Below are 115,343 nucleotides of genomic sequence, written 5' to 3'. Positions count from 1 at the left end.
GACACGTGAACGCTATACCTACGATGATATCAGCGATGATCTAGTCAATCAGAGAATACACGTATATCTTATTGGAGGTATTGTTTTTGATCTTTCGGCACATACAAAATTCAAACCAGCCGTCTTGGTAAAATACGTTGCTGGCGCACCAATTATTGCCGATTTTTCAGCAAATTTCATGTTCAACAATGCAATAACGCTGGGAGCTTCTTATCGCACTTCAGACTCTGTAAGCGGTTTGGTCGGAATACAGATAACGCCAATGATTATGGCTGGTTATGCCTATGATTACACCACAACGGCTCTGCAGAATTACAATAGTGGCACACACGAAATCATGCTTCGTTTTGAACTCGTTTCACGCAAAAAAGGATTAAAATCACCAAGATTCTTTTAATACGGATAGTCTATGAAAAGAACAATTACTATACTCGCATTATTGGTTATACAGCTGATTTATTCACAAACCAAAAACAAAACTGCCGATGCTCTTTTTGATAAGATGTATTACGTGGAAGCCGCAAAATCCTACGAGCTTTCTGTAGGCAATGGAGATGCTTCTAAAGAAACCTTGCAACGGCTTGGAGACGCTTATTATTTTAATACCAAAATGTCAAGCGCATCAAAATGGTACGGAAAACTAATTGCAGACTATCCTAACGAAGTTTCAGCCGAATATCTATTTCGCTATGCGCAGTCCTTACAAGGGATTCAAAATTACGAATTGGCCAAAAAATGGATGAAAGCCTTTGCTGAAAAACAAAAATCAACAGATCCAAGAGCTAAGAACTTTTCGCTTAAAAATGTGACTCTAGAAGACATTGAAAATATAAAGCCTTCTTTTATACTTGAAAACCTAGATATTAATTCTGCCTATTCCGATTTTGGTCCGATGTTCTATAAAGGAGATTTGGTTTACTCTACCACAATTGATTCTTCATATTATAAAACTGAAAAATATGGATGGAACGATCAACCTTATCTCAATATGCAGTTAGGAAAAATCAGCGAAACGCAGTCGAATGTCACTTTTAAAGAACGTTTTGGAAAAGACATTACAACAAAATATCATGAAGCCTGTATTGCCTTTTCTCCAGACGAAAAAACGATTTATTTCACCCGAAATAATTATAACGGAAAGCTGAAACGCGATAGCAAAGGCATAAATAATCTTAAAATCTTTTCTGCAACAGCAACAGAAAACAGTAATGGAACCGTTTCTTGGAAAGATGTAAAAGAACTGCCCTTTAACAGCGACAATTATTCAGTTGGACATCCTTCGGTTAGCAAAGACGGAAAAAAACTGTATTTTGTTTCAGATATGCCAGGAACTATTGGTTCTACAGATATTTTTGTAGTTGATATTTTAGGCAACAATCAGTTCTCTGAACCTAAAAATTTGGGCGAAAAAATAAATACAACTGGCCGTGAAATGTTTCCATATATTACCGATCAGGCACTTTATTTTTCTTCTGACGGATTCTTAGGCTTAGGGGGTTTAGACGTATTTGAAAGCCGATTAACAGATGGCACTTTTGGTGCGCCAGCCAATCTCGGAGCACCATTAAACAGTAATAGAGATGATTTTGGCTATATCGTTAACGAGTCAACCAATAAAGGTTTTGTATGTTCTAACAGAAAAACTGGAAAAGGCGATGACGATATTTATTCTTTTGAAAGATCGTGCAATCAAGCGATAGGCGGTTATGTTTTTGATGCCATCTCAAACAACAGAATTGCTGGTGCAATGGTAACGTTAAAAAATAGCAACGGAATAAAAGTGACCGAAACCGTATCGCAACTCGACGGAAAATACGATTTTAACAACAATGTAAATTGCAATACGCCTTATACTATCGAAGTCTCAAAAGAGAATTATAACAACAATACTAAAGCAATTGTAACCGCAAACAGCTCTGGAAAAACCGAAGCTGTAGTTGGTTTAGATCCTGCCTTGATTGTTCGAGAAAATGGTCTTTTAAAAATAAAAATCGGAATTATCTACTTTGATTTAGACAAATCAGACATTCGCTATGATGCTGCGATAGAATTAAATAAAGTAGTTCTCTTAATGTATCAATATAATACCGTTGTAATAAAAATCGAATCGCATACCGACTCGCGTGCCAACGACCGATACAATCTAGAATTGTCTGACCGAAGAGCAAAAGCCACAAGAGATTACCTTATTTCGCAAGGAGTTGCTCCCGAAAGAATCGAAAGCGCAATTGGCTATGGCGAAACCCAATTGCTCAATAATTGCTCAAATGGAGTTCCGTGCACAGAAGCACAACACCAAGTCAATCGACGAAGTGAATTCATCATCACAAAAATGTAAAAATAAAAAAGCGTCCAATAATCAAGGACGCTTTTTTTATCTAAAACAAGTCTTTCTTCTTTCTTCTTTCTTCTAACATCTAACAAAAAAACCTTTCTTCTCACCTCTTTCATCTATACTCTCTCTCACTGAAGCTTCACACACATCCACTCGCCTTTCATAATCAATTTATCTTCATCAAAAGCTTCGCCCGATTGTTTTATGATTTTTTCGCTCGTACGAATGTTTTTTACCACAAATTTAACGAGTTTATTAAACTCAACACCTCCAAAAAACTCAACATTATCCAAACTCACCAAGCCAAAAACGCCATCTGCGATTCCTAAAAGCTTTATCCCTGCACCTCCACACTGCGCCATCGCCTCAATTAAAATCGTTCCTGGAACAAAATTAAAGTCCGTAAAACTACCCTGAAGCCAGGCATCTTTATCTGTAAACGTCTTTAAACCAATGATTGTGTCTGTTGTGTAAGAAATAATTTCATCCACAAAAAGAAATGGGGCACGATGCGGAATTAAGTCTTCTATTTTTTTAGTCATGATTTGTAATTTTCAACAATGTACGAATCTGATATGAAATAAGCAACGTTTTAAATTATATCTCCAGCAACACTTGCAGTTTCTTCTTCTATGAAACAAAAAAAAGAGACGCCAAGCATCTCTTTTCCCGTTATCAACTCTAAAATCAAGGTTTTATTCTTCCAGTAAAACAAAACTTTTAGCGTTTGCTTTGATTTTATTTCCTTCAAAATTAATATCAATAATTGCCGCTTTTCGTGGCGAAACTCCGCTATTGCTGAAGTGAGAATGTAGCACATATTTCATTTTTCCGTTTTTATCATAGAAAACATCGCCGTGGCCAACTCCATTAATTCCAACATTTTTTTTACTAATGATCGGACTATCTGTCGCTTTTTCCCAAGGTCCAAACGGACTTTTTGCGGTTGCATACCCCACTGCATAATCTGGATTTCTAAAATCGTTGGCAGAATAAATCAAATAATACAAATCATTATGTTTTAAGACAGTTGGCCCTTCTGTAACTGGCCAAGAAACATTTTGAGTATTTTCCCAAGGAAGGACGCCAGAAATACATTCTTTAAGCGTTTCTTCTTTAATTCCAGACAAATCATCTTTCAATTCTGCCACAAAAATTCGGTTGCCGTTAGTCAAACGCACGTGATAAAGGTATTTTTTGCCATCCTGATCAACAAAAAAGAAAGGATCGATCTGTTTACCCAAATTAAACATTGGAGCTTTAGAATCGCTTCTAAATGGCCCGATCGGATTTTCACTGCTGGCGATGGCAATATTCTCATCGGCGGTATAAATCATATAAAATTTATTATTGTATTTAAAAACCTGTGGCGCCCAAAAACCTTTGGTTCCGTAAGCATCTCCTTTTTTTAATGCTAAACCATTTTGCGCACCAGACGGACCATTCCATTTTTTTAAATCGGAAGAAGTGTACACCTGAAAACCTTCTCCATTAGGAAAATCTCCCGTCGTTGTTCCGTACAGATAATAAACTCCATTTTCATAAAAAATGGTTGGATCTGCCAACAAGATCGGTTTCTCTTTTGAAAGCGTTTTTTTCGCGGTTTCTTTCTCTTGAGAACAGCAAATAAAGACACAAAATAGACTTAATAGGCTAAAATATTTTTTTATTTTCATTATTAAACTTTTTATTTAATTAATCCAATTTAAAAACTAAAAATCAAATAGTTAAAACATTATTATAGAAAACCTCTATGATACAAATTTTGTTAAAAATTCGTCATTGAGCTTCAAAAAACTCCTTTTTTATTTTTCAAAAAAAAGTCTTTCCCATAACGTTTTCCAACTCCTAATTTCCAACTCAAAACTCATTACTATTTAGCCGAAAATTTATACAAAGAAACGGTATGGTACTTCTCTCCTGCTTTTAACGTTATCTGAGGGAATTTTGGCTGATTTGGAGCATCTGGAAAATGCTGGGTTTCTAAAGCAAAAGCCGTTCTAAAATCGTCTTTAGCGCCTGATTTAAAGGTGTTTTTACTTTGCATAAAGTTTCCGCTATAAAATTGTAATCCAGGCTCTTCTGTAAATATATCTAAAGTAATACCTGAGATATTTCCTTTTATCGTTGCGGCATGAACAAAACCATCTTTTTTATCGGTATTCAACACATAATTGTGATCATAGCCTTTTCCAAATTTCAGCTGTTCCTCTTTATTTTCAATTCTTTCTCCAATGGTATGTTTTGAAGTAAAATCAAATGGCGTATTCTTAACTGATTTTAATTCTCCGGTCGGAATCAAACCTTCATCAACTGGTGTAAATTTATCTCCGTAAATCTGCAATTCGTGATTTAAAATCGTGCCGCTTCCCTCTCCATTCAAATTAAAAAAAGCGTGATTCGTTAAGTTTACAATTGTAGTTTTATCTGTAGTTGCTTCATATTCCATTCTAACTGCATTATCATCTGTAATAGAATAAGTTACTTTTACATTTAAATTTCCAGGAAAACCTTGTTCTCCATCTGCCGAAACATAAGTAAATACCAAACTCTTCTCATTAGTCTTTTCAGCATTCCAAACAACGTCCTGAAACCCTTTTGCACCACCGTGCAAAGCATTTTTCCCATTGTTTAGCGGAATTTGATATGGCTTTCCTTCAAGCGTAAACTTGCCTAATGCAACTCTGTTGCCTACTCTTCCAATTGTAGCGCCAAAGTAAGGTTCTGTTGAGTTTTTAAAACCTTTTACGCTATTCATTCCGACTACAACATCGGTTGATTTTCCGTTTTTATCCTTAACCCACAAACCTATCAATCGCCCGCCATAGTTGGTAAAAGCAGCTTTCACATCTTTGTTTTCTATCCAATACAAACCGACTTTTTTACCATCAATGATAGTATCAAAGTTTTTAGTTTCTAAAACCGTTTTTATAGAATCTGAAGCTATTTCAGGCTTATCTTTTGAAACTGTATTTTCTTTTTTGCTGTCTTTACAATTGAATTGAAAAAGCACAAGCAACAAAACTGCAGCAATTTGAATATTTTTCATTTTTATGTCATTGCGAGGAACGAAGCAATCTCATCCTCCGATTATTTTTTTATTTCGATGGAATAGCCAATGGCACTCCTTCACTAATTGGCTCACCTAAAACTGGAAATCCGTTGGAATCCCAATCAATTTTCTGCATTCTTGGCGATCTTTTATTGCCGCAACCTTCGCCTGGATTGGAATTAGCGTGATATAAAATCCAATCTTCTTTTCCGTCGGGAGATTTAAAGAACGAATTATGTCCTGGCGCGTAAACTTTATTTTTTTCTGATTGTTTGAAAATGGGTTCAGGAGATTTTTTCCAAGCTGAAGGATCCAGCAAATTATCTCCGCCATTGAAAGTCAGCAATCCTAAAGCATAGAAATCAGTCCAACAGCCGCTGGCAGAAAACACAATAAAAATTTTGCCGTTTTTTTCTAAAAACTGCGGGCCTTCGTTTACATTGACCTGTGGCGGATTCACATCATCGTGCAAAGTACCATGTGTCTCCCAATCATTTGTTGGCGCAGAAATCATAACGCGATCACCATCAATTTCAAGCGGATTTTTCATTTTAGCAATGTAAATGTTCTGCTGACCGTTTTTGTCGCCTTCCCAGCCAGCCCAAATCATGTACAGCTGTTTTTTATATTCGAATACATTTCCGTCAATGGCCCATTTATCGGTTTTTGCAGCGATTTTGCCTTTAAATTGGAAATTCCCTTTAAACGGATCTGAAGATTTATTTTCTAAAACATACATCCTGTGATTGTTGTTATCTCCATTATCTGCAGCGAAATAGCAATACCATTTCCCGTTGATGATATGAAACTCTGGCGCCCAGATTTCTGCTGAATAATCAGTTCCTTTTGGCGGTGTCCAAATAACTTTGCTTTCTGCATTTTTAATATCTGAAAGATCTTTTGTTTTCCACAAAACCAATTTGTTTCCAAGTGTGTTCGTGTAGTAATAATAGCCTTTGTAATACGTGCTATAAGGATCTGCCCCCGATGGAAGAATTGGATTAGTAAATGTTTTCTGCTGTGCAAAACTTATTATCGTGAAAAGTAGAAGGATTAAATATTTTTTCATTTTTAGTTTTTTGTTAGTCTTTTGAATTTTGTCTCAGATTTCGCAGATTTTGCAGTTATTTTTTATCAGCGTAATCTGCCAAATCTGCGGGAGAAATAAAATTAACTCTAATTCAAAGCATTGATAACCTCCGTATTAATCTTATTCACCACTTTAAAATCCATTTTATCCACTTTTCTGTCGTAGGTCATAAAACCGTTTACTTCGCCTTCAACATCTGTTGTTTGAGTATAGACTGCAGCCGAGAATCCCGTTTTAACGTATTTTCGAAGCATTTCCGCGTACTTTTTATATTCGGCGGTAACTTCTGCCTCATTTTTAAATTTGATGTAACCCCAGTTGTCATTTGCTCTCCAAAGATGTCCTTCTAGTGGAAGTCCGATTCCGCCATACTCTCCTAAGACTGTAACTCTTCTCGCATCATACAAATACATTTCTGGCCCTGGATAATTATGCAAATCCAAAATATCCCCAGTTTGAAAGTGATTTCCACCGCTTGCAGAATTAATTAAACGCGTTGAATCGTGATTTTTTGTCCATTCGGTAATTTCAACGGTTTTAAATTGTCCCCATGCTTCGTTAAACGGAACCCAAACGACAATACTTGGATAAGAATACAAATGATCCATAATCTCTCTCCATTCTTTTCTGTAGATTTCTTCCGATTTTGCCGAACGCTGTAATTCTGTTCCTTCAAAATACTTTCTGTTTTGCCAAATCGGCTGATCGTCTCCGCTTGGCATATCTTGCCAAACCAGAATTCCTAACTGATCGCAATGCGTATACCAACGCTCTGGCTCTACTTTTACGTGTTTACGAATCATATTAAATCCTAATTCTTTGGTTTTAACAATATCATATTTCAAAGCTTCATCTGTTGGCGCTGTATACAATCCGTCTGGCCACCAGCCTTGGTCTAAAGGTCCAAATTGGAAATAATCTTTGTTGTTCAGCTGCATTCTCATTATTCCGTTTTCATCACGTTTTGATGAAATTTTTCGCATCGCAAAGTAGCTTTTCACCTCATCAACTACTTTAGTTTTGCTGATTAAGCGAATTTTAGTCTGATATAAAAACGGACTTTCAGGTGACCACAATTTTGGCGCAATCAATACAATATCATTACTTTCTCCAATTACGGCTTTTTCTTTTGCAATTTCTTTTCCGTTATCAAAAACAGAAACTTCTACCAAATCGCCTTTTTCTGCTCCATTTACCTCAGCTTTTATGCTGATTGTATTTTGATCAATATTTGGCGTTGTTTTTAATGCTGAGATGTTTTTAGCATTTACAGGCTCAATCCAAACCGTCTGCCAGATTCCGGTAACGGGTGTATACCAGATTCCTTCCGGATTCTTGACTTGTTTTCCTCTTGGTTGAGGGCCATCATTGGATGGATCCCAAACTTTTACAACCAGCTTTTGGCTTTTTCCTTTTTGAATAAAAGGCGTAATGTCAAATGAAAATGGCGTATATCCTCCCGTATGCGAACCGACTTTTACATCATTGATAAAAACTTCTGTCCTCCAATCAACAGCTCCGAAATGCAAGAGAATGTTTTTTCCATTCCAGCCCGATTCAATCGAAAATTGAGTTTCGTACCAAAGTTCATTTTTAGCACCAACTTCTTTCATCACGCCTGATAAACTCGATTCAGCCGCAAACGGAACCAGAATCTGCCCGTCATATTTTGAAGGCGCGGCTTTTCCGAATTCCTGAATGCTATAATTCCACAAACCATTCAGATTTTTCCATTGGCCGCGCTCCATAATCGGACGGGGATATTCGGGTAAAGTTTTCTTCGGATCAACCTGCTCTGCCCATTTAGTTTTGATTTTATCTCCTTGCGGTTTCCATTGCGCATTTACAGCAAAAAGGGAAAACAAGGCTAAAAAAAGGATGCTTTTTCTTTTCATGTTCTATATTTTTAGACATTCAACGAATGCCATGATTTTCTTCTGAATCAAAATGAATTACCGGGCTTATCTCCACATAAGCCCGATAATTACTGAACTAAACTAACTTAACTAACCATTTTTTTGGAGTTTTGAGTTTTTAGTTAGAAGTTATGAGTTCTTACCAATTGTTATTTTATTCCTCAATAAATAACTAGGTAATCATTACAGCAGAACACCCATAACTTCTAACTTCTAACTTCTAACTCATAACTTCTTCGTAAGACCGAATTTCTTCACCAAGTTGTCGTATTCTTTTTTAGAGATTGTAATCATACAGCCGTGACGTACTTTTTCTGGAAGGCTGTATTTGTCCCAATCGGAGAAAAAAGTATAGCCTGAGGCTTGAAACCAAGGTCCGTTTAAGTTATCTGCAATTGATAATCCGTATGAAACACCTGGATATTGTTCGTAATACATATACCATATTTTGTCATCTGGAGAAGGAATCAGCATTGGCGCTTCTCTAAAGTTTGGACTGATAGATTGCTGGGGCAAAGAATAAGGTCCTAAAAGATTTTTTGATTTGGCAATTCGGATGGTTTTTCCCGTTGTCCAATACAAAGTTGGATACGTTTCGTCTTTAATCACGGCGTAATAGGAATCGCCGACTTTACGAATAAAAACATCAATTGTTCCCATATCCCAGTCGAATAAACGTTTTGGAGTTCCTTCAAAAGTTTTTAAATCTTTAGATAAAACATACAAAGTTCGCTGACTTGCCCAGTAGCGTTCTCCGTCTTCTTTCGTCCCTTCCAGATGTGGCGTATGCCAAGTCATAATAAACTTTTTAGAAGGCTCATCATAATACAATTTTGGAGCGCCAATTCGCTGTAAAGCGTTTGAATAATCGGGCGTACTTTTCAAATCTGGTGTATAATCGGCATGCTTTTTCCAAGTAATCAAATCATCCGAAACCCAGATATTGATTGCTTTTGCATCATCCCCAGTATTTCCCGCGATATAATATTTTCCGTCTGGCCCTTTACAAATGTCGGGATGACCTTTGTATTCTTCAAAAACGCGTTTTCCGTTGTTTAGATTTTCCCAATGAAGTCCGTCCAAACTAACCGAATAATACAATCTGCCATAATCGTTATGCGTCATGTGCGCAAACAGATAGGCTTCGTTTTTAGGTTTTTCGTTTCCTTTTACTTGTCCGGGTGGGTCTGGCTGTTGCGCATTCACGGAAAATCCAACTAGAATTGTCGTCAGTAAAAGGAGCTGTTTTATTTTGTGTGTTTTCATTGCTGATACGTTTTTAGTTTTTTTTGCCACGAATTCCACTAATTTTCACTAATTATTTTTTTTTGCCACAGATTAAAGGATTTGAGAGGATTTAATCATTTTAATCTGTGAAATCTGTGGCAAAAAAATATCTAATTATCAAATTGACACATTATCTAATTCTTTTGATTTGCTCCAGCCGTCATTTTCTTAATCAGATCAGTTTCAGCTTTTATGTATGGCGTTCCGTCTGTGTGCAATATCTCATGAAACCACAATTTTGGTTCGGCCGTGTACGTTTTTGTCCAACTGTCCCAAGCGTGTTTGGTTTGTGTTTTTCCATCCACAAATCCCCAGTTGATCATACCAACATTGTATTTTCTGGCAAGAGGCAAAAATCCTTCGAAAGTACTTCCGTTTGGTCTTGCCATATATTCTGTACAGATTAAGGGTTTTCCGTAGCGCTGCAATTGTTTGATTACTTTTTCGAAATCTTGAGGCATGTTGTAATTGTGGAAAGAAATAATATCAGACTGCTCGATCTGCATTTTATGCATGGGCTTCATTTTAGCCTCGTCGCTCCAATCTCCAACCCAAACTCCAGAAGTCAATGGCTGTGACGGATTACTAGATCTTGCCCAAACAAAAACATTTTTCAAAAGTGGCAGAACCAAATCGACTTTGTTTTTAATTTCTACTTTTTCGTAAGATGGTCCTGTCATATTATCGGGTTCATTCCAAACATCCCAACCCAAAATACGTTTGTCATCTTTGAACTTTGAAACAGTTTCTTTCACATATTTTTCTAAACGCGGATATTGTGTTTTGTCCTGAAGCGCTTTTTGTCCCGGAGACTGCACCCAACCCGAATTATGCGTATGTGGTTTTGGTGCGCGCTGTTTTCCTAATGCAGGGAACGGATCCCAACAAGAATCAAACAAAACGAAAAGGGTTTTAATATGGTGTTTGTCAGCAATTTCTAAAAACTGATTCATGCGTTTATATAATCCTTCTGCATCCTGCTGATGCAATAAATCATGCAGATACACACGCATTACATTCATGCCTAAATTTTCGGCCCATCCCAATTCCTGATCAATTCTTTTGGGGTCGAATGTGTCTTCCTGCCACATCTCTAACTGATTTATAGCGGTGCTAGGAGAATAATTTGCGCCAACCAACCAAGGCTGTTCGGCATACCATGTATTGGCCTGTTCTTTGGTCCAGATTTCTCTTTTTTGTATTGATACAGTTTCGCTTTTATTTTCTTCAGGATTACTTTTTTTGTTGTTGCAGCTAAGCAATACGAGTCCTGCTAACACAAGTGTCAGACACAATTTTACTTTCTTCATTCTAAATTTTATTTTTTTTGAACAATCGTTCTTTATGATAAGGGAACCGGACTTTTATATCTGATTCCAAAAAAATCAATTTTTAAGTATTGGGTGAATTTAAATCTGTGTAAATCTGCTTTGATCTGTATCAATCTGCGTGAAAAAAGAATGCAAAATGTATTTCACGCAGATTTTAAAAGATTTTAGCAGATTATATTAGATTTTGTTGAATGAAAAATTATTTTTAACACATAGAAACATAGGTTTTTATTGCTCTGCTTAAGATTATAGAAAAAGCAAGCTTTAACACATAGTTCTATGTATATTATTCTAAGTGAAACGCCTTTAATAGATTCCTAATCCCGATAGCTATCGGGAATGTTTCTATGTGTTAAAATTAAATTCTGTTCAATTTCACCAAATACATATTGTTAATATCCAGAGTTCTGCTCTAAATTTGGATTATTATCTACATCGCTTTGCGGAATTGGCATTCTATGATTTTTGCCCACTGTGAAGTTTTTAAAATCTGGATCACGAAGCGCAATTTTATCAACAGAAGCTTGAGTATTTAAATCGCCCCAACGTTTTAAATCTTCCCAACGAACGCTTTCTCCGCACAATTCCAAAACTCTTTCCATTTTCAAACGCTCTAGGAATTTGTCATGATCGTTTCCAATTTCAGGATGCGCAGTTGCCAATGTATTCATATTGGCGCGAGCTCTTACCAAATCAACATATTGGTACGCTTGAGCAGTGCTTCCCAATTCGTTTAGAACTTCCGCATAGCGCAATAAAATGTCAGCATAACGAACCAATCTGTAGTTTACTTGGCTGTAATAATCCTCATTATTTCTGTAATAATCACGGCTTCCTTTTCTAAACCAAGCTTCATTATTGTTCCATTCCCAGTTTCTGCCGTAGGTTTTGTCTCCGAAATCGGCTAATAATTGAGGATAGAATAAAGTCCATCTTAACCTTTCATCTAATTTTCCGTCTTTATTGTTTTCTTGTTTAAAAGCATCAACTAACCAAATGCGCGCCTGCCCGTCTGACCATCCAATTCCTCTTGGTGCGAAGAACTGAGAACGGTTGCTAGAAACTGCCGCATTTTGATCTTCACCGGTTCCACCTTTTCTTTGGTCTCCAAATTGGATTTCAAAAACAGATTCAGCATTATTTTCATTTGTATCCGTAAAATTATCTCGGTAGTTAGACACCAAACTGTACTTCGCTCCTGCTCCAGAAATTAAAAATTCTAAAGCCGTTTTTGCTTCTGGCCATTTGTGCTGTTGCATATAAACTTTTGCTAGAAAAGCTTTAGCAGCACCTTTGTCTGGTCTTCCTAACTGGTCTGCTGACCAATCTCTTGGCAAATCCTCAAAGGCTTCATTCAAGTCTTTTTCTACTTGAGCCCAGATTTCAGCTACTTTTACTTGCTTTGGCAAATCTGCTGGCGTAGACGGATCTAAAACCAACGGAACATCTTCCCAAATTACTCCGGCATAGTAATAATGCATTGCTCTAAAGAATTTTGCCTGAGCTATAATTTTCTTTTTATCATCTTCATTTTGAAAAGTAATATTCGGAACATTCGCCAAAACCTGATTACATCTAAAGATAGCTTTGTAAGTATCTCTCCACGTTACGGCATTTCCTTCCCAAAAATTATAATTGATGTAGTTGAATCTCGTCCAATCTGCCAATTCTGTCCACGGGCTTACGCTATAACCTTCGTCAGAAGTTAAATCTAAACGGAAATAAATCCATCTTGCCCATAATCCGTCTTTATAAAACATGGCATAAATAGAGTTTACACCGGCTTGTGCATCGCTTTCAGTTTTCCAATATTGGTCAACTGTAATATCATTCGGGCTGTTTAGATCCAATTCGTTTTCACAAGCTGTAAAAACAAGACCAAGAAAAGCTGCTGTTAATATGATTATTTTTTTCATTACGCTATTTTTTTAATTAAAAGCTAAATTCAACACCAAAAGAATACGTTTTAAGATTCGGGAACGAACCGTTATCAACACCTCTTTCAAAAATTCTGTTATCACCCGTATTACTAAACTCAGGATCCAAACCTTTGTATTTCGTGATCGTTAGAATGTTTTGTGCAGATAAGGTTAATCTTGCTCTTGTAATTCCTGATTTTTCTAAAACGCTGCTTGGCAAATTATATCCAAAACCAATGTATTTTAGTCTGATGAAATTGCCGCTCTCCAAGAAACGGTCACTATCTCCTCTTGAGTTTAAAGTTGAACCTTTGGTAATTCTAGGAAAATCAGTATTTGGATTTTCTGGCGTCCAAGGCTGAATGCCTTTTCTGTAGTTACTATTGTCATCAAAACGATCCACAACACTTCTAAATCCGTTGTAAACAGTAGCTCCGTTTGAAGCAATCCAGTTCATAGAAAAATCAAAGTTTTTATATTCAGCTCCAGCATTTAAACCCATTTCAAATTCTGGCCACGGACTTCCCACAATCGCTTTGTCTTCGTTCGTAATTTGTCCGTCTCCATTATTGTCTTTAAAACGAATATCTCCAGGCACTGCATTCGGCATAATCACTTTTCCGTCAGCATTTTTGTAATTGTCAATTTCCTGCTGATTTTGGAATAATCCGTCTGTTTGCAGCACATACCACATTCCAACTGGATTTCCGCTTCGAGTCATGGTGTTGCCAATAATGTTTTCATTTTGTCCATTTCCTAAAGAAACCAGCTTGTTGTTTACTTTTGTAAAGTTTACAGAAGCATTAAAAGAGAAATCGTTGATTTTTTTGCTGTAAGCCAATTCCAGCTCAAAACCTTTATTTTCTACCGTTGCCGCATTAGAAATTGGATTTCCGCCATCGTTTCCTGTAGTCAGTAAAATAGGGAAACCAAATAATACATCTTCTGTACGAGCAATGAAATAATCCGCAGTAAAACGCAAATCATTATTCAAAACTCCTAAATCCAATCCTATGTTGGTTTGTTTTAGTTTTTCCCAGCGCAGTTGTGAGTTTGATAATTTTACCTGAGTTGCAGAAGGATACAAAGTTTGGTCTTTGCCTAATACAATTTGTCCGAAATTATTAACGAAGCTTTTAGATTCATATTCCCTGATATTTCCAGAACCCAATTCTCCATAACTTGCTCTTAATTTTAGATCTTTAATGAATTCTGATTTAAAGAAAGATTCGTTGCTGATTCTCCATCCAGCTGAAAGAGAAGGGAAATTGCCCCATTTATTGCCATCGCTAAATCTAGAAGAACCATCACGTCTGATTACCGCATTAAATAAATAACGATTATCGTAGTTGTATTCTAATCTTCCTAAATATGAGGTTAAGGCCGCTTCGTTAATGAAACCTCCCACAACTGGCGAATCTCCTTGATTCAAAACCTCATAATATTGACCAGTTCCAGAATTCATCGGAAGATTTCTTTTTGTTCCGTAAATCTGATCGTAATTGTCTTTTTGATACGTCTGACCTACTAAAAGCGTAATATCGTGTTTGCCAAATTCTTTTTTGAAAGTCAATGTATTTTCAAACAATAAAGTTTCTGACCTTCCTTTATTTTGATCGGTTTGAGAAGGATCTTGCGGCTGATTTAATGTCCAGCTTCCTTTTTTTCTCATGTATTTATAAGAATCAAAACTAGTTTCATATCCAAAATTGAAACGGTATTTCAACCAAGGCACGAACTTTAATTCTGACCAAATGTTTCCTCTAATTCTGAAATTTTGATTGGTTACATTAGAAAAATCAGCCAATGCTAAAGGGTTTGTACCAAAAGTGTCCGCAACTCCTTGTTTTCCGTAACCGTATCCACCCGGATTTGATGGATCGTAAAGCGGAATCGTTGGCGTCATTCTGTACACATCAATAATTGGGTTTCCAGACATCTCATCTGTTTTAGCATTACTGATCGCCAAATTTTCTCCAATACTGAAAATTCCTTTTGTACCGCTTGAATTGACGCGGAATGAAATTCTGTCAAAATCAGTTCCGATAACTGTTCCTTCATTTCCAAAATAATTTCCAGACATAAAGAATGTCGAATTTTCGTTTCCACCAGAAAAACTCGCGTTGTAATCCTGAATCATTCCTGTTTGAAAAGTAGCATCCTGCCAATCTGTATTTACAGCCATATTCAGGTTTTGTCTCGGAAGTCCAGCATTGTCATACGCCATATTGTTGTATTTGGCAAATTCCTCAGTTCCCATTAAATCATAGCGAGGCATAATTTGAAAACTGCTTTTTGCAGAAACTTCAACCTGTAATGGTCCTTTTTTTCCTTTTTTAGTGGTAATAATAATGACACCATTTGCAGCTCTAGAACCATAAATTGCTGCTGCAGAAGCATCTTTTAAAACCTGAATCGATTCAATATCATTTGGGTTAAAGTCTCTGTTTGCAGAAGTTACTAAACCGTCAATTACATATAATGGATTGGTGTTTTGAAGGTTTTTAAGACCACGAATTTCAACATTGGCTTCTTGTCCCGGGCGTCCGCCACCGCGAACTTTAACTCCGGTAACCAAGCCTTGAAGTCCATCTGCAACTGTAGTTACCTGTCTTTTCTGAATTTCGTCTGGTTTAACTAATGCAACAGCTCCCGTAAGGTCTTTTTTCTGCTGCGATCCGTAACCTACAACCACTATCTCATCGAGTTTCATGGCATCTTCTGCCATTGTAACGTTTATAGAAGTTTTGTTGTTGATGGCAATTTCTACTGTTTTATAGCCTTGTGAACTAAAAACTAGAGTCTGATTTCCGCTGGCTGAAATTTTAAAGCTTCCGTCAAAATCGGTAACAGCACCATTCTGTGTTCCTTTTATCAAAACATTCGCAAAAGGAACCGCTTGTCCGTCTGCGGTAGTCACTTTTCCCGTAACATTTATTTGCTGGGCAAAAGCAGACTGCAGTAATAAACTAAAGAAAACTAAGAGGTAATATCTCTTCGTTAAAAAGTGAGTGAACTTTGTTTTCATTGATTTTTGCATTTTAGATAGTTTTATTCTTTTTGTGGTTTGGTTTAATGAAATATGGCGCTTTTTTAGCCGTCTGGTATACGGGCAAAAAAAGAACTAATATTCTTTAGTTGTAATAAATTGTTCATTTTGTTTCAAAATTATTAATGGTTGGTTTTTTCAAACTTTATTTTATCGATAGTGTATTTTTAACCTTAAAATTTTATCAATATCATTTATTTTAAAATTCAAAGTAGGCGCTTTTTATTCAAAATAAAATGCTTCATTTGTGTCAATATCTCTCTCAAATGATTCAAATTGTATTAAAAACAGCCCGTTTTCATTCAGTTGCAACATTTTGTAGAATATTGAGACGATTTGCAGAAATCTAGATTTTAGCCTAAAAAATACAACTATGCGTAAATTCTTTCTTTTTTTATATTTCAGCTTTTTTTCGATAAATTTTTCGAATGCGCAGGAGTATTATTTTAAACATTATCAGGTAGAAGAAGGACTTTCAAACAACACAGTTTTGACCTCAATACAAGATAATGACGGTTTTATGTGGTTTGGAACCAAAGACGGTTTAAACCGTTTTGACGGCTATCGTTTTAAAACCTATAGAAGCAGCGGAGATCCTGTTCATAGTTTAGGAAGCAATTATATTCAATCTTTACACGAACACAATGGCACAATTTGGGTCGGTACTGATAAAGGTTTGTATCATTATGATAAAAAACTGGATCGTTTTACGATTTTGAATGAAGCCATAAATGATCGCATCAACGACATCAATCACGATCAAAAAGACAACATTTGGTTTGTTTCTGGCAACATTTTGTATAAATATGCACCAAAAAAGCAGCAAACAACCACTTTCAATCCAAACAAATACTTCATTACCACTTCGATTACGAAAGATTACAAAGGAGAAATCTGGGCTTCTTCTCTCAATAAAATCTATCATTATTCTGAAGAAAACCTTTCTTTTGAAAATATTCCGTTAAATCCGCCAGCAAATAAAGCTAATTTCAGAATTACAGTCATTTATGCCGTAGATTCAGAAAATATTGTAATCGGCACGCAAGATCACGGTGTACTACTATATAATAGAAAAAACAAAAGCACAACTGAATTACAATTCGCAATAAAAGAACCGGTTTTCGTTCGTCAATTCAGGAAAAAAGGAAATGATGAACTTTGGATTGCAAGCGAATCTGGGGTTTATGTGTATAATCTGAAAACCAAAACGGCTGTAAATCTTAAGAAAAATTACAACGATCCGTATGCGATTTCAGATAATGCGGCTTATTCTATTACAATTGACAAAGAAAACGGAATATGGATTGGAACGTATTTTGGCGGTGTCAATTATCATCAGAAACAATACACTCAGTTTAAAAAGTACTTTCCGCAGAACAATCAAAATTCTATTAGTGGAAACGCAGTTCGAGAAATTCATAAAGACGATCACGGCGATTTATGGATCGGAACAGAAGATGCAGGCGTAAATCGTTTTAATCCGAAAACGCAAAAGTTCACTTCTTATAATGTTTCGTATTATAATATTCATGCTTTAATGCCTCGGAAAGACAAAATCTGGGTCGGAACTTTCGAGCATGGTTTAGATGTTTTAGACCGAAATTCGGGCGCAATTCTCAAGCATTACAGCGCCAATGATGGCCGAAGCGGACTGCACAGCAATTTTATTTTTTCTTTTTATGAAATGAAAAACGGAGATCTGATTGTGGTAACAACATCAGGACTTTATCGCTATAATGAACAGGCGGATAATTTTGAAATTCTGAAATTCTTTCCAGAAACGTATCATTATACGAATATGAAAGAAGACAGCGACGGCAATCTTTGGGCTGGAAGTTATCGCGATGGATTGTTGTTTTACAATCCGAAAACGAAGAAAAAAGAGGTTTTTATGTATGATTATAAAAATCCAAAAGGCATTAGCAATAATACGATAAATGCCATTTTTGAAGATTCTTCAAAAAACTTATGGATTGCAACCGAAAACGGATTGAATCTTGTAAACAGACAAAACCATACTTTTACCAAATTCACAACCAAAAACGGAATGCCGAGCAATGTTTTCTATTCTATTTTGGAAGATGATTCTAAAAATCTTTGGCTGACCACTTCCAAAGGTTTGGTAAAATTTGGTCCAGATCATAAAACCATTAAGATTTTCACGACCGCAAACGGATTATTGAGCGATCAGTTCAATTACAATTCAGCTTTTAAAGATGCAAACGGCGATATGTATTTTGGAAACCTAAACGGAATGATCAGTTTTAATCCGAAGCATTTCAGCAAAAATAAATACACGCCTTTTATTTACATTACCAATATTCAGATTAATAATAAGGATATTGAGGTAAACAGCCCCGATTCGCCTATTTCGCAATCTATTTCGTTTTTGGATGAATTGGAACTCAACAACAGCCAATCGTCTTTTAATCTCGAATTTGCGTCTTTAAATTACACTGCACCCGAACTGACCGAATATTGGTATCAATTGGAAAATGTAAATAATGATTGGGTGTATTTGGGAAGAAACAACAAGGTTTTCTTTACCGAATTGGCGCCTGGCGATTATGTTTTTAAAGTAAAATCACTCAATAGTTTTGGAGTTTGGAGTAAAGAGGTAAAACTCAAAATACGCATTCTTCCGCCATGGTACGCGAGTACTTATGCTTATCTGCTGTATTTCTTACTAATTTGTGCTGGTTTCTATTATATCATTCGTTATTCTCAAAATCTGACTCAGATCAAGAATAACCGCAAAATCAAGCATTTGAATGATGAAAAAGAAAAAGAAATCTATCAGGCAAAAATTGACTTTTTTACGAATGTAGCCCACGAAATCAGAACACCTTTAACGCTTATCAAAGGTCCGTTGGAAAAGCTTTTGGGAATGAAATACGAATCGGAAGAAGTGCCGCAGCATCTTTCGATCATGAAGAAAAATACTTCCCGTTTATTGAAGTTGGTAAACGAATTGCTCGATTTTAGAAAATCGGAGATTGGCGGCTTGAAATTGACTTTCGTCGAAGCGAATATTTCTTCGATGGTTCGAAATTTTCATTTGAGATTCAGCCAATTAATCGAAGAACGCGAACTGGAATTTCAATTGGAATTGGGTGAAAAAGACATTCACGCTTTTGTTGACAAAGAGGCTTTCAAAAAAATCTTGAGCAATTTGATCAACAATGCGATTAAATACTCGAATAAAAAGGTTTCCATTTCTTTGTTTAGAGATGAAAAGAAACTGCATTTGATTGTAAAAAATGATGGAAATGTGATTCCCATTCATTTAAAAGACAAGATTTTTGAGCCCTTTTTTAGAGTTGATGACAGCAGTACGGCATCAGGAACGGGAATTGGACTTTCGCTGGCGCATTCTTTGGCGCAATTGCACAATGGAAGTTTAGAATTGATTGAAGATGTAAATTACAATATTTTCGAATTAACCGTTCCGCTGCATCAAGAAGAAGAATTTATGCTTTATGCCGATTCTGAGAAAGAACAAACAGAAAGTGAAACGCCAAAAGAACCAATTGAAATCAAAAACGAAAAAGCGCAAGTTTTGGTGGTAGAAGACAATGATGACCTTTTGAATTTTATTACAACAGAATTGGCAGGAACTTACACTGTTTTAAAGGCCCAAAATGGCGAAGAAGCCATCAAAATCATTCATAACGAAAACATTCAGTTGGTGATTTCAGATGTGACCATGCCTGTTATGGACGGATTTACGATGTGTAAAAAGATTAAAACGAATCTCGAAACGAGTCATATTCCGGTTATTTTATTGACGGCGAAAAACTCATTAAAATCACAAATCGACGGACTTGAAGTGGGTGCAGACGCTTATGTGGCAAAACCTTTTTCTATGGATTATCTGAAAGTACAAGCCAATAACTTGATTGAAAACCGCAGACAGATTATGAATTATTATGCGAGTTCGCCGCTTTCGCACATTAAAAGCATTGCCCACAATAAAACTGACGAAAAGTTCCTGAAAAAACTGGACGACGAAATCCTTAAAAATATCACTGATCAGGATTTAAGCGTAGAATCGCTTGCAGAAATCATGAATATGAGCCGCTCGACTTTATACAGAAAAATTAAAGACATTACGAATCTAAGTCCAAACGAATTAATCAATATCGTACGTCTCAAAAGAGCTGCAGAACTATTATTAAACGAAAACTACAAAATGTACGAAATCGCAGAAATGGTCGGCTACAAATCGCAAACGAGTTTTGGACGTAATTTCCAGAAGCATTTTAATATGTCGCCGTCGGAATATATCAATGCGAATAGATAAGTTTTTTTAAGTAGCTTAAATAACTCTCGCAAAGTCGCAGAGACGCAAAGTTTTTTTCTCTTTATGGTTTTATGAGAAATTCAATACAATTTATCTATAAGGTTTTATTTATATGTTTTATAAAACATAGCCCGCGGTTTCAACCGTGGGAACACAACGTAAATTACACAACGCATTTCTGGGCCTCCACGCGGTTGAAACCGCGGGCTATGTTTGAAAATTGGAATGTTTTGCTATCGCTCTGTGACCTTTAAAATAAAATGCATAGACTAAAATCTTTGCGTTTCTCTGCGTAAATCCTCTGCGAACTCTGCGTTAAAAAACCTTTTTAATACCAAGTACATGCTTAAAAAAACACAAAATCGGCAAAGCTATTTGTTTAAATAATCGCCACGAATTCACGATTTTTATTCTCAAAGAAGAAAATGTGCCAATTAGATAATGCGAGTAATTATCTAATTGGCACATTTTCTAATTGCCACATTGATCAATTTCTACCACGTGTATTTCAAGATCAAACGCGCATTAAACGGAGTTCCTGCCGTAAAATGAATTTCTTCTACAGGATCTGTTTCATTTGCCAATCTTGATTCGGTTAAAAATTGTGTTTCTTTCCATTTTGTATTGAAAATATTGTCAATGTTTACGCCAATTGAAACTTTCTTAATCTGATAATTCACAGAGAAATCGGTAATACAATATCCTTTTGCTACAACCGAATTGTCTTCGTTTGCTGGTCTGTCGCCTAAGAAACGCGTTCTTATGCTCCCTGAAAAACCTTTTAAATCCTTTACCGAAAGTCCGCTCATTAAAGTGTTTTTTGGAGCAAGTGGCAAATAATCGTTTCCTTTTGGTTCGTCTATTGCTCTTGCATGCGTATATGTATAATCTGCATTCCAGAACAACCAATTGGTCAATTGATATCTAATTCCAAAATCAAAACCTTTACGTTCTGTTTTTCCGCTTGGTTCAACAACAGCTTCGTCTCCTACGTACACAAATTCCTGAGCTAGATATAAATACCAAAGAGCCGAATTGACAATCATTCTTGGAAATGGTTTCCAGTTTAAACCTAAATCTGCTCCGTACGTTTCTGGAAGAATTTTTTCTCCTTTTTGCGCCACAACTACACGGGTATCATTACTGTGAAATCCTTTTCCTAACTTCAAGAAATAGTTTAATTTGTCATTTTGAGTATACAAAAAGTTTAGTTTCGGGCTTACAATTGCTTTGGTCTGCGTCTGATTACTATAAGTTGCAGCCAATTGATCTTCATATCCAAATTTGAAATAATCCAAACGCAAACCTCCGTTTACTAACCATTTTCCAGCAGTAAAATCAAGACTTGAATACGTAAATAAATTGGTCTGATTTACCGTTCCTAAACTCAAATATTCTAAAACTGTTTTTCTGTTTAATGTATGAGACAATTCTACATCTTTATTATTGTCATTTCGAAGTCCAGCGCCTAGTTTAAAACGCCATTTTTCATTCAGTTTTTGATCGTATTCTGACTGAAAACCTACAATAGTTCTATTTTCTTTCTGTTTGATTTGATCGCCGTTTACAGGATCATTCAAGAAAAAAGTAAAATTAGAATACAGTTCAAAATCGTATTTACTTAAATATGCGCTGCTTTTAATGTGTGTATTGTCATCAATTTTTGCATCGTATTGCAGATTAAAGTTGGTTCTGTCTGTATTTCCTCCTTCATTCGGATCGATTGCTCCGAAATGCGAAATTGTTCCGTCGTTTACTGCACGGTCAGGAATCTGTCCGCTGGCGTCCCATTGGCTTTTAAAATGTGAAACCGAAATCGCCAAACGGTCTCCGTTTTCCATTTTAGCATTGTATTTTCCAAACAAATTAATTCGGTTAAAATTCTGAGGAGCATCAAAATAACCATCGGTCATCATATATTCTCCAGCAAAATAAGCCGATTGGTTTTCTTTATTCAATAAATTAAACATCGCAACGGTACGAAAAGTATCAAACTGCCCACCTTCAAAAGAAATAGAGCTGTTTTGCAAAGCATTTTTGGTATTAAAACCAACATATCCTGCAGTTGTAAAATCGCCTTTATCAACAAAATAAGCACCTTTATCAAAATCGATATTGTCAACTGTTTCTGGAATCACAAAATGCAGATCAGAATAGCCTTGTCCGTGTGCGTGCGAAACCATATTTACCGGCATTCCGTCAACAGTGATATTAATATCGGTTCCGTGATCGCAATCAAAACCTCTTAAGAAGATTTGCTCTGCTTTTCCTCCGCCCGCATGCTGACCGATAAAAAGTCCTGGAACTTTTCGCAGTAAATCCTGAGAATTTGAAATAGGCTGAATTTCAAAATCGATTTTAGAAATGGTGTTTAAATATTTTAAATTATTGCCAATCTTAACTTCTTCCAGCAAAAATGGTTTTTCTTCTAATTGAATGGAAAGAAAATCTAAAGAAGCCAATTTTATTCTTTGAGTTGAAAATCCCTTTTTGGTAATAACCAAACTATCATTTACCTGTACAGATTCTAAGGTAAATTTTCCGTTTGCATCGGTATGGGCGTGTGTTTTAGAATTTAAATCACGAATTAAAACATCTGATGCTTCTTTTCCTTCAGAATCATTGATGATTCCGTTTAAATATTGGGCATTAATTGCCAGAGAAAAAATAAAAAGAGTAAAGGCGAATAAGAACTTCATTGCTATTTTAATAATTATTTGGGTAATTTTAGGGCAAAAATAGCATAATAAAAAGAGTAATAACAAGAAAAAGCCCTAAATCAATAATTTAAGGCCTTTTTTAATATATAAGAAATATCTTATTTATAAAGGATTAATCCCACTGACTGTTTTTAGAAACGGCATATTTACCCGCTCCAGTAAAGAACAATGCAAGAGCGCCAAAAAGATATAGCATTAATAATTCTAAAGCATAACCTCCATGCTCGCTTATTGAGAAAATTTCCTGACTGTGCATTGTTGCAACCGCCACCACACAAGTTATTGCCAAAAGAACTGCCGCAATTCTCGTTCTGAATCCTAATAAAATAGCTATTGGAGATAAAACTTCGCCAATATAAACGGCATATCCAAATGTGCCTAAGTTTTCTACAAGGAACGAAACTCCGTGAATCAACTTAGAAACACCATGAAAAAGCATTAACCCGCCAGTGCTGATGCGCAATAGTAATAATCCAAGGTCTGTGTTTTTTGAAATCATAAATAATTTTGTTTTAGGTTAAAAATTTATACTCAATTTGGTTTGTAAGCCGACTAAAATACAAAAATTTCTTATTTAAAAACAATATTATTTAAAACTGTTCCAAATAACTATTCTAAGCTATCAGAAAGACGATTTTATGTTTTAGAACTTAATCGCAATTTTTCCAATTGTCTTTCCGGATTCTAAAAGTTCATGTGCTTTTTTAAGATTTTCGGCTGTAAGTCCGCTTAAAGTTGTGTTCAATGTAGTTTTCAGAATGCCGTCGTCTAACAAGTCTGCTACAATATTTAAGATATTATGCTGTTCAATCATATCTTCTGTCTGATACATTGATCGAGTGTACATTAATTCCCAAGAAAAAGAAACACTTTTGCTTTTCAGTTTATTCAAAACTACAGGCTCAGCGCTTCCGGTGATCGAAGCGATATGCCCCTGCGGTTTAATCAATTCAACCATCGTGTCCCAATAAGCATTGGTGTCTACTAAATCTAGAATAAAATCAACATGTTCAAAGCCTGCTTCACGAACAGAAGAAATCAAGTCTTTATGGTCTACCACAAAATCAGCTCCTTGCTGTTTGCACCATTCAATTGTTTCAGGACGAGAAGCTGTTGCAATAACAGTTAAACCTGCAATTTTCTTGGCCAATTGAATGGCAATCGAACCTACTCCGCCAGCACCGCCAATAATTAGAATCGATTTCCCTTTGTCTTTGTCAGCATTAATTCTGATTCTGTCAAATAAAATTTCCCAAGCCGTTAAAGCAGTCAACGGAATCACGGCCGATTCTTCAATGCTTAATGATTTTGGCTTTCTGCCGACAATTCGCTCGTCAATAATCTGATATTCGGCATTGCTTCCTTGTTTGGTAATATCTCCAGCGTAATAGACAGGATCGCCTACTTCAAACAAAGTAACGTCTTGTCCAACAGCCTGCACAATTCCTACAGCATCCCAGCCAATGATTTTTGGGGTATCCAAAACGGTTTCTTTTGCCGAACTCTGACGAATTTTAAAATCGACGGGGTTGACTGAAATCGCATCAATTTTAACTAATAAATCGTGTGCTCCAGGGACTGGTTTTACGGTTTCAAATTCGATAAAACTTTCTGGGTTTTCTATGGGTAATGATGTTTTAAATCCTATTGCTTTCATTGTTTTAATGTTTAAATTAAAATTGTTATACAAATATAAGGCGAGTTGAAATCTCCTGATTGGTATATATTGAGCGTATATTTGTACATTTTTTTCAAAGATTCTAAGTTTCTTTTTCCCGCAGATTTAGCGGATTATGCAGATATTTCAAATATTAATCTGCTAAATCTGCAGAATCTGCGAGAGAAAATATTTAAATGAAGTAAATTTGTTTGTACTAAAATCTTCCACATGAATATCAGAAAAGCCGAAAAATCAGACTCAAAATATATTGCTCCTATATTATTATTAGCAATGGAAGATATTATCTACAAATTTATTGCTAAGAATGATTACGCTTCCGCGAAAGACTTTCTGGAATATTTCGTTGAAAGAGAAAACAACCAATATTCGTATCAAAACTGTTTTGTGGCTGAGGAAAATGGAGAAATCATAGGCGCAGTTAATATTTACAATGGTTCTGATATAGAAGCTTTACGAAATCCGATTGTGGAATATGTTAGAGCACATTATAATCCAGAATTTAATCCAGAGTTTGAAACGCGCGCTGGAGAATTTTACATTGATTCATTAGGCGTTAATCCAAATCAGCAGGGAAAAGGAATTGGTTCTAAGCTACTAGTTTTTCTAATTAACGAATATGTTCATCAAAACAAACAGACATTAGGTTTATTGGTGGAAGAAGAAAATCCGCTGGCGAAAAAACTTTATTTAAAACTCGGATTTAAAATTGTGGGCGAAAAAACTTTGGTTGGCAAAAAACTGGAACATCTTCAAATTGGCAATGAATAGTGCTGCTTTCGCTAAAGAAAATCATTAAATTTAAAATCCAAAACAAACTTCGATGAACCTTAATAATGTATTTGAATCAAATTATAAAAAACTGGGATTTCTGGTTCTGAATCAGGAAACTGTAGAAGGAATAAACAGCGACGAATACAAAGCGTATATTAAGGTCTTATATCTTCCGGAAGATTATCAGGTTACTATTGATTTTAAACAATATCAAACCAAAAGTCCTTCTCTGTTTTTTATCAACAGCAATCAATATCTACAGATTAATAAGGAAGGGAAAAAGCAGGGGTATTTTATGTATTACAATCGTGATTTTTACTGTGTGCAGATTCACGATGCCGAAGTAGCCTGCGACGGATTGCTATTCAACAATATATTTGAAATGCCAATGACAACTTTGCCCGATGAAGAGGTTTTGTTTATTGAAGGCATTTTCAATCAGATTCAGGAAGAGTTTGTTTCTCCCGATTCGTCTCAGGAAGAAATGATTCGAACGTATTTGAAACAACTTATTATTAAAGCGACGCGAATCTGGAAAATTCAGCAATTAGGTGTTTTAAACGAAGAACCTTCTAAAGAAATGGATTTTTTTAGAGATTTCAGCCGATTGGTCGAAATTCATTTCAGAACCAAACATACCGTTGCCGATTATGCCGATATTTTAGGCGTTGCTCCTAAAACCCTTTCTAATAAATTCAATCGTCTGGAACTAACACAGCCAAACGATATTATAAAAGACCGCATTATTCTGGAAGCTAAAAGGCTTTTGGGGTATTCTTCTTTAAGCGTAAAAGAGATTGCATACCAGCTCGGCTATGAAGATCCAGCTTATTTTAACCGACTTTTTACCAATAAAGTTGGCGACACTCCGTCTAATTTCAAGAAAAAATACCTTCAAGGGAAAAATGTACAATTAGAATAGACTTTTATCCATTTTTAGAGCTTTACTAGCGCCATATCTTTGTCCTATTAAATTATAAATAATTAAAACATAAAAGATATGAAAACTATTAAAGTATTACAGCAAAGTTTATTTATTGCAGCATTGTTCATCGCAAATACAATTGCTTCAGCACAAGAAAAACCATTTAAAGGACAAAATGACCCCGAAATCTTTACAGAAGTACGCAGCTTTTTAAATGCATTAAATTCAGGTGACGGAAAACCTTTGGAACAATTATCTGTTACAGATGCCAGAAACGTTTTAGTAGGCGCACAGAAATCGGTTGAAGTCGATTATTCCGGCATCGAAGAATCTGAAAAAGTAATTTCACAAAACGGGTTAAAAGTAAAAATTCATATTACAAAACCTAAAGGGGTAAAAGCAAACGCGCCTGTATTCATTTTCATTCATGGCGGCGGATGGGTTTTAGGCGATTATCCTACTCATAAAAGATTAGTGAGAGATTTGGTTGTAGAAAGTGGTGCTGTTGCGGTTTTCCCAGATTATACACCATCTCCTGAAGCTAAATATCCAGTGGCAATTAACGAAATTTACGCTGCAACACAATGGGTTTCTGAAAATGGAAAAGAAATTGGCGTAGACGGTAAAAACCTTGCTGTTGTTGGAAACAGTGTAGGTGGAAATATGACGGCAGCTATTACTTTAATGGCTAGAGATAAAAAAGGGCCACACATTAAATTACAAGTTCTTTTATGGCCAGTAACCGATGCCAATTTTGAAACTGAATCATATAATCTATATGCCAACGGACGTTTCTTGACTAAAAATATGATGAAATGGTTCTGGGATAATTACTTGCCTGATACTGCAAAAAGAACTGAAAAATATGCTTCTCCATTGCAAGCAAGTTTAGCAGAATTAAAAGGCTTGCCTCCTGCTCTAGTGCAAACTGCTGAAAATGATGTTTTAAGAGACGAAGGCGAAGCTTATGCCAGAAAACTGAATGAAGCTGGAGTTCCTGTAACTTTAACTAGATACAACGGATTGATTCATGATTACGGACTTTTAAATCCGATTGCAAATGTGCCAGCTATTCAAACTGCCATACAACAAGCCGCAATTGTAATTAAAACATCTTTGAAATAAGGAAATCGCACAAGATTTAAAAGGGATAGAACACAATCTATCCCTTTTTTATATATTTTATCGATTATTTTAAACAATTTGGCGTTCATTCTATCGTTATTAAAAAAATAACGGAATGATTTTTCTTTGTTTTTGAAGAAAATAGTTCCATTTCAGTGAAAATAAAAAGTAAGATTTAGAATGAAAAACATAACCATATTAGAAGCAGGTTTAATTTTAAGAATAGTTTTAGCCATCACGATGCTTTCGGCCGTAGCAGACCGATTTGGAGTTTGGGGCGCACCAGGTTCCCACCAAGTCGCTTGGGGAAATTGGGATAATTTTGTTACTTATACACAAACACTCAACCCATATGCAAACCGAGCCATATCTGAAATTTTAGGAGGAGTTGCTACTTTTTTTGAGGTTTTGTTCAGTCTATTATTATTATTCGGTTTCAAAACTAGGCTTGCCGCTTTAGGAACTACCATTTTAATGTTCTTTTTTGCTTTTGCCATGTCAGTTTCGGTTTCTGTAAAAGCACCTTTTGATTATTCAGTCTGGACAAGTGCTGCAGCGGCTTTATTGCTTGCTAATATTGGAAAAACATCTTTTGCAGTTGACAATAGGATATAATCTTTTTTGGTTGATGGTTTTTGGTTGGTAGTTGATGGTTATCTAAAAAATGTCAAAGTTAATCCTAAAAAAAAAGTTAACCTTCAACAACAAACAACAAACAACAAACAACAAACAATAAACAATAAACAACAAACAATAAACAACAGCCATTTTTAAGGTATATTTAAGTTCATGAACAAATTTGTATTCGTAAATTAGCAAATACAAAAACATACCTTAAATGACAATACTTACCTTTACGCTGATAATGATTCTAGGCGCTTTTTTAGCTGGATTTATAGGTTCATTATCAGGCTTAGGAGGCGGTATCATTATTATTCCGCTTCTTACTATTATTCTCGGTGTCGATATTCATTATGCCATTGGAGCCGCTTTAGTCTCTGTTATCGCCACTTCTTCTGGCTCTGCCGCAGCTTATGTAAAAGAGGGAATTACCAACATGAGAATAGGAATTTTTCTCGAAATCGCCACTACTATCGGAGCGGTTTGCGGTGCCTTGCTTTCTACCATTGCCCCTACTTCTTTTATAGCAGTTTTATTCGGTTTAACGCTAATTTTTTCTGCAATTAATTCGTTACGAAAAAAAGAAGAACATATTGTCTTGGAGTCTAGTCCGCTGGCAAAAAAACTAAAATTGGACGGAACTTATCCTTCTCACGACGGTGAAGTCATAAAATACGGAACTAAAAACGTGCTTGGCGGCTTCAGCATGATGGGAGTTGCCGGAATGATGTCTGGTCTTCTCGGAATTGGTTCTGGCGCTTTTAAAGTGATTGCAATGGACAATATCATGCGCGTTCCCTTTAAAGTTTCCACTACAACCAGTAATTTTATGATGGGAGTTACAGCAATGGCGAGTTCTGTAATTTATATTCAAAAAGGGTATATCGAACCTGGAATCTGTATGCCGGTTGTAATTGGAGTTTTGTTTGGTGCCATGGCTGGAGCCAAGATCTTAGTACGAACAAATCCGAAGAAATTGAGAATATTTTTTGCCTGCCTGATTTTTGTTTTGGCAATAAACATGATTTATAACGGACTAAATGGAAAAATCTAATATGGTACAGGAAGAAAAATTTGGAGAAAAAGATTTTCAAACTATTATAGGAAACTTACTTCGCTACGGAGTTTGGATTTCGCTATCAGTAGCTTTTATTGGCGGAATTGTTTATTTGATTCACAATGGAAGCCAGATTGAAGATTATTCTGTTTTTAAAGAAAATGATAGAAATATATTTGAAGTAATTGCGGCTGTTTACAATGGTGCAATTCAAGGAAATGGTGAATCCTTAATATTTACTGGTATTATTTTGCTTTTCCTTACGCCAGTTTTACGTGTTTTGCTTTCGCTATTTTCGTTTTTATTAGAAAAAGATTATTTATATGTCGCCATTACATTAATTGTTATTGCGATTATTATTATCAGTATTTCATTTGGATTCTCACACTAGATAATTGTAGATTTTAGATTTCAGATTTCAGATTTTAGATTTTAGATTTTGAAATTTGGAATTTGGAATTTCTCAATATTGGAATTTAAAATTAAGCTTATGGAAATAGGAATAGACAGTTTTGCTTCGGCAATGTATGGCGACAACAACACTCTGAGCAGTGTTGATGCCATGGAACAGCTATTGCAGAGAATTGAATTTGCAGATCAGGCTGGTCTAGATGTTTTCGGAATTGGTGAACATCACAAAAAAGAATTTTTAGATTCTGCTACAGCTGTTATTTTGAGTGCAGCGGCGGCAAGGACAAAAAATATTCGACTCTCAAGTGCTGTAACCGTTTTAAGTGCAGCAGATCCTGTTAGAGTTTATCAGAGTTTTGCGACTTTAGATTTAATTTCAAAAGGAAGAACTGAAATTGTTGTAGGTAGAGGATCTGCCATTGAAGCTTATCCCCTTTTTGGATATGATTTGAGAGATTATGATGCTCTTTTTAAAGAAAAACTCGAGCTATTGCTTCAAATCAGAGACAATGAATTTGTTACTTGGGAAGGAAAATTTCGTCCTGCGCTAAATAATTTACCGGTTTATCCAAGAGCTTTACAGGAAAAATTGCCTATTTGGCTTGGCGTTGGAGGAACACCCGAATCTTTTATTAGAGCAGGTTCGTTGGGACTTCCCTTAATGGTTGCCATAATTGGCGGGCAAACACATCGTTTCAGACCTTTAATCGATTTATATCGCGAAGCTGGAAAAGCAGCTGGCTATAAACCTGAAGAGTTGAAAGTGGGCTTGCATTCACCAGGTTATGTTAGTACCACCACAGAAAAAGCAATTGAAGAATACTATCCTGGATATGCTGAATTATGGACCAAATTAGGCTATGAAAGAGGTTGGCCTCCTGTAACAAGAGGAAAATTTGACGGGTTAATTGATGATTTAGGCGTTTTAATCGTTGGAGGTCCAGAAAGAGCTGCAGAGAAAATCCTTCGTCACAGCGAAGCACTGGGCGGAGTGGATCGATTCACTTTCCAAATGGATAATGCTCGCTTGACACACAAACAATTAATGAATGCCATTGAATTGATTGGTACAAAATTGATTCCGTTGATTAAGGAGGCATAATTATATTCTCGCAATCCCGATAAATATCGGAAGCAAAGACGCAAAGATTTTTTTTTAAGCCACTCCCAATAGCTATCGGGATATACAGATTAAAAGGATTTTTTAGAAATTAAATAGCGTCCAGCTTTAGCTGGATGAAATTATAAAATAAAATTAAAGGCTTTAGACAAACTAGAGATGTTTGTCCAAAGCCTTTATTCCTTTGTTACTTTGTTACTATAATCCTCAGAATCTTAGTCCCTCAGAACCTTAGCCCCTTTAAAACTTATAAGTAACCCCAACTCTAAAATTTCTTGGCGCTTCAGCCTGCCAGTAATAAGCATTTAACCAACTGTAGAATGAACCGCTATATAAATATTTATCTAAGATATTGAATACGTTTGCAGTAACTTTGACTTTACCAGTTTCATAAGATAAACCTCCATCCAATTTAAAGTAAGAAGGTAATTTTTGAAGACCTTCACTCCAAGTATCCGTCTGACGTCCGTCAAGGAAAGTTCCTCCTATAGAAGCGCCAAAACCTTTCAGTTTACCATTTTGAAGCGTATAATTTAACCATGCATTTGCTGTATGTTTTGCATAACCAGGCACAATATCTCCAACATTAATACCATTAGCTTGAGAAACAGCTGGATCAACTTTAGTTACCGTTGATTCTGTAAAGGCATAATTTGCAATAAGATTTAAGCCATCAAAGATTTTTCCTCTAACATCAAATTCAACACCGCGAGCTCTTTTTTCTCCCAAAACAATTTTATACTGTTCGTTTGGCTGATTACTAGGATCTGCTGTTAGCTCATTTTTCTTTAAGATATTGTAAACCGATAAACTTGTATTCCAAGAACCGTCAAACCAATCTTTTTTAAGTCCAAATTCAACATTATTTCCAGTAAGAGGTTTTACATCGCCATTTCTCACTACACCAGACTGAGGTGTAAAAGCTTGATCATATAATCCGTAAACTGCAAAATCATCAGTAATAGAATAACTTAAACCAGCACGAGGCGTAATATGACTATCCTCTATTGGTTCTGCCTCGTAGCTGCTAGTTTGGCTAATCCAAGTATATCTTGCAGCAAGAGTCAATCTTAATCTATTTTCTAAAAAGCCAAGCTCATCCTGAACATAACCAGCCGCATACTTCGAACCGTAAAGTCCGCCTGCTCTTTGGCTTAAAGGAGTATCGTGATCAAATTGCGGTAAACCATTTGATGGCGTACCATAATTTGGATTATAAACATTAAACGGATTATCAACAGTATCTAAATCATGCGATTGTCCCCAATCTGCCATATAATCTTTGCTTCCTAAATCTATCCCTCCTAATATTTTATGAGAAACATTTCCTGTATTGAATTTTCCGTTTACGAAAATCTGACCTAAATACATATTACTTTCCGCATCCCAAATACCAACATTTCTGATAATCTCACCAGTAGCAAGGTTTCCTTCAGGAACGCCATCAAAATTTCTATCAACTGGTCCAGGACCAACAACACCTGGCCAAGAGCTGTATCCTTGCTGAAGGTATTTAAAATATGATGTTTGCGCTGTAAGTTTCCAATTTTCATCAAACTTATGTTCGAACTGTAGATATCCACTATGATCTTGAATGTTTGTATCTGGCAATCCTGGCTGTGTCATTGTAAAATTGCGAGGTAAAGTTGCATAACCTCCTGATTGTGGTCCAAAAACATAGTAAGAACCTACTTCGGTCATATTTGCATATTGAAAGTTGTATTCAAATGTCAATTTTGTTTTATCATCAATCTGATAAGAAATTACAGGAGCAATTACGTAACGGTCGTTATGCTCAAACGGACGGAATGATCCTTTCTTTTGTGCCGCTCCATTAAAACGGTATAATAATTTTCCTTTTTTATCTAATTTCCCGTCAAGGTCTAAACTTACTCTGTAGAAATCATAGCTTCCTACCATAGCACTTACCTCACCTTTAGTCACTCCCGTAGGTTTTTTAGTCACCACGTTGTATAATCCGCTTGGGTCACCGCTTGAAAGCATAAATCCTGCTGGACCTTTTACAAACTCGATATGATCCACAAAACTCATATCTTCTGTTAATGGTCCCCAGAAAGAAGAAACTACATTAAAACCATTTCTAAAAGCTTGAATTTGAGAACCTCTCATTGTAATATTCGTATACAAATCTCCCCAGTGCTCCAAACGTACAGCACCACTCACGTTACGAATTACACCATCGCTCATACTTGTGATCTGCTGATCTTTTAAGGTTTGACCGCTTACAATTTGTATGTTTTGAGGAATTTCTAAAACTGGAGTCTGAAGACGCAATGACAATGAAGGTTTGTCTTGCTTGTATTTATTCTTTTTAATTACCACTTCGTCAAGATCTTCTTGGCTTTCAGAAAGAGTAAAATTCTTAGTCGTAGTCTGTTTAGAATTTACTACAATTTTATCTTCAATAGACTGAATTCCTACTCCATTTAATACAATGGTATATGTTCCTGGCTTTACATTTTTAATTTCATAATGTCCTGAAACAGTTGTAATATCTGAATATTTTGTTCCTTTTAGAGCTACAGCTATATTTTCTGCTGGTTTATTGCCACTCAAAGAAACTTTCCCGTTTACAGTTCCAAGCTGTTGTGCCATTAAATTTAATGAGCTCAAAAACAGCACAAAAAAATAAACTTTTGGATTTAAAATTATTTTCATTTGGTTTTGATTTTAAATTGAGCGACAAAAATATACGCAAATCTCAACTTTTCCAAATTATTTTAATTCATTCTAAATAAATACAACAAATTATACTAAATCAGTAATAATAAATTTTAAAGCAGGCATCTTTAAGTTATTTCCTGATAATATTAATCTAGATTAAGCATCAAACCGAAATCTATTTCTATCTTTATAGTTCTAAATTTCAAAAACCAAAAACAAATAACTTCCTGATATGAAATCAAATACCATAAGAAAAGTTGCCATTGTCGGCTATAACAGAATTCCTTTTGCAAGAGCTAATACGGCTTATTCCAATGTAGGAAACAAAGAAATGATGACCGCTGCACTCAATGGTCTTATTGATAAATACAATCTAAAAGGGAAATTATTAGGCGAAGTTGCAGGAGGCGCCGTAATCAAACATACTTACGACAACAATTTGATTCGCGAATGTGTCATGCAAACCAGTCTTGACCCCGCTACTCCTGCTTGCGATTTACAGCAAGCCTGCGATACGGGAATTGAAAGCGCTATTTATATTGCAAATAAAATTGCACTCGGACAAATCGATTCTGGAATTGCGGGTGGTGTAGATTCTATCAGTGATATGCCGATTGCTGTGAGCGAGAAACTTCGAAAAATATTGCTAGATGCCCGAAAAGCAAAATCATTGGGAGAAAAAATCAAAACCTTTCTAAAACTTCGTCCGAAAGATTTATCTCCATTAGTGCCTCGAAATGAAGAATCACAAACGGGACTTTCTATGGGCGGACATACTGAAATCACTGCAAAATATTATAAAATTTCCCGCGAAGAGCAAGATCAATTTGCTTTAAAAAGTCATTTGAATATGGCTAAAGCGTATGATGAAGGCTTTTTTGATGATATGATTACGCCTTTCAACGGCTTGGAAAAAGATAATAACCTTAGAAGAGACAGTACCATTGAAAAATTAGCCAAACTAAATCCTGCTTTTGATAAAGTAAACGGAACTCTTACCGCAGGAAATTCAACTCCATTGACAGACGGGGCTTCTTGTGTGCTTCTAGCTAGCGAAGAATGGGCAAAAGAACAGGGACTTCCTATTTTGGCTTATATTACTTTTGGTGAGATTGCGGCTATAGAATACGTCAAAAATCAGCAGAATCTATTGCTTGCGCCTTTATTTGCAGTTTCAAGAATGCTTGAAAAAGCAGATTTAACTCTTCAAGATTTTGATTACTACGAAATTCACGAAGCTTTTGCAGCGCAGGTTTTAGCTACTTTAAAAATTTGGGAAAGTCCAGAATTGAGTGCCGAAATTGGCTTAAAGAAAACTTTAGGCGCTATTGATCGAAATAAACTAAATGTAAAAGGCAGCAGTTTGGCGGCAGCACATCCTTTTGCAGCAACTGGAGGAAGAATTATTGGCGTAATGGCAAAACTGCTTAACGAAAAAGGTTCTGGAAGAGGATTAATTTCTATTTGTGCCGCTGGCGGACAAGGAGTAACGATGATAATTGAGAAATAATTCCTCTTTCACAATTTAATTTTATAATCTGCTAAATCTGCGGGAAAAGAAACCACGCAGATTTAGCTTTTTTTTTAAAATATCCCTAAAATGAATGATATAAAATTTGGAAGGAAGAGATTATTCATCAGAAAAAAAATGCAAAATAAATCTTCTTCAGTAGTTTTTTCCAACAATTCAAAACACTACAAAAACTTTACAAAATAATTCTAACAGTCAAGTATTCCTAATCCAAATCAGGCTGTTATTCTGTCTAAAGAAAACATAACATTAGAATCTTAAATAATTATACAGAAAAGGGGTAAATTTGAGTACCCAAACCTATAAAATTTCTGAATAATTATGAGAAAAAATCTACTATTTAAAATTCAAAAGCGATTTAGGCAATTCTTATCTATTGCTGTATTATTTATTTACTCCCTATCCTATTCGCAGTACATTACCCAAAACCTTGCTCCAACAGCTGTAATAAAAGAAGGACTTGCGCTGGAACAATCTTCTGACGGAAGAATTTTCATAGCAGAAAGAGCGGGTATTGTAAAAGTATTCCAGAACAATGCAGTGTCTACTGTTTTTACCGTAACAACTGTTACAGATAACGAACAAGGTTTACTCGGATTAACCTTGCATCCGAACTTTGCTACAAATGGTTACGTTTATGTTTTTTATTCTATAAATGACGCAAATGTAATTCGACATAGAATTGAAAGAATTAAGATTGATGCCAACAACCAAGTAATCAACAGGCAAGAAATTTTGCTTTTGGAACCTATTGGAGGCGGTTTTCATAATGGTGGCGACCTGAAATTTTTTAACGGCTATCTTTATGTAACAGTCGGTGATAGTCAGCTGAATACCAATTCACAAGATTTGGATACTTACAAAGGAAAAATTCTCCGCTTGACTGAAGACGGACAGCCAGCGCCAGGAAATCCTTATTATGGAAGCGGTTCTATACAAAGACAAAGCATTTGGGTGTACGGTTTTAGAAACCCATGGAGATTAGTTGCCAACGAAACTGCCAACAAACTATTTGTCTTAGATGTTGGAACTTCATGGGAAGAAGTAAACGAAATCAGTAATCCGACAATACGCAATTATGCGTGGGGTCATCCTCAAGGAGGCGACGGAAAACAAACCGAAACCAACTTATTTACCAATCCAATCTTTACATATGCTACTGGAAGTATCGGAAATGCTTTGACTAATGGCGTACTTTATAATCCTGCCATATCTCGTTATCCAAATCTTCAAGGAAAATTTATCATTAAAGATTTTGTACGAACAGAAATTAGGTCTTTTGATCCAAACGTTGCCGATCCTGTTTCGACGGTATTTTTTACCGCTCCGCAACAGCAGGCTCTTGGAATGATGTTAGGCAATGACGGTTATATTTATTATTGCGCATATGGAAATAATGGTTCGCTGATTAAGCTGGATTATATAGAAACTGCAGCACCAACAATAGTAAATCATCCACTTTCACAATCTATAATGGAAACCAAACCTGTAACTTTTACAGTTTCGGCAAGTGGAACGGGTTTAACCTATCAATGGCAATATAATAATGCCAATATAAACGGGGCAACTGGTGCAAGTTATACTATTCCAAACGTAACAACGGCAAATGCCGGAAATTATAGAGTAATAGTCACCAATACCGCGGGAAATGTAACCAGTAATCAAGCAGTATTAACGGTAACGCCATTTAGCAATGCACCTACGGTTTCTATTGTTTCTCCATTACCAACATTAAAATGGAATGCTGACGATATTATTTATTTCGAAGCCACAGCAAACGATGTTGAAGACGGAGCACTACCTGCAAGTGCTTTTTCGTGGAGCATGGATCTTTTTCACGAAGACGTTCCAGGAGCAGGACATTCGCATCCAGGAGCAAGTCCGCAGGGTGTAAAATCAGGCAATTTTACCGCTTCTAACCAAGGCGAAAAAACACCAAATGTTTGGTATCGCTTTACGGTAAAAGTAACCGATAGCAACGGATTGACAGCAACAAGTTTTGTAGACATTAAACCGAATTTGGTTGACGTTACGGCAGCAAGTTCGCCAGTACCCCTTAATTTAGAATTCAACCAAAAACCAGTTACTGCGCCTTCTACAAAACAGGTTGTAGCCAATGCTGCTTTACAGACTCTAAACGCTCCAACACCCCAGTATGTAGGCAATATCCGTTATGATTTTGATCATTGGAGTCAAGGCGGAACGGCCAATCAAACCTTTAAGGCTCCAGCCTCAGTAGCAATTACCTATACCGCATTTTATACCCCAACTACACTTCAGAATGCACCTTATCAGGGAATAATTGCGCAAATACCTGGAACTATAGAAGCCGAAAATTATGATATTGGCCCAGAAGCTATTTTCGATATCAATGCTGGCGGAGATACGGCTTACAGACCAGGCGACCGTGTTGGAACTGAAGCTTGTAACGAAGGCGGATTCAATTTGGCTTATGTCGTAAAAGATGAATGGCTGAAATATACCGCCAAAGTAAATACAACAGGAAATTACACGATAAATTTAAGAATTGCTACTCCTTACAACACCAGAAAACTACATGTAAAAGTAGATGGCACAAACCTAACTGGAACTGTCAATATACCTAATACAGGAGGTTTTCAGAACTGGCAGACTGTCGCAATTCCTAATATAGCTTTGACACAAGGAACTCATGTGATCACTTTATATTTTGAAGAAAATGATATCAATGTCAATAAAATGGAATTTGTCCTTTCAGGAAGCACCACTGCTCCTATTGCCGATTTTGAATATAGTCCGCAAATGGGATGTTTGAATACTGCTGTAACCTTTACTTCAGTTTCTGTAGGCACTGTTGATTCTTATTCATGGAATTTTGGCGCTGGGGCACAACCGCAAACTGCAACTGGAATTGGTCCGCATTCTGTTATTTTTTCTACAGAAGGAGATCGAGAAATTTCTTTAACTGTTACTAATTCAAATGGAAATAATACTAAAAAAGTTAGCTACGAAGTTCATAATTGTAATCTTGGAGTAGAAAATCCGGATGCAGAATCCAATAAAATTATCGTTTATCCAAACCCGTCAAAAGGAATATTTCATTTATCAAAAGAGCTAGAATGGACTATCTATTCAGTTACAGGAAGTAAAATTAAACAAGGAGCAGGAAATATTATTTCGATCTCCGAATATCCTTCAGGCATTTATTTCATAAAATCTAACACAACGAGTAAAGCCATGATAATCAGTAAACAATAATTTCATTTTATAAGATTTTTATAGTATATTGGAGTCCCTAAAGTATAGTTGCTTTTAAAGTTTTGCATCAATTCATTTTAAAACAATAAAAATGATGGAATCAAAAATACCCGAAGGACCACTTTCAGAAAAATGGAGTACTTATAAATCGAAAGCTAAACTGGTAAATCCAGCAAATCGGAAAAAACTTAATATTATAGTCGTGGGTACAGGTCTTGCAGGAGCTTCATGCGCTGCATCGCTGGCAGAACAAGGCTATAATATTAAGTCTTTTTGTTTTCAGGACTCTCCTAGACGTGCGCATTCTGTTGCTGCACAAGGAGGTGTAAATGCTGCCAAAAACTACAAAAATGATGGCGACAGTACTTTCAGAATGTTTTACGACACTATAAAAGGCGGCGATTTTAGATCTCGTGAGGCCAATGTTTATCGCTTGGCCGAATGTTCTGCTGCTTTAATTGACCATGCTGTCGCACAAGGAGTTCCTTTTGCAAGGGAATATGCGGGATATTTAAACAACAGATCTTTTGGAGGCGTTCAGGTTTCTCGAACTTTTTATGCTAGAGGACAGACAGGACAACAGCTTTTATTAGGAGCTTATCAAGCCTTGGAACGTCAGGCAGCTTTGGGAAAAGTATCTTTGTACACCCGTCACGAAATGCTCGAACTTGTGGTCATTGATGGCAAAGCCAAAGGCATAATTGCACGAAATCTTGAAACTGGCAAATTGGAACGCCATGCTGCAGATGCTGTTGTTCTGGCTTCTGGCGGTTACGGAAAAGTATATTATCTGTCTACTTTAGCTATGGGCTGTAACAGTTCTGCCATTTGGCGCGCGCACAAAAAAGGCGCATTTATGGCTGGTGTAAGCTGGATTCAATTTCATCCTACTTCATTGCCGCAGCATGGTGAAAATCAATCCAAACTGACTTTAATGTCTGAATCGCTTCGAAATGACGGACGAATCTGGGTTCCAAAAAAAGCCGCAGATGACCGAAATGCAAATGCCATTCCCGAAGAAGAGCGTGATTATTATTTAGAGCGTCGTTATCCTTCATTTGGAAATCTGGCTCCAAGAGATATTTCGTCAAGAGCCGCAAAAGAAAGAATTGATGCCGGCCATGGCGTTGGACCTATGAAAAATGCAATCTATCTCGATTTCTCAGATGCAATAAAAGCGCAGGGAAAAGATAAAATTGAAGCCAAATACAGTAATCTTTTTGCTATGTACGAAAAGATTACAGGCATAAACGCTTACAAAGAACCGATGCTGATTTCGCCTTCGGCGCATTTTACCATGGGCGGACTTTGGGTCGATTATGAGCTTATGACTACAATTCCAGGCTTGTTTGCTTTAGGTGAAGCTAATTTTGCGGACCATGGAGCAAATCGTCTTGGGGCAAATTCACTACTTCAGGCTTGTGTCGATGGTTATTTTATTGCTCCCTACACTATTCCGAACTATTTGGCAGGCGAATTGAATTTGCCTAAACCTGATATTTCGCATCCCGCATTTGAAGAAGCTGAAAAAACAGTGAGAAGACAGCTGGATCGTTTTTTACATACCAACGGAACACTTTCTGCAGATTATTTCCATAAAAAAATCGGACGTCTTTTGTATGAAAAATGCGGTCTTTCGCGAAGCAGAGAAAAACTAGAAGAAGCAATAGTCGAAATTCGAGAACTCAAAGCTTCATTTGAAAAAGATCTCAGAATTACAGGCGATAACACTTTAAACAGCGAACTTGAAAAAGCGGGACGAATTGCAGATTATATAGAATTGGCCGAATTAATGTGCTACGATGCCTTACAGCGTGAAGAATCTTGCGGCGCACACTTTAGAGAAGAATATCAAACCGCTGACGGCGAGGCTGTCCGAAACGACGATGAATTCTGTTATGTCTCGGCTTGGGAATGGAAAGGTTTAAATAACGAACCTGAACTTCACAAAGAACCTTTAACCTTTGAATCGGTAGAACTTGCAGTGAGAAGCTATAAATAAAATGGTGAATTGTTAATTGTAAATTATTAATTAACAACTCATAATTCATAATTCATAATTCATAATTCATAATTCATAATTCATAACTCATAATTATCTATGAAACTTTATCTAAAAATATGGCGACAGTTTAATTCTTCTACAAAAGGAGAAATGACCGATTATGAAATTGATGGAGTATCAGAACATATGTCGTTTCTAGAAATGCTGGATCTTTTAAATGAGTCTCTTATTCAACAGGGAGAACGCGTGATAGAGTTTGATCATGATTGCCGTGAAGGAATCTGCGGACAATGTGGGGTCATGATTAACGGCCGTGCTCACGGACCTCTTAAAAACACTACAACCTGCCAGCTTCACATGAGAAGTTTTAAAGATGGAGATACTATATATATTGAACCATTTCGAGCAAAAGCTTTTCCCGTTTTACGCGATTTGAAAATTGACCGCAAAGCATTTGATTCCATTATTGCTTCAGGAGGTTTTATTGGCGCTTCGACGGGTCAGGCTCCCGAAGCCAACAGCATTCCGATTTCGTATGAAACCGCCGAAGCTGCTTTTGATGCCGCGGCCTGCATCGGATGCGGAGCTTGTGTAGCTTCATGCAAAAATGCCAGCGCAGCTTTGTTTGTTGGCGCCAAAATAACGCATCTAGCGCTTTTACCGCAAGGAAAATTAGAAGCTCCTAAACGTGCCGTTTCAATGGTAAAACAAATGGATGAAGAAGGATTTGGAGCGTGTTCGGATACTAGAGCCTGCGAAATAGAATGTCCGCAAGGAATTTCGGTACTTTCAATTGCTAAAATGAATTTGGAGTATATGAAGGCTTTGACTTTTAGGAAGTAAGTTTTTTTTTTGTCGCAAAGACGCAAAGCCGCAAAGCTTTTCTTTTTTTAGTTTTTTAAATTTTAAAAACTTTGCGACTCTGCTTCCGATAGCTATCGGGATTGTGAGATTCAATTGTACTTTAAATACATTGCGTTTATCCTTGGACTCCGCTCAGGAAGACAAAAAAATCCGTATAAAAAAACTTTGTGCCTTAGCGTCTTCGTGGCAAAACTACACCGTAAAATAAGGCGTCAGGATATCTTCAAAATTATATAATCCTTTTTCTTTCTCTTTCAGATTTTCGGCCACAAAAATAACTCCGTTTCCAAAAGCTTCTCTGGAAATCGATTCGTGAATTAAACGCACGGTTTGAAAAGGAAAACCAAAAATAACTTCATGTTTACCTACAATTCCTCCTGCCCTAACCGAATTAATATTTTCTTTATCTACATCAAGCGCTTCTGCTATTTTTACTGCTGTTCCAGATGTTCCTTGTTTCGTTTTAAAATGTTCTTCATTCACTTCAATATCGACCCAAGGTGCAATTTTCTTTAAAAACTTGGCTGCAAACAATAAATAGTTCACTCCCAAAGTAATATTTGGTGACCAAAATACAGTAGTTTTTTTCGAAAGCTTTTTCAGGAAAGCCAACTCTTTATCTTTATAATGTGAAATAGCAGAAATAATTTTCACTTGCTTTTTTGCAGCTACTTCTCCATATGTATATATGCCTTGATGTGACGAAAAATCGATAATGACATCAACAGGATGTTTTTCTAATAATTCTTCTATAGAAGTTTTAGAACTAGAATAGATTAAGCCGGGTTCTTCTGACTGCACTCCAAAAAATTCTGGAACCGATCTGTGTTCTAAAACCGTACTTTGGCGTAAAACCCATTCTAAACAGAATTTTTTATTTTCTAATAATATTGAAGCTACTGATTTTCCAGTTTTTCCGAATCCGATTAATCCTATTTTCATAAGCATTTATTTTTTTATGGGCGAAGCTTGCCCGGTTGAAAATATTGATATTGTAAGATGGCCAATATCAAGTCTAATTTTATTTTTTCGGACAGTTTTTAAACCGTCTGTTTATAAAAATAGAAAAATCATAACAGAACCACCAATTAAAAATGCTTTTTATAACAATTAAAAAATTAATTAATACAACTTTATCTGTTAATGTACTATAAAAGCATAAAATTTTACAGCAAATTGCTTTTTTAAATTATCTCATTTAAAATGTTAAAAATTGGCTTTAAAAAATAAGTTTCGCACTATACAAGTAAACATATTTTGACTAGATTTATGACCTGATATCCCCAAATTAATATCGTAAATAATGGCTTACAATAACAATGGATTACTTCGTTTTTTAGATGCTCAAAACAAATTGTACTTAACAGCTCTAGACGAAATTAAAAATGGCAAAAAAGAGTCTCCTTGGATGTGGTTTATTTTTCCTCAAATAAAAGGAATGGGTTCGAGCGATACATCTAAATTTTACGAAATCAAAAATGCCGACGAAGCAATTGCTTTTCTTGAACATCCCATTTTAGGAAAACATCTTTTAGAAATTACTTCTGAATTAATTAAAAAAGAAGAAAACGTATCAGATATTTTTGAAAGCATAGATGTAGAAAATCTTCAATCTTGTATGACTTTATTTGCCAGCGTTCAAAATACAGAACCAATTTTTCAGGAAGTGCTTCATAAATACTTTGACGGTTCTTCTGATTTTCATACACTGCAATTATTGTATAGCAATCTTTAATGTTTTTTATAACTGCAAAGGCGAAATCCCAATAGCTATCGGGATACGCAAAGAACGCAAAGTTTTTTTTGCCAAAGCTTTGCGAACTTTGCGTTTTAATTAAGCATTACATAGAATAAACCATTGCGCACTTTGCGGTTAAAATAGCGGTTAAACAAGTACACAAATAAACCTATTCTGAATAATTTTTTCAAGAAACATCTTTATTTTTATTTTATTTAGAATTAATATAAATAAACTTTTATATTTGCCGCTTTCTGAGCAAAATTGAGTTGTTTTTAAAATTTACTTAATATTGCTTTTTCCAAAGTAAATTTCGTTTAATGAATAAGAATGTCCGTTTCGAATTAGATCTTTTCCATTCCTTTAAGGAAGGCGACGAAACTGCATTCAAGTTTTTTTACGATAAATATTTTAAGAGAATCCAGTCTTTCAGCATTCAGTTTATTTATGATCAGGACGAAGCTGAAAATCTGGCTCAGGAAGCCTTACTACACCTATGGCAAAGCAGAGAAAATGTGGAGTCTATAAACGGAATCCAAGCTTTCTTGTTTACTTATGCCAAATCAAAATGCTTGAATTTGATCCGCCACAACAAAGTGAAGAACAAATTCAAAAATGACCTCTTAAACCACAAAGAAAGAGAATTGAATATTGAAGTTTTAAATTCAATTCAGTTCGACCCTCTAGAATTAACCGAACTAGAACGCATTATTCAGGAATCTATCAGCTATCTGCCTCCAAAAACCAGAGAAGTTTTTATTAAAAAACGCTTTGAAAATAAAAAAAATGCAGAAATCGCCGAAGAATTGGGAGTCTCGCTAAAAGCCGTAGAAGCCCACATGACAAAGGCTTTAAAAATTCTAAAGACCAGATTATCTGATTATTTGTTCTTAATTTTTATCCTTATTTATAATAATTAAGAATAAAAAGATAGGGTATTTTAATTCTGAGGTGTACTTACAATGTGAGAAGTTTAAAAAAAGCAGACATGACATCGGAAATAATAAGCAAATACCTTTCAAATGAAGCTTCGGAACAAGAAGTTCAGGCACTTTTTGACTGGATCGAGGCATCTGACGAAAACAAAAATCAATTTATAAAGGCTAAGAAGATCTGGGCATTAATCACTCTTTCTTCTGATTTATCTATTGAAACCGCTCCGGTAATCCAGATGCAACCCAAAAATAAAATCAGACAGTATGTACAGTACGCTGCGATATTTTTAGTATTTCTGGGATTAGGAACGACTATTTTCTTATTGAACAAAACAACTGAAAATCCAAAAGAAATTGTTCTGGAATTGGGCGACGGCCGTCTGGAATATTTATCTGGAAAAGCTCAGACTGCTTTGCTAAATGATAAAGGCGAATTGATTGCCAAAAAATTTCCGAATGAAATTGTTTATTTTGGTAAAGTCGCAGATCAAAAAGTGATTTACAACACCCTCTCTGTTCCGTACGGAAAACGTTTCAAACTTAAACTCTCAGATGGTACTATTGTGAGTTTAAACTCGGGAACAAATTTACGTTATCCAGAACAGTTTGGTCTAAATGGAAACCGAGATGTATACTTAACCGGTGAAGCATTTTTTGAAGTGGCAAAAGATAAAATGCATCCGTTTATCGTTCATGCAAATCATGCAGATATTGAAGTTCTCGGGACTACCTTTAATGTGAGCGCATATCCTGAAAACCCTACTGTTAATAGTACATTAATTGAGGGAAGCATTCGAATGTCTGAAGCTGCTAATTCTACCAACGTTATTCTGTTAGAACCAAATCAAATGGCAACATGGCAGAATAACTCGAAAAAACTGGCTGTAAAAGAAGTCGATCCAGCCTTTTATGTTGCCTGGACAAAAGGTGAGCTTGCTTTTAAAGACACGCCATTTTCTATAATCGCTAAAATTATTCAGCGTACTTATGATGTTGAAATTATCAACGAAAATTCTGATTTGGCCAAACAGAATTTCACAGGTACAATTAAAATTAGCGAATCTAGTGTCGAGAACATTTTAGACCTCCTAAAACGTGACACGCCTTTTAATTATTCAATTGACCAAAAAACCATTACAATTACCAATCCGCGATAAATACATAACCATGACATTTACGATACTGCCCTTTTTAAGAAAAATTCTGTTTTTCTTAGCCATTCTCTTATCTGGATTTAAAGGATTTTCTCAGAATAAACTCATAACATTACACGTAAAAAATAAACCTATAAGCCTAATTATCAAATCTATTGAAGAACAAAGTGATTTTAGAATCATTTATAATGCAAAAAAAATAGATACCGATCAATTAGCTGATTTAGATGTCAATAATGCCACCTTAGAAACAGCTTTAAAGAAGTTGCTGAAAGGCACGAATATCTCCTACTACATTCAGAAAAAGCAAGTTTTATTGACAGATGCGACTCGAGTTGATAAATCTAATTCTGGTAACCAGGAAACTGAACGGATGATTAAAGGAACAGTTTACAGCGCAAAAGACAAACAGCCTCTTCCTGGTGCCACTATTCGCGTAAATGGAACTGGAATGGGTGCCATAACCGATTCAAATGGAAAATTTGCTTATGAACTAAAAGGCGAAAACATTAAGGATCAGATTCTTGAAGTTGCTTATTTAGGAATGGAACCACAATCGCAAACAGCGGGTTACAAAAAAGAATTTGTTTTTTATCTTCAAGAAGTTACAGATGAATTGAATCCTGTTATCATTACTTCTTCTTATGGAACTACAAAATTAAAAGAAGAAATTGTCGGAAGTATTTCGACTTTACAGGCAAAAGACATCGCAGTTGAACAGGCTTCTGAAAGTTTTGACAAAATGATTACAGGACAAATTGCAGGGGTTTTGGTCGAAAATACTTCTGGTGTTGGCGGACCAGTTAAAATCAATATTCGCGGGCAAGGAACTTTATCTTCTTTAAGCGGTGCCATTTCAGGAACTTCTTCTCAGCCTCTCTTTATTGTTGACGGTGTTGTAATGAGTGAGGAATATGCTATTGACAGCGCCAATTTTAACGGAAGTGGTGATTTTGCCGAAAATCTGGCAAATCCTTTAATGAAAATTGCACCAGAAAATATCGAAACTATTTCTGTTTTAAAAGATGCCGCAGCAGTTGGAATTTATGGTGCTGATGGAGCTAATGGCGTGATTTTGATTACAACTAAAAAGGGTAAAAAAGGAAAAACACAATTTGGTTTTTCAAATCAGCTTGGAGTTTCTTCTGCCATTAATCAGATTAAATATTTAAGCGGAGAGCAATACACAGAACTGCGAAATGAGTTTATGAAGAATACTACACCTGGTTATGTTCCCGTTTCTTACAACGGCATTAACACAGATTGGTTCAATATATTAAACCGCGCAGGAATATACAATAAGTATAATTTTAATGTTTCGGGTTCTACTTCTAAATTTTCGTACCGTACAAACATAAGCTATACGAAAATTGACGAACCGCAGGTCGGAAATGAAACCAAACAGCTAAATGCTGGAATAAACTTAGGTTATAATTCTGATAAATGGGATATTAATTTGATGCTGAACCCAAGTTTTGTACAAAAAGATGCTCCAAACATCTTTTATAGTTTTGCCTACCTTCCAACCCTTGCCGTTTATAATGCTGATGGCTCTTATGCCGATTTGGGCGTAAGCGGTTCTACTAGGGGAAATCCTTTGGCAGCAATTGAGCAAAACAAAAACGAAGCGCAAACTTTTGGTCTTTTAGGAAGTCTGAATTTATCTTATAAACTTAATAAAAACATTAGATTCTCTACTCTTTTTGGTATGGATTATACCGATAAAGAACAGGATCGATACTTCTCTGCAGCAAATGAAAGCGGAGAGTACAATGGCACTTTTATGTTGGATGGAATTTCACGTCCAGCTTGGGGGCGCCGTCTTATCAATCAGAGAAATTCTACAAAATGGAACTGTCAAGGACAAGCTTTATTCAATAAACAATGGAACGAAACTCATGAAATTGATGGTATAATTGGTTTTGAACTTGCTGAAGATAAAACCGATTTCAATTACAAATCTGGAGTTGGATTTTTGAATCCAGAATATATTCATAAAGTGTCTGAAGCAATAAGAGACGACAATCCTGATACACCTGAAAATGAATCTACGAGCGGACAAAGCTACCGAAGCGAAATAAGCTATAACTCCAGAGTTTCTTTGTTTTCACAGTTAAATTACAATTACAAAAAACGTTATTTCTTATTGGCCAATTATCGTCGCGATCAGAGTTCTGTTTTTGGAGATGATACTGATGTGGCTCATAACGGAGGTTTAGGCGCAGGATGGATTATTAGCAACGAGAACTTTTTAAGCTCTAATTCTTGGATCGATTTCTTAAAATTAAAAGCAAGTTATGGTACAACAGGAAATTCAAAAATTGGTTCGTACAGATCTAAAGGATTATACAATGTAAGTCAAAACGGATACAATGGCGGTACTGAAGCAACGCCTGGAGCAGCGCCGAACGGAAGATTAAGCTGGGAAAAAAACACAAAATTCAACGCTGGATTTGATTTTAATGTTTTCAAAAGAGTCGAGTTGACTTTAGAATATTACTATGACAATAAAAGCAATTTGATTACAGCTAGAGATATTCCTACCGAAACGGGTTATGGTTCTATACAATTAAATGCTGCAAGCATGTACAACAAAGGTTTTGAACTGACTACAAGAATTAAATGGGTAAAAAGCAACGCCTTTAAATGGACAACGGCATTTAATATTTCTACAGTAGACAGCAAAGTAACCGACTTAAAAGGTTTGGGAAGTGACTATTCTGCATCAAATCTCGCATTGGCACAAAAAATTGGCTACAGCACTACAACACTATGGGGAGTCAAATGGGTAGGTGTAGATCCAGCTACAGGAAGAGATCTTATTCAAAAAAATGGTCAGGTTTACGATGCGAAAACGTATGGCGAATTATATACGATTGCCGACTGGGAACCCATTGGAGACAAACAGGCAGATGCCTATGGTGGTTTCTATAATAATTTCACTTTCTACAATAATCTAACTTTATCTATTAGAGGTGATTATCAAATTGGCGGTGATCTTTTAGCATCAAATGTTCTTATAGATCAATATAACGTAACATCAAATAGAAACCTTTCTGTAAATGCCTACGATTACTGGAGAAATCCTGGTGACAACGTTACACAATCTGCTGTGACGCTTTCTCCAATAATAACCAACTTAAGCAAGTATGTTTATGATGCGACTTATATCAGAATCAGTAATATTAATTTAAGTTATAATGTGCCGTTAAAAAAGACTTTTCTGGATGCACTTTCTGTATTTGCTGATGCTACAAATGTGGCGTATTGGTACAAAGAAAAAAGTCCAAAAGGATTGAACGGCGTGCGAGAGTATAGTTTTATTTATCCGCAGGCAAGAACAATTTCTCTAGGGGTTAATGCTAAATTTTAAGAAAATGAAATATTCAAAATACTTATCAATATTCTTTCTATTCCTTTCATTGCAAAGCTGCAGTGACTTTTTAGAACAAGAACCTGGAACACAAACTTCTATTGACGAACTTTTGCAGAATAAAACAGGTGTTTTACAAGCGCTTAGAGGGCTTTATTCTTCGTTGGAAGCCAATGTTCGAACAGAACGGTATGCCGTTTATGCTGATTTACAAGGCGGAAACATCAAGTTTACGCCAATTGCCACAGGAAGTCTTAGAGGACAAGTTTCGACTCCTTCAAATGTTGAACAGGTTTATTCTTTTGATGATCAGGCGCTGACCAGTAATTTCAAACTATTTTACGATGATAGTTATGATATCATAAATCAGGCAAATCTAATTTTAGAATATACTCCTTCTCTAACCGACGCTACTGATGCAGAAAAAAATCAGATAAAAGCAGAAGCCTTGGCCATAAGAGCTTATACGCATTTTCTTTTATCGCTGGTTTACAGTCAGGATTATAACTATACTGCCGACGCTTCACATCTAGGAATCGTTTACAGCACTGCATCTATAAAAGGAGGCGTGCAATATCCAGCAAGAAAAACTGCTGCAGAAACGTATGCTTTAATTATTAATGATTTACAGACAGCTATAGCCAATTATTCAGATAGTTCTTTGCTTTCTGGTGCTGCGTATTCTTTCTTTAATCAAAAAAATACAAAAGCTTTATTGGCTAGAGTTTATCTTCAAAAAGGAGATTGGACAAATGCTTACGAAACAGCAAATGATGTTATTACCAATTCTGGAGCTGTATTGACCAGCAAAGAAAGTTTAATTGCAGAATGGGAAAAACCAGACCTTCCTATTTCAGAAATTTTGCTTGAATTTGCTATTCCTAAGGATAATGAAAACAATGTTGCAGGATCAATGTCAAAAGTTTTTGGCTACAATACAGATCAAAGTTTTGAAAAATATACGGCTTCAAATGATTTGATTAATTTATATGAAAGCTCAGATTTAAGAAAACAATTATTCTTGACAAAACCGCTTTTTACATTGGTTGAAGGCGTACAAACTTACGTGAATTACAGCTTTACAAAAAAATTTCAAGATAATGCTGGTTATGTAGCATTTAGACTTAGCGAAATGTATCTAATTCGTGCCGAAGCCGCTTTAGAAACCAACAGAGCAGATTTGGCAATGGCGGACATCAATACGATTCGCGCCCGCGCAAATGCTTCATTATTAACCAATACAACAAGTCTAAAAGAAAATATCTTTTTAGAAAGAAGGAAAGAATTATGCTTTGAAGGCTTTTTATTCTTTGATATTGCGAGAAACCATAAAAACGTTTCAAGAAATGATGGCTGTCTTGCAAATGTGTGCAGTTTGACGTATCCGTCTCTAAAATACGTATTGCCAATACCAACATTCAACACAAATCTTAACCCAAACTTGCAGCAAAATGACTCGTATTAAGATATTCAGCCTATTATTAACAGCGCTATTATACATTTCGTGCTCAAAAGACGATTATAAATTAGGTTCTGATATAGATCCCTATATAAGATTCAACTTTTTGGTTAAAGCAGATAACACTCCTTTAGAATATCCAGCTATAAACGGAAGTTTAGTCCCACAATCTACTTATGAAAACAAGTCTGTAAAAACATTAAAAGTCCCTGTAACCTTAACGACACGTTCGTTAAAAGAAACGGTAACGGCTAATTTCAGCGCTGAAACATCAGGCGTGAGCGATAGCTTTAGTGTAAATCCGGTAAATCAGCTTTCGTTTCAAGGCAGTAAATTAACAGATACCATTTATGTTTCTTTTGATAAAAGATGGGCTGCAAACCAAAGCATCAATCTAAAACTCGAAACGGTTTCTGATCCTGATATTCATATCGGAAATTTAAACACAGCATATCCAAACAATACTTTCAAAATTGATTTGGGAACAATTGCAACTAACTACACTTTTCCTGTAACGCAGTATAATGTCAAAGGCGAAGTAGGCGAAACAATTGATTTTGAAGTGAACTTCCCTAATGGCTTTTTCCCTGAAGAAATTAAAAATGCTAATTTTTTCAAATTTCAAAACGGTTTTGAATATTCTTTAACGCACGATGATTTTGGCGATAACAGAAGTTCTGTAACATATCATTTAACTCTTTTAGAAGATCTGCAAAATGATGATGCCCGTTACGAATCAAAAATTACTTTAATAAATATTCCTAATTACACTGCTACAGGAAACACCAATCTGACAATTGTAAAACCAATAAAATCTCTAAGAGATATTCAGGCAAACCCAGCATCAAAATTTACCGATCCTACAAATGCGTTTTATTTGACTTATGGAGAACATTGGTTTAGCAACGGAACCACTTGTACTTGGCAAACTTTCAACGCTCTGACTTTTCCTGTTGTAGTTACAAAAGATGATCCGAATGCTATATTATATAGCGACAAAGGAACAACAAATCCTAATGACGATGTGTATCACGATGCTTTCAAAATCGGATTTAATGTTGCGAGCGGAACCAATACAGTAAATTCTTTTGGTTTAAAAAGATGGTTTTCTAACGAAAGCAACTCAGCTGCAATTTCTCCTGGATTCAATATTAAATCTGCTTTGGAATTTTTCCCTGCAAACGGAAACAGCAAAACCGAAGGAACTGTTTTAGTAATTCCACAAGACATTACAATCGGATCAAGTGCAACAAATACTCATGTTATTGCCATTTCTGGCGAAGGTACATACAAAGAAATCAGCAATGGCTTATATGAAATCTCATTTGAATTAAAACTGACAAATGACAAACTATTTGGAGGAACGGTGTCAACACAATACAGAATGTACAACAATAGAACATATCCAAAACCAACGGCATTGAGCATTCCGTGTCCTAAAGAAGTTACGTTATAATTATGAATTGTGAGTTATAAATTATGAATGTTTTACCTAGTGAACTTTGTCAAAATTTAAAACTTTAACAAAGTTCCGTGACAACTTGAAACCTGTCCTGATAGCTATCGGGATGAAACAAAAACCAAAAAGAATTGAAAAAGCTAATCTTCCCTCTTCTATTCCTGCTATGCTTGACGGCATACAAAAGCGTGGAAAATCCTGATTATATTGATATTCAGGAATTACGAAAAATCTATTCCAGCGGAGATTCATCAAAATGGCCTGCTGCAGAATTACACGAAAGTGTAGACAAATCTAAATTTCAGGATATTGGAGTTTTACCTGCTGTTCCTTATCCTGCTTATAATCCATATTCGAAAGAAAAAGAAAGTTTAGGAAAAATTTTGTTTTTTGATCCGAGATTATCGCGAAGCGGACAAATTGCATGCGCTTCCTGTCACAATCCTGAACTGGGCTGGACAGATAATTTAACGCGTTCATTTGGCCACGACAGGCAAACCGGAAAACGCAATTCGATGACCATTTTAAATTCGGCGTATGCCACTTCCCTGTTTTGGGATGGACGTGCGTCAAGTCTTGAAGATCAAGCGCAGTTTCCTGTTCAGGATCCTTTAGAAATGAATGAAAAATTGACGATTGCTGTTGACAAAATTGCAAAAATAAAAGGTTACAATTCTTTATTCACGGAGGCTTTTGGAGACAAAAAAGTGACTTTAGAGCGAATTCAATACGCTATTGCTACTTTCGAAAGGTCGATTAATAGTCCGAAAAGTAAATTTGATCAGTTTGTAAGCGGAAAATCAGACATTTATACCGATCAGCAAGTAAATGGAATGCATTTGTTCAGAACCAAAGCACAATGTATCAACTGCCACAATACGCCTTATTTCAGCGACAATCAGTTTCATAATGACGGACAGACTTTATTCGGAACCAAAAATGAAGATTTCGGACGTTACAACGTTACTAAAGATGTAAAAGATATTGGCAAATTTAGAACCCCTACTCTTCGCGAAGTTGTAAACACAAGACCATGGATGCATCATGGACATTTTCCAACTTTATTGGACGTGGTCGAATTATACAATTTAGGAAATCCTTCTCCTGTGCAGAAAAAATATCTAGGAACTGCTCGCGATTCTTTGATTCCAAAAGTGGACCCTGCACTTAAAAAATTAAACTTAAGCAAAGAAGAAATCGCTGATTTATTGGCTTTTATTGAAACTTTGAGTACGCCAACAAGAAGAATTATAATTCCTGAAATGCCAAAATAAATTAGTTGATGATTTGCTTTTTGCCACACAATCTACAAATTAGGAAGCCCATTTCTTTATGAAATGGGCTTTTTTTATTTCTACTCTTTAACCTTGATATTATTGGCATTTCTTAAATTTGACTAGAACACAAAAGAAGCTTTTTCTTTTATAAAAATTTACTGCCATGAGAATAGATCAGATACAAATTAAAACAAACGATATTCAAAAAACGAAAGCATTTTATCAGAACATTTTTGGCCTTTTCATTTTAGAAAGCGATCAAAAATCGATAACATTTCAGGCTGGAACTTCTATTTTAAAATTTGTTGAAGATCCAGATTTTAATTCCATATATCATTTTGCTTTTAATATTCCTGAAAATCAGCTTGAAGAAGCTATTCAATGGTGCAAAGGCAAAGTAGATTTAATTGTTTTAGAAGATAAAAGCGTCGTTACCAATTTCGAAAATTGGAATGCACATTCTATATATTTCTTCGATCACAACGGAAATTTACTCGAATTCATTGCTCGACATGATCTTAATAATGAACAAGTTGGCGAGTTTAATTCTGCTTCGATTTTAAATATTAGCGAAATCGGAATTGTTACCGAAAGTCCATTACAATTGGGAAAACAATTAATCAAAGAACACGGACTGCATTTCTTCTCTCAAAATACTAATACCGATAAATTTGCTGCAATTGGCGATCATGAAGGTTTATTGATTCTGGTACAGCCTACTAGAAATTGGTATCCAACTCAAATTCCTTCTGAAAGTAATCCGATCGAAATAACATTAGAACATGACGAAAGCATTGTTAATCTAAAATTTTAATTCCAAAATCTGCCAAACCTGCTAAATCTGCTAGAAAATTATTTCTTGTCTCTCGCAGATTTAGCAGATTTAAGAGATTTTTAAACTTTAAATTAGTTTTCTAGAACCTCATCCTCTGAATCCTAACCGCATTCAAAATGGCTAATAACGCCACTCCAACATCTGCAAAAACAGCTTCCCACATTGTGGCAAGTCCACCCGCACCAAGAATTAAGACAAAAGCTTTAACTACGAATGCCAAAGTAATATTCTGCCAGACAATCTTTTTGGTTTGTTTCCCAATATTGATTGCCATTGCAATTTTGCTAGGTTTATCATCTTGAATAACCACATCGGCAGTTTCTATTGCAGCATCGCTTCCTAAACCTCCCATCGCAATTCCAACCGTACTTAACGCAATTACAGGGGCATCATTTACTCCATCCCCTACAAAAGCAATCGTTTCGTTTTTTGCTTTAATTTCGTTGACTTTATCCACTTTATCTTCTGGAAGCAAATCACCAAAAGCTTTTGTGATTCCCAGTTTATCTGCCACAAATTGAACAACGTTTGCTTTATCTCCACTTAACATGGTCAATTTTACTCCTAAAGATTTTAGTTTAGAAACAGTTTCTTTTGCATCTGCTTTAATTTCATCTGCAATAGTCAAATAGCCTGCAAATTTTCTATCAAAAGCAATGGCAATTGTAGTATAAACGATTGAGGACGGATCAATATCATACAAAATCGAATATTTATCCAACAATTTAAAGTTACCTACATGCAATTCTTTTCCGTTGTAAAAAGCTTTTAATCCGTGGCCTGAAATTTCTTCAATATTTTTTAATTCTACTGAAGCGTCAATTGGTCCAACATGATTATGGATTGCTGTTGCCACAGGATGCGTACTTCTGTTTTCAAGAGCGTTAACCAATCTTAGAATTTCGTTTTTATCAAATTCAGGTTTTATAATGACTTCTTGAACTTTAAAAACGCCTTCGGTCATGGTTCCTGTTTTGTCTACCACGACATTCTGAATCGTCGAAATACTGTCAAGGAAATTACTTCCTTTAAACAGGATTCCGTTTCTGCTCGCAGCGCCAATTCCGCCAAAATATCCAAGCGGAATACTAATAACCAAAGCGCACGGACAAGAAATCACAAGAAAAACCAACGATCTATAAAGCCAATCAGTAAAAACATAATCATCAACAAAAACCATCGGAATCAAACAAATTCCAATTGCTAAAAACACCACAATTGGCGTATAAATTTTCGCAAACTTTCTGATAAACAATTCGGCAGGCGCTTTTTTGGTCGTAGCATTTTGTACCAGCTCCAGAATTTTAGACAATTTACTGTCGCTGTAAGCGGTTGTTACTTTTACTTCGGCAATTGCATTGCCATTTATCATTCCTGCCAAAACAGTTTCGCCTTTCTTCTTAGTATCGGGCTTACTTTCTCCCGTTAAAGCCGCTGTATTGAATGAAGCAGAATCTGATAATAATTCACCATCCAAACCTAATTTTTCTCCAGCTTTAAGCTGAATAATCGCTCCAATCTGTACCTCTTTAGCTTTTACTTTTACTGCGACATTGTTTTCTAATATATGAACCTCATCGGGACGCTGATCCAGCAGACTTTTAATACTCGATTTTGCTCTGTTAACTGCCATTCCCTGAAAAGTTTCTCCTATTGTATAAAACAGCATAACAGCAACACCTTCAGGGTATTCTCCAATGGCAAATGCTCCGATTGTAGCAATACACATGAGGAAAAACTCCGAGAAAATATCTCCTTTTATAATGCTTTCGTAAGCTTCTCTTAAAACTGGTAGTCCGACGGGAAGATATGCAATCGCATACCACGCAATCCTAACATATCCCGTAAACCATTCTTGCGGAAAATAATTATCAAAACCAATTCCGATAATCAATAAAACAAAAGATATAATGGATGGTAGAAACAATTTAAATAGATTACCGGTTGCATTGTGTTCATGGTCATGTCCTCCGTGGTCGTGTCCGTCATTATCAGAATGTACGGGTTCGTCATGTGAACAACAGCAGGAAGGTTTGGCTTTATTTTTTGCAGTTTTTATTTCTTTATCTTGATGTATCATTTTTTCAGTTTCATATTTCTGGTTTCATGTTTTTGCTGTTCTGAAACTCTGTTTAAATAATGTTCTAAATTTAAGCATTTTGCGGTAAAGTTCATTGCCACAAAGGCACTAAGGCACAAAGTTTTTTTTAATCTCGCAAAGTCGCAGAGCCGCAAAGTTTTTTTTTGAAAAATGGTTAAAGCGCTGTTTGTCTTCCTGAGCGGAGTCGAAGGATCAGCGTAATGTATATTTTAATCTCGCAAAGACGCAAAGTTTTTTTTGCCACAGATTAAAAGGATTGGAAGGATTTTAAAAAATCTACTAAATCTTTGCTAAATAAAAATCATGTTAATCCATTAAATCTGTAGCAAAACTTATTTTCAATTTCCGTCAGCTTTAGCTGGAGGCAACTCAAATTATATTCATTAAATCTTTAAAAAAAACTTTGCGACTTGGCGCCTTTGCGAGCAAATTTCACTCCAACAAAAAAAACTTAGCGCCATAGTATATTAGCAACTTAGCATCTCAAAAAAAATTAGCGCCTTAGCGTCTTCGTGGCAAAACCACTTCCTAATGCGTATGCTCTCCTCCGCCCTTCATTGCGGAAAGCAGATAAAATGCACCTTTTGTCACAATTTTAGCATTGGCTGGAACATCATTTACAAACTTTACTTCGGTAAAACCTAAATCAGTTGTTCCCGGGATTACTTCTAGCGCTTTAAAATGCACCTCATGCTCGTGTACTTCTTCTTTTTCACCTTCTTTATGATCGTGTTTTTCTTCGGCTTTCTCATCTTCTTGAACAAATACAAAATATTTATCTGCATTTTTGACAACAGCATCTTTTGGAAGCGCTGGAACAGTCGCATTAACAATATTGATATTCGCTGAAACATACATTCCTGGAATCAGGCCTTTTGCATCAGCGGGATCGATTTTAGCGTGAACGGCAACGGTTTTACTTTCGTTTGAAAAAGATTTATTGATTCCGAAAATCTTCCCTTTAATCGATCTATTCGACTGATTGGTTAAAACAAAATCAATCACCTGACCAATCGAAATGGATCCTAAATCTTTTTCATACACATTCAAATCCAAATGCATCTGACTGTTGTCAACCACTTCAAAAAGCGAAACCCCTGTATTCGCAAAAGCACCTTTTGCAATATTGATTTTTCCAACAAAACCCTTTATAGGCGAAACAATCGGCACAACAGAAGTTGTTCCTTTTGTATTCACGTGCAAAGCATCCAACTTGTTTTTTGCCGCTTGTGCACGAGCTCTTTCTGCAGCTAATTTGGCTTTTACTTCCTGAAAAGTCTTTCTCGGATTCACATTTTCTTCGCTTAATGTTTTCTGACGATTGTATTCCAATTGCAGATATTCCACATTAGCAATTGCTGATTGGTAATCTTCCTGCATTCCGATAACTTCCAAATTTTGAATGGTTGCCAAAACTTTTCCTTTGTTTACAAATGTTCCTTCCAAAACAAAAATATCCTTAACCGTTCCGCCAATTAAAGTCGAAACCTCAGCAGAATTTTGTGGCGGAACAGTTGTATAGCCATTCGCTTTGATGATTTTATTCAGATTTCGGTCTTCCACGTTTCCTGTTTCAATCCCCACAGTTTTGTATTGCGAAACCGTTAACACCACTTCTGTCGTTTCTTTTTCTTCTTCCTGTGGTTCTTCTGTCTTTTTTTCGCTACAACTAATTAAGGTAACCGCAAAGAGCGCAATCCCGATAGCTATCGGGAGCAAGGCACGCAAGGAAATTAAACTTTGCGAACTTTGCGTTAAAATCTTTGCGCTCTTTGCGGTTAAATTATTTTCAGATATATTTTTCATTTTTAATTGTTTTTGATAGTTGGAAATTGAAGTTCGATGGCACTTTGATTGTAGCTGTGCGTTGCCTCCGCAAATTGTTTCTTAATGTCAATTGCCTGATTTAAGAAACTAATGTACGACCAATAACTCATATCGCCATTGGCATAACTTTTCTGAGCTGTTTCGATAATCTGGTCGGCATAATGCAAACCTTCATTTTTATAATAATTTAGATTCTTCTGCTGTTTTTGAAAATTGTTTTGCAGTTCTTCTCTTTGCAGATTTAGCATCATTTTGTTTTTATCCAAAGCCATTTGCGACTGAGAGATACTGATTTCTGCCGCTTTTGCTTTAGTTGTATTAACGCCTCCAAACAACGGAATCTGTAATCCTGCTGTAAAACCCTGAAACAAAGATTCTGTATTTATAGTTTGCGCAAAATAGCCTAAACCGATTTTTGGCGTACGTAAAGCTTTAAATGTTCCTGCTTCTTTCTGATAAACTGAAATCTGCTGCTGATAAAAGTCGGTCATTAAAGTCTCCGCTTTTGTATTTTCCTGATTTTCTATTAAAACATATTGCAAAGCCGTATTTGAATCCGGAACTATATTTTCATCGGTCTGAATGAAAAACTGCAATTGTTTCTGATAAATCGCCAAATCGTACTCTAACTGTGCTTTCTGGGTTTCAATTTCTTTTACTTTCGCTTTGGCGCTGATGACTTCAATGTTTCCGCTTTCCCCTGTTTTAAAACGCAGTTCAGCGTTCTTTAGGAATTTCGTATAAATATCATTCAATTCTGAATTGAGTTTCTGTATCGAAACGCCATACAAATATTGATAATACGCCAATGTAACCGCTTTTTCGATTTCATAAGAAGACAAAGCTTTTCGTTTTTCGGCGAGTTTAGCTAATTCTTCCTGCAATTGTCGGTTGGCTTTTGTAATATTTCCTAGAGGAAAAAACTGCTGTACCGAAACATTATGGTCAAAATCGGCACTATTGAACTGACCGCCCTGATACTGTACTTGCAAAGGATCTGGTTGAAAAGCTGCTTTTTTGAGAACGGTTTGTTTTTCGATTTCTTTATCGGCAATTTTTAAATCGATGTTGTTTGATTTTGCTAGTTCTATGGCTTTTTCCAGACTTATCATTTGCTGTGCTTGCAAGGGTAAGGCAACCAATAGAAACGCAATTAACCGCAAAGTTCGCAAAAGAAGCGCGAAGTTCGCAAAGGTTATTTTTCTTAAACTGTATAATAACTTTTTCATTTTCTTTAAATTTTTCTTAGCGTTCTTCGCGTAAATCTTTGCGCTCTTTGCGGTTAAACTTCTCCAACAATAAATACAAAATTGGCAAAACAATTAAGGTTAATAAAGTCGCTGAAATTAATCCGCCGATTACTACGGTTGCTAGCGGTTTTTGCACTTCTGCTCCGCCGCTTGTGGATAATGCCATTGGCAGAAATCCTAATGAAGCTACGGCTGCGGTCATTAAAACAGGACGCAAACGTGTTTTCGTTCCAATCAAGATTCTTTGAAACGGATCTGAAATTCCTTCTGTTTTTAATTGATTGAAATACGAAATCAGTACAATTCCGTTTAGAACGGCAATTCCGAACAAAGCGATAAAACCAATTCCAGCAGAAATACTAAAGGGCATTCCTCTCAGCGAAAGCGCAAAAACACCTCCAATCGCCGATAATGGAATTGCACTAAAAATTAGCAACGCTTGTTTGGCACTTTTAAAAGTAAAATACAGTAAGACCAAAATAAGCCCTAAAGCAATTGGCAAGGCTACAGAAAGTCTTTTGGATGCTTCAATCAGATTTTCAAATTGTCCTCCATAAGTCACATAATAACCAGCTGGAAGTTTGAAACTTTTGTCCAGTTTTGCTTGAATTTCTTCTACGACACTTTTAATGTCTCTTCCGCGAACATTTAATCCAACCGTTATTCTTCGTTTTCCGTCTTCGCGAATGACTTGTACAGGGCCTTGCTCATATTCGACAGAAGCAACTTGCGAAAGCGGCACTTGCTGGCCACTTGGAAGCGGAATAAACAAATTGCTCACATCTGTAATATCGCCACGATTGTTTTCGTCCATTCTCACCACAACATCAAACCTTTTGCTTTCGTCATAAATTTTTCCTGCCACTTCTCCCGCAAAAGACGAACGGATGATTTGGTTAATGTCTGAAATATTCAGCCCATACAGCGCAATTTTATCATAATCATATTTAATGGTAATCTGTGGCAATCCTGTTACTTTATCAGCTTTTAAATCTCCAATTCCATCAATTCCTTTTATTTTCGAAATCAATTCTGCTGCTTTGGCATCCAGTATTTCCAAATCGTCTCCAAAAATCTTGATCGCAATATCAGAACGGCTTCCTGTCATTAATTCATTAAAACGCATCTGAATGGGTTGCGAAATCTCGATATTCGCACCAGGAATAATTTCCATCTCCTTTTTCATGGCATTGGCGATTTCTTCCCAATTTCGGTATTTGCTTCTCCATTCTTTCTTGTCTTTTAAAACAATAATCAAATCCCCACTTTCAATTGGCATGGGATCGGTTGGAATTTCACCGCTTCCTATTTTGGTCACAATAGTTTTGATTTCTGGGAATTTGGCTTTTAGAATCTGTTCATATTTAGTCGCAGTTTCAACCATCTGCGTAAGTGAACTTCCCGTCATAATAGTGGCATTGATTGCCAAATCGCCTTCTTCGATTGTTGGGATAAATTCGCCTCCCATGTTTTGGAAAACAATAAATGCAAAAGCAAAAAGTCCGACAGCGACTGAAAGCACCACTTTTTTAAACTCTAAAGCTTTTTTCAATAAGGGAGTATATAGGCTTTCTAACCATGCCATCATGCGGTCGCTGAAATTTTCTTTATGCTCTGTTTTTTTTGAAAGAAATAAAGCGCTCATCATCGGGATATAGGTCAGAGAAAGAATAAAAGCTCCGATAATGGCAAAACCAACGGTCATAGCCATTGGCTTGAACATTTTTCCTTCGGTTCCGATTAAAGCTAGGATTGGCAAATAGACTATTAAAATGATAATTTCGCCAAAAGCCGCACTATTTCTAATTTTTGAAGCCGAATTATAAACCTCAATGTCCATTTCTTCTTGTGTCAATTCCTTTTTAATTTTGAATTTCTGAAGATGATGCATCGTGGCTTCCACGATAATAACGGCACCGTCGACTATGATTCCGAAATCAATGGCACCAAGACTCATTAGGTTTCCGCTTACGCCAAAGGCATTCATTAAAATAACGGCAAACAGCATCGCCAGAGGAATTACTGAAGCGACAATGAGTCCTGCACGAAGATTTCCTAAGAATAAAATCAAGACAAAAATGACGATTAATGCTCCTTCTAATAAATTCTTTGCAACGGTACTAATAGAGTTATCTACGAGTTTTCCTCTATCAATAAAAGCTTCGGCAACCACTCCTTCTGGAAGGCTTTTGTTTATCTGCTCCATTTTTTCATGAACACGGTTTACAACAGCGCTCGAATTTTCACCTTTCAGCATTAAAACCATTCCGGAAACAATTTCACCTTTTCCATCTTTGGTCGAAGCTCCATAACGTAATGCAATGCCTTCGCGAACCTGTGCTACATTTCGAACCAAAACAGGCGAACCATTTCGGTTTTTTACCACTACATTTTCAAGATCTTTTATGCCTTTAGCCATTCCGACACCGCGGATAAAATAGGTATACTGATCTTTTTCAATATAAGCGCCTCCCGTATTTTGATTGTTTTTTTCTAGCGCCTCAAAAATTTCGGTAATCGTAACGCCCAAACTATTGAGCATATTTGGGTTTACGGCAATTTCGAACTGTTTGAGTTTTCCTCCCCAAGAAGTTACCTCGGCAACGCCTTTAATTCCCTGCAATTGTGGAATAATAATCCAATCTTGAATAGTTCTCAATTCAATTGCACTGTATTTATTTTCGTAGCCTTTTTTGGCATAAACGTCATATTGGTATATCTCTCCCAATCCTGTCGAAATGGGCGCTAATTCAGGAGAATTTACATAATCGGGAATGTTTTCTTCGGCTTGTTTTAAGCGCTGAAATATCTGTTCACGAGCCCAGTAAATGTCTACATCGTCTTCAAAAACAACAGTTACTACGGATAATCCGAAACGGGAAATACTGCGAAGTTCTATTACTTTTGGAACTGTTTTTACAGCTCTTTCTAAGGGATACGTAATTAATTGCTCGACTTCCTGACTTGCCAGTGTTGGCGAAGTTGTAATAATCTGAACCTGATTGTTGGTTACATCTGGAAGGGCATCGAGCGGTAACTTTTTAAGCGAATAACTTCCCCAAGCTATAAGCGCAAGGGTAAATAATAGTATTACGAATTTGTTTCGTATACTAAACTGAATGATTTTATCTAACATTTGAATATATAATGACGTGAGAAATGAGACAATTAAATTGTCTGTAAATGTGTGAAAAGTCCACAACTCTCTCGCCCGTTTCCGATCTTTATCGGACAGGCATAATCATTATGCTATCTGAGGGGGTTGCCAAATACTTCCGTAGAAATTAGAAGTAAAAACAGAATTGTAGCTTGGTAAAGCTATTGAAATTTGATTGTATGCTTTAGGAAATTCGAAAATTACAGCAGAATGGTAACTTAAAACTTGTGCGCCACAGCAATTGCAAGCACAGAATGGAGAACATAAATCATTTGTTTTATCATGCGAATGATTGTCTTCTGACGCAAACTGAGCTGTTTTATGCATAGCACTGTTTACTTCCATATCTGCACATGGCATATTAGATAATGCCATCAGGTAAATCGACAATATGATTGTTATCCATTTCACAGGTGTAAAAATACAATTTTCCAGTTAAATATTAATGTCAAAATTAAAAATAATCTCTTCAGTAATGGTCTGAAAATTATTTCATTAGTTTTTTATTTTATCTAAAAAATTTGTGCGAGGTAAGAAAATTTCGTTAACTTTAACAATAATTTTAACAATTCTTTAAGTTCCCTAATTTTAAATCCTAAAAAATCATTTTCTATAAGCCAAAAAAATAACAAAGATTTCTTTACACAATTAGTACCATTTATTTTTCGCAGTTTAATTAATTAATTTTAAATATTCTAATCAATGAAATGTAATACACTAATATCAGCCTCTTTATTATTTTTCAGCATGCAAATTTTCGGACAGGTTTATACCGATAAAATTGTAGGAGAAAAAAATCAACCGTTAAAAGACAGTCTTAAAACAGAAAAATATCCTTACGCTCTTCCTATTTGGGGAGAAAAAGTAGCTCAAAAGGGATATAAACTTCCTTATTCTGCCGGAGTTTCTGTGAATTATTTCTGGCAGGAATCTGAAATTGTCATTAATGATTTAAATATTGGGTTTAATCATGGCCCTCAATATAACTTAGATGAAATTGTACGATTTGATAAATCAACCGTTGAAGCTGGGGCACTTACTATAAGACCAGATATATGGCTGCTTCCTTTTTTAAATATTTATGGAATTTTCGGAAAGGCCAAAACGGCAACTAAAATTAATGCTGGCATTTGGGTTCCGGACGCAGATAATAATTGGTCTGAAATTGCAAATTTCAGCACCAAAGCAAATTTTGATGCTACTACTTTTGGTATTGGTATGACACCAACAATTGGTATTGGCGGTGGCTGGCTGGCTCTGGATATGAATATGGCTTGGACTGATATTAGTTCGCTAGATAAACCTGCTTTTTCTTATGTTTTTGGCCCAAGATTAGGAAAAACATTTAAATTCAACAAACCAGACACAAATATAGCGATTTGGGTTGGAGGTTTCAGAGTCCATATTTCTGGGGACACTAATGGAGACTTACCTTTATCTGATTTTATTGATCTAAGCAGTGCTCAGGCTAAAGTGGACAATGGGCTTCAAAAAGTATCTGAAAATCAAACAAAAGTAGATAATTGGTGGGATAGTTTAACTCCTCCTGAACAAAAAAATCCGGTTAATATTGCCAAACATAATACTGCCGACAGGGCTTTAGAAAGAGCAGGAACATTCTTGGCAACTCTGGACGGCGCATTGAGCACAGCCTCAGACTCATCTGTTCAATATTCACTTCAAAAAAGACCTAAAGATATGTGGAACTTTATTATCGGGTCTCAATATCAATTCAGCAAGCATGTTATGTTTCGTGCAGAATGCGGTTTCTTAGGCTCTCGTACACAAGTTCTGGGCAGTCTTCAGTACCGTTTTGGACTTTAAATTCATGAATTGTATGAAAAAAGGTTTTCTAATCCTTATCACATTTTTTAGCATTACTACGGCGCAGTCGCAAGTCTTGATTTCCTTAATATTTGGAGATAAACTCAATTCAGAGTTTTTGGAATTTGGTTTGGAGGGCGGTGCTAATTTTTCTACGATTTCTAATATGGGCTCCTCTGCTTTGAACCCCGGTTTTAATCTTGGCTTTTATTTTGATTTGAAATCTAGAAAAAACCCAGCTTGGATGATCAATACTGGCGTAATTGTAAAATCGCCTATGGGAGCTCAGGATATTCCAGTGTATTCTTTAAATGATGAAAATCTCGATAACACTTTTGCCGGCGGTCATGTGAATCGTGAAATCCGTTATTTTAATGTTCCGATTTTAATTAAATATCAATTCAAAAACAATATTTACCTCAAAACAGGACCTCAATTTGGTTTATTGGCCAAAGCCTTTGATGAGTTTAAAAACGAAATCAATAATGATGATGTGGTCTACAAGAAAAACATTAGAGATCAGATTCATGTTATAGATGCTGGACTTGCTTTTGGTGCTGGATATCATATGAATGTTGGAAACGGTTTGAATGTCACTGTTCAATATTATTACGGACTCGTTACTGTAATGAAAGGTGACGGCCCGAACAATCAATTCAACAGATCTTTGTATGTTACAGCAGGAATTCCGATTGGAAAAGGTAAAGCGGCACAAAAAAGAGCTCAGAAAGAGGCTGAACTCAACAAAGTGGTTCTTCCTGAAGATGAGAAATAATATATTTTTTAAACCGAAATATATTTCGCTCCTCTGGAGCTTTTGATCGTGCTTCTAATTATTTGCTATAAATATTTCATCCCTCTGGGACTTATTCTAAATCACCCCTAAATCTTAAAACGATAATTTCAAACTAAATACACTCACTAAAAGCTTCGGAGAAGCTAAATATTTATAGTATAATTTTACCTGTATTTGGAAAGCCCTAGAGGGGTGACATTTCAAGCTTCTTCAGATTCTTGATTTATTCCTTTTATAAATTCCAAAATTTCTTCAGTGCTTAAAACAAAGTCAGGAACTGTATGCAAGATAGCATTATTGGGCATAAAAGGCATTTCAGCAGAAAGTGGATTCTGAACAACACTTATTCCGCCAGCAGCTTGGATTGCCCTCAATCCGATTGTTCCATCTGAATTGGAACCTGAAAGTAATATTCCAATCAAATGTTCACCATATATTTCTGCCGCAGACTCAAAAGAGACATCTATGCTTGGCCTGCTATAGTTAACTTTTTCTGATGTATCTAATGAAAGCGTTTCGTTTTTCTCAAACAATAAATGATAATTGGAAGGTGCGATATAAACAAACCCAGATTCAAATTTTACTTTATCTTCTACTTCTTTTACAGTAATTTTAGATTTTAAAGCAATTAAACTTTCTAAGGTTTGTTCGTCTGAGTTTTTTCTGTGAACCACAATTACAATCGCAAATGAAATTGGTTTTTCTATAAAAGGCAAAATCTGCAATAATGCCTGTAAACTTCCTGCCGAGCCGCCAATTATTACTACTTTACAATTTGTTATTCTTTTATTTTTCTCCATATTTTCTCTTTAGCAAATTGTTTGTATTTGGTCTGAGATATAGAATATTTTATCGTTTCTTTTGTTCCGAGTGCCAAAAAACCCAAAACAGCGAGACTGTCATCAAATAAATTAACGACTCTTTTCTGCAGATTATTATCAAAATAAATTAAAACATTGCGGCACAAAATAAGATCAAACTCATTGAAAGAAGTGTCTGAAACTAAGTTATGTTGCGAAAAAACCATTTTTTCAGAAAGACTTTCATTAAATTTTGCAAAGCCGTAATTGGCGATGTAATAGTCTGAAAAATCCTGCTGTCCGCCAGCATCGCGATAATTATCAGCGTAATCTTTTATCATTCGTAATGGAAAGATACCGCTTTTTGCTGTTTCTAATACCGAAGCATTTATGTCTGTGGCATACAATATCGATTTATGCAGCAATCCAGCTTCTTTCAGCATAATAGCCATCGAATAGACTTCTTCTCCTGTAGAACATCCTGCATGCCAAATACGGATAAAAGGTTTGGTTCCTAATAGCGGAAGGACTTCTTTTCTGAGTGTCAAATAAAATGATGGATCGCGAAACATCTCGGTTACGTTAACCGTAATTTCGTCAATCATTCTTTTACAATATTCGGGATCAGTACGGACTTTAGACAAAAAATCATGAAAATGCTTAAATCCGTCTAAATAGAAAACACGGCTTACACGTCTTTTAAGTGAGGCTCTGGAATAGCTTCCAAAATCAAAACCGTAATATTCGTAAACATCATTTATAAGAGTTTCTAATTCAATATCTTCAATCATAATTCATTTAAATTTCCTCCCAAAATCTGAAGTAATTTATCAACATCTACAGGTTTTGAGATATAAGCATCTGCTCCGGCTTGTAAACATTTTTCTTTATCTCCTGCCATTGCCTGCGCTGTTACGGCAACCACCAATGTGGATTTTTGTGATGGAATTGCTTTTATAAGCGGAATTGCCTCATAACCATCCATTTCGGGCATCATCATATCTATCAAAACGACATCTATCGATGAGTCTTCTTTTAATATTCTTAATGCTTCTTCGGCACTTAGACAAGAGATACAATCATACGATTTTGCTTTTAAGGTATTCACCATAGCAAAAATATTTCTTGAATCATCATCTATAATCAACACACGTTTTTTTCCCATTTAAAGCATTTTAAAGATTAGATTTTATCATAAAGCCATACTCGCAGCAATGATAACAGCTGGTCAACATCTACAGGTTTTGTAATATAATCTGAGGCTCCCGCCTTAATACATTTCTCTCTATCGCCAGTCATTGCTTTGGCCGTTACTGCTATTACAGCTAAGTTAAGAAATTTAGGGTTGCTTCTTATCTTTTCTGCTGTTTCATAACCATCCATATTTGGCATCATCATATCCAGCAATACCACATCGGTATCTGGATTTTCATCTAAAATTTTAATCGCTTCTTTTCCGTCAAAAGCCGTAATGACATTCATTTTAAATGCTTCTAAAGCTTTTGAAAGCGAATATATATTTCGTACATCATCATCTACAATTAATACTTTTTTCTCGAACAGAATATTGTTCAGCGAATTCAGTTTTTTGTAGTTTTCTTTATTATTTCCTTCTTTCTTTTCTTCAACCAAATGAAGGAAAAGTGAAACCTCATCGAGCATTCTTTGATACGAATGTGCCGTTTTTACAATAATCGAATCGGCGTACTTTCTGATTTTTAATTCTTCTTTTATCGATAAACTTTTTCCGGTAAAGACAATCACTGGAAGATTTTCTAATCCTGGGCTTTTCTTTACGCCGTCTAAAATTTCATAAGCCTGTTTGTCTGGAATTCCCATATCTAGAATCACGCAGTCTACATCTTCTTTGCTCAAAGCCGATAAACCTGCCGAAACTTCGCTTTTTATTTCAGAATTGATGCTATAAGTCTCCAAGAAATAAGCCAATGCCTTAGCGTGTTTCGGATTATCTTCAATAATTAAAACCTTTTGAGATTCTTTGTTTATGATGTGTTCGATACGCATAAAGACTTCAGGAATTTTATCAAAAGCCACAGGTTTGTCTAAGAAATCCACGGCGCCTTTCAATAAACTTTCCTGTTTTAATTTGTGCGATGACATAATGTGCACCGAAATGTGCTTGGTTTGTGAATGATTTTTCAATTCTTCCAAAACTTGCCAGCCACTTTTTATTGGCAATTCGATATCCAATAAAATTCCAATTGGTTTGTAGATTAAGGCAAAATTTAAGGCATAATCACCTCTAACTGCTACTACACCTTTATATCCTTTTTTCTGCGTAAAAGCCAGTAATGATTTGGCAAAACTTATGTCGTCTTCTACAATCAGAATTACTTTATCGCCTTCTACAATTGAATCTCTGTCGTCTTCAATTTCTTCAGGAACGACTTCGCTGATATATTTTGGTTTTACCTCTTCGATTTCGGCAGTTTCTTCGACTTCTTCTACATGCGGAATTTTATCTGCTGTAACTTTATTGATTGCGAATCCAAAAACTGGAAGACACAACGTAAATGTACTACCTTCATTGACTTTACTATGCAGGATAATTTCTCCTCTCAATAGTTTAGCCAATTCACGGCTAATAGACAATCCTAGACCAGTTCCGCCATATTTACGTTTAGTCGAACCGTCTGCCTGCTGGAAAGCTTCGAAAATTAAAGGCTGTTTTTCTAACGGAATTCCGATTCCAGTATCTTTTACAATAAAGCAGATTATTTTATCATCGTCTGTATCTACTTTGATTTCAAGAGAAACAGTTCCTTTTTCGGTGAATTTAATGGCATTCGAAATCAAATTTTTCAAAATCTGCTCCAAACGCATTTTGTCTGTTTTAATAACGATTGGCGCTTCTTTGGCAATAATTTCAAAATTAATTCCCTTTTCTTTTGCCACCATATAAAACAGATTATGAAGGTTATCTGTAATTTCTTTGGTCGAAACATCTAAGAATTCCAGATCCATTTTACCTGCTTCAATCTTAGATAAATCAAGAATTTCATCAATTAATCCTAACAAACTGTTTCCTGAACTCTGAATTACTTTTGCAAATTCGATTTCTTCATTGTTCATCGTTTTATTGTTATTTTCAGACAATAGACGGCTCAACAATAAAATTGAATTCAGCGGTGTTCTCAATTCATGAGACATATTGGCCAAAAACTCAGATTTGTAACGAGTTGTTAATTCTAAAGCTTCTGATTTTTTCTGAATTTCTGTATTTTTCTCTTCTAACAGAACGCTTCTTTCCGATAATTCTTCGTTGGTTTGCTCCAACTCTTCCTGTTGCACGCGGAGTTCTTCCTCCGAAGCTTGCAATTTTTCGGTTTGAGCTTCTAATTCTGCATTTATCGCTTCCAATTCGCTATGCTGAATCTGCAATTCTTCTGCCTGAGATTTCGTTTCTTCCAGCAGTTCCATAACTCTTTTACGGTTTTGCGTCGCTTTCAAAGCAATTCCGATATTATTGGCAACCATATTCAGGAACTCTAATTGCAGCACAGAAAAACCATAAATACTCGCCAATTCAACAGCACCTTCTACTTTAAAATCCATTAGCGGAAGCGCCACAATATGAGTAGGCTTAATTTCACCTAAAGCATAATTGATATGAATGTTATCTGGCGAAAGTGATTTTAATTCCAACATTTTACCCGAAACAATTGCTTGACCAATCAGACCTTCACCTTTTTTAATGCGTTCTCTATTTTTACTCGGTATATAGCTATAACCTCCAGAAATTGCCATTTCTTCTCCATCTACAACATACAAAACCCCAGCACTGCTGTTGGTGTACTGGCATAAAAATTCGATAACATCCTTAGATAATTTCTGAATAGTCTTTTCGCCCAGCATTTTGTCATTCAAAGCTGCGACTCCTGACTGAAGCCATTCTTTTTGAGATAATAATTCAAAAGAATTTTTTAAAGAATCTTTCATCTCATGAATAGAAACTCCAAGAGCTCCCAAAGTATCAGATTTTCTATCATCAATCTGAACGTCATAATTTCCTCTAGAAATCTGAGATGCGATACCGCTTATTACTTCCAGCCTTTCAGCAGTTTCTTTATCTTTTTTCTCCAACTCATGCTGCAGCAAAGATCTTTCGTTGTAATCTTTTAGAATTCTAATCATAAAAACGATAGAAATAAGAAAAGCAATAAAAAAGGCAACAACGATTAAAATCAAACTATAATTGCCGTAGCGTTCTGAGTTTAAATTGCGTTCTTCTAAAAGCTTTTGTTCTGTATTTTCTACTTTTCTGATGATTGCTCTTATCTCATTCATCATTTTCCTTCCTTCATTCAGGTCGAAAATAAGCGTTTGTTTGCTTAAACGTTTTTTTACAATTTGATTGTTTAAATACTTAAAGAAACCAGAACGTTTGGTTCGCAACTCTTCTAATAATTTTCTCTGCGAAGGATTGTCGGATGTGAGTTCATCTAATTTTTCGAAATATTCATTTGATTTATTTTCAGCATCATTAAATCGCTCTACAAACTGTTCGTCGCCTGTAAGCAAATATCCCCTCATGCTGGTTTGGGCTTCGGTAATAATCGATGAACCTTCGTTTAGGTTATAAATTACATCTTGAGTATGATTGACCCAGAAATTACTATTTAGTAAACTTTTAATACTTATAAAAGAAGCAACCGAACTCACAGTAAGTACAAGCAGTGATACTAGTGAACTAATTAATAAATTTCTTTTAAAATTACCATTCATATATTCTAAGTTATTTTTATTCGTATTTTAAAGGAAGAACAATGATAAAACTTGCTCCTTCTCCCGGTTTACTTTTTGCAGTGATTAATCCGTTGTGTTTTTCTATGATTTTCTTCGCTATTGCCAATCCAATTCCAGTTCCTTCATAGGTTTGGCGGTCGTTTAGGCTTTGAAAGATAATGAAAATTCGATCCAGATACATTTCATCAAAACCGATTCCGTTGTCTCTTACTATTATTCTGCAAAATTTACCTTCTGGAGAAGTCGGACTTTCTATTGATTTCTCCAAAATGGTTTCTGAAGTGATTTCGATTACCGGCTTTTCTTCATTTCCAGAAAACTTCAAAGCATTTCCAATCAGATTTTGAAACACTTGGCGCATCTGACTCGGAATACTGTCAACCGTTGGAAGTTCATTGGTTTTTATAATGGCATTTTTCCGTTCGATCAAATAATCAAAATCCCCCAATACTTCCTGCAAAACAACATTTAAATCTGTTTTTTCGGGTTTAACCTGTGCCGAAAGTCTCGAATAAGCCAAAAGATCGGTAATTAAAGTTTGCATTCTTTCTGCAGATTTTATCGTTCGATCCACATAATCTACCGCTTTATCATCTGCTTTTAAGTAAAGGTCTTTTATTATTTTGATGAAAATTTGAATTTTACGGATAGGTTCATTCAAATCGTGCGACACCACCCAAGAAAACTGCTGTAATTCATGATTTCGAAGTTCTAGTTCTTCATTTTTCTGAACCAGTTCTTTTGTCCTTTCTGCAATTTTAATTTCAAGATTGTCTTGCGCTTCTTTTCTAATTTTGATTTCTTTAGAAAGCAGGTCTTTCATAGCTTTAAGCTCGTTCTGCTGCTCGTAAATCTTAAGGAAAGTTTTTACTTTAAGTATCAGCAAATCAGAGTCTACAGGTTTTGTAATATACTCAACAGCGCCTGTTTCGTAACCTTTAAAAATATATTTTTTCTCGGTATTAAGAGCCGAAAGAAAAATTACGGGAATATCTTTGGTACGCTGATTTCCAGAAAGGATTTTTACCACTTCAAAGCCATCAAGTCCAGGCATTTGAACATCCATAATAATTAGACAGTAATCTGTTTTAAGGATTTTTTTTAGTGCCTCTTCTCCAGATTCAGCACTATCAACATCGATATTATGCAGCTCTAATGTCTTTTTTAGAGCGATAATATTCGCTCTTATATCGTCTACAATTAATACCATGTCGGAAAACTAAATCGGTTGTAAATCAAAACACTTAATTTTAAAATAAAATATAAAATTTTTCTTATTTCTTAAACAAATTGCAAAATTGTCTGTTAAAAAATGATGTGGAAATCTCAAATGTATAAAAAAAATAATGGGGACCTTTTTTATTTAAATCAAAAATCTTTACAAAATTCCCATCTTTTAACACTATTCTGAACGTTATATATGATTCCTAGCCTGTTAGAAATTCTTAATAAATGAACCTTTTTTGAAAACAGAAGTATTTTCATACGTGATTTACAATTTGTTTTTTATTGAGGTAAATAAAATTTCTTTTAAGACAAACAAAATTTTTGCTTAAAGCTAATTTTAAATAGCATATAATGTTTAAATACACAGAAATCATGAAAAAGAAACAAACATTCCCCGAACAGAAACAAAATCTTCCTGGTAACGAATATATGATGACTCCCGAACCAGAAATTATACGAGAAAATTATACTGGAAGCGGCAAACTCTTAGGAAAAACCGCTTTTATTACGGGAGGCGACAGCGGAATTGGTCGAAGTGTTGCGGTACACTTTGCAAGAGAAGGCGCCAATATTGCCATTGTTTATTTAAAAGAAGACAAAGATGCTAAAGAAACAAAAGATCTAATTGAAAAGGAAGGCCAGCAATGTCTCTTAATAAGTGGTGATTTGAAGGATGAAAAATTTTGTCGTGCCGCCATCAAAAAATGTCATACGACTTTTAAAAATATCAATATTTTGGTAAATAATGCGGCGGTACATTTTCCTCAAAATGAATTGGAAAAGATAACAAATGTACAGCTCCATAAAACTTTTGAAACGAATATTTATCCGTTTTTCTATATTACCAAGGCCGCGCTTCCTTTTTTAAAAGAAGGCGATACCATTATTAATACGACTTCTGTAACAGCTTTTCGCGGAAGCGAACATTTAGCGGATTATGCTAGTACAAAAGGCGCCATTGTAAGTTTTACGCGTTCGCTTTCGAGCATGTTGGCAAAAAGGAAAATACGTGTCAATGGTGTAGCCCCAGGACCAATTTGGACGCCTTTGATTGTAGCCAGCTTCGATAAATTATCTGAATTTGGAAAAGACAATCCGATGGAAAGAGCCGGACAACCTTCTGAAGTGGCACCTGCTTATGTTTTTCTAGCTTCTGAAGACAGTAGTTATATTACCGGACAGTTTATTCATGTAAATGGCGGGGAATTGGTAGGTTAGATTAAGTTTCTGAGAATCTAAGATTCTGAGATTTTTCTGCATCGTGAATGCTGCGATTTTATGATTTTCTAAAACAAAACTTTGCCCCTTTGCTGCTTTGGAACTTAAAAAAATAAAAATGAATTTTATTGATGCAATAGGACTTTTTGCTGGTGCATGTGTTACGATATCGACAATTCCGCAAATTTTGAAGGTTTGGAAAACCAAAAAAGTGAAGCAGATTTCGCTTAAAATGTTTGGCACGCTTACTTTCGGAATCGCGGTGTGGGTTATTTACGGCATTCTGAAAAACGATTTGCCGATTATTATCACCAACAGCATTTCGTTGATTTTAAATCTTACTATGGTTTATTTTATTATTTATTTTGAAAAAGAGCAGTAGCCTATAAAAAGAAAAAAACAGCTCGATCGAAGCTGTTTTTTATTGAAAAGTGAAGGATATAATAATGCTTACTAGCTAGCTAATTTTTGGTTGTAAGGTTCTAATTCTAAATATTTTTCCTTTAGAATTTTTGATTGTAAATTTCTTTTTAAAGATAGCACTGGCGCTACAAAATGTCCGAAATTGATTTCTGATAGCTTTTTGATTTCTGTCAGCTGTTTAGACGCAAAATTTAAAACAGGTTCAAACGGAGTCAGATAATTATAACTATGCTGAGCTATCTCTAACTGTACAATTTCGCGCAAAATGCTTTTCATTAGCAAATAACGAACCGTTCCTTGTTTCGGAATCGTTTTAAGTTCTTGAAACTTCTCTCCTATTTTTGAGCCCTCAGCTCCGATATAAATATAATTTCCAGATTCATGCGTAAATCTTTTTTTAATCTGAAAAGCAAAATCAGCATTTGCTGCATCATTTACATTTGTTGGTATTCCAATTAATGAAAACTGAATCTTTTTGTGGCTTTCAAAGCACAATACGCTATTTATTGAAGACGAATTGCTCATAATACCCGATTGCTGCTCTTTTAAACGTTTAACAGCTCCATTTGCTCCAAAACGGTGCAATACGCTTCCTTTTTCGCAATACACAAAAAATACAGGCAAATAAGGATTGGATTCAATACTTAAATTAACATCTTGATTTAAAGTCAAATCAAAATTGAGGTACGACATTTCTTTCTCAAAACGTACTCCGGAAATATTCCCAGTTGCCCATTTTGATTTTACCGCCAGTCTATATTCATTGGCTGTAATAGATAAGTCTCCGCCAAAGCTTTCTTTCAAATTATTAAAAACAGCGTCAAAGCTTCCAGTATTTATGTAAAGTTTTTTCATGTATTAGAATTTTGGTTTTTAATGAATGAGTTAGTAGTTATTTACGCACAAAAACTAACTTTGGTTTTTATTTCATTTCTATAATCCAAATTTCGTTTATATTGGAAGCTAAATCTTTATAGAATTTTGCGGAGAAATTTCATAATTTTTATTTATAAGGTTCTAAGATGCTAAGGTTCTAAGTTTCTAAGTTTCTTAACTCTAAAATTTTTTGCCATCAAAGTCTTGATAACCTAAAAGCTTTAAAAAATGCTTCTAGAAAAATCTTAGCATCTCAGAACCTTAGCATCTTAGAACCTAAAAAAAAAGCAGCTGCCTCAAATAAATTTGAAACAACTGCTCATCAGCAAAATAAAAATACCAATCTATTTTTATTCTTTTAAGTCAATTCGTTTATATCAGCATTTTTAGAATAATTGGCTTTCGGAATATCTTTAAAAAATTCGGCTTCTTCTAAATCGGCCATCGGGCCATATCCTAATAAATGTGTTCCTTTTCTTTTGTCTTTTGTTTCTATAACATACAAAATCGACATATCATCAGGATCGCTCATTCCTTCATATCGATGATGAGCAACAATAAATATATCTTCAGGTTTATAGGCTTCTTTTGTTTCTGCATCTATTAAACGATCATTTTCGAATAGATAATTGGCAGTATAACCTTCTTCCTGATATCTCTTTATATTGTCGGTTTCATGTTTTGAATCTTCTCGTTTCATATCTTTTAACTTTATCTGTTTATCAAATTTCCGCATAGAAACGAGATAAAATTAACTCAATTGATTTTAATGTTGCCTCATTCAAAAATGGCCTCTAAATGAATATTTATTTTTTCTTAATTTTAACTAAAGCTAATTCTAAAACACAAAAAAATATTCAAAAATTAGCTGATTATTAGACCAATAAATACTAAATCTTAAATGAGTCAAAGCTATTCTTTTCTGGCAAATGGAGGAGAAATGGGACAACTTACCCGCGCTAAAGATTGGAGCAAAACGGCTGTTGGGCCAGTAGAATTATGGCCGCAGAGCCTGCGCACTACTTTAGGAATTCTTTTAAACTCCAAGTTTCCCATGTTTCTGTTTTGGGGGCCAGATCATATTTGTTTTTATAATGATGCCTATCGTCCGAGTTTAGGGAATGATGGCAAACATCCCGCTATTCTTGGCGAAAAAGGTGCCGAGTATTGGCCTGAAATCTGGGATTTCATTAAGCCTTTAATCGATCAAGTTTTTGATAAAGGCGAAGCCACATGGCACGAAGACCAATTGCTGCCGATTTACAGAAACGGTAAAATGGAAGATGTATACTGGACTTTTAGCTACAGTCCTGTGAATGATGAAAACGGAAAAACAAACGGTGTTTTGGTAATCTGCAATGAAACTACGGAACAAGTGCTTACGCGCAAAAATCTGGAAGAAAGTGAAAGACGTTTTAGAAACACTGTAAAACAAATTCCGCTTGGCATCTGTATTTTAAAAGGAGCAGATTTTATTGCTGAAATGGCTAATACAACGTATCTTCATATTGCAGACAAAGAAGAAAGTGATATTTTAAACCGGCCCATTTTTGATTCGTTTCCCGAAACTAAGGAAGCTGTCTATCCCTTGCTAAAAAATGTCTTTGAAACTGGAATTCCTTATTCTCAAGATGAATTTGCTGTAACCTTAAACCGATATAATAAACAGGAATTAGCCTATTTCAATGTCGTTTTTTATCCTTTAAAAGAAGAAAACCATACTATCACAGGAATCATAGTAGTGGCTTATGAAGTAACTGAAGATGTAAAAGCAAGGCATCTGCTTGCAGAAAATGAAGTTGCTTTTCGCAATATTGTTATGGAATCTCCTATTGCAATGGCAATTTTTAGAGGAGAAGATTATGTAATCGAAATGGCCAATAAAGCCATGATGCATGATATTTGGCAGAAAGAAGAAAAGGACTTTATTGGCCGACCTTTATTGGAAGTTTTTCCAGAATTGCACAATCAGAAATATCCTGAATTATTGCACGAAGTCCTTACTACCGGAAAAAAAATTAGTGAAACCGAAGCTGCTACTTATGTTAATATTAAAGGGAAACTCAAAAAATTCTACCTCGATTACCAATATACAACGCTTTACGAAGAAAACGGAAAGGCATCTGGAATTATGTGCACCGTTTATGACGTAACTTCTAAAGTCAAAGCTCGAAAAAAAGTGGAGACTACAGAAGAAAGAGCACGTTTGGCAACTGAAATTGGAAAAATTGCTACCTGGGATTTAAATCTTAAAACCAAAAAGTTACTTTATAGCGATAACATTCTAGATATCTTCGGATTTGAAAAAGGCACTAAAATAATACATGAAGACGTTCGAAGCCGTATTCTTCCTAAAGACGAACATATTGTTAAAGAGGCTTTTGAAAAGGCGTTAAAGGAAGGCATTTACAAATATGAAGCTCGCATTTTAAAAGTAGACAATTCAATTGGATGGATTAAAATGCATGGCAAAATCTTTTTTGATGAAAATAATATTCCTTCAAAAATGATTGGAACTGTAATGGATGTAACTGTAGAAAAAAATATGCAGCATGTTCTAGTAAAAAGCGAGCAAAAGTTTAGACTCCTCGCCGATTCTATGCCCCAACTTATCTGGACAAGCGATACTTTGGGGAATCTAAATTATTTTAATGAAACCGTCTACAACTATTCTGGACTTTCTAAAGAAGAGATTGAAAAGAATGGCTGGCTACAAATTATCCATCCAGACGATCGCGAAGAAAATGTAAAACTCTGGATGGAATCAGTAAAAACGGGACATGATTTTCTTTTTATCCACCGATTTAAACGTTATGATGGCGAATACAGATGGCAGCTCAGCCGTGCCGTTGCCCAATTGGACGAATCTGGAAAAGTAACCATGTGGGTGGGAAGCAGTACCGATATAGAAGAACAAAAAAACTTTACCAATCAGCTGGAAGAACAGATTATTGAACGCACAACGCAACTGGAACTCAAAAACAGAGATCTGGTTAATATGAATATAGAACTGCAGTCATTTGCTTATATATCGAGTCATGATCTTCAGGAACCTTTGCGTAAAATCCAGACTTTTGCTAGCCGATTGGCCGATTTGGATGAGCAGAATATTTCGGCGAATGCCAAAACCTATTTAAACAGGATTGAGTTTTCGGCTAAAAAAATGCAAAATTTAATACAGGATTTATTAACCTATTCCCGTGCCAATTCTGCCGATCGCATATTTACAAAAATTAAAATAGACGAAATCGCTGAAGAAGTAATCAGTGATTTTTCAGATCGCATTGAAGAAAAAAATGCCATTGTAGAATATCACGATTTGGGAGAAGCAACACTGATACAGTTCCAATTTAGACAGCTACTTCACAATCTGGTGGAAAATGCCCTAAAATTTTCACGTCCTGGCGTTCCTCCAAAAGTAAAAATATCAGTTAAAAAAGTTGATGGAAAATCGCTTCCAAATGCTGAATTTAAAGACAAAAAATACCACCATCTCCAAGTTTCGGATAACGGAATTGGTTTTGAGCTCGTTTATAAAGAAAAAATCTTTGAAGTTTTCCAGCGTTTAAACACCGAGAGCGAATATCGAGGAACAGGTATTGGCCTTGCAATTGTGAAAAAAATTGTAGAAAACCATAAAGGCTTTATCACCGTTGATAGTGAAAAAGGAAAAGGTTCTGTCTTTAATATTTATATTCCAGATTTATCTGAAATCAGTATTTAAATACAAAATTGGATTGGGTCGGGATAAACTTTTTCCAATCAATTTGTATTGCGTGTTCTATTGCTTTTATGATGTCACTCATTAATACAGGCTTGGTTATAAAACAATTAGCTCCAAGCTTAAGACATTTCTCAATATTACCTGGTTCACTCGAAGTGGAATAAATGACTACAGGAATGTCTTTTTTGTCATGAGAACTTCTAAGTTCTTCCAAAACGTCAAATCCATTTTTTCCAGGCATATTTAAATCCAAGAAAATTACGGATGGAACAACAGATGATTCCGAAATGGCATTCAAAAAATTTTGACTTCCAGAATACGTTTGCAGTTTAATATTATGAGGAATAGATTCTACGGCATCTGCAAAAATACATAAATCATCTTCGTCGTCATCAGTATAGAATATGGTGAAATCTGTCATTGTATTTTTGGCTTAGAATTTTAATATCCCCAAATATAGTGCAATTTTATCTAACAAATAGAATTTAGCTTTAATTTCTTACAATGCAAATTGAAATATCATAATTTATAAATTTAATTATATAAGCTGTAAAAGTGCAAAAAGCCCCAACTTTACTTTTACTATTTCTCAGACAATATCTAATTGTTTGCCAAATAATTAAAATACAAAAAACTTAAAAATATAACGTTATGGGCGATCATAAAGACCTTACAGATGAATTTGCAGTAGACAAAATAAAAGATCTCGCTGCGCATATTAAAACATGTATGTTTTGTACATATAAAGATTACAGAATACAATCTCGACCTATGTCTGTACAGAAAATTGATGATTTGGGAAACCTATGGTTTTTATCGGACAGAAACAGCGGACAAAATGCTGAAATTACATTGAATCCGATGGTTGAAATCTTTTTTGCCGAACCGCATGATAAATTCTTAACTCTTCACGGAACGGCAAGTATTTCGTACCACCGAGAAACAATTGAAAAATTATGGAATCCTGCCATAAAAATATGGATGCCAGGCGGCATCGATGACCCGAACTTAAGCGTGATTAAAGTAGTTCCCGAAGATGGATACTATTGGAACAATAAAAACGGAAAAATGGTTGCGATTGCAAAAATGACAGCTGCTTTTATAACCGGAAAAACGATGGATGACGGAATCGAAGGAAGCCTTAAATTGTAGTTTTTTTTAAACGAAAAGGTTATAACCGCAGAGAGCATTTATGTACTTTGCGGTTATTTTTTTCTCGCAGAATTTAATCTGCAGAATGTTTTTCTAGTGGTAAATCTGCAAGATCTGCTTGAAACAAAAAATTAACCGCAAACAAAAAACTTTGCGATCTCTTTCTAGTATTCATTAAGTTCTCAAAATAAAAAACGTCGTGTGATTTGCGTTAAAAAATCTTGCTTTAATTTTATCAGATAGCCATTCTTTTCAATTCTAATGCATTCAGAATACCTGCTTCACTTGCTGTATTATTAAAATAAACAAATCCTTTCTTGGAACGAATCTGGCGATTTACCTCTCTTAATTCTTCTGTCGAATAACTAGAATGAAATAATTTCGGAATACCGTGAAAACGCATGTAAAGTATTGGAAAATCTTTGAAAATAGTTTGAGGAAGATTGGGATAACTCACACTGCAAAACGTGATATTGTTTTCCTTAAATGCATTCCAAACTTCATCATTCCACCAGCTTTCGTGGCGAAATTCAACTACATTTTTGAAATTGTAATTGAGAATTCCAATTATGGCATCTAATTTTTCTTTACTATAAGCATAACTTGGCGGAAATTGAAACAAAACAGCGGCAAGCTTGTCTTTCATCCCTTCCTTACAGATGTTATAAAAGTCATTCAAACGGCTTTCGCAGTCTATAAGCTTTTTAATATGTGTGATTTCTTTGGGCACTTTGACCGAAAACAAAAAAGATTCTGGCGTTTTGTTGTACCAATTTTGAAAAATGCGAACAGTTGGAAATTTATAAAAACTGCCATTAAACTCATACGTGTCAAAATGCTGGCAATAGAACTCAAACCATTTTTTGGAAGGAAGATTTTGAGGGTAAAAAACGTTTTTCCAGAAACTGTTGTAAAAACTGGAACAGCCTATTTTTACGTGATTTTTCATATATATAATTGTTGGCAGTTAGTACAGAAAAAGCTTCTGCGTTTTCGTTCTCCAGTCTGTTTTTTCTGAAAAGGAAGATTGCATCGCAGACACACACTTTTGATGTACGCTTCCCAATGTTTTTTAAGTTCAAATTTCTTTTTCCAATATAGAAATTCAAAACTATAAGTGGAGCATTCAGCGATAAGCTGGCTTTTTATGTGAGGCGGAATTTTCTCTACAATCGATTCTGGATGCACATAACAGCGGTACAAAACTTCATTTTTTATAATGTTTCCTACTCCAGAAAAAATATCCTGATCCAAAATGACATCGCAAATCATTTTTTGAGGCATTTTTTCGATACTCTGCTGTGCTTTTTTAGGATTCCAATTTTCATTCATGACATCAACACTCCAATCGTAATGAGAATTAATGTCTCCTTCTAAAATTTTTACGGAACAAGTATAAAAATTAAGCTCTCCGTTTTCAAAAACTAAACTCAGTCTGGGTTTTGAAACTTTTCGCTCATTTATTCGATAAGTACCAAACATGAGCATGTGGATTTTTACTGTAAAAGAATCAAAACAGATTAAAAAATGTTTTCCCCAGGTTTTAAAAGCCAAAATGGTTTTATCCTGGAGCCTGGAAATATCAATATGCGTATTCCCCGATACAGAAATTATCTTCTGTCCGGCAAATTGCTGCACTTCTTCTTTTAAAATTACTATTGACGGACCTTCGGGCATATACTCAATCTTTTATTTAACTAAAAAAGTGCAGCTCGAAAACTGCACTTTTTATTTTATTTCCTATGCTTATTCAATTTCTGCAGCTTCAAGATTTACTGCATTTACAGCAACTTCTGTCAGGGTTTTATCAGCGCCTTTTTCTTCATCTAGCGTTTGCTCTAACAAAGTGGCTGCTTCAGGAATACCTAGAGTTTCTGCAAATTGTCTTAAAGTACCGTAAGTAGCAATTTCGTAATGCTCAATTTTCTGGCTTGCAGCAATAATTCCTGCATCACGCACTACTCCAAATTCTGTTTCTTCCAGCATTCCTTTAGCTTCTTCGATCAAACCTTCCATAGCATCACATTTTTTTGCCGTTGGTTTTTTGCCTACGATTTTAAATACTTCTTCTAAACGGGCAATTTGCTCCTCCGTTTCGGTTAAATGATTGTCAATTGCATCTTTCAATTCAACTGAAGAAGCATTTTTAACCATTACAGGCAAAGCTTTTGTCAGCGCTTTTTCTGCCCAATAAATATCTTTTAGTGCTTCTTCAAATAATTCGGTCAACCCTGAGGCTGCACTCGATTTTGGCTTTGTAACTCCTCTTGGCGTGGTCTCTTTAGCTCTTTCTTTTGCTGTACTTGCACTTTTACTATTTGTAGTTTTCATGATAATAATTTTTATGATTAATAACATGATAAAATTACTGTCTGCATAGCAAGAGGGGTTACAAAATTTTAAATTAAAATTCTATTCTAAACATCTGTTAATTATAGAATTACACTTAAAAATCTTATAAGCAATTGCCTCATCTTCATACTAGATTTGTAAATATTAATCATAAAAACAAGACATCATGAATACTATCGATAACAAAAACAGCTATAACACAGATTTAAAAAATCATTTTTCTGATGATCGAAATTTAGGCGAAGACTTAAAAAACGATAGACGTCAAACGGATAATGATAATAGAGAAATTGCAGAACGTGGCTATACTATTAGAAACGGATATAATCCGAACAAGCCAAATCCAGATCAGGAAGATTATCTCGACGATGATGATCTGGACGATCTTAATGACGATTTCCATAACGACAGAGATCTAGAAGACAATAGCGACGAAATTTATGAAGTCGAATTGGAAGATGATAATTTTGCCGAAGAAAATGACGAATTCGACAATCCTTCAGATCTAAAGGAAGATGAGTATGACTTTAACGAAACCGAAGATGTTCTCGAAGACATTGACGACGAGGACGAAGATGAAGATGAAGAAGATGACGATTATATCGAAGAAGATATTGACGACGATGATAATGATTATATAGAAGATGATGTTCAGGAAGATGACGATGAAGAAAGTTATCCTGAAAATGATCCGCGCAGATTTTAAATACTTTTTCTAGTATAAACAATTTTCTTTCTTTTGTAAGCTTCGGAAAATATTTATAGTAGAAGTGATTTCACAATATAAAGCTCCAGGAGCGGCATTTATTTAGATTATAAAAATATGCTGCTCCGGAGCTTTTTTATTTGCCTTATTGAAATTAAATTTTGTACTCGCCAGGAGTTTGCTGATAGAATTAATTTTATCAATATTCTAGTAACCAAAAGAGGCTGCCCTATTAAGACAGCCCCTTTCTGAGTCTAAAATTTAACTACTTAATTTCCAATAATTCTCAATACTGGAATATCGTTCTTCGTGGTTTTTTATATTTTGCAGAAACCACAAAACGACACATTATCAAAATCAATGTGCCGTTTATTATGTTTTTATTTTATGAATATTTTTATACTCTTGATCTTCCACTAATTAGCGAAATAATAAATAGAACTAAAAATATAAAGAATAAAATTTTAGCGATACTAGCGGCTCCAGCGGCAATTCCACCGAAACCAAATATTCCTGCCACTATGGCTAGAATAATAAAAGTGACTGTCCAACGTAACATAATAATAGTTTTTTAGTTAATAATGATTTTGTTTGAATTTCAAACTTCAAGCTTTTGGAGAGGTGCAGTAACTCTTTTATGAACAAGGTGTTTCTAAATTGACTTCGTAATTTTGAATCAATTCAGAAAATGCTATTTCTGATTTTGTAAAATATTTTCTTGTACTTCGACTTTTTTTTGCCAAATCGAAATATTTCTGAATGGAACCATCCTCGTATGTCGAAATCAAAAGCGGATGAACGTAATAATCTTTGCAGACTTTTCTAGTGTTCCCGAGAGCTTCAGCCGTAAGATCAAAAGCTGTTATGATATTCTGTTTGATTTCTTTTTCATCTGAAGCCACTCCTATTTCCATTAAACTTTCAAAGAAAATAATAGACGCGGCCCAAGTCCTAAAGTCTTTTGCACTGAAATATTCGCCCGAAATATTGTGCAGATATTCATTTACAGCATGACTGTCCAGAACTTTTCGTTCGCCATTTTTATCGTAATATTTAAAAACTTCATAACCAGGAATTTCTTCGCAACGGCTTACCAGTTTTACCAATTGTTTATTTCGGGTGGTTATTGTATGCTGTTTTCCTTTTTTTCCAATAAATTCAAATCGGAGGGAATTTTTATTGATATTGATGTGGCGTTTTCTTAAAGTCGAAAGTCCGTAAGATTTGTTGTCTTTGGCATATTTTTCATTTCCTATTCGAATATGAGTTTCTTCCATAAGCCGGATTACCAAAGCGGTTACTTTCTCTTTAGACCATTCCTTTTTTTCCAAATCAAGATCAACTTGTTTTCTTATAGATGGAAGTTTTGCTCCAAATTCTGCGATTTTATAAAACTTAGTCTGATTTCGAATCAGATTCCATCTTGGATGATAGCGATACTGTTTCCTATTTTTAAGATCGGTTCCAACAGCTTGTAAATGCCCGTTTGTAATATCTGTAATTCGGACGTTTTCCCATGCCGGCGGAAGCACCAAACTATTAATGCGTTTAATTTCGTTTTTACTTTTTACATTTTTTCCGTTCTTTTTATAAACGAAATTTTCTCCTTCACGGCAGCGAACAATTGTCAACTGATGATCATTAATGTATTCTAAGTCTAGTTTTTCAATTACTAGATGTGGCGCTTTTATAAGCTGACTCATTAAATTTTCTTTTTTCGCCGCATTCATGATATTTAAAAATTTATCACAGAAGTAGTTTTGAATTATTTTTAATTATTTCTTAAAGACTCAATTAAGTCTTTTTTGTTCATATAAGATCTTCCTTTGATGCCTACTTTACTGGCCTGTTTCAAAAGTTCTTCTTTTGTCCATTCGTCATATGGCTTTGCTTTTCCACCTTTCTTTCCTGCGTTTGGTGTATTAGCGATACGAGCCGATTTTTCTTTGCTGTATCCTTTCTTTACCAATGCTTCATATTGCTCTTCATTCTTAATTCTTGGATCTGGCATGACTTTAATTTTTAAAGGGTTAATTCTTAAAATCTAATATTTCAAAGTTCCTCAAAAAGTAAGACGATTTTGTTATAGAATTTTTGCCGCAAATTTCATATTTGTGAGATGGGAATTGTGAAAGGTGAAGTGTAAGTTGTGTTTTGTAAGATGTAAAATGTTAGATGAAAAAAATCCCAACTCTTTTGGAGTTAGGATTAAATCATCTTTTATTAAAAGAATTACAAAAAGTATCTTTTTCATAATGTACTATATAAAACCTAACACTATTTAGGAATTCCTTCTTCAGTATTTAAACTTATAATCAGTATTTAAAATACTGCCTCCCACCTAAATAAATGTTCCAAATTGCCCTCTCCAATCTTCAATATCATCTTCTTTTGGTGTATCCCAACGAATCATTCCACAAAAATTTGACTGATTTTCCTAATCTCTTACGACAACACCAGATTCTTTACCTAAAGAAACTTTCATACCTAAAACAAAGTCTTTTTCCATTCAAATTAATTTTAGGATAATTTAAAATTTACATTTTAATCCTATAACAATCTCTAAAAATCCTGTAAGACATTCCTTTAAGTTCTCAATAATTTTACTTCATAACATTAAACTATTAAAATCATGAAAAAGTTATTATTAGCCGGAAAAGCCATTTTAGGAGCAGGACTTATTATTATATTCCTTCAATCTTGTAAAAACGAAACCAAACAAGAAGATCCAAAAGAAGTTGCAGAAGATGCAAACGAAACAAAATTTGATTCTATTGACAGCAAAGAAGATGACTCTGAATTTCTAGTAGATCAAGCCGAAATTAATTTAGCTGAAATCGAAATTGGTAAACTGGCTCAAACAAAAAGCACCAACGCTGAAGTGAAAAAATTTGGTAAAATGCTTGTTGATGAGCACACTAAAGCAGCTTCTGAAGTGAGTGCTTTAGCAAAAGCTAAAAACTTTACATTGCCAACTTCGCTAACTGAAGAAGGTCAAGACGAATACAATAAATTAAACGAAAAATCAGGTGTTGATTTCGATAAAAAATTCGCAGATATGATGATTGATGGTCATGAAAAAGCGATCAAAAAATTAGAAAAAGCCGCAAAAGATGCTAACGATCAAGAAGTAAGGACTTGGGCTTCTAACAATATTGCAGGTTTAACAGCGCATTTGGAACATGCCAAAATGCTGAAACAAAACCTAGACAAAAAGTAAAATAAATTAATTGGTTATTATTTATTTTTTTAGATGCAAAGGCTCAAAGCTGCAAGGTTCAAAGGTTTCTTTTAATAGAAAGTACCTAAGCATTTTAAGTCTTCGCTTATTTAAAAACCTCCAAGAGTTGAATTGCTTGGAGGTTTTCTTTTTTAAGATACTCAGATTTTAAGCTGCTAAGGCTCTTAGTTTTCTTAGTATCTTAGCATCTCAGAACCTTAGCGTCTTAGCCCCTTACTTTCCAGTTATCTTCTGCAAATGCTCTGGGTATCTTGAACCTTCAATTGCTATTTTTGAAGTAGCTTCATTGATTTCCGTTAAATCTTGTTCAGAAAGTTTCAAATCTACTGCGCGCAAATTTTCTTCTAGACGATGTAATTTTGTTGTTCCTGGAATTGGCGCAATCCATGGTTTTTGGGCTAAAATCCAAGCAAGGGCAATTTGTGCATTTGTTGTTCCTTTTTCTGCCGCGATTTTCGAAAGCAAATCGACTAGCGCTTGGTTTGCCTTTCTAGCTTCTGGTGTAAAGCGAGGCAGGGTATTTCTAAAATCATTGCTGTCAAACTGCGTGTTTTCGTCAATTTTTGCGGTTAGAAAACCTCTTCCCAACGGACTAAAAGGCACAAAACCAATTCCTAATTCTTCTAATACCGGAATAATTTCTTCTTCTGGCGTTCTCCACCAAAGTGAATATTCGCTTTGCAGAGCCGTAACAGGCTGAACGGCATGTGCACGTCGGATGCTTTCAACTCCAGCCTCTGAGAGTCCAAAATGTTTGACTTTTCCCTCTTTTATCAGATCTTTTACGGTTCCTGCAACATCTTCTATTGGCACGTTTGGATCAACGCGATGCTGATAATACAAATCAATAACATCAATATTTAATCGTTTTAACGAACCTTCAATGCTTTGTCTAATCCACTCAGGACGGCTGTCTAATCCTTTTTTAGAATCGCCCTCCAGAAAACCGAATTTCGTTGCAATGACAACTTTATCGCGAAAAGGCGCCAAAGCTTCTCCCAAAAGTTCTTCGTTCAAAAACGGCCCATAACATTCAGCGGTATCAAAAAAAGTGATCCCTTTTTCGTAAGCAGAACGCAATAGACTTATCATTTCTTTTTTGTCATGAGCCGGTCCATAGCCAAAACTCATTCCCATACAGCCAAGTCCCAAAGCTGAGACTTCAATACCGCTATTTCCTAGTTTACGTGTTTGCATTTTTTTCTTTTTAGGTGCAAAGGTTCAGAGGAACAAAGCGACAAAGGTTACCTCCTTTGCCCCTTAAAGCTTTGCATAGATTTTTTTTTTGAGTACAAAGAGCAGAAAACTATATCCCTTTGAGCCTCTGCCACTTTGAACCTTATTTCAAAGAAGCCATATCAATCACAAAACGATATTTGACATCTCCTTTCAATAATCTTTCGTAGGCATCATTTACATCGTTTACTCCAATTACTTCCACATCTGATGTGATATTATGTTGGGCACAGAAATCAAGCATTTCTTGAGTTTCGGCAATTCCTCCAATAAGAGATCCTGAGAAGCTTCTTCTTCCTAAAATCAAGCTGAAAGAAGTTACAGGAAGCGGGTCCATTGGTGCGCCAACCAGAGTTAATGTTCCGTCTACTTTAAGTAAATTTAAATACGCATCAATACTGTGTTCCGCAGAAACGCAGTCCAAAATAAAATTTAAGCTTCTGGCATGCTGTGCCATTTGCGTTTCGTCTGTAGACAATACCACCTCATCTGCTCCAAGACGTTTTGCATCGTCTGTTTTGGATAAAGATGTTGTAAAAACCACTACATGAGCCCCCATAGCTTTCGCTATTTTTATTCCCATATGGCCAAGACCGCCGATACCTACAATTCCCACTTTTTGACCAGGACCAACTTTCCAGTGTTTTAATGGCGAATAAGTTGTAATTCCTGCACATAACAATGGTGCAACAGCAGCTAGATCTAACTTATCTGAAATATGTAAAACGAAGCTTTCGTCTACTGTAATGCTTTGAGAATAACCTCCATAAGTTTGTCCTCCCAAGTGTTTGTCTGGCGAATTAAAGGTCTGAGTACTTCCTTCATCGCAGAATTGCTCTAAATCATTTTTGCAGTGTTCACATTCTCTGCAAGAATCAACTAAACAGCCCACTCCTGCCAAATCGCCAACTTTAAAACCTTTTACATGATCTCCAACTTTAGTCACACGCCCTACAATCTCATGTCCTGGAACAATCGGATAAATAGTGCCATGCCATTCATTTCTAGCGGTATGCAAATCGGAATGACAGATTCCGCAATATAAAATTTCGATTTCTACGTCATGCGCCTGTACAGCTCTTCTTTTAATATCTAAGGTTTTTAATGGTGCTTCGGCCGCTTCGGTGCCAAAGGCTTTTATGCTTTTTGTTTCCATAATTTATTTGTTGTTTTTAGTTTTTTGTTTCATCCCGATAGCTATCGGGACAGGTTTAAAACCGTTCTGAAATTGCAATAGAAATCTAGCTGACTTATACTGATTTGCAAACAGTTATATAAATTTCGGTTATTTTTATCTAATCAAAAAATATAATATATTATAAATCAGTAACCCGAGCGATAGCGAACAGGCGAAGCAAATCTGCGTAAAAAATTCAGCCCAATAACTTTTGGGGATAAAATCTTAGTATCTTAGAATCTCAGAATCTTAGTGTCTTAAAAAAGAATAATATTCCTCATCTGTAACACTATCCAGCCATATTCCTGAACCTTTGTCTACTTCTGTGACAATAGTGATATGTGAATATTTGGTGTTTGGTGTTGCTCCATACCAATGTTCTACTCCAGGCAAAACCGTAATTACTTTTCCTTTTTCGATAAGATTAATTTGTCCGCCTCTTTCTTGGTAATAGCCAACCCCATCTGTTACAATGATAAGTTGCAGACTTGCATTACTGTGCCAATTGCTTCTCGCTCCCGGTTCAAAAGAAATATCTTTGATTACAGTGTTTTTGGGGTGAATTTCGCTTGTCTGCTTTTTATATGACACTTCGCCTGTCATATAAGTGTTTGGAATTTTACCTTCTTCGATTACAGCAGTGAAATGTGTCGACATAATTTCGTTGTTTTTAGGTTAATAATTGATTTTTAAAATTCTTATAAGCTTATTTGAATGAAATAATCAGTACATCGAATCTCTTTTAGAAGGAGATTTTTGCTTTTAATTAATACTATAAAAATTTTTATTTTTTTCTATTATCAAAATTTAAAACTAAATGCAAAGCGGAACATGCCTTTGTGAAGTATTATTTAGTCATTAAAAAAACTGATACAAAGATTCGTTGTTTATTTCAGGGCAAATGTAGTGCAATACTGCAATGCAGAAATAACAATATTCAAACAAAAAATTAAGAAATTGAAACAATTTACATTCGAAGTGATTTCGGAACCGTTCCTGTAAGCCTTTTAAAATAATTATTGAAGTAACTCGGATATTCAAATCCAAGCGAATACCCAATATCAGAAATGCTCCAATCTGTGTGCTGCAACAAAGCTTTGGCTTCATTGATGACTCTTTCTGTAATGTGTGCTGTTGTCGGTTTTCCTGTAACTTCTTTTACAGAACGATTTAAATGGTTCACATGCACAGAAAGACTTTGCGCATAATCTTGAGGCGTTTTTAAAGCCAACGGCTGATCTTTGGTTTCTATTGGAAATTGTCTTTCCAATAATTCTAAAAACAGCGAAGTAATTCTCGAAGAGGCATTTTTGTGTTTAAAGAAGTTCTCCGATGGTTGCATTTTCATGGATTCATGAATAATCAAATTAACGTAGCTGCGCATCAAATCGTCTTTGAAAGCATAATCGGTTTCGTATTCTTGAATCATTTTTTGGAATAATGAATCAATAAATACTTTTTGCTCAGGAGTTAAAGTAAAAATTGGCGTTCCTCCTATTTTAAACAAAGGCGATTCTTGAAGGGTTTCGGAACGGTCTTTTGTTTTAAAAAATTCTTCGGTAAAAACGCAAGCATAGCCTTCATATTTCTCAGAAACGGTTTCCCAAGAATACGGAATTATCGGATTCCCGAAAAACAAAATCGTTCCGTCGGTTTCTATGCCGCGGTCGGCATACTGAATGATGCTTTTGCTGGTATTAATGCAGATTTTATAAAAGTCTCTTCGGCTATAAACGGGAACTTTACTGAAATCTCCATTTATAGGATACACTTTAAACCCCTTCATTTTTAAATCTGAAGTAAAATCGCAATTCTGAGTTTCTGTCTGATTATTCATTTTGCAAAGTTATGAAAATCAAACAATATTTTTTGTTTCAGGTTTAAAGTTTCAGGTTTGTTAGTTTAACCGCAATGAACGCAAAGATTTACGCAAGGTTCGCAAAGTTTTTTGTTTTTTAGGAAAGAAATAGTCTCGCAAAGTCGCAGAGTCGCAAAGTTCTTTTTGAATTGCCTCCAGCTTTAGCTGGAGGTCTAAAAGAGACAAACACAGAAAAGGCTTTAGCCACACTATCCGCAGTTTGCCTAAAGCCTTTAAAAGTACCTTTTTTTCACATCCAGCTAAAGCTGGACGCAATTCATTTATTGGTATTAAAAACAAAATCTTAAAAAACTTTGCGACTCTGCGACTTTGCGAGATTAAAAACCTAGCGAACTTAGCGTAAATCTTAGCGTACCTTGCGGTTAAAAAAACTAATTCTTTAATTTACTTCAAGCTAAAGCTCGACGCAATTCATTTATTGGTATTAAAAAAACTTTGCGTCTCTGCGACTTTGCGAGATTAAAAACCTAGCGAACTTAGCGTAAATCTTAGCGTACCTTGCGGTTAAAAAGACTATTTTTTTAAACTAGCAGCTCGCAATCCTTTCCCAGAAGCATACAAAACTACTTCTTTAGCATTTTCATCTTTCTGAATAATGATTTGCGCATAACCATTAAAAAGCTTTCTTTTCCATGGCTCTGCAGGCGTAATAACTTGAATGATTCCGGGATCAGTGTTCATTACATCCCAATCTTTCACTTTTTGTAATGGCGTAACCGCAATGTGAATCGTGTTTTTGCCTTCTTTTAAAATTGATGTATTTAAAATATATTTTTGAGCATCTTCTTTGCTTGGTTCCACTTCAGTTCCGTTTACAAAAATTACTGCCTCTACTCCTATTTTTTTATAAAAGAAACTTACCACGTTAGAAGCTGCATTATGCTGTAAATCAAATTCGCCTTTATAAACATAGGATGGCGCTTGCTTTTTGTAATCACGGCCATGAAACGCTTCTGTCCATTCGTTTTCTGGAAGGTTTGGCAACTGATGAAGCAAAGTTGGAGCTGTTCCTTTTTGTTCTTTAAAATTATTTATGGCAATCAATCCAATGTCATCAATAAATTGATCGCTTTCTAGAGAGGTTGGATCTCCGTTGCCCACACCTAAAATTTTGCCGCCTTTTATGGAGAATGTTATTTCGTCATTTGCTGTTGGAACATGCAAGCCATTTTTATCAGTAGTTTCAACGGTTAAAACAGAAACATTTCCTTTTAATACATTTTCTTTATCTAATGACAATTTAATGTTTTCTGGCTTTCCAGTTGTTTTTTGAATATCAGAAAGTACTTTTTTACCTTTTTTATAGCCAACTGCTTCGATGGTTCCTGGAACATAATTTACTTTCCATTCTAAATGTCCGTTTTGCTCCATTTTCTTTTTTCCTAAACTTTTTTTGTTAAGAAAAAGCTCTACTTCATCGCAATTCGAATAAGCCCACACATCAATTGCTGCACCTTCCATTCCACTCCAATTCCAATGCGGTAATACATGCAGAACAGGCTCTTTTCCCCACCATGATTTTAAATAAAAAACATTGTCTTTCGGGAAACCGCAGACATCCATCATTCCGAAATAAGAAGTTACAGATGGCCAGCCATAAGGCGTTGGTTCGCCTCGATAGTCAAAACCTGTCCAGATAAACATTCCTGCGAGATAAGGTCTTTCAGCATAGAATTTCCAACCTTCTTCAATGCTATAAAAAGTCGGTCTTGGCTTTTTATCGTAAGCGCTTTGATAGTGTTTGGCATCATCTGTAAAATAAGTGCCTCGCGTTGCAAAAGTCGAACCTTCCTCGGTTCCCATTCCTGGCTGCTGTTTAAACTGATTTCGATGCGCATCAATATCTCCGTTTCCTAAATAATTATACCCCATAATTTCCACTACATTCGATATTCCGTTCCTAAAACCGCTGCTGATTCCTACTGTTACAGGTCTTGTCGGATCAATGCTTTTGCTGAAATCCTGCATGATAGCGGCAATTCTTTCGCCAGTAATTCCGCCTTCAATCTGCCATTCTTCATTTCCAACCGACCAGCAGAAAATGCTAGGGTGATTTCGATCGCGTTCGATCATACGCTGTAAATCATCCAAATGATAATCGTTAATTCCCATCAGACGGGTTTCATCAATAACTAGCATTCCCAATTTGTCGCAAGCGTCCAATAATTCTGGTGTTGGCGGATGATGCGAACAACGATATGCATTTGACCCCATTTCTTTCAGTTTTTTAATTCGGTAATACTGAATTTCATCTGGAAGTGCTGTTCCAATTCCCGCATGATCTTGATGATTATTGGTTCCTTTCAGTTTTACGTGCTTTCCGTTCAGGAAAAAACCATTTTCGGGATCAAACTTTATGGTTCTAATTCCAAAAGAAGTTTTGTATTGATCAATTACTTTTCCTTCGCTTTTGATTTCTGTAACTAACTGATATAAATTTGGATTTTCAATATCCCATAAGATCGGATTTTTGACATTTAATTTTGACGAATAGGCATTTGTTTTATAAAATCCTGGAGCCGAAACATTTTCAGAATTTGTTGCAACTTGTTTTCCTGAAGCATCTAAAATCGCTTGATTTATTTCTACATTTCCTTTAAAATGACCTTTGTTTTCAAGTTTTACTTCTGCAGTAATTAAGGCGTTATCGTTCGCGATTTCTGAAGTAACATAAGTTCCGTTCTGCGCCACATGCAACGGATTGGTTTTCTGTAAATAAACATGCCTGTATATTCCTGCTCCTTCATAAAACCAACCTTCTTCCATTGAAGCATCGGCACGGACCACAATTGTATTTTCGCCTCCATAATTTACATAAGCCGTTACATCATATTCAAAACCATTATAACCGCTTTCTTGTGTTCCCAAATAAAACCCGTTAAAAAAGACTTTTGAATTTCTAAAAACACCATCAAATTTTAGAAAAATAATTTTTCCTAAATCTTCATTCGGAATTGTGACTTTCTTTCTGTACCAGCCAATACTTTTTTCTGGGAAGTTTTTGCCAGCCGCTTTGAATCCGTGGCTGAAACTTGCATTTTCGCTAAAAGGCTGCTCGACTGCCCAATCATGAGGCAAATCTAATTTTCTCCAAGCGCGATCGTCAAAATCTTTTGCAGCTGGTCCGTCGCCAAAACCTGTCTTGGTTAAATAAGAAAAATAGCCTTCAGCATGGCCGAAATCTTTTTTGGTATCGTATAAATGTCCAAATGAAAACCGCCAATCTTTATCAATTAAAATGACTTCTCTTCTTGAATTGTTTTGTGCAAAAACCGTAATTGAAGATAGAATTAAAGAACAAAGAATTGCTCTTAGTAAAAAAATGGTTTTCATAAGTTGGGTTGTTAGTAAATCAAATAGCGATAAAAATAATGCTTTTAGTGAAGAAGCAGTGATAGTATTTTATCAAAATATGATAACTCATTCATAATAAATACTTCTAAAGAGAGTTTTAAAATTTAGAATGAATCTAATGGCATAAGATTCAAAAATCATTTTCTTTTGATGTAATTTTATATTTAAATCATAAAAAGCAATTACCAACATGAGTACTATTATCAACGAAAATAGACTCCAGACAACTTTCAAAAACCTAGATCAGAAGATTAGCAAACTTAATGATCAGAAGATTGTCGCTTTTTTTGAATCATTAGGATTATTGGAAAGAAAAGATGTTCCGAAGGACTTTTTGAATTGGGAAAACATATTAATTGTTGTTCCAAATCGACATGTTTCCCACGAGCTGAAATACTATAAATATACGATTTCAAGAATTTCATTCTTAACAAATCCTTACGCAGATCAAATCCATATTTTTGATCTGAAAGATTGGAAAAGCGCTTCGCAAAACAAAACGCAGTTTCAGATTAGAGAAATGCTGAAAACGAGTTTTGGAGGTGTAAAGAAAGTGATTAAAGAGTCTTAGAGAAAAATTAAAAATTTAGAATTAAAAATTAAAAGTCTGATCTGGGTGATCGGACTTTTTGTTTTTAAACGCAAATAGCGCAAAGGTTTACGCTAGGTTCGCAAAGATTTTTACTTAAAAAATAAAACTCTCGCAAAGTCGCAGAGTCGCAAAGTTTATTATAGCGACTCTGCGACTTTGCGAGATTCTTTAAAATTTCACGTGCTTAGTGTAAATCTTAGCGCTCTTTGCGGTTAAAAAAATTACTGCACTTCTAAAAGCTCTTTTATTTTAGCCTCTAAAGCCTGTCCGTGAATATTTTTTGCTAAAATAATTCCGTTTTTATCGATTAAAAAATTCAGCGGAACTGATTGAAGCATATAATCTCCCACAACTGGAGATTGCCAATATTTTAAATCACTAACGTTTGTCCAAGGCAGTTTTGCTTTTGCGATTGCTCCTGTCCATAGCGGTTTTTTCGTATCCATAGAAACACCATAAATCGATAATTTGTCTGGATAAGCGTTATGCAATTTTATTAAAAGTGGCTGTTCTTTAATGCAAGGTCCGCACCAAGAAGCCCAAAAGTCAACTAAAACTAACGTCCCTCTTAAAGAAGAAAGCGCTACTTTCTCTCCTTTAGTATCTGGGAGATCGATTTCTGGAGCAATATCTCCAACATCTACACCTACAACTTGTGCTTTAGAACTGGTGATTACACAACATAAGAACGCTGCAATAAGTAAAGTTTTTTTCATAATTAAGTTTATTATTTTGGGACTTTTTTAATCTGTAAAAATGTTTTCTTGTCATCCTGAGGAACGAAGGATCACACAAGTAGCTCCATCTTGAATTTTTGACAATCTTTGTAGAGTTTCGTGTGTGATCCTTCGTTCCTCGCGATGACAAAAATGATATAAAATTTCTTCTTTGCAAGATTATTCTATACGCAAATATAAATTTTCTTTCATAAAACAGCTAGCATTCCACATCTCCAATCATAAAATTATCCTAAATATTTTCCCTTTAATTGATATATCGAGAAAAGTCGATATATTTGCTTCATGGAACCGATCGAAATTTTTAAAGCATTATCTAATAAGTCAAGACTGCAAATGCTGGAATGGCTAAAAGAACCCGAACTTAATTTTCCGGGACAGCTTGAACATGCTGGATTTGAGCATGGAGTCTGCGTTGGTCAAATTCAGGCCAAAGCAGGTTTGACACAATCTACAGTATCCGAATACCTGTCTATTTTACAACGCGCTGGCTTTGTTGAAGCCAAACGTGTTGGGCAATGGACTTATTATAAACGTAACGAAGGTGCCTTTGAAGCACTTAGTAAATTAATCCAATCTAATTTGTAAAATTACTATGAGTACAAACAACCTATTTTCTGAGTTTAACTTAAAATCGTTAAATCTGAAAAACCGAATCGTAATGGCGCCAATGACGCGCTCTTTTTCTCCTAATGGAGTTCCAACTGATGAAGTCGCTGCTTACTACCAAAAAAGAGCTGAAGGCGAAGTTGGTTTAATTCTTTCTGAAGGAACTGTCATTGACAGAAAATCATCTTCAAATGATGCTAATGTTCCTCATTTTTATGGCGATTTAGCTTTAAAGGGATGGAAAAAAGTGATTGATGGAGTGCATGCTGGGGGCGGAAAAATGGGACCGCAAATCTGGCATATGGGAATTATGGACAACCATCATTCTGGATGGGTTCCGCCAGTTCCTTTTGAAGGTCCGTCCGGATTAAACCGACCTGATTTTAGAAATGGTGTTGCCATGACTGAAAAAGATATTGAAGATACTATTTTGGCTTTTGGAAAAGCCGCAGCCGATGCCAAAAGATTAGGCTTTGATACTGTTGAAATTCACGGTGCGCATGGCTATTTAATTGATCAGTTCTTTAGAACTGAAACTAACTTGCGTGATGATATTTACGGCGGAAAAACACTGCCAGAACGTAACCGTTTTGCAATTGAAGTGATAAAAGAAGTAAGAAAACAAGTTGGAAACGACTTCGCCATTATTATGCGTTTTTCTCAATTCAAACCTTCTGATTACAATTATAAACTGGCTAAAAATCCACAAGAGTTAGAAGCTTGGCTTACGCCTCTTGTTGATGCTGGTGTTGATATTATTCACGCTTCACAACGTCGTTTCTGGGAACCAGAATTTGAAGGTTCTGATCTAAACTTTGCTGGATGGGCTAAAAAAGTTACCGGAGCTCCAACTATTACCGTGGGTTCTGTTGGTTTATCAGGCGATTTCTTTGGCGCTTTTGCTGGAGAAAGTTCACAGCCAACTTCTTTAGAAGAATTAAACAGACGTTTCGACAGAGGCGATTTTGATTTGGTTGCCGTTGGAAGACCTCTTTTATCTGATCCGAATTGGGTTGCTAAAATCAAAGCTGGAAAAACTGATGAGTTGAAAGGTTTCAGTAAAGAAGCTTTAGGGCAATTGGTTTTAGAATAATTTTTTTAAGATACAAAGTTACAAAGGTTCAAAGGGACAAAGTTTTTTCCTTTGACCTTTTGTTTTTATATACTACAAGAGGATAAATTTATTTGAGCACTCCTTTCAAGTTTCCAATAAAGGAATAATCGTAAAACGAAGAGACGCACTGCGGTGCGCCTCTACAATTTCAATCATAAATAAGAAAGGGATAAACTTAATCGTTTATCCCTTTCTGCATTTGTAACTAACAAAAATTACAAACTCTAAAAAACTCTTTATGCCGATACTGGCTTTTTATTTTGAAACTTCTTTACAAGCCAGTTTCTAACCGGTTCGTCGTATAATTTTAAACATACAAAAGCCAATAGAATGCTTACCAGTAAAACTCCGATTCCTTCAAGATATCCATTTTCCATGGTTACTTTATTATCTACAATCCATGCTGTAAACCAATAAATTAGAGGATAATGCGTAATGTAAATCGGATAAGAAATATCACCTAGAAGCTTGCAAATTTTTGATGAAAATTCATTTTTAATCTCTCCTCCTGCTCCAATCGCCACAATAATTGGAAAAATAAAAATAATACAGATTGATTCGTAAATTCCATTGATCCAAAGACTATTTTCATCTCCAAATCTAGGCAGCGAAAGAACAATTGTAATTAAGATTGCACATACCCAAAAAGCATTTTTTACATGGATTAATTTCCCTAAACGGCACAATAATACTCCTGCAAAAAACGGATACAATAAGCGGGTAAAGCCTACATTCATCTGCGCTAAATTCAGCGACCATCCTCCAATTACATCTCCTTTTGGGCCAAATACGGTATAATTAATTAACAGTCCGGCAAATATCAATACAAAAACTGACATTATTTTATTCGAAAATTTACGGAAGATTAAGGCGTACAAAATGTTTGCAATATATTCGAAAAAAAGCGACCATGCCGGACCGTTTAAAGGATGCATTTCTCCCCAACCTCTAATTTCCATTGAAGGCGGAATTGGCAATAAAGTAAAACCTATTACCATGGTTAAAATAACTTTCCAGACCTCCATTTCTTTAATCATCGGAAACAGTATGTCTGAAGCTTGAAAATAGTAAAATAGAGCACCAATGACCATTCCCAGAATTACCATTGGCTGTAAACGTATTAAACGGCGTTTGTAAAACTCCCATTGACCCATTTTACCCCAGCGGTCATCGTATGCATAGGCCACAACAAATCCAGATAAAAGGAAAAAGAAATCAACGGCCAGATATCCGTGATTGATTATTTGAATAAAACGGTTTCCGCCAGCAAAGGCTTCAAAAATATGAAACGCAACGACTAAAATAGCCGCAACGCCACGCAGTCCGTCTAAAATTTCGTAATGTTTTTTGGGTTTAATATCAGATGAAATTGAACTCATTTGTATTTGGTTAAGTTTAAATGGTTAATAGTTTAAGTTGTTGTTTGTTTGGAATTTGGATTTTTTGAATTGAAATTTAATTATTGGTGATTTTTAAGCCATTCTAATCTTCTTTGGTCTGGCAAATGTTTTACAGAGAAGTTTTCGAATTTTGCTTCAAAGCCTTTTCCATCTGGAGAAGCGGCCATTAAACCAACCATAACTGGAGTGTTGTCTTGCAAAGGCGCATTTCTGGTTAGGATATAGTTTTTATCGTCAAAAGAATAAAATATTTCAACGGCATCTAATCTTCTTACCGCTTTTATCCAAATAAAAGGAGGCACTTTTTCTAAAGTGGTTACGCTCCAATCGCTTTTATCGTGGGTAACGACGGTGCTTACATTAAATTTTCCGTCAACAAATTCTACTCCTGTTTTGATGTAATTTTTCTCATCAATACGAATCATTAATCCCATCTGATCAAAACGAGCAATATAATTTCCCGTCAATTTTACTTTCGCTTCAAACTCGCCTCCATAAGTTGCGTAATAAAAAGGCGCATCATCTACCGTAAAACCATAATGCGAAATTCTCCAATAATCGCTGTTTGCGGTAACATTCATAATTAAAGCATTGTTTTTAATCTCCCATTTTTCAGGTTCATTAAACCATTGCATTTTATTCAAACTCTGAGCTGCAATATGTTGTGCAAAAAATAAAGCCGCTATTGCAAGTGTAATTTTCTTCATGTTGTTTCTTTTTTTACCATTAAGATGTTAAGTTAATTAAGTTTTTGCTTTATGCACTTAGCTCAAAAAGTAAGGCAATAAAGCCATTCTTTATGTTTCTTAATGGCTTAATGATGAAATTAATATATGTTTTAATGGTACATTTTTAGCCAAAAGCAAAGCTGCAAATTTTTATACTTGCAGCTTTACAAACCAACCAATTTTAGAAATAAAAAACTTATTTAAGTGAGAAATTCACTTTAGATTTTATATCTGCAGATGAAGCACCAATGATTGCTTCAAAATCACCAGGTTCTGCAACCCAGTCGTGTTTTTTATCGTCGAAGAAACTTAAAGCCGTTTTATCAATTGTAAACGTTACTGTCTTTTCTTCTCCTGCTTTAAGAGCTACTTTTTCGAAGCCTTTTAATTCTTTTATCGGACGAGGCAATGAAGATTTTAAATCTGAAATATATAATTGCACTACTTCAGAACCTTCTCTGCTTCCTGTATTTTTTACGTTTACTGAGAATGTGATTTTATCTCCAGCATTCATTTGTTTTTTGTCTGCTATTACTTTTCCGTAAGCAAAAGTAGTGTAGCTTAAACCGTGTCCGAATGGGAATAAAGGTTTGATCTTGTTTTTGTCTGTCCAACGGTATCCCACATAAATTCCTTCGTTGTATTTTACGTCATCACCGCCTGGAAATTCTCCTAAAGCATGAGCTCCATTATCAGATAATTTTACTGGGAATGTGAAAGATAATTTTCCTGATGGATTTACATCTCCAACCAAAACATTCGCCAAAGCATTTCCTGCCTCTGTTCCTAAAAACCATCCTTGAACAACTCCCGGAACTTCTTTAATCCAAGGCATTGCCACTGCATTTCCAGAAATATTTACAAAAACAATTTTTTTATTTACTTTCGCTAATTCGCTGATCAATTTATCCTGACCATAAGATAAATTCAATTCTTTACGGTCGTGTCCTTCATCATCCTGATTTGGGCTTTTGTTCAATCCTCCAATAAAAAGAACAATATCAGCATCTTTAGCCACTTTTAAAGCCTCTGCTGTCAATTCAGCTTGAGGGCGTTTTTCTTCTAAACTTACTTTAGCCACAACACCGTTGTAGTTGCTTGTAGGATCTCCAACATAACCTCTTGCATAAACAATTTCAGCTTGGTCACCGATTCTTTTCTTTAAACCTTCAAGCGGAGTGATTTCGTATCTTGCTTTAAGTGAAGAACTTCCTCCTCCAACTGTCATCATTTTTATGGCATTTTCTCCAATTACAGCAATCTTCTTAGTTTTAGAAAGGTTGATTGGCAGAATGTTATTGTTGTTTTGCAATAAAACGATTCCTTCTTCAGCAATTTTGCGTCCAGCCAAGGCATGTTCTTCAGTTCCAAAAGATCCGAAAGGACGGTTTCTGTCCATTGTTGTCAGGAAAGATAAACGTAAAATGCGACGTACTTTTTCGTCTAATTCTTTAGTTCCAACCTCGCCTTTTCTAATCATTTCTGAATATGGTTTTGCTAAATAATAGTTGTCATAAGCATTACTTGTTCCCCAAGAAAGACCATTTGTCCATGAACCAAATTCCATATCCAAGCCATTGTGAATAGCTTGTTTCGTATCGTTAACTCCACCCCAGTCTGAAACTACAACTCCTTTGAAGCCCCATTCTCCGCGAAGAATATCATTTAATAAATATTCGTTGTGGCAACATTGCTGTCCTTTATATTTGTTGTAAGATCCCATAATCGACCAAACATTTCCTTCTTGAACAGCCGCTTTGAAAGCAGGAAGGTAAATTTCGTATAAGGCACGATCGTCAACAATTACGTTTACTGAGTTACGGTTTGTTTCCTGATTGTTTAAGGCAAAGTGTTTTACGCACGCAGCAACTCCGTTAGCCTGAACACCTTTAATATAAGGAACCACCATTTTGGCTGCTAAAAACGGATCTTCTCCCATATACTCGAAGTTACGACCGTTCAACGGACTTCTGTAAATATTTACACCAGGCCCTAACAATACGTTTTTGTTACGGTAACGCGCTTCTTCTCCAATAGATTTGCCATATAAAGAAGCCAATTCTTTGTTCCATGTAGACGAAAGTGCTGTCAGCGCTGGAAAAGCAATGCAAGAATCGTTTGTCCATCCTGCCTGATCCCATTCGTCCCATTTTACCTCCGTACGAATTCCGTGCGGTCCATCGGTCATCCAGTTTTCTGGAATTCCAAGACGTTTTACACCTGGAGAACTAAATTTAGACTGCGCATGAATCATGGCGATTTTCTCTTCGGTTGTCATTCGTTTAAGCGCATCTTCTACACGCTCTTCAATCGGTTTTTTATCGTCTAGATAAACTGGCACTTTCTGGGCATTCATTCCAGCAGAACTTAGTAAAAGTAAAACAACAATTGTTTTAACGTTTTTTAACATAACAGTAATTATTAAAGCATTAGTTTATAATAACAAAGTCTTCTCAAGAAAAAACTTTTTTATCATATTGTAAAACTAAAACGTTATCGTACAAGTTACATTTTTAGACAGAAAAAAGTAGTGAATTAAAAAACCAAAATATTGAATAACAGGTATTTAAATTTTAAAAAGGACAAAAAAAAGTAGTAGATTTAAAATAAATATTTACGCTTTCAAAGCCATTGAACCGATTTTCATGACCATTTCTTCAAAATCATTTCGCGAAACTGCGGCCTTATTTCGAGCTCTTGTGCGATAGTTGTAAATGGTGCTTAAAGAATAACGCAAAAATGCCGCTATCTTTACACTGTCTGTAATTCCAAGTCGGATTAAAGCAAAAATTCGAAGTTCTGTATTCAGCAATTCATTTTGTTTGAGAACAATCTGTTCTTCCGGAATTAATAAAGCATTAAAATCTTTGACAAATGTTGGATATAGGTTTAAAAAGATAATATCGAAGTTTTTGTACAATTCTTCTAACTCATTATCAACTAAAGTTGTTGATTTTAAAATTTTATAAATTTCGTCAAATTGTTTTGCCGTCGCTTTTTTGTTTAGAATAATGCGGTAATTTTCGAGCTTATTGATATAAGTCGAACAAAGATTGAAAAAATGTGCAATATATTCTTCTTTAACCAAATTAGATTCAGACAATTGCAGGTTACTTTCTTGCAGCTGACTGTTGGTTTCGGTAATATCTTTGTTTAATTCTGCCAGTTTTTGACTCGTTTCGTAAAGTTCTGTTTTTATTCGTGAAACCTTTTTCATCTGGATGTACACATAAATAATCGCAACGAGCAAAAACAGAGAAAGCAGACTAATGCAAAGCAGATAAATCTGCAATTCGCTTTTTCGTTGTGCTTCGCGTTCTAAATAAACAGTGTTGATAATCGAATATACTTCAGACATCAGTAAAGTTCTAAACTGAACATTGCAATACAATGCATCTTCTATGGCCGATTGCGTAAGCTTATACGCCATATCTACATCTCCGATTTCGTAAAAAACCAAAGCTAATTCCTGCAATGAAGCATTGTCTTTATTAGCATTTTTAACATCAGAAGTGGCAGAAAGCGCGTAGTATCTTTTTCTGGCTTCTAAGTCATGCGTAGCTTCGCCTATTTTTCCCAACAGATAGGCAATCATCGCATATTGCGGATTTTCCTCTTTTGTCTTATTCAGTAAAACTAACAGCTGTTTTTTAGGATTATCGTATTTTTTATCAATAAAAATATCTTGCTGAATTCTATTTATTTTATATTCTAAAGTATTTGGGTTTAAAATACTTAATAGCGAATCTCGATATCTCCCAATCTGTTTTCTATATTCAGGACTATAGCTATTGGCCGCATAGTGCTCAAAAAACTCACGGTACGCAATGTAATAATTAGGAAGCAGCGGAAGTGGTAAGTTCTTTTTGTTGATGCTTTTTAAAATAGCTTCAGATTCTCGGTATTTTCCAGAAGAAGAATAAAGCGTAACCAATTGTAATTGCGCTAAATGGAGAAGTTCTTTGTTTTGAAGTTCTTCGGCAATTTTGATATTCTTTTGCACATATTGAATTGCCGAGTCTGAATTTAGTTTCTGATATTCGAAATACAATGTTTTATTGTAATTGTACTCCTGCTCTTTGGTAAGATTATCTGATTTTATTTTCTTGAAATTCAGAATTCGTTCTTCTTTAATCTTAACGTAATGCTGTTTATTTTTAATTGCTTCATTTAATTCTTTTAAAATGGCATCTGTACTCTCCGATGCAAAAAGAGGAAAGCTGATAAGAACTATAAAAAAGGACAGAAATAGATTTTTCAAACTCACAAAAAATAAATACGATTTACAAATATAATAAAGTGCTATTTTAATCATATTACAAGTATCCTTTTTTATAATTTTGTTACAGTAAAATCGCACCTAAAACTTAAAATTATGCCACACTTTATAATTGACTGTTCTGAAAATGTAATACGCAAAGAATCTGCAGATGTAATCATGCAGGAAGTTTTTGATGCTGCCCTATCGACTAATCTTTTTGTCGCTTCTGAAATTAAAGTGCGTATTAATCCTTTTACGTATTACAATAACGGAAATACTTTAGATGATTTTATTCACGTTTTCGGTTATATTATGGAAGGCAGAAGCGACGAACAAAAGGGCAATCTGTCAAAAGTAATTGTTACAAAACTAAACGCTTTACTTCCGGATGTTCCAGTAATTTCGACTAACATTCAAGAATTTGAAAAATCGAATTATGTCAATAAAACAATGATTTAAAACATTTAAGGTATAATCATTTTTATACCATTAACACCTTAGATATAAAAAAAAAACTTTGTCAAAGTTTTAAACTTTGACAAAGTTGCTTAAAATTCTTACATCACTTATATGGTTTAAAACTAAACCGCAATTGGAGCCGCTAAACAGCTTTCGGGAATATTAAAAGCATTTACCAAAGCCACAGCATCTGGACGGATATCCCAGCAAAGCTGATTCACCATTTTACGGACCGCTTTCGTTTTAACCGCTTCCATATAGCCGTCTTCTAGATACCAAGCTTTATTTTTTTCTATAGTTGAAAGCGCGTACAACTGATTTAATTTTGTCAAAATTGCTTTTGATGGTTCATCCTCAACCGCCTTTATTGCAATCTGAAATTGTTCTAAAACTATTCTTTCTAGATACGCCTGCGCTACATCAATCATTTGATGCTGCACCACATTAAAGGCGTCATAAGGTTCTAATCCGCCATCAATTAATTTCTTGATACGTCTCGCTGCCGAAGCCAAAATTGTTTTTTCTCTGTGCACAAATGCCTGAAGATGAAATTCCCCATCCAATAAATGTTCGTCTTCTGTTCTTCGAGTTGCAATTGGGTTTTTCTCTGCAATAGCCGTTTTGGCATTTTCGTAAACATAATTAATGATTCCTAACGAACCCATTTCTCCAAACGATTTTCTGAATTCTGCCAAACGATTTTTAGCCACTAACTGCATCAAAACCGTATTATCGCCTTCAAAAGTAGTGTAGATTTCAGTGTCGTTTTTAAGCGCGTCGATTCGGTTTTCAGACAAATAGCCTTTTCCTCCGCAGGCTTCTCTGCATTCCTGCAAAATATCTCTAGTGCTCCAAGTAGAAAAAGATTTCATTCCCGCCGCCAAGGCTTCAATTTCTTGCATTTCGGCTTCGGTTCTATTTAAAAATCGATTCGTTAAATATTGCAGCGCAAAATGAACTGCGTACGTTTTCGCTAAATGCGGCAATAATCTACGCTGATGCATTCTATAATTTAAAATTGGAACCTCAGATCCACCTTCTGGCCCGAATTGTCTTCTTTGATCGCTGTAGCGAATGGCAATTGTCAATCCAGATTTTGCTGCCGCTAAAGCCGAACGCGGAATCCCGATTCTCCCTCCTACCAAAGTGCCTAACATCGTAAAAAATCTACGGTTATCACTCGGAATCGGACTTTCAAATTCTCCTTTATCATTCACAGAAGCAAAACGATCCAGCATATTTTCTTTCGGAATCACCACATTATCGAAACTAATCGTTCCGTTGTCTACACCGTTTAATCCCATTTTATGGCCGCAATCGCCAATTGTTACGCCATTTACGACATTTCCATTAGGATCTCGTAATGGAACCACAAATGCATTTACGCCATAATCATGATCATCAATAATAAGTTTAGCAAAAACTGTTGCCATTTGTCCGTGAACGGCTGCGTTGCCAATATATTCTTTTTGGGCGTTTTTGTTTGGCGTATGAATAGTAAAAGTCTGATCGCTATGGTTATAAGTTGCCGTAGTTTCCAGACCTTTTACATTAGATCCGTGATGCGTTTCGGTCATAGCAAAACAGCCCGGAAGTTTCAGCGAACCAATATCTTTTAAATATTTAGCATAATGTTTTTCGGTTCCTAAAGATTGAACGCTCATTCCCCAAAGCCCAAACTGAACTCCAAATTTAATTACCAGACTCAAATCATGATAACTCAGCGTTTCCATAATCGCAAAATAATCGGCTATGTTTTCTCCTCCTCCATATTGCTTTGGATATGCCATATTTCCGAGATTTTCATCAGCTAGAATCTTGCACCATTTATAGACAGTCTGTCTGAAAACATTAATATCGGTAGAAGTTTCGTAAGCAAATTCAGGTCTTGAAATAACCGATTTTACTCTTTCGATTATTGCTGCTTCTTTTCCATCCAAAATTTGAGTGATTTTCTGAATATCAAAACTGGCATTAGTTTGAGAATCGGCTGTAAAAGAACCTGCTTTTGTCTTGAAATTTTGCAATGCTTCTTCACCCAAAATTCCTAAATCATTCTCTAGTTTTTTGAAATCTGATTCTATAGGAGTTAAATCCAAATCGTTTCCAGAAAGTGCTTTTGCAATATCAAAAATAGACTTGATCGAAGAGGTATCCTGAATACTTTTTTCAATATCCAATTTCCATCGTGTGAGTTCATTTCGCGAAGGCGGATTTGAAATATCCGCTTTAGAAAGCAAATATTCTTTTTCGTCTGGAGACAAAACATTTAAGGAATTTATAAACTCTTTTAAGGTTACAAATTCTTTCTGTGTCAGTAAATCATCTGACCACACTAAATAAAATAATGGAGTAAAGGCTTGAAGTTTGGTATTTTGCATATCAATAGTATTCAGTTTAGAAATAGTTTTTTTAGCCACGAATTCACGAATTATTAAAAAATTAGGCTGAAAAAATTTGTGAATTTGTGGCTATCTTTTTTACGCTTTATCGCATAAAAAAACAGGAATGAAATATACTCATTCCTGTTTAAACATCCTGTTAAGATTCTGACAATTTTCGATTTTAAACCAATAAAAAATATGAAAACTAAGAATTAAGAACCCTTGGATATTGTGGTCATTTTTTGCTTTATGGCAAAAATATGATGCGAATTAAAAACTAACACTGCGGTAAAAATGATACCGTACGCTGTAATTTGCAAAGGCGTAATATTTTCTTTGAAAAAAAAGGCCGCCAAACCAAATGCAATCATCGGATTAATGTTTAATAACATTCCAACTGTCGAAGAGTTGATTCCTGAGAGTGCATACAAATTGAGAAATAACGGAATTATAGTAAATACAATTGCAATGGTTTCAATGCAGAGATAAAACTTAAATTCCGTTGGAACCGGTCCCCCAAAAACCGGATAAAACGGTAATAATACTAATGCAGCCAAAGTAATATGGAAAGTCAGTACAATAAACTTATCAAAACCTTTATTGGCTCGCTGACTTACTAAATAAGATGCATACGTTAGTCCTATAATGATGCTGAAAACCATATCCATTATAGCAGCGTAAGACAATAAAACACAGCCTGAAATACTTAATCCTACAGAAATCCACTGCGTTTTGGACAGTTTTTCGTGCAATATAAAATAAGCGAGTATGGTCGTCAGAATAGGACAAACTAAATATGCCAGAGAAGTTGCTTTTACGCTGACATGATTCATTACATAAATATACGTAAACCAATTTCCCATCAAAAAGGCACTTCCGCCAATATTAAGCAGAATCGATTTTCTTTTTTCTGATTTTGGCAACGCTTTAAAGATTTCGACGGTCTCTCTTATCTGTTTTCTTTTGAATAACAAAGCAATCAAAAGCATCAAAATACTACAGCTAAAAACGCGAAAAAATAAAATATCTAATGATGGATATTCATGAATTGGTCTTAAAACCAAACTGAAAAGTCCCCATGTTGTAAAGGCAGAAATAGCCGCGATATAATATTTTGTTGTTTTCACTAAAGTTGTTTTTGAAATGTTTTCTTTTGATGAAGCAAATTTCTAAAAAATAAAACAGCAATACAGATACAGTTTTTGTAAATTGCAGCATAACAGTTTTTATTTTATTAATGAAAAATTCAAATTACTTATATCTTCAATTTGCTGACCTCATCGAAAAACAGATCAAATCTGGACTTCTAAATGTAGGCGACAAACTGCCTTCTATACGAGAGGTTTGTGCTGAAACGGGCTATAGTATGAGCACTGTCAGCAAAGCATATTATGAAGTGGAGAGCCGCTCTTTGATAGAATCAAGACCCCAATCAGGCTATTATGTAAGTAACATTTCGGCCAGAACAATTCCAGAACCATCGGCAAGTAAACCTCTTTTAACTCTTGAAAATATTGAACGCGAAGATTTAGTGGATTTGGTTTATGGCGATATGCGTAAAAAAGATATTACGATGCTTTCGCTTGGTTTTCCATCCAATGAATTGCTTCCGATTGCGAAACTGAATAAAGGAATGGTTCAAGCCATGCGCCAATTGCCGAACAGCGGAACGAGTTATGAGGAAATTGAAGGAAACAGTAATCTAAGAAAAGAGATTGCACGCTGGTCTTTTACTTGGGGCGGTTCTCTTACTGAAGATGATATTATAACGACTCCAGGCTGCATTTCGGCAATTTCAAATTGTTTGCTGGCACTGACTAAACCAGGAGATACGATTATTACTGAAAGTCCGGTTTACTTTGGTATTCTTCAGCTTGCGCGGTCTTTAGGTTTATATGTAATGGAACTTCCTACCAATATGACAACTGGGATTAAACTCGAAGCGGTAAAAAAGACACTTGCTTCCAATAAAGTAAAAGCTTGTGTTTTGATGAGCAATTTCAGTAATCCATCAGGAAGTATGATGCCAAATGAACATAAAAAAGAAATTGTCCGTTTAATGGAATTTTATAATGTTCCACTAATTGAAGACGATATTCATGGTGATTTATATTTCGGTTCAAGCCGTCCTACGAATTGCAAAACTTATGATGAAAGCGGTATTGTCTTGTGTTGCAGTTCTGTTTCTAAAAGTCTGGCACCAGGCTATCGTGTGGGCTGGGTTTCTCCGGGGAAGTTTAAAAAAGAAGTTCTGAGAACCAAATTGTACCATACGATCTCCAATTCAACTATTACACACGAAGTGGTTGGTGGCTTTCTAAAAAATGGCCGTTATGAAAATCATCTTAGAAAAATTCGTCAGATTCTGAATCGAAACTGTACTAACTACATTAATACTGTTTTAGAGTCTTTTCCAGCAGGAACAAAAGTAAGTCAACCACAAGGCGGATTCTTCTTATGGCTCGAACTGGATAAAAAAATCGATACTGCGGCTTTTTATCATTTAGCGTTAAAACATAATATTAGCATTGCTCCGGGAAGGATCTTTTCATTTCAAGATCAGTTTTCAAATTGCATGCGATTGAGTTTTGGATTGCCTTGGTCTAATGAAGTGAGAACTGCTATTCAGACGTTGGGAAGATTAGCGAAGCAGTTGTAAGAGCAAGTTTGTCATTGCGAGGAACGAAGCAATCTCATTTGCTAAATCAAACTTTACATATTATTTGTTAGCGTGATTGCTTCGTTCCTCGCAATGACAAAAAAGTTGGACAGCGCAACTACTCGCTGTCCAACCAACAATTAAAAAAGACCAAAATTAAATAGTTATAAGACAAAATAAGCGTCTTTTTCGACTTTCTTAGGTTCGTCTTTTAGATCAAATTCTTTCAGAATATCAAATTCGCTTTGGTATTCGTTCAGCATTTGCTTGATATTTTTTTCAATTGTATTGGCAATTGCGGTAACTGGCGTATCGGTCGGTCTGTTTTCAAACGGATCTTGCAAATGAATCGCCATTCTTTCGATCAAAAAGAAAGCTGCTCCGATTGCCGTAATTAGCGGAATTGCAAACCAGCTCAGCACACTTGTCAATCCAAAAGGCAATAACAGGATAAATAAACACAGCGTTAATCTAATATACATGCTATAAGTGGTTGGAAAAATGGTATTTTTAATTCGCTCACATTTTCCCATTTCATCACATAATCTTGACAAAGTATTATCGATTTCAACTTGCTGATACATGTTGATTTTTTTTTCGTTTTTAGCGGTTCTCAAATCTCTTGCGTGCAGCATCAAAATGGCATTTGGTACGTTTTGATGGTTCTTGATGTATTTGATTTCTTCTTCGCTCATTAATCCCTCAAGCGGTTTTATGGCATTTCTGTTTCTAAGCGATTCTCCTAAACTATAACACCACGCAATTTGTCTCTTAGCAAAATTCTCCTTGAATTCGCTCGCTTCAACCGAATAATCTGGATCTTCGTAAAACGTTAAAACCTGACGAATCAAAGTTCTGGAGTCGTTTACAACAGCACCCCAAACAATTCGCGCTTCCCACCATCTGTCATAAGCCTGATTAGATTTAAAAGCTAGCAATAAGGAAATGATAGTTCCAATCATGGTCGGAATCGCAATCGGGATATCTACAGGTAGATTGATAAAATAATGGTGAAAAATTTCAAATAGTATGGTATAAGCTAATACTAAAGCAATTTCTACTTTAATTTTCCCGAGAACGTACTTCATTGGTATTCTTTTCTTTAATAACATATTTTCGGATTTAAATTATTTTTTTTAAGAGGCTAAGATTCTAAGTTTCTAAGATGCTAAGAATTAAAAAGCTTAGAGACTTAGTGTCTTAGAAACTTAGAATCTCAGACTCTTAAACCATCTCTTCGTACAATGAAAGGACAGGAAGTCCCAGTTTTTCATTGACATTTTCTTTTTTTGATTTTTTAAATTTGATTTTTTCGCCTTTTCGGGTTTCTACGAGCATATCGATATTATGTTTTGAAATGGCTTCTGATAAAAACGGAGCTACATTTTCGTAATTGTCTTCAAAACTGGCGGTTTGGCTCACAATTTCAAAAGAGAAATTGGCGCTTAAAAATTCCTGCACATCTTTTACATGGATATTTTTGCTAGAATTTTCTACATACAATGCTTTATGGAAAACCTCTTTATTAACTTCTGTACTGAGATGCAGAATCGGACATTTTTGATTTCCTGCCAATTGCACTAGATATTGATGAATTCTTTTGGTTTCCTGTTTATAAGAATGCGTAAGAATGACCAATTTTATTGAAAAAACTTCAATAAGACGTTTGAAAATTGGCGCTGAAAGTCCGTATTGATTGTGTACTTTTAATTTAATATTTGAAGTGTGTTCGATAATGTAACGGCAAGTTTCCAGAACCTCTTCCTGACTTTTGGTAAGTCCCGATTTCATTTCTCTTAAAAAACCTGACGACGAAAATGTATCAGGAGCTTCTGAAACTAATACTAAAATAATTTCCGACTCAGTATTTTTAGACTGATTTACCGCAGATTTAACAGCCGAAATGGTGTCATCTTTTAAAGTTGTAGGTATAAGAAAATTTTTCATAAGTATATTCTTTTAGTTTATACTTACAAAATAACTATCAGTAGATTAAACCTTTATTAATCTAAAATTAGAATTTTCTAAAATTAAACATTAGATTTTTTAATGTTGCCTTTTTTAAAGATAATGGTAACGATCGTTCCTTTATTCTGTTCGGACTGTACTTGAAGTTCGCCATCGTGCATTCTAATGATTTTGGAAGCCAAAGGAAGCCCTAAACCATAACCAATGTATTTGGCCGCAATTTTACCTCTAAAGAAAGGCTCGTATAAGTGTGGAATGTCTTCTGGCGGAATTCCTATTCCAATATCATTGATCGCAATTTTGATCATTTCTCTATTGGCCGTAAGGTTCACAAATACTTCGTTATTATCAGAATATTTTACTCCGTTGGTTATAATATTATTGATTGCCAGTTCTAAAAGGGGTTTATTGCATGGCAGCAGCAATAAATTAGAATCTTCTGGAGCAAAATTAAGTTTAATGCTTACGCGGTTATCTGGATAAATCTTATCGAGATCCGATTTTACATCCAATAATAGTTCGTCCATACGGGCAATGTCCGATACCTGTTTCTGTCCGTCATAACCTGTTTGAGTCAGCTTAAGAAGACTTTCTGTCAGATTTCCTAATCTGGAAGCTTGGCTATAAATATTTTCTAATGAACCAATATATTCGCTAACTTCTCTTTCTTTGAGAAGCATAATTTCTGCTTCAGCAATGATAGTTGTAATTGGGGTTTTTAACTCATGAGAAGCATTATTAATAAAATTAGCCTGAATCTCAAAAGAAGTTTCCAATCGATCCAGCATATTATTAAAAGTATTGGTCAAATCCGATATTTCATCAGAGTTTTTAACTTCAGGAAGACGATTGTGCAGATTAGAAGCGCTGATTCTTTTTACTTCTTTCGTAATTCTCGCTACCGGATTGATAACTCGTTTTGCCAGAAATCGCCCTAAAAGAAAAGCCAGAATTACAAATCCAATACCGCCAAAAAGCATAATTTTGACAATATAAACGGTTGTATCTTTTCCTTTACGGTCTCTCGCGCCAACGATTACAATATATTTTTGATTGTTTTCTTGAAAGATTTCTCCCAGATAATACTTGTTGTCTTTTTCGTAAGAGTCTTTTCCTGTACTTAAAACGTTGGTATAAAAAGTATTCGGAAGATTTAGATTTGTATTATAATCAAAACTATTATGACTGTTTACTTTTAATACGTATTCCTCTTCTTCAATCAATTCTTCAAGACCATTTTTTTGAAGATTTTTATAATATTTAATTTTCTCAGGATCTTTCTGAAAATGGATTGAAGCCACAATTTTTGCCCTGTCATCCAAACGCTTTAAAAAGTGATATCGATTGTTTTCTCTAAATAAGAAAAACACGATGATACACAATAGCGAGGTGCTAAAGGTAGAAAGAGCAACGTAATTGAAGGTGATTTTTTTCCTAATGTCCATATTATGGTTTTATTACATATCCCAAACCTTTCATGGTGTGAATCAGTTTGGTTGAAAAAGGCTTGTCTATCTTTCTTCTTAAATACGTAATATACACATCGACCACATTAGTATTCATATCAAAATTAATATCCCAAACATTATCCAAAATTTGGTCGCGCGAAACAATACGCCCCGTATTTTTAGCCAAATAATACAAAAGCTTAAATTCTTTGGCAGTCAATACAATGTTTTCTCCATCTCTTTTTACCGTTTTGGCACGGCCATTTATTTCTAAATCACCAATTGTGATGGTATCTATTTTTTCCGTTTCCTGCTGAGATCTTCTGTATAAAGCATTTACCCTAGCATCTAGTTCTCCAAATTTAAAAGGCTTAACCAAATAATCATCTGCGCCAGAATTAAGTCCGGTTACAATGTTTTCTGAAGTTCCTAAAGCGGTTAAAAGCAAAATAGGCACGAAGTTTTTTGCGGCACGAAGCCTTCTGCAGATTTCAATTCCGTTGATATCAGGAAGCATTACGTCTAAAATTACCACATCGAAGGTATAATTATGAATCATTTCCATGGCCGTTTTACCATCCATAGCCACGCTTACTTCATTATTATTTTCTGCAAAACCTTTTCGTAATATTGATAATAGATTTGGCTCATCTTCGACTATCAGTAATTTCATATTAAGAAGTTTGTATATACAACAAAAATAAGAATACAATTTAAAATAATTTTAAACAACTTTACAAATTATGATTTAATTATGAAGAATAAAAAAAGCAGACCTTATTGCCTGCTTTTTGATATTTTTTAGGGTTAAAGTTCTCGATTCTTAATTTTTGAACTTAAAAAGTTTCACCAGCATTCAAATAAAATCCTTTAGAATTGTTACCCCACGAGTAATCAAAAATAAGATTGGTTTTGGACGCTTTGTCAATTAAAAGCCTTAAACCAATACCAGCAGCTGGCTGAATTGATTTGAATAACTTTAAATCATTATCAGAATTACTTGTCGTTACAAAATTGGTAAAAACAGTACCGCTCAGCAATTGATTACAGGTTATCGGAAATCGGAACTCAGTTGATAAATAAACCAATCCATTTCCTCTAAATAGCCCTTGCGTATACCCTTCTCCACTTCTGCTGCGCTGATCCCAGCCAATGGCAGGCAGATTTAAGTAAGGCACTTTGCCTTTGGTTACAAATTGTCCGTAAGTCCAAAATGCCAAAATATAATGCGGATTTTTATGAGAAACAGGAATAAAATGGCGATACTCAGCAAACAACACATTACTATATTCCTGATTGTTGAAAAGCACAGGGTTAAATCTGTAGTTAATATTGGCAAACCAGCCTTTTGACGCATTGACCTGATTATCGCGCGAATCATGAACCAGATTCAAACTTACTCCGTTTAAGAAATATTCAAAATTATCAAATCCGTATTTTTGGCTGTAATTATAATGATACGTATATTTCTCGTTTGCAACATCCAACTCTTTGTCATCTATACTTGAATACCAGTCAATATTGATACCTCCGCCTATGTAATAGTTTTCTTTGACTTCAAAAGAAACTGTCTGATGAAATTTGAAATAATTATAATCCATATCCTGAGCCAATGAATCTACACTAAAACCAGGCGGGCGATCACGTCTTGGCGGAATAATATCGGTTCCTAAGCCGTAATTGGGCTGTGAAAAGAGGTATAATCTGTAATCGCCGCTCAAAAAGATTTTATTGTTCTTGAGCAAAATATTATTTTTTACATTTACCAGCCACTGATTTTTTAGGGTATACGTGATTCCAATATTGGCAATCGAATATTTATCTTTTTCTTCTTTTCCTTTAAAAGTATATTGTGCGACTGCCCCAAAAAAGAAACCAGTTGCGGGCTGCGAACCTATTGCAGGAATTAGTAAAAAGAAATTATTTTTGGTTGGCTTAACAACCAGTGCATCGTCATCTTTCTTAAAAAGATCGAATACCGTTTTAGGAGGGCAAATTTTCGGATTTTGAATCTCAGGATTCTGAATTGCTTCTTGAGAAAATAAATTAAAGGAAATAAGAAATAATAATCCTAAGATTTTAGACTTGTACTGAACGGCATTATTTTGAAAAAAAAGCACCATTTACAAAGTTTTGTTTTAGAAATAAGATTCAATCTCAATGTAAATATAAGTCTTATTTTCAACATCTTAAGAACAAAAACCAAAATAAATTTAAAGTATTTTAACAAAAAAAGCCGTCAAAAAATATTTGACGGCTTAGAGATATTTCTAAATTTACTATTTGGTAATAAACTTTGGGTGAATTAAGTTTTCTAAAGAATAAATTTCATCCCATTTTTCCTGAGTAATTAATTTTCTCTCGAGAACAGCAATTTGATGAACGCTTTTACCTGTTTTTAAAGCTTCTCCCGCAATACTGGCACTTTCTTCGTAACCTAAAATCGGATTTAGTTGCGTTACAATTCCGATGCTATTCATTACCATATTGTAGCAATGATCAACATTAGCTGTGATTCCGTTAATACATTTGTCAATTAAAGTCTGAATCGCATTTGAAAGATAATCTAGCGAAGTAAACATAGCAAAAGCAATTACAGGTTCCATTACATTCAATTGCAATTGTCCAGCTTCTGCGGCCATTGTAACCGTTAAATCCTGACCAATCACATAAAAACAAGTCTGGTTAACCACTTCTGGAATTACCGGATTTACTTTTCCTGGCATAATAGAAGATCCTGGCTGACGTGCCGGAAGATTAATTTCATTCAAACCGGTTCTTGGCCCGGAACTCAACAAACGTAAATCGTTACAGATTTTAGAAATCTTAACGGCAGAACGTTTTAAAGTTCCCATAATCTGAACATAAGCTCCAGTATCAACCGTTGCTTCAATTAAATCTGGTGAAAGTGTAAGCGGAATTCCAACCTCATCTGCTAGATATTTAACGCAGATTTCAGGATAACCTTCGGGAGCATTTACTTTTGTTCCAATGGCAGTTGCGCCCATATTGATTTCTAACAATAAATCTTGAGCATTTTTCAAACGCTGAATATCTTCACCAATTGTAGTCGCATAGGCTTTAAATTCCTGTCCTAAAGTCATCGGAACCGCATCTTGCAACTGCGTTCTTCCCATTTTTAAGACATCTTTAAATTCTTCTCCTTTTTTAGCGAAAGCAACTTCTAAACCTGCAAAAGTTTTAATAAAACTTTCCATTTTCAAATACAAAGCGATTCTAAAAGCTGATGGATAAGCATCGTTTGTAGACTGCGAACAGTTTACATGATTATTGGGATGAAGAAACTGATATTCCCCTTTTTTATGACCCAAATATTCCAGCCCGATATTCGCAATTACTTCATTGGCATTCATATTCACAGAAGTTCCTGCACCGCCTTGAATCAAATCGCTCACAAATTCCTTGTCAAATTTACCTGCAATTACCTGATCGCTTCCGTAACAGATAGCTTCGGCAATTTTAGGATCAAGCGCTCCACAATCTTTATTTGCCATTGCTGCAGCTTTTTTTACATATCCTAAAGCCTTAATAAATAAAGGCTCTTTTGAAATTGGAATTCCAGTAATATTGAAATTCTCTACCGCTCTAAAAGTTTGAATTCCGTAGTATAAATGATTAGGAATTTCTAATTCTCCCAGAAAATCATGTTCTTTTCTTGTTGATTCCATATAATAAAATTGATATGTTTTGACTTAAAAAATAAGTGTAAAGCTACAGTATTTTATGCATAAAAATATGAATAGAATCAAAATCATTTCTGATTTGTTCAGATTATTTTATGGTAAATTAGTACCTTTTCGGCCTCAAATAATTTTTAAAAAAAATTGAAAAAAGAAAGCGAATATTTTCTTGATAAAGAATACAATACGATTGTTTACGCTAAAGATGATTTGAATTTTAAGGACTTTGAATCTTGCGTTTTTAACAATTGTAACTTCTCTGCCTGTACTTTTCTTGCCGTTACTTTTATCGACTGTGTTTTTAATGATTGTATTTTCAGCGAAGCCAAAATCAATTATGTCGCTTTGAGAACGGTTACCTTCAATCGATGCGAAATTAAAGAAGTGAATTTTGCGATGTGCGATAAATTAATCTTTGAAGTACATTTTAACGATTGCATTCTTGACTTTTCGAAATTTTATACTTTAAAATTAAAAGGAACTCCGTTTACCAATTGCAGTTTAATAGCTGTCGATTTTATGGCGGCCGATTTAACCAGCGTAATTTTTGATAATTGCGATTTATACCGTTCCGAATTTAGCAAAGCCATCGCCAACAAAGCCGATTTTAAAACGAGTTATAATTATACCATTGATCCGTCTAAAACTAAACTGAAGAAAGCTATTTTTTCTTTGAAGGAAGTGAAAGGGTTATTGTTTACGCATGATGTGATTGTGAGTTAATCAAACAAAAAACGTATAGTTTGTCATCCTGAGGAACGAAGGATCACACTCGGAATTCCACAAAGTATACACATAAAGTTTGTCATTTCGACGAAGGAGAAATCTCCACGAGTAACTCCGCAACGAAAAGCCAATCTTTGTAGAGTTTCTTACGAAGATTTCTCCTTCGTCGAAATTGTAAAGGTTAGATAATTCGGTAACAAAATTC

87 protein-coding genes (1 of these 87 running past the window's edge) are annotated in these 115,343 nt (G+C 35.3%); 36 read left to right on the top strand and 51 right to left on the bottom strand.

From position 1 onward, the window contains the following. Both GR162_RS19665 and GR162_RS19660 read left to right on the top strand, forming a co-directional pair. Positions 1-397: the end of a type IX secretion system membrane protein PorP/SprF gene (locus tag GR162_RS19665; RefSeq protein ID WP_160783510.1), read on the top strand. 569 nt of this gene lie to the left of the window's left edge; only the last 397 of its 966 coding nucleotides appear in the window; its start codon lies off the left edge, out of view; it ends in the stop codon at positions 395-397. A 12-nt stretch (positions 398-409) separates the two neighbouring features. Beyond that, a complete protein-coding gene (locus GR162_RS19660) occupies positions 410-2,338 on the top strand; it encodes an OmpA family protein (RefSeq protein WP_160783509.1) in 1,929 nt (642 codons plus the stop codon). Positions 2,339-2,463: 125 nt separating this feature from the next. Here the strand turns inward: GR162_RS19660 and GR162_RS19655 are convergent, their stop codons facing one another. The 9 genes from GR162_RS19655 to GR162_RS19615 all read right to left on the bottom strand — a co-directional run bounded on the left by GR162_RS19655 (position 2,464) and on the right by GR162_RS19615 (position 15,958). Further along, positions 2,464-2,877, bottom strand: coding sequence for a 3-hydroxyacyl-ACP dehydratase FabZ family protein (locus GR162_RS19655; protein WP_160783508.1), 414 nt, complete (start codon positions 2,875-2,877; stop codon positions 2,464-2,466). Positions 2,878-3,030: 153 nt separating this feature from the next. After that, entirely contained in the window at positions 3,031-4,011 is a 981-nt protein-coding gene (locus GR162_RS19650) for a glycoside hydrolase family 43 protein (protein WP_160783507.1), read from the bottom strand. A gap of 197 nt (positions 4,012-4,208) precedes the next feature. After that, entirely contained in the window at positions 4,209-5,384 is a 1,176-nt protein-coding gene (locus GR162_RS19645) for an aldose epimerase family protein (protein ID WP_160783506.1), read from the bottom strand. 49 nt (positions 5,385-5,433) lie between these two features. Continuing rightward, entirely contained in the window at positions 5,434-6,456 is a 1,023-nt protein-coding gene (locus GR162_RS19640; RefSeq protein WP_160783505.1) for a family 43 glycosylhydrolase, read from the bottom strand. 107 nt (positions 6,457-6,563) lie between these two features. After that, positions 6,564-8,372 carry a glycoside hydrolase family 2 protein gene (locus GR162_RS19635; RefSeq protein ID WP_160783504.1) on the bottom strand — a complete coding sequence of 603 codons (1,809 nt, stop codon included), beginning with the start codon at positions 8,370-8,372 and terminating at the stop codon, positions 6,564-6,566. A 246-nt stretch (positions 8,373-8,618) separates the two neighbouring features. Next, positions 8,619-9,659, bottom strand: coding sequence for a glycoside hydrolase family 43 protein (locus tag GR162_RS19630; protein WP_160783503.1), 1,041 nt, complete (start codon positions 9,657-9,659; stop codon positions 8,619-8,621). 155 nt (positions 9,660-9,814) lie between these two features. Then, on the bottom strand, positions 9,815-10,990 hold the full coding sequence (locus tag GR162_RS19625; protein WP_160783502.1) for a cellulase family glycosylhydrolase: 1,176 nt from the start codon (positions 10,988-10,990) through the stop codon (positions 9,815-9,817). A gap of 413 nt (positions 10,991-11,403) precedes the next feature. Then, positions 11,404-12,927 carry a RagB/SusD family nutrient uptake outer membrane protein gene (locus GR162_RS19620; RefSeq protein WP_160783501.1) on the bottom strand — a complete coding sequence of 508 codons (1,524 nt, stop codon included), beginning with the start codon at positions 12,925-12,927 and terminating at the stop codon, positions 11,404-11,406. 16 nt (positions 12,928-12,943) lie between these two features. Continuing rightward, complete coding sequence (locus GR162_RS19615; protein WP_237421403.1) at positions 12,944-15,958, bottom strand: TonB-dependent receptor; 3,015 nt, start codon at positions 15,956-15,958, stop codon at positions 12,944-12,946. A 394-nt stretch (positions 15,959-16,352) separates the two neighbouring features. On the opposite strand from GR162_RS19615, the gene GR162_RS19610 reads away from it, so the two are divergent. Next, positions 16,353-20,282 carry a hybrid sensor histidine kinase/response regulator transcription factor gene (locus GR162_RS19610; RefSeq protein ID WP_160783499.1) on the top strand — a complete coding sequence of 1,310 codons (3,930 nt, stop codon included), beginning with the start codon at positions 16,353-16,355 and terminating at the stop codon, positions 20,280-20,282. Positions 20,283-20,776: 494 nt separating this feature from the next. On the opposite strand, the gene GR162_RS19605 is transcribed toward GR162_RS19610, so the two are convergent. The 3 genes from GR162_RS19605 to GR162_RS19595 all read right to left on the bottom strand — a co-directional run bounded on the left by GR162_RS19605 (position 20,777) and on the right by GR162_RS19595 (position 24,659). After that, on the bottom strand, positions 20,777-22,981 hold the full coding sequence (locus GR162_RS19605) for a TonB-dependent receptor domain-containing protein (protein ID WP_160783498.1): 2,205 nt from the start codon (positions 22,979-22,981) through the stop codon (positions 20,777-20,779). Between the two features lie 133 nt (positions 22,982-23,114). Continuing rightward, positions 23,115-23,501 carry a DoxX family protein gene (locus GR162_RS19600; RefSeq protein ID WP_160783497.1) on the bottom strand — a complete coding sequence of 129 codons (387 nt, stop codon included), beginning with the start codon at positions 23,499-23,501 and terminating at the stop codon, positions 23,115-23,117. Between the two features lie 144 nt (positions 23,502-23,645). Continuing rightward, positions 23,646-24,659, bottom strand: a complete 1,014-nt coding sequence (locus GR162_RS19595; protein ID WP_160783496.1) for a zinc-binding alcohol dehydrogenase family protein — start codon at positions 24,657-24,659, stop codon at positions 23,646-23,648. Positions 24,660-24,890: 231 nt separating this feature from the next. On the opposite strand from GR162_RS19595, the gene GR162_RS19590 reads away from it, so the two are divergent. The 7 genes from GR162_RS19590 to GR162_RS19560 all read left to right on the top strand — a co-directional run bounded on the left by GR162_RS19590 (position 24,891) and on the right by GR162_RS19560 (position 30,695). Further along, positions 24,891-25,451, top strand: coding sequence for a GNAT family N-acetyltransferase (locus GR162_RS19590; RefSeq protein WP_160783495.1), 561 nt, complete (start codon positions 24,891-24,893; stop codon positions 25,449-25,451). A gap of 52 nt (positions 25,452-25,503) precedes the next feature. Then, on the top strand, positions 25,504-26,376 hold the full coding sequence (locus GR162_RS19585) for an AraC family transcriptional regulator (protein WP_160783494.1): 873 nt from the start codon (positions 25,504-25,506) through the stop codon (positions 26,374-26,376). A gap of 78 nt (positions 26,377-26,454) precedes the next feature. Beyond that, on the top strand, positions 26,455-27,504 hold the full coding sequence (locus GR162_RS19580) for an alpha/beta hydrolase (RefSeq protein ID WP_202393974.1): 1,050 nt from the start codon (positions 26,455-26,457) through the stop codon (positions 27,502-27,504). 180 nt (positions 27,505-27,684) lie between these two features. After that, positions 27,685-28,119, top strand: a complete 435-nt coding sequence (locus GR162_RS19575) for a DoxX family membrane protein (RefSeq protein WP_160783493.1) — start codon at positions 27,685-27,687, stop codon at positions 28,117-28,119. A 223-nt stretch (positions 28,120-28,342) separates the two neighbouring features. Further along, positions 28,343-29,179, top strand: a complete 837-nt coding sequence (locus GR162_RS19570; protein ID WP_160783492.1) for a sulfite exporter TauE/SafE family protein — start codon at positions 28,343-28,345, stop codon at positions 29,177-29,179. After that, positions 29,166-29,573, top strand: coding sequence for a DUF1634 domain-containing protein (locus GR162_RS19565; protein ID WP_160783491.1), 408 nt, complete (start codon positions 29,166-29,168; stop codon positions 29,571-29,573). Before GR162_RS19570 ends, GR162_RS19565 begins: the two co-directional genes overlap by 14 nt. Before the next feature lie 99 nt (positions 29,574-29,672). Further along, entirely contained in the window at positions 29,673-30,695 is a 1,023-nt protein-coding gene (locus GR162_RS19560; RefSeq protein ID WP_160783490.1) for an LLM class flavin-dependent oxidoreductase, read from the top strand. A gap of 258 nt (positions 30,696-30,953) precedes the next feature. Here the strand turns inward: GR162_RS19560 and GR162_RS19555 are convergent, their stop codons facing one another. Further along, positions 30,954-33,392 carry a TonB-dependent receptor gene (locus GR162_RS19555; RefSeq protein WP_160783489.1) on the bottom strand — a complete coding sequence of 813 codons (2,439 nt, stop codon included), beginning with the start codon at positions 33,390-33,392 and terminating at the stop codon, positions 30,954-30,956. 238 nt (positions 33,393-33,630) lie between these two features. Here GR162_RS19555 and GR162_RS19550 point away from each other — a divergent pair, with 238 nt between their 5' ends. The 4 genes from GR162_RS19550 (at position 33,631) to GR162_RS19535 (ending at position 41,014) form a co-directional block, all read left to right on the top strand. Beyond that, complete coding sequence (locus GR162_RS19550; RefSeq protein WP_008463299.1) at positions 33,631-34,908, top strand: acetyl-CoA C-acetyltransferase; 1,278 nt, start codon at positions 33,631-33,633, stop codon at positions 34,906-34,908. A 342-nt stretch (positions 34,909-35,250) separates the two neighbouring features. Beyond that, complete coding sequence (locus GR162_RS19545; protein ID WP_160783488.1) at positions 35,251-38,166, top strand: PQQ-dependent sugar dehydrogenase; 2,916 nt, start codon at positions 35,251-35,253, stop codon at positions 38,164-38,166. Positions 38,167-38,257: 91 nt separating this feature from the next. Continuing rightward, positions 38,258-40,168, top strand: coding sequence for a fumarate reductase/succinate dehydrogenase flavoprotein subunit (locus tag GR162_RS19540; RefSeq protein ID WP_160783487.1), 1,911 nt, complete (start codon positions 38,258-38,260; stop codon positions 40,166-40,168). 99 nt (positions 40,169-40,267) lie between these two features. Beyond that, on the top strand, positions 40,268-41,014 hold the full coding sequence (locus tag GR162_RS19535) for a succinate dehydrogenase/fumarate reductase iron-sulfur subunit (RefSeq protein WP_066034940.1): 747 nt from the start codon (positions 40,268-40,270) through the stop codon (positions 41,012-41,014). Positions 41,015-41,227: 213 nt separating this feature from the next. Here the strand turns inward: GR162_RS19535 and GR162_RS19530 are convergent, their stop codons facing one another. Beyond that, complete coding sequence (locus GR162_RS19530) at positions 41,228-41,977, bottom strand: 4-hydroxy-tetrahydrodipicolinate reductase (protein ID WP_066035249.1); 750 nt, start codon at positions 41,975-41,977, stop codon at positions 41,228-41,230. A gap of 361 nt (positions 41,978-42,338) precedes the next feature. Here GR162_RS19530 and GR162_RS19525 point away from each other — a divergent pair, with 361 nt between their 5' ends. The 8 genes from GR162_RS19525 to GR162_RS19490 all read left to right on the top strand — a co-directional run bounded on the left by GR162_RS19525 (position 42,339) and on the right by GR162_RS19490 (position 53,244). After that, a complete protein-coding gene (locus tag GR162_RS19525; RefSeq protein ID WP_119790218.1) occupies positions 42,339-42,770 on the top strand; it encodes a DUF1810 domain-containing protein in 432 nt (143 codons plus the stop codon). Positions 42,771-43,093: 323 nt separating this feature from the next. Beyond that, a complete protein-coding gene (locus tag GR162_RS19520; RefSeq protein WP_066034941.1) occupies positions 43,094-43,693 on the top strand; it encodes an RNA polymerase sigma-70 factor in 600 nt (199 codons plus the stop codon). Between the two features lie 68 nt (positions 43,694-43,761). Then, a complete protein-coding gene (locus GR162_RS19515; RefSeq protein WP_160783486.1) occupies positions 43,762-44,865 on the top strand; it encodes a FecR family protein in 1,104 nt (367 codons plus the stop codon). A gap of 10 nt (positions 44,866-44,875) precedes the next feature. After that, positions 44,876-48,235, top strand: coding sequence for a SusC/RagA family TonB-linked outer membrane protein (locus tag GR162_RS19510; RefSeq protein ID WP_160783485.1), 3,360 nt, complete (start codon positions 44,876-44,878; stop codon positions 48,233-48,235). A gap of 4 nt (positions 48,236-48,239) precedes the next feature. After that, positions 48,240-49,700 (top strand): RagB/SusD family nutrient uptake outer membrane protein, encoded by a 1,461-nt coding sequence (locus GR162_RS19505; protein WP_237421402.1) that lies wholly within the window; start codon positions 48,240-48,242, stop codon positions 49,698-49,700. Further along, positions 49,687-51,150: a hypothetical protein gene (locus tag GR162_RS19500; protein ID WP_160783483.1), complete on the top strand. Its 1,464-nt coding sequence runs from the start codon at positions 49,687-49,689 to the stop codon at positions 51,148-51,150. The genes GR162_RS19505 and GR162_RS19500 overlap by 14 nt, the downstream gene beginning before the upstream one ends. A gap of 134 nt (positions 51,151-51,284) precedes the next feature. Beyond that, the gene (locus tag GR162_RS19495) at positions 51,285-52,427 is read left to right on the top strand and encodes a cytochrome-c peroxidase (protein ID WP_202393973.1); all 1,143 of its coding nucleotides are present in this window, start codon (positions 51,285-51,287) and stop codon (positions 52,425-52,427) included. A gap of 166 nt (positions 52,428-52,593) precedes the next feature. Further along, complete coding sequence (locus tag GR162_RS19490) at positions 52,594-53,244, top strand: VOC family protein (protein WP_160783482.1); 651 nt, start codon at positions 52,594-52,596, stop codon at positions 53,242-53,244. A gap of 100 nt (positions 53,245-53,344) precedes the next feature. Here GR162_RS19490 and GR162_RS19485 read toward each other — a convergent pair whose 3' ends face one another. The 5 genes from GR162_RS19485 to GR162_RS19465 all read right to left on the bottom strand — a co-directional run bounded on the left by GR162_RS19485 (position 53,345) and on the right by GR162_RS19465 (position 62,011). Beyond that, entirely contained in the window at positions 53,345-55,345 is a 2,001-nt protein-coding gene (locus tag GR162_RS19485; protein WP_160783481.1) for a heavy metal translocating P-type ATPase, read from the bottom strand. A 549-nt stretch (positions 55,346-55,894) separates the two neighbouring features. Beyond that, positions 55,895-57,172 carry an efflux RND transporter periplasmic adaptor subunit gene (locus GR162_RS19480; protein ID WP_160783480.1) on the bottom strand — a complete coding sequence of 426 codons (1,278 nt, stop codon included), beginning with the start codon at positions 57,170-57,172 and terminating at the stop codon, positions 55,895-55,897. A 2-nt stretch (positions 57,173-57,174) separates the two neighbouring features. Continuing rightward, positions 57,175-58,422, bottom strand: a complete 1,248-nt coding sequence (locus tag GR162_RS19475; RefSeq protein ID WP_160783479.1) for a TolC family protein — start codon at positions 58,420-58,422, stop codon at positions 57,175-57,177. Positions 58,423-58,438: 16 nt separating this feature from the next. Continuing rightward, on the bottom strand, positions 58,439-61,579 hold the full coding sequence (locus GR162_RS19470) for an efflux RND transporter permease subunit (protein WP_160783478.1): 3,141 nt from the start codon (positions 61,577-61,579) through the stop codon (positions 58,439-58,441). A gap of 108 nt (positions 61,580-61,687) precedes the next feature. Further along, on the bottom strand, positions 61,688-62,011 hold the full coding sequence (locus tag GR162_RS19465) for a DUF6660 family protein (protein ID WP_370516259.1): 324 nt from the start codon (positions 62,009-62,011) through the stop codon (positions 61,688-61,690). 291 nt (positions 62,012-62,302) lie between these two features. On the opposite strand from GR162_RS19465, the gene GR162_RS19460 reads away from it, so the two are divergent. Together GR162_RS19460 and GR162_RS19455 are read left to right on the top strand one after the other, a co-directional pair. Beyond that, on the top strand, positions 62,303-63,424 hold the full coding sequence (locus GR162_RS19460; RefSeq protein ID WP_160783477.1) for a hypothetical protein: 1,122 nt from the start codon (positions 62,303-62,305) through the stop codon (positions 63,422-63,424). Positions 63,425-63,437: 13 nt separating this feature from the next. Continuing rightward, the gene (locus GR162_RS19455) at positions 63,438-64,199 is read left to right on the top strand and encodes a porin family protein (RefSeq protein ID WP_160783476.1); all 762 of its coding nucleotides are present in this window, start codon (positions 63,438-63,440) and stop codon (positions 64,197-64,199) included. A gap of 221 nt (positions 64,200-64,420) precedes the next feature. Here GR162_RS19455 and GR162_RS19450 read toward each other — a convergent pair whose 3' ends face one another. Genes GR162_RS19450 through GR162_RS19430 form a run of 5 tightly spaced genes read right to left on the bottom strand, consistent with a single transcriptional unit; the run spans position 64,421 to position 70,997 of the window. Beyond that, the gene (locus GR162_RS19450; protein ID WP_160783475.1) at positions 64,421-65,020 is read right to left on the bottom strand and encodes a chemotaxis protein CheB; all 600 of its coding nucleotides are present in this window, start codon (positions 65,018-65,020) and stop codon (positions 64,421-64,423) included. Further along, positions 64,999-65,811 (bottom strand): protein-glutamate O-methyltransferase CheR, encoded by an 813-nt coding sequence (locus tag GR162_RS19445; protein ID WP_008463213.1) that lies wholly within the window; start codon positions 65,809-65,811, stop codon positions 64,999-65,001. The genes GR162_RS19450 and GR162_RS19445 overlap by 22 nt, the downstream gene beginning before the upstream one ends. Next, complete coding sequence (locus tag GR162_RS19440) at positions 65,808-66,185, bottom strand: response regulator (protein ID WP_160783474.1); 378 nt, start codon at positions 66,183-66,185, stop codon at positions 65,808-65,810. The genes GR162_RS19445 and GR162_RS19440 overlap by 4 nt, the downstream gene beginning before the upstream one ends. 17 nt (positions 66,186-66,202) lie before the next feature. Then, complete coding sequence (locus tag GR162_RS19435; protein WP_160783473.1) at positions 66,203-69,766, bottom strand: response regulator; 3,564 nt, start codon at positions 69,764-69,766, stop codon at positions 66,203-66,205. A 16-nt stretch (positions 69,767-69,782) separates the two neighbouring features. Beyond that, on the bottom strand, positions 69,783-70,997 hold the full coding sequence (locus tag GR162_RS19430; RefSeq protein ID WP_008463209.1) for a response regulator: 1,215 nt from the start codon (positions 70,995-70,997) through the stop codon (positions 69,783-69,785). A gap of 389 nt (positions 70,998-71,386) precedes the next feature. Between GR162_RS19430 and GR162_RS19425 the strand changes: the two genes are divergently transcribed. Continuing rightward, the gene (locus GR162_RS19425) at positions 71,387-72,232 is read left to right on the top strand and encodes an SDR family oxidoreductase (RefSeq protein ID WP_008463207.1); all 846 of its coding nucleotides are present in this window, start codon (positions 71,387-71,389) and stop codon (positions 72,230-72,232) included. A gap of 118 nt (positions 72,233-72,350) precedes the next feature. Next, positions 72,351-72,614: a SemiSWEET family sugar transporter gene (locus GR162_RS19420; protein WP_160783472.1), complete on the top strand. Its 264-nt coding sequence runs from the start codon at positions 72,351-72,353 to the stop codon at positions 72,612-72,614. 71 nt (positions 72,615-72,685) lie between these two features. Here GR162_RS19420 and GR162_RS19415 read toward each other — a convergent pair whose 3' ends face one another. Continuing rightward, complete coding sequence (locus GR162_RS19415; protein WP_160783471.1) at positions 72,686-73,510, bottom strand: hypothetical protein; 825 nt, start codon at positions 73,508-73,510, stop codon at positions 72,686-72,688. A 379-nt stretch (positions 73,511-73,889) separates the two neighbouring features. Next, positions 73,890-74,231, bottom strand: coding sequence for a hypothetical protein (locus GR162_RS19410; RefSeq protein WP_160783470.1), 342 nt, complete (start codon positions 74,229-74,231; stop codon positions 73,890-73,892). Between the two features lie 201 nt (positions 74,232-74,432). On the opposite strand from GR162_RS19410, the gene GR162_RS19405 reads away from it, so the two are divergent. After that, positions 74,433-77,255 carry a PAS domain-containing protein gene (locus tag GR162_RS19405; RefSeq protein ID WP_160783469.1) on the top strand — a complete coding sequence of 941 codons (2,823 nt, stop codon included), beginning with the start codon at positions 74,433-74,435 and terminating at the stop codon, positions 77,253-77,255. Here GR162_RS19405 and GR162_RS19400 read toward each other — a convergent pair. Next, positions 77,245-77,676: a response regulator gene (locus GR162_RS19400; RefSeq protein ID WP_160783468.1), complete on the bottom strand. Its 432-nt coding sequence runs from the start codon at positions 77,674-77,676 to the stop codon at positions 77,245-77,247. The two genes, GR162_RS19405 and GR162_RS19400, sit on opposite strands and share 11 nt — an antisense overlap. Before the next feature lie 230 nt (positions 77,677-77,906). On the opposite strand from GR162_RS19400, the gene GR162_RS19395 reads away from it, so the two are divergent. Beyond that, on the top strand, positions 77,907-78,407 hold the full coding sequence (locus GR162_RS19395) for a pyridoxamine 5'-phosphate oxidase family protein (protein ID WP_160783467.1): 501 nt from the start codon (positions 77,907-77,909) through the stop codon (positions 78,405-78,407). Positions 78,408-78,642: 235 nt separating this feature from the next. Here the strand turns inward: GR162_RS19395 and GR162_RS19390 are convergent, their stop codons facing one another. The 3 genes from GR162_RS19390 to GR162_RS19380 form a co-directional block, all read right to left on the bottom strand. Further along, positions 78,643-79,356 (bottom strand): DUF72 domain-containing protein, encoded by a 714-nt coding sequence (locus GR162_RS19390; protein ID WP_160783466.1) that lies wholly within the window; start codon positions 79,354-79,356, stop codon positions 78,643-78,645. Continuing rightward, positions 79,353-80,084, bottom strand: coding sequence for a DNA-formamidopyrimidine glycosylase family protein (locus GR162_RS19385; protein WP_160783465.1), 732 nt, complete (start codon positions 80,082-80,084; stop codon positions 79,353-79,355). The genes GR162_RS19390 and GR162_RS19385 overlap by 4 nt, the downstream gene beginning before the upstream one ends. A 69-nt stretch (positions 80,085-80,153) precedes the next feature. After that, on the bottom strand, positions 80,154-80,738 hold the full coding sequence (locus GR162_RS19380; RefSeq protein WP_160783464.1) for a ferritin-like domain-containing protein: 585 nt from the start codon (positions 80,736-80,738) through the stop codon (positions 80,154-80,156). A gap of 187 nt (positions 80,739-80,925) precedes the next feature. Here GR162_RS19380 and GR162_RS19375 point away from each other — a divergent pair, with 187 nt between their 5' ends. Next, positions 80,926-81,465 (top strand): hypothetical protein, encoded by a 540-nt coding sequence (locus GR162_RS19375; protein WP_160783463.1) that lies wholly within the window; start codon positions 80,926-80,928, stop codon positions 81,463-81,465. Between the two features lie 397 nt (positions 81,466-81,862). Here GR162_RS19375 and GR162_RS19370 read toward each other — a convergent pair whose 3' ends face one another. From GR162_RS19370 to GR162_RS19360, 3 genes are all read right to left on the bottom strand, one after another. After that, the gene (locus GR162_RS19370) at positions 81,863-82,024 is read right to left on the bottom strand and encodes a DUF1328 domain-containing protein (RefSeq protein WP_071638579.1); all 162 of its coding nucleotides are present in this window, start codon (positions 82,022-82,024) and stop codon (positions 81,863-81,865) included. A gap of 76 nt (positions 82,025-82,100) precedes the next feature. Then, positions 82,101-83,195: a DNA topoisomerase IB gene (locus GR162_RS19365; RefSeq protein WP_160783462.1), complete on the bottom strand. Its 1,095-nt coding sequence runs from the start codon at positions 83,193-83,195 to the stop codon at positions 82,101-82,103. A 41-nt stretch (positions 83,196-83,236) separates the two neighbouring features. Continuing rightward, positions 83,237-83,476: a hypothetical protein gene (locus GR162_RS19360; RefSeq protein WP_008463188.1), complete on the bottom strand. Its 240-nt coding sequence runs from the start codon at positions 83,474-83,476 to the stop codon at positions 83,237-83,239. 621 nt (positions 83,477-84,097) lie between these two features. On the opposite strand from GR162_RS19360, the gene GR162_RS19355 reads away from it, so the two are divergent. Then, positions 84,098-84,685 carry a DUF4142 domain-containing protein gene (locus GR162_RS19355; RefSeq protein WP_160783461.1) on the top strand — a complete coding sequence of 196 codons (588 nt, stop codon included), beginning with the start codon at positions 84,098-84,100 and terminating at the stop codon, positions 84,683-84,685. 234 nt (positions 84,686-84,919) lie between these two features. On the opposite strand, the gene GR162_RS19350 is transcribed toward GR162_RS19355, so the two are convergent. The 5 genes from GR162_RS19350 to galA form a co-directional block, all read right to left on the bottom strand. Then, positions 84,920-85,903, bottom strand: a complete 984-nt coding sequence (locus tag GR162_RS19350) for an aldo/keto reductase (RefSeq protein ID WP_160783460.1) — start codon at positions 85,901-85,903, stop codon at positions 84,920-84,922. Positions 85,904-86,045: 142 nt separating this feature from the next. Continuing rightward, complete coding sequence (locus tag GR162_RS19345; protein ID WP_160783459.1) at positions 86,046-87,098, bottom strand: NAD(P)-dependent alcohol dehydrogenase; 1,053 nt, start codon at positions 87,096-87,098, stop codon at positions 86,046-86,048. A 270-nt stretch (positions 87,099-87,368) separates the two neighbouring features. Further along, positions 87,369-87,776 (bottom strand): cupin domain-containing protein, encoded by a 408-nt coding sequence (locus GR162_RS19340; protein ID WP_160783458.1) that lies wholly within the window; start codon positions 87,774-87,776, stop codon positions 87,369-87,371. A gap of 310 nt (positions 87,777-88,086) precedes the next feature. Then, complete coding sequence (locus tag GR162_RS19335; protein WP_160783457.1) at positions 88,087-88,956, bottom strand: AraC family transcriptional regulator; 870 nt, start codon at positions 88,954-88,956, stop codon at positions 88,087-88,089. Positions 88,957-89,511: 555 nt separating this feature from the next. Beyond that, positions 89,512-92,331 (bottom strand): beta-galactosidase GalA, encoded by a 2,820-nt coding sequence (gene galA, locus GR162_RS19330; protein WP_160783456.1) that lies wholly within the window; start codon positions 92,329-92,331, stop codon positions 89,512-89,514. A gap of 211 nt (positions 92,332-92,542) precedes the next feature. On the opposite strand from galA, the gene GR162_RS19325 reads away from it, so the two are divergent. Next, the gene (locus GR162_RS19325) at positions 92,543-92,923 is read left to right on the top strand and encodes a hypothetical protein (protein WP_008463176.1); all 381 of its coding nucleotides are present in this window, start codon (positions 92,543-92,545) and stop codon (positions 92,921-92,923) included. Positions 92,924-93,165: 242 nt separating this feature from the next. Here the strand turns inward: GR162_RS19325 and GR162_RS19320 are convergent, their stop codons facing one another. Continuing rightward, positions 93,166-93,660: a TlpA disulfide reductase family protein gene (locus GR162_RS19320; protein WP_160783455.1), complete on the bottom strand. Its 495-nt coding sequence runs from the start codon at positions 93,658-93,660 to the stop codon at positions 93,166-93,168. A 306-nt stretch (positions 93,661-93,966) separates the two neighbouring features. Between GR162_RS19320 and GR162_RS19315 the strand changes: the two genes are divergently transcribed. Both GR162_RS19315 and GR162_RS19310 read left to right on the top strand, forming a co-directional pair. After that, on the top strand, positions 93,967-94,269 hold the full coding sequence (locus GR162_RS19315) for a helix-turn-helix transcriptional regulator (protein ID WP_160783454.1): 303 nt from the start codon (positions 93,967-93,969) through the stop codon (positions 94,267-94,269). 7 nt (positions 94,270-94,276) lie between these two features. Next, positions 94,277-95,383 carry an NADH:flavin oxidoreductase gene (locus GR162_RS19310; protein WP_160783453.1) on the top strand — a complete coding sequence of 369 codons (1,107 nt, stop codon included), beginning with the start codon at positions 94,277-94,279 and terminating at the stop codon, positions 95,381-95,383. Between the two features lie 257 nt (positions 95,384-95,640). Here GR162_RS19310 and GR162_RS19305 read toward each other — a convergent pair whose 3' ends face one another. The 4 genes from GR162_RS19305 to GR162_RS19290 all read right to left on the bottom strand — a co-directional run bounded on the left by GR162_RS19305 (position 95,641) and on the right by GR162_RS19290 (position 101,847). Then, positions 95,641-96,783 carry an acyltransferase gene (locus GR162_RS19305; protein WP_160783452.1) on the bottom strand — a complete coding sequence of 381 codons (1,143 nt, stop codon included), beginning with the start codon at positions 96,781-96,783 and terminating at the stop codon, positions 95,641-95,643. Between the two features lie 80 nt (positions 96,784-96,863). Continuing rightward, positions 96,864-97,511 carry a DUF1349 domain-containing protein gene (locus GR162_RS19300; RefSeq protein WP_160783451.1) on the bottom strand — a complete coding sequence of 216 codons (648 nt, stop codon included), beginning with the start codon at positions 97,509-97,511 and terminating at the stop codon, positions 96,864-96,866. Positions 97,512-97,728: 217 nt separating this feature from the next. Then, complete coding sequence (locus tag GR162_RS19295; RefSeq protein WP_160783450.1) at positions 97,729-99,942, bottom strand: glycoside hydrolase family 3 C-terminal domain-containing protein; 2,214 nt, start codon at positions 99,940-99,942, stop codon at positions 97,729-97,731. A gap of 204 nt (positions 99,943-100,146) precedes the next feature. Continuing rightward, on the bottom strand, positions 100,147-101,847 hold the full coding sequence (locus GR162_RS19290) for a DUF6377 domain-containing protein (protein WP_202393972.1): 1,701 nt from the start codon (positions 101,845-101,847) through the stop codon (positions 100,147-100,149). Positions 101,848-101,907: 60 nt separating this feature from the next. Between GR162_RS19290 and GR162_RS19285 the strand changes: the two genes are divergently transcribed. Then, positions 101,908-102,252: a 5-carboxymethyl-2-hydroxymuconate Delta-isomerase gene (locus GR162_RS19285; RefSeq protein WP_160783449.1), complete on the top strand. Its 345-nt coding sequence runs from the start codon at positions 101,908-101,910 to the stop codon at positions 102,250-102,252. Positions 102,253-102,374: 122 nt separating this feature from the next. On the opposite strand, the gene GR162_RS19280 is transcribed toward GR162_RS19285, so the two are convergent. Both GR162_RS19280 and GR162_RS19275 read right to left on the bottom strand, forming a co-directional pair. Next, positions 102,375-104,633, bottom strand: a complete 2,259-nt coding sequence (locus tag GR162_RS19280; RefSeq protein ID WP_160783448.1) for an acyl-CoA dehydrogenase — start codon at positions 104,631-104,633, stop codon at positions 102,375-102,377. Positions 104,634-104,848: 215 nt separating this feature from the next. Further along, positions 104,849-105,763 (bottom strand): EamA family transporter, encoded by a 915-nt coding sequence (locus GR162_RS19275; protein WP_160783447.1) that lies wholly within the window; start codon positions 105,761-105,763, stop codon positions 104,849-104,851. Between the two features lie 110 nt (positions 105,764-105,873). Between GR162_RS19275 and GR162_RS19270 the strand changes: the two genes are divergently transcribed. Further along, positions 105,874-107,295 carry a PLP-dependent aminotransferase family protein gene (locus GR162_RS19270; protein ID WP_160783446.1) on the top strand — a complete coding sequence of 474 codons (1,422 nt, stop codon included), beginning with the start codon at positions 105,874-105,876 and terminating at the stop codon, positions 107,293-107,295. Positions 107,296-107,459: 164 nt separating this feature from the next. On the opposite strand, the gene GR162_RS19265 is transcribed toward GR162_RS19270, so the two are convergent. The 6 genes from GR162_RS19265 to aspA all read right to left on the bottom strand — a co-directional run bounded on the left by GR162_RS19265 (position 107,460) and on the right by aspA (position 114,400). Continuing rightward, positions 107,460-108,407, bottom strand: coding sequence for a bestrophin family ion channel (locus tag GR162_RS19265; RefSeq protein ID WP_160783445.1), 948 nt, complete (start codon positions 108,405-108,407; stop codon positions 107,460-107,462). 112 nt (positions 108,408-108,519) lie between these two features. Further along, positions 108,520-109,242, bottom strand: coding sequence for a hypothetical protein (locus tag GR162_RS19260; protein ID WP_160783444.1), 723 nt, complete (start codon positions 109,240-109,242; stop codon positions 108,520-108,522). Between the two features lie 83 nt (positions 109,243-109,325). Continuing rightward, positions 109,326-110,708 carry a HAMP domain-containing sensor histidine kinase gene (locus tag GR162_RS19255; protein ID WP_160783443.1) on the bottom strand — a complete coding sequence of 461 codons (1,383 nt, stop codon included), beginning with the start codon at positions 110,706-110,708 and terminating at the stop codon, positions 109,326-109,328. A gap of 1 nt (position 110,709) precedes the next feature. Further along, positions 110,710-111,384 (bottom strand): response regulator transcription factor, encoded by a 675-nt coding sequence (locus tag GR162_RS19250; RefSeq protein WP_160783442.1) that lies wholly within the window; start codon positions 111,382-111,384, stop codon positions 110,710-110,712. Between the two features lie 163 nt (positions 111,385-111,547). Then, positions 111,548-112,834: a BamA/TamA family outer membrane protein gene (locus GR162_RS19245; RefSeq protein ID WP_160783441.1), complete on the bottom strand. Its 1,287-nt coding sequence runs from the start codon at positions 112,832-112,834 to the stop codon at positions 111,548-111,550. A 156-nt stretch (positions 112,835-112,990) separates the two neighbouring features. Next, entirely contained in the window at positions 112,991-114,400 is a 1,410-nt protein-coding gene (aspA, locus tag GR162_RS19240) for an aspartate ammonia-lyase (RefSeq protein ID WP_160783440.1), read from the bottom strand. A 156-nt stretch (positions 114,401-114,556) separates the two neighbouring features. Here aspA and GR162_RS19235 point away from each other — a divergent pair, with 156 nt between their 5' ends. Then, positions 114,557-115,135, top strand: a complete 579-nt coding sequence (locus GR162_RS19235) for a pentapeptide repeat-containing protein (protein ID WP_160783439.1) — start codon at positions 114,557-114,559, stop codon at positions 115,133-115,135. Positions 115,136-115,343 lie beyond the last annotated feature (208 nt).

It is taken from the genome of Flavobacterium sp. HBTb2-11-1 (genome assembly GCF_009826975.1).
Taxonomy (GTDB): Bacteria; Bacteroidota; Bacteroidia; order Flavobacteriales; family Flavobacteriaceae; genus Flavobacterium.
The sequence above is the reverse complement of the archived record's forward strand: the minus strand, read 5'-3'. Positions and strand labels throughout refer to the sequence as shown.

What these genes read in the sequence shown, in the direction of transcription:
- GR162_RS19315 (WP_160783454.1), top strand. Translation starts at nt 93,967, where the DNA reads ATGGAACCGATCGAAATTTTTAAAGCATTATCTAATAAGTCAAGACTG.
- GR162_RS19545 (WP_160783488.1), top strand. Translation starts at nt 35,251, where the DNA reads ATGAGAAAAAATCTACTATTTAAAATTCAAAAGCGATTTAGGCAATTC.
- GR162_RS19350 (WP_160783460.1), bottom strand. Translation starts at nt 85,903, where the DNA reads ATGCAAACACGTAAACTAGGAAATAGCGGTATTGAAGTCTCAGCTTTG.
- GR162_RS19585 (WP_160783494.1), top strand. Translation starts at nt 25,504, where the DNA reads ATGAACCTTAATAATGTATTTGAATCAAATTATAAAAAACTGGGATTT.
- GR162_RS19615 (WP_237421403.1), bottom strand. Translation starts at nt 15,958, where the DNA reads ATGAAAACAAAGTTCACTCACTTTTTAACGAAGAGATATTACCTCTTA.
- GR162_RS19580 (WP_202393974.1), top strand. Translation starts at nt 26,455, where the DNA reads ATGAAAACTATTAAAGTATTACAGCAAAGTTTATTTATTGCAGCATTG.
- GR162_RS19565 (WP_160783491.1), top strand. Translation starts at nt 29,166, where the DNA reads ATGGAAAAATCTAATATGGTACAGGAAGAAAAATTTGGAGAAAAAGAT.
- GR162_RS19260 (WP_160783444.1), bottom strand. Translation starts at nt 109,242, where the DNA reads ATGAAAAATTTTCTTATACCTACAACTTTAAAAGATGACACCATTTCG.
- GR162_RS19255 (WP_160783443.1), bottom strand. Translation starts at nt 110,708, where the DNA reads ATGGACATTAGGAAAAAAATCACCTTCAATTACGTTGCTCTTTCTACC.
- GR162_RS19345 (WP_160783459.1), bottom strand. Translation starts at nt 87,098, where the DNA reads ATGGAAACAAAAAGCATAAAAGCCTTTGGCACCGAAGCGGCCGAAGCA.
- GR162_RS19425 (WP_008463207.1), top strand. Translation starts at nt 71,387, where the DNA reads ATGAAAAAGAAACAAACATTCCCCGAACAGAAACAAAATCTTCCTGGT.
- GR162_RS19560 (WP_160783490.1), top strand. Translation starts at nt 29,673, where the DNA reads ATGGAAATAGGAATAGACAGTTTTGCTTCGGCAATGTATGGCGACAAC.
- GR162_RS19480 (WP_160783480.1), bottom strand. Translation starts at nt 57,172, where the DNA reads ATGAAAAATATATCTGAAAATAATTTAACCGCAAAGAGCGCAAAGATT.
- GR162_RS19470 (WP_160783478.1), bottom strand. Translation starts at nt 61,579, where the DNA reads ATGTTAGATAAAATCATTCAGTTTAGTATACGAAACAAATTCGTAATA.
- GR162_RS19640 (WP_160783505.1), bottom strand. Translation starts at nt 6,456, where the DNA reads ATGAAAAAATATTTAATCCTTCTACTTTTCACGATAATAAGTTTTGCA.
- GR162_RS19500 (WP_160783483.1), top strand. Translation starts at nt 49,687, where the DNA reads ATGACTCGTATTAAGATATTCAGCCTATTATTAACAGCGCTATTATAC.
- GR162_RS19295 (WP_160783450.1), bottom strand. Translation starts at nt 99,942, where the DNA reads ATGTTAAAAAACGTTAAAACAATTGTTGTTTTACTTTTACTAAGTTCT.
- GR162_RS19635 (WP_160783504.1), bottom strand. Translation starts at nt 8,372, where the DNA reads ATGAAAAGAAAAAGCATCCTTTTTTTAGCCTTGTTTTCCCTTTTTGCT.
- GR162_RS19250 (WP_160783442.1), bottom strand. Translation starts at nt 111,384, where the DNA reads ATGAAATTACTGATAGTCGAAGATGAGCCAAATCTATTATCAATATTA.
- GR162_RS19435 (WP_160783473.1), bottom strand. Translation starts at nt 69,766, where the DNA reads ATGAATGGTAATTTTAAAAGAAATTTATTAATTAGTTCACTAGTATCA.
- GR162_RS19600 (WP_160783497.1), bottom strand. Translation starts at nt 23,501, where the DNA reads ATGATTTCAAAAAACACAGACCTTGGATTATTACTATTGCGCATCAGC.
- GR162_RS19290 (WP_202393972.1), bottom strand. Translation starts at nt 101,847, where the DNA reads ATGATTAAAATAGCACTTTATTATATTTGTAAATCGTATTTATTTTTT.
- GR162_RS19645 (WP_160783506.1), bottom strand. Translation starts at nt 5,384, where the DNA reads ATGAAAAATATTCAAATTGCTGCAGTTTTGTTGCTTGTGCTTTTTCAA.
- GR162_RS19440 (WP_160783474.1), bottom strand. Translation starts at nt 66,185, where the DNA reads ATGGGAAAAAAACGTGTGTTGATTATAGATGATGATTCAAGAAATATT.
- GR162_RS19370 (WP_071638579.1), bottom strand. Translation starts at nt 82,024, where the DNA reads ATGTTACGTTGGACAGTCACTTTTATTATTCTAGCCATAGTGGCAGGA.
- GR162_RS19450 (WP_160783475.1), bottom strand. Translation starts at nt 65,020, where the DNA reads ATGGAGAAAAATAAAAGAATAACAAATTGTAAAGTAGTAATAATTGGC.
- GR162_RS19340 (WP_160783458.1), bottom strand. Translation starts at nt 87,776, where the DNA reads ATGTCGACACATTTCACTGCTGTAATCGAAGAAGGTAAAATTCCAAAC.
- GR162_RS19610 (WP_160783499.1), top strand. Translation starts at nt 16,353, where the DNA reads ATGCGTAAATTCTTTCTTTTTTTATATTTCAGCTTTTTTTCGATAAAT.
- GR162_RS19595 (WP_160783496.1), bottom strand. Translation starts at nt 24,659, where the DNA reads ATGAAAGCAATAGGATTTAAAACATCATTACCCATAGAAAACCCAGAA.
- GR162_RS19575 (WP_160783493.1), top strand. Translation starts at nt 27,685, where the DNA reads ATGAAAAACATAACCATATTAGAAGCAGGTTTAATTTTAAGAATAGTT.
- GR162_RS19540 (WP_160783487.1), top strand. Translation starts at nt 38,258, where the DNA reads ATGATGGAATCAAAAATACCCGAAGGACCACTTTCAGAAAAATGGAGT.
- GR162_RS19485 (WP_160783481.1), bottom strand. Translation starts at nt 55,345, where the DNA reads ATGATACATCAAGATAAAGAAATAAAAACTGCAAAAAATAAAGCCAAA.
- GR162_RS19650 (WP_160783507.1), bottom strand. Translation starts at nt 4,011, where the DNA reads ATGAAAATAAAAAAATATTTTAGCCTATTAAGTCTATTTTGTGTCTTT.
- GR162_RS19365 (WP_160783462.1), bottom strand. Translation starts at nt 83,195, where the DNA reads ATGAATGCGGCGAAAAAAGAAAATTTAATGAGTCAGCTTATAAAAGCG.
- GR162_RS19445 (WP_008463213.1), bottom strand. Translation starts at nt 65,811, where the DNA reads ATGATTGAAGATATTGAATTAGAAACTCTTATAAATGATGTTTACGAA.
- GR162_RS19660 (WP_160783509.1), top strand. Translation starts at nt 410, where the DNA reads ATGAAAAGAACAATTACTATACTCGCATTATTGGTTATACAGCTGATT.
- GR162_RS19265 (WP_160783445.1), bottom strand. Translation starts at nt 108,407, where the DNA reads ATGTTATTAAAGAAAAGAATACCAATGAAGTACGTTCTCGGGAAAATT.
- GR162_RS19410 (WP_160783470.1), bottom strand. Translation starts at nt 74,231, where the DNA reads ATGAAACGAGAAGATTCAAAACATGAAACCGACAATATAAAGAGATAT.
- GR162_RS19405 (WP_160783469.1), top strand. Translation starts at nt 74,433, where the DNA reads ATGAGTCAAAGCTATTCTTTTCTGGCAAATGGAGGAGAAATGGGACAA.
- GR162_RS19555 (WP_160783489.1), bottom strand. Translation starts at nt 33,392, where the DNA reads ATGAAAATAATTTTAAATCCAAAAGTTTATTTTTTTGTGCTGTTTTTG.
- GR162_RS19535 (WP_066034940.1), top strand. Translation starts at nt 40,268, where the DNA reads ATGAAACTTTATCTAAAAATATGGCGACAGTTTAATTCTTCTACAAAA.
- GR162_RS19385 (WP_160783465.1), bottom strand. Translation starts at nt 80,084, where the DNA reads ATGCCCGAAGGTCCGTCAATAGTAATTTTAAAAGAAGAAGTGCAGCAA.
- GR162_RS19415 (WP_160783471.1), bottom strand. Translation starts at nt 73,510, where the DNA reads ATGAAAAAACTTTACATAAATACTGGAAGCTTTGACGCTGTTTTTAAT.
- GR162_RS19455 (WP_160783476.1), top strand. Translation starts at nt 63,438, where the DNA reads ATGAAAAAAGGTTTTCTAATCCTTATCACATTTTTTAGCATTACTACG.
- GR162_RS19335 (WP_160783457.1), bottom strand. Translation starts at nt 88,956, where the DNA reads ATGAATAATCAGACAGAAACTCAGAATTGCGATTTTACTTCAGATTTA.
- GR162_RS19400 (WP_160783468.1), bottom strand. Translation starts at nt 77,676, where the DNA reads ATGACAGATTTCACCATATTCTATACTGATGACGACGAAGATGATTTA.
- GR162_RS19310 (WP_160783453.1), top strand. Translation starts at nt 94,277, where the DNA reads ATGAGTACAAACAACCTATTTTCTGAGTTTAACTTAAAATCGTTAAAT.
- GR162_RS19530 (WP_066035249.1), bottom strand. Translation starts at nt 41,977, where the DNA reads ATGAAAATAGGATTAATCGGATTCGGAAAAACTGGAAAATCAGTAGCT.
- GR162_RS19305 (WP_160783452.1), bottom strand. Translation starts at nt 96,783, where the DNA reads ATGAGTTCAATTTCATCTGATATTAAACCCAAAAAACATTACGAAATT.
- GR162_RS19475 (WP_160783479.1), bottom strand. Translation starts at nt 58,422, where the DNA reads ATGAAAAAGTTATTATACAGTTTAAGAAAAATAACCTTTGCGAACTTC.
- GR162_RS19655 (WP_160783508.1), bottom strand. Translation starts at nt 2,877, where the DNA reads ATGACTAAAAAAATAGAAGACTTAATTCCGCATCGTGCCCCATTTCTT.
- GR162_RS19395 (WP_160783467.1), top strand. Translation starts at nt 77,907, where the DNA reads ATGGGCGATCATAAAGACCTTACAGATGAATTTGCAGTAGACAAAATA.
- GR162_RS19570 (WP_160783492.1), top strand. Translation starts at nt 28,343, where the DNA reads ATGACAATACTTACCTTTACGCTGATAATGATTCTAGGCGCTTTTTTA.
- GR162_RS19320 (WP_160783455.1), bottom strand. Translation starts at nt 93,660, where the DNA reads ATGAAAAAAACTTTACTTATTGCAGCGTTCTTATGTTGTGTAATCACC.
- GR162_RS19620 (WP_160783501.1), bottom strand. Translation starts at nt 12,927, where the DNA reads ATGAAAAAAATAATCATATTAACAGCAGCTTTTCTTGGTCTTGTTTTT.
- GR162_RS19245 (WP_160783441.1), bottom strand. Translation starts at nt 112,834, where the DNA reads ATGGTGCTTTTTTTTCAAAATAATGCCGTTCAGTACAAGTCTAAAATC.
- galA (WP_160783456.1), bottom strand. Translation starts at nt 92,331, where the DNA reads ATGAAAACCATTTTTTTACTAAGAGCAATTCTTTGTTCTTTAATTCTA.
- GR162_RS19430 (WP_008463209.1), bottom strand. Translation starts at nt 70,997, where the DNA reads ATGGTATTAATTGTAGACGATATAAGAGCGAATATTATCGCTCTAAAA.
- GR162_RS19270 (WP_160783446.1), top strand. Translation starts at nt 105,874, where the DNA reads ATGAAAAATTCAAATTACTTATATCTTCAATTTGCTGACCTCATCGAA.
- GR162_RS19510 (WP_160783485.1), top strand. Translation starts at nt 44,876, where the DNA reads ATGACATTTACGATACTGCCCTTTTTAAGAAAAATTCTGTTTTTCTTA.
- GR162_RS19390 (WP_160783466.1), bottom strand. Translation starts at nt 79,356, where the DNA reads ATGAAAAATCACGTAAAAATAGGCTGTTCCAGTTTTTACAACAGTTTC.
- aspA (WP_160783440.1), bottom strand. Translation starts at nt 114,400, where the DNA reads ATGGAATCAACAAGAAAAGAACATGATTTTCTGGGAGAATTAGAAATT.
- GR162_RS19300 (WP_160783451.1), bottom strand. Translation starts at nt 97,511, where the DNA reads ATGAAGAAAATTACACTTGCAATAGCGGCTTTATTTTTTGCACAACAT.
- GR162_RS19490 (WP_160783482.1), top strand. Translation starts at nt 52,594, where the DNA reads ATGAGAATAGATCAGATACAAATTAAAACAAACGATATTCAAAAAACG.
- GR162_RS19520 (WP_066034941.1), top strand. Translation starts at nt 43,094, where the DNA reads ATGAATAAGAATGTCCGTTTCGAATTAGATCTTTTCCATTCCTTTAAG.
- GR162_RS19550 (WP_008463299.1), top strand. Translation starts at nt 33,631, where the DNA reads ATGAAATCAAATACCATAAGAAAAGTTGCCATTGTCGGCTATAACAGA.
- GR162_RS19380 (WP_160783464.1), bottom strand. Translation starts at nt 80,738, where the DNA reads ATGAAAACTACAAATAGTAAAAGTGCAAGTACAGCAAAAGAAAGAGCT.
- GR162_RS19325 (WP_008463176.1), top strand. Translation starts at nt 92,543, where the DNA reads ATGAGTACTATTATCAACGAAAATAGACTCCAGACAACTTTCAAAAAC.
- GR162_RS19280 (WP_160783448.1), bottom strand. Translation starts at nt 104,633, where the DNA reads ATGCAAAATACCAAACTTCAAGCCTTTACTCCATTATTTTATTTAGTG.
- GR162_RS19625 (WP_160783502.1), bottom strand. Translation starts at nt 10,990, where the DNA reads ATGAAGAAAGTAAAATTGTGTCTGACACTTGTGTTAGCAGGACTCGTA.
- GR162_RS19630 (WP_160783503.1), bottom strand. Translation starts at nt 9,659, where the DNA reads ATGAAAACACACAAAATAAAACAGCTCCTTTTACTGACGACAATTCTA.
- GR162_RS19515 (WP_160783486.1), top strand. Translation starts at nt 43,762, where the DNA reads ATGACATCGGAAATAATAAGCAAATACCTTTCAAATGAAGCTTCGGAA.
- GR162_RS19285 (WP_160783449.1), top strand. Translation starts at nt 101,908, where the DNA reads ATGCCACACTTTATAATTGACTGTTCTGAAAATGTAATACGCAAAGAA.
- GR162_RS19355 (WP_160783461.1), top strand. Translation starts at nt 84,098, where the DNA reads ATGAAAAAGTTATTATTAGCCGGAAAAGCCATTTTAGGAGCAGGACTT.
- GR162_RS19525 (WP_119790218.1), top strand. Translation starts at nt 42,339, where the DNA reads ATGGCTTACAATAACAATGGATTACTTCGTTTTTTAGATGCTCAAAAC.
- GR162_RS19590 (WP_160783495.1), top strand. Translation starts at nt 24,891, where the DNA reads ATGAATATCAGAAAAGCCGAAAAATCAGACTCAAAATATATTGCTCCT.
- GR162_RS19605 (WP_160783498.1), bottom strand. Translation starts at nt 22,981, where the DNA reads ATGAAGTTCTTATTCGCCTTTACTCTTTTTATTTTTTCTCTGGCAATT.
- GR162_RS19460 (WP_160783477.1), top strand. Translation starts at nt 62,303, where the DNA reads ATGAAATGTAATACACTAATATCAGCCTCTTTATTATTTTTCAGCATG.
- GR162_RS19360 (WP_008463188.1), bottom strand. Translation starts at nt 83,476, where the DNA reads ATGCCAGATCCAAGAATTAAGAATGAAGAGCAATATGAAGCATTGGTA.
- GR162_RS19505 (WP_237421402.1), top strand. Translation starts at nt 48,240, where the DNA reads ATGAAATATTCAAAATACTTATCAATATTCTTTCTATTCCTTTCATTG.
- GR162_RS19375 (WP_160783463.1), top strand. Translation starts at nt 80,926, where the DNA reads ATGAATACTATCGATAACAAAAACAGCTATAACACAGATTTAAAAAAT.
- GR162_RS19420 (WP_160783472.1), top strand. Translation starts at nt 72,351, where the DNA reads ATGAATTTTATTGATGCAATAGGACTTTTTGCTGGTGCATGTGTTACG.